Origin of the sequence: Brevundimonas sp. SGAir0440 (genome assembly GCF_005484585.1) — a bacterium.
Classification (GTDB): domain Bacteria; phylum Pseudomonadota; class Alphaproteobacteria; order Caulobacterales; family Caulobacteraceae; genus Brevundimonas.
Map to the genome: position 1 here is coordinate 1,121,710 of NZ_CP039435.1, position 113,025 is coordinate 1,234,734.

Sequence of the window (113,025 nt, forward strand, 5' to 3'; positions counted from 1 at the left end):
CCAACGTCCAGCCATAGGCGACGTGGGACAGATACATAGCCAGCCAGCGCGGGCGGGCCGCGCGCGGATTCATCCGGCCCCGGCCGGTCATCTGCGACGGATGGGCGCCGGTGCGCGCCGCGATCAGATGAATGGCCAGCCCGGCCTTGACCTGATCCTCCTCGGTGACCGGCACCCTGTAATCCTCCAGCACGAAACGTCTCCCTCTCACGACCTCTCGACGCCGGCATCATAGGCGGCCGGGACGTCGCGATAGGAATATCGTCCTACCATGCGCCAAAATCGGTCGTGGCGGCTTAACCGCCTTGCGGTTGCGGGTGGGACGTTGTGCTTGGTGAGTGGTGAGTGGTGAGTGGTGAGTGGTGAGTGGTGAGTGGTGAGTGGTGAGGGGGGAGCATTCGTATGCGCTCTTTCGGCGTCGCCCACTCACGAGTCACGCATCACCACTCACACTCCAGGCCGCCCAAACAGGGTTAATAAATTTCGAATCATTGACTCCAGCCCCTCGACGCCGATTCGCAAATCAGCCTAGATTCGCCTCAATTGGATGGCGTTAACCCTTCTTAAGGTTTTCACGTCTTAACTTGCGAACAAGGTTACCCGGCCGTGTGTCAGGGTGGTTACCGCAAAGCTTTTGCCTGGAGGGGCACGTATGCGCGTCCTGTTGATTGAAGACGATCACGCAACCGCCCAAAGCATCGAACTGATGCTGAAGTCGGAAGGCTTCAACGTCTATACGACGGACCTGGGCGAGGAAGGCATCGATCTGGGCAAGATCTATGACTATGACCTCATTCTTCTTGACCTGAACCTGCCGGACATGAGCGGCCTGGAAGTCCTGCGCCAGCTGCGCGTCGGCAAAGTCAATACCCCGGTCATGATCCTGTCGGGCAGCCACGAGATCGAAACCAAGGTCAAGACCTTCGGCGGCGGCGCCGACGACTATATGACCAAGCCCTTCCACAAGGACGAACTTATCGCGCGCACCCACGCCGTGGTCCGCCGCTCCAAGGGTCACGCCCAGGCGATCATCCACACCGGCGAGATCGCCGTGAACCTGGACGCCAAGACGGTCGAGGTGAACGGTCACCGCGTCCATCTGACGGGCAAGGAATACCAGATGCTGGAGCTGCTCTCGCTCCGCAAGGGCACGACCCTGACCAAGGAAATGTTCCTGAACCACCTGTACGGCGGCATGGACGAGCCCGAGCTGAAGATTATCGACGTCTTCATCTGCAAGCTGCGCAAGAAGCTGGCCACCGCCGCCGACGGCAAACACTATATCGAAACCGTCTGGGGCCGCGGCTATGTCCTGCGCGACCCGGCCGAGGGCGTCGTCACCGTCGCCGCCTGATCGACCTTCGATCCGCGATTTCGAAACGCCCGCCGGTGACGGCGGGCGTTTTGCGTTGAGGGCGTCAGGACGATGGTCGCGTTGTGCGGTCCGATTTGACTCTGCATCTGGGCGACACCCATATGCTGTCCTTAACTGGAGTTGTCATGAGCAAGGTCATCGTCGTCAAAGCCGTTTTCGACCCGGAAGCGGGCGTTTGGCTGACCGAGTCCAGCGATGTTCACGGACTTCGGATCGAGGCCGCCACGCTGGAAGCGCTGATCGAACGCATTCCCGGCGCGATTCAGGATCTGTTGGAAGGTAGCGAGGGCGAGAACGGCTACCCACGAGATGTGCCGATCGAACTGATCGCCCACGCCAGCACCCGGGTCAGGCTGGGCCTGGCCGCTTGAGCTACACGGCCGACGTCAAGCGCAAGCTCAAGGACGCCGGGTGCTGGTTCGTTCGCCAAGGGCGCGGCGACCACGAGGTTTGGGAAAGTCCGGTCAACGGAAAACGCTTCACCGTCGATGGCGACATCAAATCGCGACACACGGCGAACGGCACTTTGAAGGACGCCGGCCTGAACAAGGCGTTCTAAGCCGACGCCGAAATGGCTTCGGCCCTACTGACGCTTGGCCGGCATGTCGCGGCCGCCCTGGTGCAGGACCAGACCCTCGACGGCGCCGGCGGGGTTGCGGGTGAAGGTGATCTGGGCGTCGACGGCGGTCAGGTAGAAGGCGTCCTGAGCTTCCGCCGTCAGTGCGAAGGCCGGCTGGCCGGTGGCCTGGGCCATCAGCTTGCCGTCCACGACCGAAATCGTCAGGGCGAAGGTCGGGGCCAGATTATAGACGCCCTCATAAGCCTTCAGCACCTCGGGCGAGAGGGAGACGGCGCGGCGTTCGCTGGGCAGGGTGACGGTTCCACCGCGCGCCAGCGTGACCAGGGCCGCGCCCAGTTTGTCGGGCGCCTCGCCGTTCAGATTGCCCAGGACGATGACGGCGGTCCGGTCGCCCGGGTCATAGGCCATATAGGTGTTGAAGCCCTCGATGGCGCCGTTGTGCCAGACCAGGCGCTTGCCGTCGGCCTCGGACACCATCAGCCCCATGGCGTAGCCGTTGCGGACCGGCGTGGTCAGGGCGGTCATCGACTGGGCGTTCAGCAGTCGGCCGCCGAACAGGCCCTGTTCCCACTTCAGCAGGTCGTGGGTGGTCGAATACAGGGCGCCGGCCCCGGTCGGGATGGTCATGTCCACATAGTCGGCGTTGACGACGCCGTCTGCGCCCGGCGCATAGCCCGAGGCGCGGCGGGGCAGGATCACGTCATGGCGGTCATAGCCGCTGTCGCCCATGCCCAGCGGCTGGAACAGATTGGCGGTGACGAAATCGGCGTAGGTCAGGTCGCTGGCCGCCTCGATGATGGCGCTGAGCAGCACATAGCCCGAGTTGGAATAGGCGAACCGAGAGCCCGGCGCGAAGTCCAGCGGCCGGTCGCGGAAGCGGGCGATCAACTGCGGCAGCGTCGCGGGCCGGGTCTTCTGGGCCTCGAAGTCGGAAAAGGCGGTGAAGTTGGGCACGCCCGCGGTGTGGCTGAGCAGATGGCGCGGCGTTATCGCGTCCCAGGCGGCCGGGGCGTCGGGCAGCCAGGTCTTGATCGGCGCATCCAGATCCAGCTTGCCTTGCTGGTTCAGCAGCATGACCGCGACGGCGGTAAACTGTTTAGACAGTGAGCCCAGGCGGAACTTCACATCACCGTCGTTGGGGATGTTCCACTCGCGATTGGCCAGGCCGTAGCCCTGATCCAGAAGGATGCGGCCGTCGCGGCCGACCAGGACGGCGCCGGAGAAGGCGTCGGCGTCGCTGGAGGCGCGGATCACCTGGTCCATGCGCGCCACGTCTTGGGCGGCGGCCGGGCGGCTGGCCAGCGGGCTGAGCGTGAGGGCCAGGGCGCTGGCGGCCAGCAACAGGAGGACCGGACGACGGCGGGTGAGGGGCGACTGAGGCAAGGGGCGATCTCCTGAACGCGTCACGCTAACGCTTTCAGAGAGAGGCGGCGAGCGCGGCGAACGGATGCAGGCGCCGCTACGCTTTTCGTCAGGACTGCGGAAAGGTCAGGGTCGCTTCCAGCCCGCCGCCGTCGGCGTTGGCAAGCGTCAGATGGGCGCCGGCGCGTTCGGCCATGCGGCGTGCGATGGTCAGGCCCAGGCCTGAGCCGCCGCTGTCGCGCGAGCGGGACGGATCGAGGCGGTAGAAGGGCTCGAACAAGCGCTCCAACTGGTCGGGCGCCACGCCGGGGCCGTGGTCGCGCACGATCAGGCGGACCGCATGGTCGTCGCGCACGGCGCTGACGGCCGCCTCGCCGCCGTGGAGGACCGCGTTGTCGATCAGATTGGTCAGGCAGCGGCGCAGGGCCTGGGGCCGGGTCGGCACGACGGCGCTGCAGCCCTGGGTGAAGACGACCGGCTGGCCCGCCTCGGCCGCGTCCTCGCAGATGGCGGATAGAAGGGCGTCCAGATCGACGGGAGTCACGGCCTCGACCGTCGTCTCGATCCGGGCCAGGTCCAGCCCTTCGCGGACCAGATGCTGCATCCCCGCCAGGTCGCTGACGAACTGGGCGCGCAGGGTCTCGTCCTCGATCTTTTCGACACGCAGCCGCATCCGGGTCAGGGGCGTCTGCAGGTCGTGGGCGACGGCGGCCAGCACGCGGGTGCGATCCTCGATCAGGGCCTTCAGCCGGGTCTGCATGGCGTTCAGGGCGGCGGCGGCCTCGCGGACCTCGCGCGCGCCCTCCTCGACCAGGGGCGGGCGATCCAGATCGTGACTGAGGGCGACGGCCCCCCGGGACAGACGGTTCAGCGGACCGGCCGCCAGACGCGACGCCATCCAGCCGGTCAGAAGGACGGCGGCCAGACCCGCAGACAGCAGGGCGGCGGCCTCGCGGCTGAGCGTCCAGGGGTGTGGGGCGGGCGGCAGGCTGATCGCCACCGGAATCGGCGCGCCATTGACCGGCCGCAGGACCAGGATGCGGCACCGCAGACGATCGGTCGCCGCGCCGCACGCCCCGGCCGAGGCCTCGAACGCCTTGACCGAAACCCCGTCCACGCCCCGCCGCTTCAGGGCCTCTGCGACCGCGTGGGTCAGGGACGGGTCGGGCGCGCCCAGCCTCTGGCCCGCGGCGTCCGGCAGGCCGTCGGTCAGGCCGGCGGCGGGATCGTCGCTGGAGCCGGCCAGGTCCACGATCCGTTCGGCGGTGGTGAAGTCATGGGCCTGGGACAGGCGATGGCGATGGTTCAGGCCCAGGGCGGCGAAGGTCACGCCCGCCGCCAGCAGGGCGCCGACCAGCAGAAGCAGGAACAGCCGCGTGGTCTCGGCCTCGGCCCGGCCGTGGCGCGGGGTCAGGCGCGCCCCCATCACGCGCGCCATGTGACGGGCCCCGCCAGCATATAGCCCAGGCTGCGCACCGTGCGGATCAGGGCCGGGGCCTTGGCGTCGTCGCCCAGCTTCTGGCGCAGGCGGCTGACCCTCAGGTCGATGGCGCGGTCGTCGGCGTCGGCGACGGTGGACAGGGCGCGGATCCGCTCGCGCGACAGGGGCTTGCCGCCGTTCCTGACCAGGGCGTGCAGCAGGTCGAAGTCGGCGCCCGACAGCGGGGCCAGCCGTCCGTCCGGCGCCGTCAGCGCCCGCGCGGCGATGTCCAGCGACCAGCCGGAGAAGTCGGCGTGTCGACCCTCGCTCGCCGACGCCTCGCCGCCGGTACGCCGCAGGACGGTGCGGATGCGGGCCACCAGCTCGCGGGGTTCGAACGGTTTGGCCATATAGTCGTCGGCGCCCATCTCCAGCCCCACGATCCGGTCGATGGGATCGCCGCGCGCCGTCAGGATGATGACCGGCGTCTTGGACGCCGCCCGAATGCCGCGACACAGCGACAGGCCGTCCTCGTCCGGCAGGTTCAGGTCCAGCACCACCAGATCGACCGGCCCGGCCTCCAGTGCCGCCTTCATCGCCCGGCCGTCGGCGGCCTTTACCGTGCGGAACCCGTGCTGCTCCAGATGGTCGGACAACAGGTTTCGGATCTCGCGGTCGTCGTCGACGACCAGAAGGACGGGGGCGGCGGAGGTCTGGGACATTGGCGTTCGGCGAGCGGGAAGACGTGCGATCTGTCGTCCTGTCTCATGGCTAAAGCGCGGCGGATACAGTCGGACACAATTCTCTTCGCCGACGATACGCGGCGACATCGACCGGCCCCGAACCGGCCGGACGCGGGTCCGAAACAGTGACTGTCCGACACGAGGCCGGACGCCAAACACACAGAAAGACCCGCCATGAAGTCCTTCCGTTCCACCGCCGCTTTCGGCGCCGCCGCCCTGGTGATCCTGACCAGCGGCGCAGCCTTCGCCGGCACCCCTTCGGCCCCGTCGTCGGGCGCTCACGCCCGCCCCGCCGCCTCCGCCCGTGCGCATCATCGGGTCAGCCACGCCCGCACCCACCGCGCCGTGACGCCCGCCAAGAAGAAGTAAGGCCCGACGCCTTGCTGGTCCTGCCGGCGTCCCCGGCCGGCAGGATCCCCGACGCTCCTGAGACTTCAACCTTCAAAAGAAGCACATCGACATGAAATCCTTCCGCACCGCCGCCGCCGTTTCCGCCGTCGCCTTCGTCGCCCTGACCAGCGGCGCCGCCTTCGCCGGCACGACCCCGGCGCCCTCGACCGCCATGACCGCTCGTCCGGTCGCGACCGCTTCGGCGACGACCCCTGCGCCGTCGGCCCGCGCCCCGCGTGCGCACCGCCGGGGTCATCAAGCCCAGGCCCAGACCTCGGTCCAGGCGCCGGCGACCGTGACCGCCAAGAAGAAGTAAACCGGCCGCCCCCTCCGGTTCGCACAGGAACGCCCGGCTGTCGCAAGACGGCCGGGTGTTTCCGTATTCAGAGGCCTGTCGTCAGGCGGGGGTCTTGAAGCCTGCCGCTATGGCGGCCGCCATCGGATTGGGGCGGCCGAAGCTGTCGAAGGGCAGGGGCTTGTCCCGGCCGTCGTCCTTGTCGCCCTGACGATACCAGCTGTCGGTGTCGCGCAGGCCCCAGACGGTGAAGGCGAATTGCTGAGCCCTGGGCAGGGCCGCAAAGGCCGAGGCCAGTTCGGTGACGCGGGCGCCCTGGGCCGCGATTCGGTCGGCCTGGCTGCTGAGGTCCAGCCGGTTTTCGGTGCGCAGGGTGCAGTCCAGCTCGGACACATGGATCGGCAGGCCGAACTGGCCGATCTCGCGCATAAAGGCGGCGATGACGCCCTCGGGGATGTCGATCCACAGGTGGGATTGCAGGCCCAGCCCCTGCAGCGGACAGCCGGCCTTCAGCAGCCGCTCGACCAGTTTCAGGAACTGCGCGCCCTTGGCCGGCACGCTTTCCTGATTGTATTCGTTGAGAAACAGGATGGCGTCAGGATCCGCGATCCGGGCCTTTTCGAACGCGCGCAGGATATAGCCGTCGTGGCCGTATCGCGCCGACCAGTGGCAGTCGCGCAGGCCCGAGCCGTCGTCCAGGATCGGCTCATTGACCACGTCCCAGCTGCGGACCTTGCCACGATAGCGGCCGGCGACCGTGGCGATATAGCCGTCGAAGGCGCGGTCGAAGCCGGCGCCCGACAGGCCGGCGAAGGCCTCCTTGCCTTGCGCGTACCAGATCAGGGTGTGGCCATGCATCGCCATGCCCTCGGCCCGGGCGAAGGCGGCGATACGGTCCGAGCGGTCGAAGTTGGGCCGGTCCAGGCCGTTCGCCAGGATGTATTCCATCTTCATCTCCCACTCGGGCGTGAGTTGGGAGACGTTGGCGCGGGCCAGCGCGATCCAGTCCGGGTCGTCGATCTGGCTGGCCTTGATCGCCGTGCCGAAGGGCGCCGGGGTGATGGATTTCAGCGGAGGAACGTTGGGCGGCGACGGCTCCGCCGAGGCGAAGCGGTCGCAGGCGGCCAGGTTGCTCAAGGAAAGCGCGAGCGGGGCGACGAGGATTGTGCGGCGACTAAAGCCCTTCTCCCCTCGGGGGAGAAGGTGGCTCGCGGAGCGAGACGGATGAGGGGGCTGTATGGTCATCCCTGATCTCTCATCTCGAGGCCGGCGCCCCCTCATCCGAGCCCTTCGGGCCCACCTTCTCCCCCGAGGGGAGAAGGGAGGATCAAACGGCTCGCTTCCGCAGGCCCAGCTCGTCGAAGGCGGCGGTTTCGCGCTTGGCCAGGGCGATCAGCTGGTTCAGGCGAGTGGTCTCGGCGACGTGTTCGAACTTCTTCAGCTCTTCGAAGGCGCCGGTCAGGGCGTCGCGGGCACCGGCTTCCTCGGCGTCCAGCACCGACAGGTCGCCTTCGGCCGCGGCCTTTCTTGATTTCCAGCCGTTCAGATAGGCGCCCAGCATCATGCCGGCCTCGGCGTCCATGCGGGCGCGGTTGCGTTCGCCCTCGGCCTCGGCGTCCAGCACGGCGATGCGGAGTTCGGCGCCGGCGCGGCGTTCGGCGATCTCGGCCAGGCGCTTTTGCAGCGTCTCGACCTCATAGTTGGAGATGCGGATCAGGGATTGGGCCCAAGCGGTCATCTAAATCATCACTCCCTGATCATGCCTTGGTTCAGGATTGCTTCCAGCCGGGTAAAGGAATCGGAAAGACGCGTCGCATCGTCCTTGTCCTGACCCAGAAAATCTTCCAGCGCGGGGTTCAGGGCGATGGCCCGGTCCACGATGGGGTCGGCGCCGGTGCGATAGGCGCCGATCTTGATCAGCTCTTCCATATTGGCATAGGCGCTCAGGCACTGGCGGGCGCGCTTGTTCAGCTCGCGCTCGGGCGGGGTCTGACAGCCGGGCAGGGTGCGGCTGACCGACTTCAGCACGTCGATGGCGGGAAAGCGCCCGCGCTCGGCGATCTTACGATCCATGACGATGTGACCGTCCAGAATACCGCGCACGGCGTCGGCGATCGGCTCGTCATGGTCGCCGCCGTCCACCAGCACGGTGAACAGGGCGGTGATGGGCGCCGCCGTCGTGCCGTCGGGTCGGATCGGGCCGGGACCAGCGCGCTCCAGCAGCTTGGGCAGTTCGGTGAAGACGGTGGGGGTGTAGCCCTTGGTGGTCGGGGGCTCGCCGGCGGCCAGCCCGATCTCGCGCTGGGCCATCGCAAAGCGGGTGACGCTGTCCATCAGGCACAGGACCTCCAGGTCCTGGTCGCGCAGATATTCGGCGATGGCCATGGTCATATAGGCCGACTGACGGCGTTTCAGGGCCGGCTCGTCCGAGGTGGCGACCACGACGACGGCGCGTTTCAGCCCCTCTTCACCCAGGGTCTCTTCCACGAACTCGCGCACCTCGCGGCCCCGTTCGCCGATCAGGCCGACGACCACGGCGTCGCAGGTCGCCTCCTTGGCCAGCATGGACAGCAGCACCGACTTGCCCACGCCCGACCCGGCGAAGATGCCCAGGCGCTGGCCCCGGCAGGTGGTGGTGAAGACGTCCATGGCCCGCACGCCCAAATCCAGCCGCTCGCCCACCCGGCCGCGCGAATGGGCGGGCGGGGGCGGGGCGCGCAAGGGATAGGGGGCGGGGCCTTGGGGCAGCGGCCCCTTGCCGTCGATCGGCTGGCCAAAGGCGTCGATGATGCGGCCCAGCCAGGCGGTTGTCGGGCGCACGCTGGCGGCCTGGTCGATGATGCGGATGTCGGCGCCGGGGGCCACGCCCTCGACCGGACCGAAGGGCATCAGCAGGGCCTTGGAGTCGCGAAAGCCGACGACTTCGGCGGGCAGGGGGTCGTGGCCGCGCCGACCGATCTCGGCCCGGGCGCCGACGGCGAGGCGCGACAAGCCGCCGCGCGACTCGATCAGCAGGCCCGACACGCCCGCGACCTTGCCGGTCACGACCAGCGGATCGATCGCTTCGACGGCGGCGACGAGATTGCGCAAAAATCAGACCCCAGGAACAGGTCTTAACAGATGCGGCAACGTGGTTAACGACCGATGAAGCGCTGCTGCAACGCAGGGGATAAGGCCGCGATTATTGCGTCTTGATTGCAACTCAAGCGGGCAACGATTTTTCAACTAATTAGCCTGTTAATCTTGCAACTGAGGCGGGCGGGGGCCGGCCGATAGCGAAGAGGTTGTAACCTATGTTCGCGCGTAAACCGAAGTCGTCGGACATGCAGGACCGGCTGATCGATCTGGACGGCAAGATGGCCGCCATCGGTCGGTCCCAGGCGGTGATCGAGTTCAACCTGGACGGCACCATCATCGACGCCAACCAGAACCTTCTGGCCACGATGGGCTATAGTCTGGACGAGATCCGGGGCGCCCACCACAGGACATTCATGGATCCGGCCGAGGCGGCCTCGCCCGACTACGCCGCCTTCTGGCGCGAGCTTAACGCCGGTCAGTTCCTGGCGCGCAAGTTCCGGCGGCTGGCCAAGGGCGGGCGCGAGGTGTGGCTGCAGGCCTCCTACAATCCGGTGTTCGGCCCCGACGGGCGGCCGGTGAAGGTGATCAAACTGGCCATCGACATCACCGCCGACGAGCAGGAGGCCGCGCGCCGCGAGGCCGAACGGGTCGAGGCGGAAAGCGCCCAGACCCTGCTGGTCGACGCTCTGGCGGGGGTGCTGAACAAGCTGTCGGCCGGCGACCTGACCGCGCGGATTGATGCGCCGGTGAAGGGCGACCATGTGCGGGTGCGCGACGACTATAACGCCGCAGTCGAAAGCCTGCGCCAGACGATGGGCCAGGCGCTGCGGGCCGTGTCGGGTCTGAGGGGCGGGGTGGGCGAAATCTCCAGCGCGTCCGACGACCTGTCGCGCCGCACCGAACAGCAGGCCGCCAGTCTGGAAGAAACCGCCGCGGCGCTGGACCAGATCACCGCAACGGTGAAGCGCAGCGCAGACGGCGCCAAACAGGCCTCGGCTGCGGCCCTGGGCGCGCGCGCCGAGGCGGACCGGTCGGGCGAGGTCGTGCGCCAGGCGATCGCGGCGATGGACGGCATCAAGCGCAGCTCGACCCAGATCAGCGACATCATCGGCGTGATCGACGAGATCGCCTTCCAGACCAATCTCTTGGCCCTGAACGCCGGGGTCGAGGCGGCGCGGGCGGGCGAGGCGGGGCGCGGCTTCGCCGTCGTCGCCTCCGAAGTACGGGCTCTGGCGCAGCGCTCGGCGGAAGCCGCGAAGGAGATCAAGACGCTGATCACCACCTCGGGCCAGGAGGTGGCGCAAGGGGTCAAGCTGGTCGACGAGACCGGCGCGGCCCTGTCGGCGATCGCCGTCAAGGTGGCGGAGATGGACGCCCTGGTCAGCGAGATCGCCGCCTCGGCCCAGGAACAGGCGACGGGGCTGAGCCAGGTCAATACGGCCGTCAACCAGATGGACCAGGTGACCCAGCAGAACGCGGCCATGGTCGAACAGACGACCGCCGCCGCCATGAGCCTGAAGTCCGAGACCGAGCAACTGGCCCTGCTGGTCGAACGGTTCGAGACGGGCGAGGCGCCGGCACAGGCCCGCGTCCACGACCTGTCGCAGGCCGCCGCCCCCGTCCCCCTGGCCCGCGAACGCGCCCGCATCCGGGCCTTCGCCAGCGGCGGCGGCGCCGCGGCGGCGGCGGCATCGAACGCGGGCTGGGAAGAGTTCTGACCACCCCGCCTCCGCTCATCCCCGCGAAAGCGGGGACCCAGTCCTTTCGCATGGCAGGGTGCGTAGGATTGGCGGTGTGACCGAACTCAAACGATGAAACGCCCAAAGCGCTGGGTCCCCACTTTCGCGGGGATGAGCGGAATCTTTAAGCCGGTTCGATCTCAACGCGATCAGCCCGCGTCGTTGCGATGGCGCCGACCGAGGCGGCGACGATGGCGGCGATGGCGAGCCATTGCTGGCCGGTCAGATGCTCGTGCAGGATCACAAGCCCGGCCAGGGCGCCGACGGCCGGCTCGGCGCTGAGCACCACGCCGAAGGTGCGTTTGGGGATGCTGCGCAAGGCGATCATCTCCAGCGAATAGGGCAGGGCGCTGGAGAAGATCGCCACCGCCACGCCCGCCAGGATGATGGCGGGGTTCAGCAGGGCGGCGCCCGCATGGGCCACGCCGAACGGCACGACGACAAGGGCCGCCACGCTCATGCCCAGCGCCACCGACTGGCCGGCGTGCAGGTGCGACAGCCGCTTGCCGAAGACGATGTACAGCGCCCAGCACAGGCCGGCGAAGGCGGCCAGCGCCATGCCGACGGGATCCAGCGCGCCGGCCCCGGCCTTCAGCGGCAGCAGCAGGCCTAGCCCCACTACCGCCAGACCGATGCAGGCGAAATGGATGGGCTTCCTCGAATGGATCAGGGCCAGGGTCAGGGGCCCCATGAACTCGATGGCGATGGCCAGGCCCAGCGGAATGGTGCGCAGGGCCATGTAGAAGCTGAGGTTCATCGCCCCCAGCACGACGCCGTACAGCGCAATGCCGCCCAGATCCGCGCGGGTCAGGCGGAACCGCCAGGGCCGGAACACGGCGACCAGCAGAAGGGCCGAAATCCCGACGCGATAGGCCGAGGTCCCCTCCGCCCCGATCACCGGAAACAGCGTCTTGGCGAAGGAGGTGCCGCACGCCAGCGTCACCATGCCCGCAAACAGCGCCAGATAGGGGATCAGGCGCGCCGCCAGCGGCGAGTTCAAGTGGGTTTTCAGGGCCAGCGACGTCATGGCGTAAAGCTAGCGTAACGCCGCTTGCGCTTCCCGGCGATTTTCCGCTTGAATGCGACGGAAATCGTCACTGAAGGATCTATAATGACGAATTTCGTCACCCTCGACGATTTCGACCATAAGCTGCTGATGCGGGTCCGCCGCAACAATCTGGAGCCGGCGCGGGTGACGGCCGAGGCGGTGGGCCTGTCGGAATCCGCCGTCCTGCGCCGCCTGCGTCGCCTGCGGGCCGAGGGCGTCATCGCCGCCGACGTCGCCGTGATCGATCCCGCCCGGGTCGAGCCGCGCATCGTCCTGCATGTCCAGGTCGAGATGAACACCCAGGATCGTAAAGTCATGGAGGCGTTCCAGCGCGCCATGAAGGCCAGCCCCGAGGTCCAGGGTTGCTGGGACGTGACGGGCGAAACCGACTATCTGCTGACCGTCGCCGTCCGCTCCATGCAGGACTACGAAGCCTTCGGCATCCGCGAGCTGGTCCCCGAAAAGGGCGTGCGCGGCTTCAAGAGCATGATTGTCATCCGCGAAGTCGTCGGCTTCGACCCCGCCCGCGCCGTGCTGGAGCGCTAGGTCGCCGGGGCCTCGACCACCAGGATCGCGCCGACGCCCTGGGTTTTGTTCTCGATCGTGCCGCCGATCTGGCGGACCAGGCTGTCGATGACGCGCATGCCCAGACTGCGGTCGCTGCGGGCGGCGATCAAGTCGAAGCCCTTGCCCTGGTCCGCGACCGTGACGGTCAGGCGGCCGTCGGCGATGCGGCCGGTGACCGCAACGCCGCCGCCTTCGGGGCCATAGGCGTATTTGATCGCGTTGGTGACCAGCTCGTTGACGATCAGACCGAGCGGGATGGCGATGTCGGCGCCCAGCGGCGCGTCGGACGCCTCGCAGGTGACGACATGGCGGTCGCTGCCGGCGTCGATGGCCTCGCACAGCTGGCACAGGAAGTCGGACAGGATCACGGTCTGGACGTCGGCGCCGCGCCACAGCTGGTCGTGGACTTCGCTGATGGCCTGGATGCGCGATCCGGCCGTGGCCAGGGCGGCGCGCACCGCGTCGGAGGCCGCGCCGCGCGCCTGCATCGACAGCAGGCTGGAGACCAGGGACAGGCTGTTCTTGACCCGGTGGCTGACCTCGCGTGTCAGAAGGGCCTGATGTTCTATGGCGGCCAGAAGCCGCTGCTCGGTCTGCTGGCGGGCGATGGCGGCGCCGACGACGGCGGCGAAAGCGTCCAGGAACAGGGCGTCGCGGGCGTCGAACTGACCCTCGTCTGGACTGTCGACCTCCAGCACGCCCCAAGGTTCGCCGTCCAGCTCGGGCCGGATCAGGACGTTGATGGCGCGCCGCACCCCGTGGTCGGCCAGAAGCCTGGGCGTATGAAACCGCTGTTCGTTCTCCAGATGGTTGGAGATCAGCGGCTTGCCGGTCTGGAAGGCGTAGCCGGCCGGCGAATCCAGTTCGACGCTCAGCGAGGCCTGGCCCTCGACCGGCCCCGTCCAGCCGACGCCCGCGATCAGCACCAGCCGGTCGCGCGCCTCGTTATGGATCAGCACCTTGGACAGCGGCGTCTCCAGCCCGTCGGCGCAGACCGGGCAAGCGGCGTCCAGCAGGGCCTGACGATCGCGCTCGCGCAGGGCCACCTCGCCGAAGCGCGCCAGCAGCGACTGCTGCTTCAGGCGATAGCGCAGCTCGTCGGCGGTGGAGCGCGTCTCGGCCGCCGGCGCATCCTCGACTTTGGGCGCGACCGGGGCGTCCATCCGGATCTGGGTTTGGGCGGCCGTATCCGCGTGCACCTCCGCGACCAGTTCGGCGATTTCCGGGGTCAGGCCGGTGTCGGAGAGCGGACGGGTATGAGGCAAGGACGGAAATCTCGGTTCGCGCGACGGCGACATATAGGCTGACATAGCCGCTCTGAAAGGTTCGCGCAGAAATCATCGCGCGTCACCCCTTGCGTGGGGCGGCAAGGCCTTATCTGTTGTGCGCCAGCATTCGAGGAGACCTTTTCCATGACCGACTTCAGCTATGACGCATCCCGCCACCTGAAGAAGGGCCGGGGCAAGGTCTATGACTCGATCGTCGACACCATCGGCGACACGCCCATCGTGCGTCTGCCGCGTCTGTCGGCGGAGTACGATACGAAGGCGACGGTTCTGGCCAAGCTGGAGTTCTTCAACCCGATCGCCTCGGTCAAGGACCGGATCGGCGTGGCCATGGTCGAGGCGCTGCAGGAGGCGGGCAAGATCGACCAGGACACGGTGCTGATCGAGCCGACCAGCGGCAACACCGGCATCGCCCTGGCCTTCGTGGCGGCAGCCAAGGGGCTGAAGCTGACGCTGTGCATGCCCGAAAGCATGTCGATCGAGCGGCGCAAGATGCTGGCGCTGCTGGGCGCGCGGCTGGAGCTGACGCCGGCCGAAAAGGGGATGAAGGGCGCGATCGCGCGGGCGCAGGAGCTGCTGGAGACCGTGCCGAACTCCATCAGCCCGTCGCAGTTCGAGAACCTGGCCAATCCCGCCATTCACCGCGTCACGACGGCCGAGGAAATCTGGAACGACACCGCCGGGGCGGTGGACATCGTCGTCGCCGGCGTCGGCACCGGCGGCACCATCTCGGGCGTGGGCCAGGCGCTGAAGGCCAAGAAGCCGTCGGTGCAGTTCATCGCCGTTGAGCCCGAGGCCTCTCCGGTGCTGTCCGGCGGCGCGCCCGGCCCGCACAAGATCCAGGGCATCGGCGCCGGCTTCGTGCCCGCCATCTATGATCCGTCGGTGGTCGATGGGGTCGAGCAGGTGTCCAACGACGACAGTTTCGACATGGCCAGAAAGGCCGCTCGGGTCGAGGGCATCCCCGTCGGCATCAGCTCGGGCGCGGCCCTGACCGCCGCCTTCCGCATCGCCGCGCGCGAAGAGAATGCGGGCAAGACGATCGTGGTGATCATCCCGTCCTTCGCAGAACGCTACCTGTCCACGGCCCTTTTCGAGGGCTTGTAAGCGGAGCCTTTAGGCCGCTCGCGTGTTCGATAACGGACGCGCGTGCGGCTCCGCTTGGGATGAGGGGCGACGCGCGGCGGATCAACAACGCCGGAGCGTTTCATGCCTGTCGCCGCCCTTCGCCTGATCGCCGTCGCCGGGGTCTCGGCCCTGGCGCTCGCGGCCTGTTCCAACAACGACGACAAGGCGGCGGTCGATCCGTCGATGTCGCCCGAGCAACAGGCCGCGGCCGCCGCCAACACCCCCGTGACTGCCCAACCGCGTCAGATCCGCAATGTGCCGGTCGACGTGCAGGGCGTGACCGAGGTGGGCGCCACGGTGCGGGTCAAGAACGTCGATCTGGCCGAAGACGCGACCATCTTGGACGTCAGCATCTCGTTCGCCAGCGACATGACCAACAGCGTCCAGATGGCCTCCGAGGCCACCTATGTCGAACTGCCGAACGGTCAGAAGCTGCGTCTGAAGCCGCCCGAAGGCAATCCGTACATGACCATCGCCAAGGGCGACACCATGAACGGCCGGCTGGTCTTCATGGGCGCGGTGCCGGCCGGCGTGAACCAGATTTCGGTCGTGTTCAACGAAGGCTCCACCTCGGACAGCATCATCGGCCCGTTCCTGCGCATGACCATTCCGCTGACCGCCCAGGCCGCCCAGAGTCAGGCGGCCCAGACTCCGGCGAGCGGAGCGGCCGGATGACGGGACGACACGCGCCCGCCATGGCGGCGGCGCTGTTGGCCGCGGGTCTGACGCCCTGCGTCGCCTCGGCCCTGACGGTGCGGCTGATGAGCGGCAGCGCCATCGGCCTGCGCTCCACCTTCGAAAAGGATATGGCCGCGCCCCGGTCCACCTTCGCCAAGGCGGGGCCGGACAGTGCGCTGGAAAGCGTGTTCGTCTCGTCCGAGGTCGCGCCCGAACGGTTCGAGACCACCCGCAGCCTGCTGAGCGAACTGAACGCGCGGCGCACCGACGGGGTGATCGTGATCGACCTGCCGGCCGACGTTCTGTTCGACTTCGACAAGGCGACGATCCGGCCGGACGCCGAGCCGGCCCTGACGCGGGCGGCGGAACTGCTGAAAAGCTATCCGCAGGCCCAGGTCAGCATCGGCGGCCATACTGACGCCAAGGGCGACGACGCCTATAACGAAGGGCTGTCGCTGCGCCGCGCCCGGGCTGTGGCGGCGCGGCTGCAACGCGCGGCCGGACGCACTCTTGGCGCCGAGGGCTTTGGCGAGCGCAGGCCTGTAGCCCCCAACGTCAAGCCGGACGGCTCGGACGATCCCGACGGGCGCCAGAAGAACCGCCGCGTCGAGATCCGCATCACGCCGCGCGCGGGAGGCTGAGCATGGCCTTGATCCCTTGCCCCGCCTGCGGGCGTCAGGTGTCGCAGGCGGCCGTCGCCTGTCCCAACTGCGGCCATCCGATCGCGGGCGACGCAGCGCGGCCGCCGGGCACGTTCAAGGAGGCTCTGACGCGGCCCGAAGCGGTCAAGAGCGGGATCACTGTGCTGGGCGTCTTCGTCGCCGCGCCGTGGATCGCGCGCGTGCTGGCGGTGGTCGCATTCGTGATCCTGGCCATCGTGGTGGTGGTCAACAAGAGCTGATCCGGCTCACGCCCGGTTAACCGCTCGCTTCTAAGGTGGGGGGATGGGCGATCTGGCAGCCATGATCGGGGAAGAGGCGACGCCGCCGCCGCTGCGTGCGCGCCGGGCGCTGCTGAAGCGTCTCGCCGACGTCGTGTCCCTGCCCGCCAGCCGGATCAACGCCTTCGAGCGGGCGGTGACGGGCGACCTGCTGGTCGAGATGCTGCGGCTGGCCTCGCACGATGAGCGCAAGCGCGTGGCCGCGCGTCTGGCGCCGCTGGCCGAACTGCCCAACAGCGTGGCGCGCATCCTGTTGCGCGACGATCCGGACATCGCCGGCCTGCTGATCGAACAATGCGCCTCGCTGAGCGATGCGGACATCGTCGGCTGTGCGCGCGACGCCAGTTTCGAACACCGGATGCTGCTGGCGGTGCGCCGGGGCCTGTCGGAGATCGTGACCGAGACGCTGTTCTCCTTCGGCGAGATGGAGGTGATCGAGGCGGTGCTGCGCAACACGACTGCGCGCCTGTCGCAGCTGGGCATCGAGACGGTGGTGGGCCTGAGCCGCCAGTCGCCGAACCTGTGCAGCCCCCTGCTGAAGCGACCCGAGCTGAGGCCGTCAGGCGCCTATGTCATGTTCTGGTGGTGCGCGCCCGAGGATCGCCGCACCATCCTGCAACGGTTCGCCGTGTCGCGCGAAGTCATGCAGGAGGCGTCCGAGGACGTCTTCGCCATCGCCAATGACGAAAGCTGGTCCGATCCTGTCGCGCGCAAGGCGCTTCAGTTCATCGAGCGCCGCCAGCGCAATCGCGCGGCCATCCAAAAGAGCCCGTTCGACAATCTGGAACACGCCGTCATGGTCGCCGCCAGCGACGGGCTGACGCGCGAGACGGCGTCCGAGATCGCCTTCCTGGCGGGGATCAAGCCGCTGACGGGGGCCAAGCTTCTGGGTGATCCCGGCGGCGAGCCGCTGGCGATCCTGTGCAAGGCGACGGGGATGTCGCGCGTCGATCTGACCCATCTGTGGCGCTCGATGCGGCGGCCCGAGACGACGGCGGACGGCAAGATCCATCCCGACTGGGAGCGTGTGCAGATCACCTATGAAATGCTGGCCGTCGATCGCGCCCAGACGGTGCTGCGTTACTGGAACTGGTCTTTGTCCTCGGCCCTGACGCCCACGCTGTTGCGCGCCATTCGTGACGGGGAGGATGACGCCGTCGATGAATATTCGGCGCCGGAGCGGGCGGCGATGATGGTGCTGGCCGAAGACTTCGGGCGATAGGTCTGATCACTAAAGCCGAATGCATAGACGTGCATATCGCACCGCTTATACGCGTGTTTGCTTTCGCGGCGAAACAACCCTATGACGCTATTGGGGTCGTTCGGTTGGAGAATCAGCCGAACTCAATAGATCAGGAAAGCGAAGCCGATAATGGAAGATAAGCCCGAACTGCTAGAGATGACCGCAGACATCGTGTCGGCCTATGTCGGCAATAACTCGGTCTCCGCAGAGGCCCTGCCTGCGCTTATCGCCAATATTCACGCCGCCCTGTCGGGTGTGTCGAACGGTCCGGTCGAGGCCGAACCTGAACCCAAAGAACCGGCGGTGCCGATCCGCAAGTCGATCGCGCCCGATTTCCTGATCTGCCTGGAAGACGGCCGCAAGTTCAAGTCGTTGAAGCGCCACCTGCGCACCAAATACGACATGAGCCCCGAAGAATACCGCACCAAATGGGGTCTGCCGAAAGACTATCCGATGGTCGCCCCGAACTACGCCAAGGCGCGTTCGGAACTGGCCAAGTCGATGGGCCTGGGCCAAGGCGGCCGCAAGCCCGCCCGCGCCGCCGGAACCCGCGCGAAGAAATAAACCGAACCGTTTTCGGTCATGAGACGCCCGCTTCCATCAGGGGGCGGGCGTTTTTTTGCTTTTGGGGCGCACGAGCATTCTCCCTCCCCGCACCGGGGAGGGTGGCTGAGGCGCAGCCGAAGCCGGGTGGGGACTTCAGGGCGACGTCCCACGGATTTGTCTTTGCTCTGATGAGTCCTCTGCCGGGCCGCCCCCACCCGGTCGCTGCGCGACCACCCTCCCCCGCAGGGGAGGGAGAAGTCGGTGATGCTTCAGGCCGCCTGGGCTGTGCGGCGCATGCGCCAGAAGCGCAGGGTGCGCAGGGCTGCGTCGCGGGTCAGTTCGCCGTACATGCGGCCGTAGGCGGCGGCCTTGCCCATCGGGTTGTCCTCAGCCCCCAGGACGGCGACGGCGTAGGTCAGATAGACGGCGCGGTCCATGTCGGCCGCCTTGCAGACCACCGACAGGGCGTCCAGGTCCTTGCGCTCGACGATGCCGCGCGCGGTGTGGAAGTCGATGTCGGCCAGCTTGGACAGGGCGATCAGGAAGGGCGTGCGACCGTTGGAGCGCAGGAAGCGGATCAGGGTCTGCGGCGTCAGCTGGCCGGCGGCCTGAAGCTCGTCGATATAGGCCAGGTTCTCGGCATAGTCGGCCGGCAGGGCGCCGTCGTCGGTGGCGACGCGGGTGCGGCCGGCGGCCAGCGCCGCCTCCAGCAGGGCCGGGTCCATGCGCGCGTTCTGTTCCAGGATCTGATGACGCAGCCGGGCCTCGACGACGAAATACATCTCGTTCAGCAGATCGGCGGGCAGGCTCTGGCGCTCGACCGTGGCGGCGTGCAGGGCCGGATTGGCCTTGGCGCGCTCGATGGCGGTTTCGGATGCGGCGCGCGACAGTTGGGCGCCGTCGTTGCGCAGCAAGGTATTCAAAGTGTCGTCGTCGCCGTGCTCGACGATGACGTCGGAAACCGCCTCGGACACCGTCGCGCGGCCCGAGACGGCGCGCAGATGGCCCTGGCTGCGCTTGCGCACGACCTGAATCAGATCTTCATCGGTCAGGACGGTTGAGGCGCGCAGAACCTGTTCGGCGACCTCGATCTCGTCGTCGGCGAAACGGCGGATCAGGCTGTGGGGGGCGTTGGGAGCCTGGGCGAAACGGGCGGCCAGCTCGGCGCGGACCGCGACCTCCATCTCGGCCGACAGCTTGGCCAGGACCGTGCCGTAGAGCGCGGTTTCATTGGCGTTGGGCGCCGGCGCGCCGAAGAAGTGGGCCGTCAGTTCGCGCAGCAGCAGACGACGCTTTTCGCTGGACTCCTCGCTGGCCAGGGCGATGAGTTCGGGCAGGCGCGAGCCCTTGATCTCGGCAGGTTCGATCACGGCGCGATCGTTCATGGCAGGTTGTCGGCTTCAGTCTGTGGCACGGCGCGCAAGCTGCCGTTGGCGTTGCGGATCAGGGCGGGCGGACCGTCCGGCTGGGCCAGGTCGCTGGACTGCGGCGTCTGGGCCATCTGGACAGGCATGGCGTCGAGGTAGGTCTGCTGCGGCGCAGGGATGGCGTCGGGGTGACGGCCGGCCTGGCGGTGGACCGAATAGTAGCGGGCGGTGTTGTCGCCGGCTGGGGGCGTCTGGGCGGCCTGGCCGCTGACGGCGACAACGTCCAGCGGCGCGCCGGCTTGGGGCCGTTGCAGGCGATAGATGGGGGCGTCGCGGCGCGGGGCCATCGGATCGGCGACGGCCGCCTGCGCCGGCTGGGGCGCGGGCGGCGGCTCGGCCTGCGCGGCCTGTTGCGGAGCGGGCGCCGGCTCGGCCTGCATCTGAGGTTCAGGCTGAGGTTGAGGCGCGGAAGGCTGCGGCTCCGGAACATAGGGCGAGGGCGCGACGCGCGTCGCCGTCGCCTGCGCCGGGGGCGTCTCTGCGGGTGCGGCCTCTACGGGTGGGGTCTGCGCGGGCTGGGCCTGCATCGGCGCGCGCTGGGGCATCCAGGCGCTGGCGGGCGTCAGGCCGTTGCTGCGCGGCGTGGCGGTCGCGGGGATGCCCGAAGGGGCGGGCGACAGGCGGGCCAGCGGGATGGCGCCGGGCAGGGTGCGGTTGGCGGCGGTCACGGTCGGGGCGGGCGCCTCGGCCTGGATGACGGCGGGCGTCGGCGTCGCACGGGCGGCGACTGTCGGCTTGCCGGGCCAGGACAGGTAGCGCAGGCCCGACGCGTTGGTCGGCGCCTGTTGCGCCACGGCGGCGCCGGCCGCCAGATTGACGGCGGTCAGGACGATCGAAACTGCGAGGGCGCGGCGCACGGCGGCTCTCCGGAGAGGAATTCCAGCGCACACACTAGGGCTCGGACCCTTAATCCCGCGCTAATGTGAAGCCAGGATTCGACAACGACCGCGTGTCAGCCGCGACCGGGCAGATAGTTGTCGGTGAAGGCGTCGCGCCAGTTCAGACCGACCTCGTAAACCCCGGCTTTCGAGGTCACGTCGAAGAAGGCCTGCCAGCGTTCCTCGGTCAGGGCGCCCAGGCCGTAAAGCGCCGCATCGCCGCCATCGACGATGGCGTAGTCGCGCAGGCGTTCGCGGGCTTGATCCAGCACAGCCTGGGTCATGTCCGGGTTGTCCTTGCGGATCAGGGCGTCGGCGGCCGAGGCGTCGCCGCGAATATAGTCGCGCCACCCTTCGGCCGAAGCGGCGATGAAGCTGCGTAGCGCCGCTGCATTGTCCCGGGCGAAGGCGTTGGGCGCCAGGACCATGGCGGCGTAGGAGGGATAGCCCTCGTCGGCCAGCAGGAAGACGCGCGGGTCGAAATCGGCGGTCTGTTCGATGGCGTAGGGATCGCTGGTCAGATAGCCCTGCTGCACCGCCCGCGCATTGGCGATGAAGGCGGCGGGGTCGTAGGCGAAGGGTCGCAGCTGCTCGTCGGTAAAGCCGTACTTGGCCTTCAGCCAGACCCAGAAGGTGCTGATCCCCGCCTCGGACAGCAGGAAGGGCCGGCCGGTCAGATCGGCGATAGTCTCCAGCGCCGCGTCGGGATGGGCCATCAGGACCTGCGGATCCTTCTGGAAGAAGGCGGCGACCGCCTTCACCGGCGCGCCGGACGCGACCAGGTTCAGGGGGATGAAGCTGTTGGAGCCCATGCCCAGTTCGACCGCGCCCGAGGCCAGCAGTTGCGGCACGTTCACGCCGGGGCCGCCCTGAACGATCTGGACGTTCAGTCCGCGCTTCTCATAGGCCCCGCTGGCGAGCGCCTGATAGAAGCCGCCCTGTTCGGCCTGGGCGCGCCAGTCGGTGGCGAACCGCAGCCGCACCCGGCCCTGTTCGTCGACCGGCGCCTCGGCCCGCCCGCAGGCCCGAAGACCGATCGCCCCCGCCGCCACAGCGGCCCCGCCCGCGATCAGCGCACGGCGACGGGTCAGCAGGCGATTCCCCAACAAGCTCATGCCCCTGACTTACGGGGCGATAGGGGCCTTGGGAAGGCGGGGCGTCAGTCGGCCGCGTTGTCGGCGCCCCAATTGAGCGAGGGGACGAAGCGTTCGGGCGGACCCGTCAGCTTCGTCCCCTCGCCAAGTCCGGGTTGGACTTGGCCGTTTGGGTCTGGACCTTGGCGTCGGTGCCGTTTCGAGCGAACCCGAAAGGGCGGTCGGCTGTATCCTGTCGCGCTCCTGGTCTTCGGCGTCCCGCGGCATTGCGTCCGCGTCGTCCGTCGATCCCGATCCGGTTCTCCTGTCTGTCGTCGATCCGAAGACCGTCGAGGACTGGAGCCTGGATCCCGCCTGTCGCACGTTACGATCCGAAGATCGCCCGAAGCGCCGGGTCGGAGAGCCGGGCCGGTTCGCTGGAGGTCCAGGTCTCCCTGGATTTCCGCTGCCCCGTGTCCCTTGGCCTGTTGACGTTCGGACGAAACCGGCTATGAGGCAAGCGCCCGAACTCGCCCCGATGTGCACGATTGGCCCGGCGGCGGTGGACAAGCCTGTGAACATCGGTGGACGGATCAAATTCGCGATTGCGGATCAGCGTCTTGCCTTGTCCACAGAAACGCGGCGATAGAGGCTTATGTCCGGCGTCGGACACATTGCGCTGCAACCCTGCGGCGCGCTTTGGGTTCTGTGATCAACGGACAAAAGTCCTTGGGGAATTCGTTGTCCAGCACCGGGTCTGACCACGCCTTGTCTATCGGTATCAATCGCAGCCAGCTGGCCCAGATGTTCGCCCATGCGCCGGGGTTCATGGCGCTGGTCACGGGGCCGGACCATCGGTTCGAGCTGACCAATCCGAACTACCAGAAGGTGATCGGGCACCGGGAGGTGATCGGGCGCACGGTGGGCGAGGTGCTGACCGATGCGGTGGCGCAAGGCTATCTGGACCTGCTGGACCAAGTTTACCGCACCGGCGAGGCGCACCGGGCCGACAGCGCCCTGTATGCCGTTCAGGCCGAGCCAGGCGGCGAGGTGGTGGAGCGCTACGTCGATTTCGTCTTCCAGCCGCTGAAGGAGGACGATCGGGTCTGGGGCATTTTCATCCAGGGCATGGATGTGTCGGATCGCCACCGGGCGGACCAGGCGCTGGCGCTGAGCGAAGCGCGATACGGCGCCCTGTTCGCGGCGATGGCGACAGGCTTCTGCGTCATCGAGATGAAGTTCGACGCGGCCGACCGGCCCGTCGATTACAGGATCGTCGAGGGCAACAAGGCCTTCGAGGAGATGACCGGCCTCGTTGACCCCTACGGCAAATGGGTCAGCGAGATCGCGCCAGGCCTGGAGCAGCACTGGTTCGATCTCTACGGCGGGGTGGCGCGCACGGGCGAGCCGGTGCGGTTCGAAAACCCGGCCGACATCTTCGGCCGCTGGTATGATGTGCAGGCGCTGCGGATCGGCCAGCCGGGCGCCTGGCAGGTCGCCATCCTGTTCAACAACATCACCGAGCGAAAGCAGAGCGAGACGCGCCAGAACGCGCTGCTGGAGTTGAATGACGCGATCCGCGACCTGACCGACGCCGGCGACATCGCCCAGGCCTCGGCCGAGGTTCTGGCCAGGACGATGGGCGTCAGCCGGGCGGGTTACGGGACGGTGGATACGGTCGCGGAGACCATCACCATCGCGCGCGACTACAACCAGCCGGGGGTGAGCAGCATCGCCGGCACCTTGGCCTTCCGCGAGCACGGCTCCTACATCGAGGACATCAAGCGCGGCGAGACAGTGGCGATCGACGATGTCGCGCTGGATCCCCGCACCGCCGCGACCGCCGATGTGTTGAAGCGGATCAGCGCCGGGTCGTTCGTCAACATGCCGCTGATGGAACAGGGGCGGGTTGTGGCGATGGTGTTCGTCAACAACGCCGCGCCGCGCCATTACAGCGACAGCGATTTGCGGCTGATGCGCGAGGTGGCGGAGCGGGTGCGCACGGCGACCGAACGCGCGCGTAGCGAGGCGGCGCTGCGCGACAGCGAGGCCCAGTTCCGGGTCTTCGCCCAGTCCACGCCGATCCAGATCTGGGCCAGTTGGCCGGACGGGTCGCTGTATTGGTTCAACCCCCAGGTCTACGCCTATATGGGGGCCAAGCCGGGCGAACTGGACGGCCCTGACGGCTGGCTGGAGCGGCTGCATCCCGACGACAGGGACGAAGCGGTCAAGGCATGGACCGACGCCATGGCGAGCGGCCAGGTCTATGACGCCGAGTTCCGCATGCGCCGCCACGACGGCGTCTATCGCGCCTTTCGCATTCGCGCCGAGCCGGTTCATGACGAGGACGGGCGGATCACGCGCTGGGTCGGCACCAGCACCGATATCGAGGATTTCCGTCGGCAATCGGCCGAGTTGGCGCGGTTCAACGAAACCCTGGAAGACCAGGTCGCCGAACGCACCAGCGCCCTGATGCAGGCCGAGGAGGCGCTGCGTCAAAGCCAGAAGATGGAGGCGGTCGGACAGTTGACGGGCGGCATCGCCCACGACTTCAACAACCTGCTGGCCGGGATCAGCGGCAGTCTGGAACTGATCACCAACCGGATCGCCCAGGGGCGTCATGCCGAGGTGGAGCGGTTCACCGTGGCGGCGCAGGGTGCGGCGAAACGGGCGGCGGCCCTGACGCACCGGCTGCTGGCCTTCTCGCGACGTCAGACCCTGGATCCCAAACCGACCAATCCCAACCGCCTGATCCGCGGGATGGAGGATCTGGTGCGGCGCACGACAGGGCCGGGCATTGAGGTCGAGGTGGTCGCTGGCGCCGGCCTGTGGCCCGTTCTGATCGATGCGCACCAGCTGGAAAACGCGGTGCTGAACCTGTGCATCAATGCGCGCGACGCCATGCCGAGCGGCGGGCGTCTGACCATCGAGACCGGCAACCGCTGGATCGACGCGCGCACGGCCAAGGCCCAGGATCTAGAGCCGGGCCAGTATGTTTCTATCTGCGTCAGCGACACCGGCACGGGCATGGCGCCCGAGGTGGCGGCGCGGGCGTTCGAACCCTTCTTCACCACCAAGCCGCTGGGCGAGGGGACGGGGCTGGGTCTGTCGATGATCTATGGCTTCGTGCGCCAATCGGGCGGGCAGGTGCGGATCTATTCCGAGGCGGGCGAGGGGGCGATGATCTGCCTTTATCTGCCCCGCCACTTCGGCGAGGTGGACGACGCCGATCTGATCCCCGAGGTCGAACAGGCCCCGCGCGCCCAGGCCGGCGAGACGGTGATGGTCGTGGACGACGAGCCGACGGTGCGGATGCTGGTCGCCGAAATCCTGCATGAGCTGGGCTATCAATGCATCGAGGCGTCGGACGGCGCAGCGGGGCTGAAGCTGCTGCAATCCGGTGCTCGGATCGACCTGCTGGTGACCGATGTGGGCCTGCCGGGCGGGATGAACGGGCGTCAGATGGCCGATGCGGCGCGGATCGATCGGCCCGATCTGAAGGTGCTGTTCATCACCGGCTATGCCGAGAATGCGGTGGTCGGCAACGGGCATCTGGACCCTGGCATGCACGTCATGACCAAGCCCTTCGCCATGGAGGCGCTGGGCAGTCGGATCCGCGAACTGATCGAGGCCCGCTAGAGCCGGGCGTTCAGCCAGGTGCGGATCGCCTTGCGGGCGCCGCGCGCGGCTGGGCCGCCGAAATGCAGGAAGCCGTGCGGGGTCTCGGGCACGCGGATCAGGTCGGCGTCCGACGCCTCGCCCCAGCGCGTGGCCATCAACAAACTGTCCTCGAAAAGGGGATCCTGTTCGCCGGCGAGGAACAGGGCGGGCGGCAGGCCGGTCAGGTCGGCATACAGGGGCGAGACGTCGGGCCGGCGCAAGGCCGCCTCGTCGCGATCCGGCGCCAGGCGCGCCAGATCGGCCTGCATCGTAGGGCCGTTGAACAGCAGGGTTTCCGGTCCGGCAGAGCGCACGCTTTCGGTGCCCGACAAGTCGAAGACGCCGTAGGTGAAGACGCAGCCCTTCACCAAATCAATCAGCCCCTTGTCGCGCAGGGCGACGGCGGTCAGGGCCGCCAGATGACCGCCGGCGGATTCGCCCGCCAGAAACAGGGTCGAGGCGCCCAGTCGATCGACGTTGGTCACGGTCCAATAGGCGGCGGCCAGACAGTCGGCGATGGCGGCGTCGATATAGATTTGGCGCCGCTCGGACAGCAGGCGATAGTCCACCGAGACGACGCAGAAGCCGTGGTGGGCCAGATGGGCGTTCAGCCGGTCGTTCAGCCCGGCGCTGCCCAGCACCCAGCCGCCGCCGTGGATGTCCAGAATGACGGCGCGCGGCGTGCCTGTGGGGTGTAGGATGCGCAAGGGGACGGGGTGGTCGCCGTCCGTGTGGACGATCTCGACCGTGACGCCGCGCTTCTTCAGGCGTGGCGTGGTGACCCGACCGGCGGCGGCGTCCAGCCATACCGACAGCCGCTGGCCGGCATCGATCCGCCAGCCGTCGGTGCGCAACCGCGGCGCGCGGGCGAGGACGGCGTTGATCCGCCGCACCGCCGCCTGCTGGGGCGGGGCGAACTCGACAAGGTGGCTGCGCAGGGTCATGAAGCTTGAGTGTGCGGCGGCGGGTTTGGTTTCAAGTCGGCGCTTTCGGCCGAGCCTCGTCAGCCACGACAAAGCCGGCTATCGTCCGCCCCATGAAACGGCTCACCCCCTTCGGCGTCCTGTTGATCTTCGGCCTGATCGGGCTTCTGACGGGCAAGTTCGGCCTGTGGTTCGCGTTCGGCCTGGTGGCCTGCATCGCGGTCGGCGTGATGCAGAACCGGGGCGCGGCGAAGACGCCGCCCGGGGATCCGGACAGTCAGGGTTAGGACCTGAAGCCGTCCTCGCCAGAGTGACGAGCCGTTCGGTCTTTATCCCGCCAGGGCCGCCTTCTTCTCTTCCAGCTCCAGCCATTCCAGTTCGGCGGATTCCAGCTCGGCGCGGGCCTTTTCGGCGGCCTTCATGGCGGCGTCGAAGGCCTTGGGGTCGCGAGCGTAGAGGCCGGGGTCGGCCAGGGTCGCGTCGTGTTTGGCGATGGTCGCGGGCAACGCATCGATCAAGGCTTCCAGCTCCTTCAGGCGGTGGGCGTCCTTGAAGGAGAGTTTGGCGGTCTTCTTGGGGGCGACGACGGGCGGGGGCGCCGCGGCGGCGCGCTGGGCGGCGGCCTTGTCCTGGGGGCGGGGGGTCGCGCCGGGCTGGAGGAAACCGGGGTTCTGGCGGATGAAGTCGGTCCAGCCGCCGGGGGTCTCGACGATGTCGCCCCGCCCGTTCAGGGCCAGGGTCGAGGTGGACAGGCGGTCGATGAAGTCGCGGTCGTGGGAGACCAGGATCAGGGTGCCGTCATAGCCCTCCAGCAGCTCCTCCAGCTTGTCCAGCGTGTCCATGTCCAGGTCGTTGGTCGGTTCGTCGAGGATCAGCATATTGGCGGGTTTCGCCAGGGCGCGGGCCAGCAGCAGGCGGTTGCGCTCGCCGCCGGACAGCGTCGAGATCGGCTGGCGCAGCTGGGCCTCGGAGAACAGGAAGTCCTTGGCGTAGGCGGCGACGTGTTTGGACACGCCGCGCACCAGAATGCTGTCGCCGCCGCCCGGCGTCAGGGCGTCCCAGAGGGTCATGTCCGACTTCAGCCCCTCGCGCGACTGGTCCAGATAGACCGGCTCCAGGTTCGCGCCCATGCGCACGGTGCCTTCGTCGGGCGCCAGTTCGCCCAGCAGGGTCTTGACCAGGGTGGTCTTGCCCGCGCCGTTGGGGCCGACGATGCCCAGGCGGTCGCCGCGGATGATGCGGGTGGTCAGGTCCTTGAACAGGGTGCGGCCGTTGAAGCCCTTTGAGACATGCTTGATCTCGGCGACCAGCTTGCCCGAGGTCGAGCCGGAATCGACGCCGAGATAAAGCTCGCGCGGCACGTCCTTCATCTTCTCGGCGCGTTCGGCGCGCAGCGCCTGAAGCGAGCGGGCGCGGCCCTCGTTGCGGCTGCGGCGGGCGGTGATGGAGGAGTAGAAGGTGGCGGTCTCGCGCTCGATGGTCTTGGTCAGGCGACGCAGGGATTCGGCCTCTTCCTCCAGCACCTTGGAGGACCATTCGTCGAACTCGACGAAGCCCTTGTTCAGGGTGCGGACCCGGCGGCCCTCAAGCCAGTGGACGGTGTTGGTGACGCGGTTCAGAAAGGCGCGATCGTGGCTGACGACCAGCAGGGCGAACCGGGCCTGGATCAGCTCGTTCTCCAGCAGTTCGATGGCCAGGATGTCGAGGTGGTTGGTCGGCTCGTCCAGCAGCAGCAGATCGGGTTCTTCGGCGAAGGCCTTGGCCAGCGCCGCACGGCGGGTTTCGCCCCCCGACAGGCCTTGGGTCGACTTCGCAGGGTTCAGGCCGAAGGTCTCCAGCCAGCTTTCGGCCGTCCAGGTCTCCGCCTCGCCCGACGACGCATAGTCCAGCAAAGTTTCCCCAGTGATGACCGGCTCTTGCGGCACATAGGCGAAGCGCATGGCGGACTGGATCGAGCGGTCGCCGCTGTCCGGCTCGATCAGGCCCATGACGACCTTCATCAGGGTGGACTTGCCCGCGCCGTTGCGCCCCACCAGGGCGGCGCGGCTGCGCGGTTCGACCGCAAGGTCGACGCCGTCGAAGAGGGGGCGCTGGCCGTCCTGAAGACGGACGTCCTTGAGTGCGACGAGAGGGGGTCTGGCTGCCATGGGCGGCCATATAGAGGAGGGGAAGGCTAACCGCCATCGACGTTGACGGTTAGCGGCCGACACGGTGTAGTTCGTGCGCGGTTTGCACGCGGGGGATGCAGGGATGGATATGACGTCGAACGGGCGCGGGGGCGCGCCAGAACGCAGGCCGGGGCGGATCTTCTACCTGCTGGCCGCGCTGCCGGCGATCTGCGGGATCGTGGCGATGGTCGTGCTGCTGGCGACGAAACTGCCGGCGCTGGACGACGGGCTGGAGCAGATCGTCGTGCCGGGCGGCCGCGATCTGGCCTTGAAGCCGGGCGACCACACGGTGTTTCTGGAATACCGCAGCGTCGTCGATGGGCGGGTCTATGTCGTCGAGGACGTGAACGGGCTGGCGGTAAAGGTCCAGGCGGCGGATGGAAAGGCGGTGCCGACGCGGACGCCAGGAGCCAGCTCGACCTATACGTTCGGCGGGCGCCAAGGGCAGTCGATCCAGGCGTTCCGCATCGACAGGGCCGGGACCTATCGCGTGTCGGGGGATTACGACGGCCGTGATGGACCGCAGGCCGTGATCGCCGTGGGGCAGGGCTTCATGACCGGGATGTTCGTGACCATCCTGTCGGCGTTGGGGGCGTTCTTCGGGGGCATATTCCTGTCGGTCATCGGCGTCGCCTGGGTAGCCTGGAGTCGACGGCGGACGCCGCGCTGACCTTGGCCATGGCGATGGATTGACAGTTACCGTCCGGTTGGTATGTAGCGCGGATGGATAGCACCACCCGCCGTCGCGCGCCTGACGACACCCGCGCCGAGATTATCGAAAAGGCGCTGGAGGTCGCCGCCGAGCTGGGTGCGTCAGGCTTTACGCTGGATGCGGTGGCGGCGCGGACGAGCGTCAGCAAGGGCGCCTTGCTGCATCATTTCCCCAGCAAGATCGCGCTGTTGGAAGGCATGGTCGATCATCTGGGGCGGATGCATACGGACACGATCCTGGCTGAGGCGGCGCGCGATCCCGAACCCTATGGCCGGAATGCGCGGGCCTATCTGAGGGCGACGGTCAATGAGCCGGTGACGCCGCAGGACGTCAGCATCGGTCGGGTCATCATGGCCGCCTGCGCCATCGATCCGGCGTTGGCGCAGCGCTGGAACGGCTGGATCGACAAGGTGAAGGTGGACGATCCCAGCGATCCGGTCGGGGCGGACGATGCCCTGATGCTGAGGCTGATCGCAGACGGGCTGTGGATGTCGGACCTGTTCGGCACCCATGCGGTGTCGCCGGAACAGAGACAGGCGCTGCTGTCGCTGCTGACGCCCGGCCATCCGATCACGGCGAACGACGCGTGAGTCTCGTGACGTGGGCCGCGCTGCTGGGCGCCATCGCGCTGGAGGTGGCGGGCACGACGATGCTGCAGGCCTCGCAGCAGTTTACGCGGGCCTGGCCCACGGCGGGTATGGCGGTCTGCTACGGCCTGGCCTTTTACCTGCTGTCGATCGCCTTGCGGCAGATGCCGGTGGGGATCGCCTATGCGATCTGGAGCGGGCTAGGGGTGGTGCTGATCTCGGTGATCGGGACGGTGGTGTTCCGCCAGCGGCTGGACCTGCCGGCCATGGTCGGGCTGGCGATGATCGTCGGCGGGGTCGTGGTGATCAACCTGTTCTCCAAGACGGTGGGGCATTGAGGCTGTGACAAGCGGCGGCGCGGCGCGTATGAGGCGCGCCATGCAGCCCTACTGGGAAACCAAGACCCTGACCGAGATGTCGCCTTCCGAGTGGGAGGGGCTGTGCGACGGGTGTGGGCTGTGCTGCGTGATCCGGTTCGAGGACGAGGATACGGGCGAGGTCATTCCGACGCGGGTGCATTGCAAGCTGTTCGACCCCAAGGCCTGCGCCTGTTCGGACTATGCGAACCGCAAGGCCCAGGTGCCGGACTGCATCAAGCTGACGCCCGGCAATATCGAGGCGTTGGAGTGGATGCCCAAGTCGTGCGCCTATCGCCGGCTGCACGAGGGGCGGCCGCTGGCGAAATGGCATCATCTGATCTCGGGCAGTCGCGAGACGGTGCATACGGCGGGCGTGTCGGTGCGGGGGCAGACGATCTCGGAGCTGTCCCTGGCCGAGCCGGAGGATGCGCTGGATTTCGAGGCGCCGGAATGGGCGGTCGAGCGGGGCCGGGAGTGATAGGGTAGCACCCCCTAGCCAGCGCAATGACGCTGGTTGAAAGGCTGCGAAAACAATCCGTTGGCGAATTATGTGGGCGTTCTTCCGGCCTGAGGACGCTGGTCCGCTATGGTTTGGGCATGACGGGAAATCAGGACGACGAAGAGGGCGGCTGCGGCGGCGCGCGCGAGACGGCTGCGTCCTGCGCCGGGTGGATGGAGCCCCTGTTCCTGATGATGAAGGCCAAGATCGAAGAGACGGCGAAAAGCGTCTGCGAGACCGACGTCAAGGACGCCGCCGTCGCCGAGAAGGTCGCGCGCCAGATCGGGGTGATCGCGCGGTCGGCCAAGGCGGTCGAGGCGATGCGGCTGCTGTGCCTGAGCGACAACGAAGAGGACGAGATGGGTGGACGAACCTACGACCCCGCCGAGGACGAGCGAATCCGACAGGAACTGGTCGTCGAACACGCGCGGCTTGATCGAATTCTGGAAGAGAAGAACGCCGAAGCTGCTGAAAGAGCGCGGGCTAAGGCTGCATCGCAATCACTGTCGGCTGGCGAAGCATCAGTTTCCGCCGACTGACGACGACCTGAAGACCTGGCTGCTGCTGGGCGGTCGGGGATCGGGCAAGACCTTCGCCGGGTCGGTCTGGATCGACATCATGGCGCGAGAGCTGCCCGGCATCACCCTGGCCCTGGTCGGCCCCGCCCTGCACGATGTGCGCGAGGTGATGGTGGAGGGGGCGTCGGGGATCAAGGCGCTGGCGGAGCCGGGCGACCGGCCGCGTTGAGAGGCGGGACGGCGTCGGCTGGTGTGGGGCAATCAATCGGCGGCCTATGCGTTTTCGGCCGAGGATCCCGACAGTCTGAGGGGGCCGCAGTTTCACGCCGCCTGGGCGGACGAATTCTGCGCCTGGCGACGGCCGGAAATGGTGCTGTCGAACCTGAGGTTTGGACTGCGGCTGGGGGCCTCGCCCCTGCTGGCGGTGACGACGACGCCCCGGCCGATCCCGGCGCTGAGACGACTGATGGCCGAGGCGGGGACGGTGACGGAACGGGCGGCGACGGCCCTGAACGCGCAGAACCTGTCGCCCGGCTTTCTGGCGCATCTGAACGACGTCTATGGCGGGACGCGGCTGGCGGCGCAGGAGCTGGAAGGCGTGGTGGTCGAGGGCGAGGGCGCCCTGTTCCGCATCGCGGATCTGAAGCGGGCCAGGGGCGCGCGGCCGGCCGAACTGGACCGGATCGTCGTGGCGGTCGATCCGCCGGCGACCGCGACCGGAGACGCCTGCGGCATCGTGGTCGTGGGGCGAAAAGGTCGCCACGCCTTCGTGCTGGCTGACCGGACGGTGCAGGGGCGCTCGCCCCAGAGCTGGGGCGGGGCGGTCAGCGCGGCCGCGCAAGAATTCGGCGCGCACGAGGTGGTCGCCGAGAGCAATCAGGGCGGCGACATGGTGCGCTCGGTCCTGGCCATCACCGCGTGTCCGTGCCGGATCGAGATGGTCCACGCGTCGCGGTCGAAGGCTGCACGGGCCGAGCCGGTGGCCCTGCTCTATGAACAGGGGCGGGTGGTCCACTGCGACGCCTTCGCGGCGCTGGAAGAAGAGATGCTGGCGCTGGGCAGCGAGGGCGGACCCAGCCCGGATCGGGCCGACGCCCTCGTGTGGGCGATCACGCGGCTGATGCTGGGGCCGCAGTCGGCGCCGAGGATAAGCCGGCTTTAGTGGACCAAGACCCGTCATTCCGGGGCGTCCGATGGACGAACCCGGAACCCAGGGGGCTTTTGAAAACGCTGGGGTCAGCGCCGAGGGGCGGCCCTGGCTTCCGGGTTCCGCGCGGGGCGCGGCCCCGGAATGACGACCGCATCTATTGCATAGGAGAGACGATATGCCGGCCATTCCCGAGCGGGACGGACTGTTGAATCATGGGCGCGACGCGGGCGGGCCGGCGAGGCGTGCGGCGGCTGTCACGCCCAGCGATACGGCCGACCTGACGACCTACGCCAAGGCGCTGTATGTCGGCGGGGCGGGCAATGTCCGTGTGCTGACGGTCGGGGCCGAGGATGGGGACGCCGTGACCTTCGCCAACCATCCGGTGGGGTGGTTGCCGGTGCAGGTGCGCCGGGTGCTGGCGACCGGGACGACGGCGATGCAGATCGTGGCGGCCTTCGACTGATGTCGGGCGTCGAGATCGGAGCGGCGACGGCGGCGCCGGGCGGGGTGCTGGGGCGGGCGCGGTTCTCCGTGCCCGATCTGCCCGTCTGGTCGGCGGCGGTCAGGACCATGCAGGCGGGCGGGCGCGAGGCGCGGCTGCTGTGCATCGGCGACAGCGTGACCCAAGGCTATGGCGCGGTCTCCGGCGGTTGGACGCCGAACGGTCGGGCGGGCGCCTGGCCCGAGCGGCTGGCGGCGATGATGAGCGGGCGGGGCCTGCCGGCGTCGGCGGCGTCGGTGGCGGGCGCCGGAGCGGCGGACGGGGCGAGCGGGGGTTATCCCGCCTATGATCCGCGCGTGACGATGGGCGCTGGATGGAGCGTCAACGCCCTGACCGGGATGGGCGGCAAGCTGTTTTCGGGCGCGGCGTCGTCGACGGGCGTCTGGAGTTTTCAGCCGAACGGGCCGGTCGATCGGTTCGATCTGTGGGCCGTGACCAACACGGCGCTGGGGGTGCTGACGGTCGAGACGGACGGGTTGGTGCGGGCGACCGTGAACACCACCAAGGCGGCGTCGATGGAGGTCACGACGGTGGCCTTTCCCGAGACGACCGGGCCGGTGAGCGTGCGCTGGGCCTCGGGCGGGGCGGTGTTCATCACGGGCGGGATCGCGTGGCGGTCGGACGTCAAGCGGGCGCGGGTGATCAATGCGGGGTGGGGCGGGGCCCGGATCGCGGACTGGATCACGACGGATCAGCCGTACCGGGCGTATGGCTCGATCCCGGCGGCGGCGCCTGATCTGTCGGTCGTGTGTCTGACGATCAACGACTGGAACGCGGGGACGGCGGTGGCGACCTACAAGGCCGGGCTGGGGACGCTGGTGGATCGGTGCCTGACGACGGGGGACGTGTTGCTGATGACCGGATGTCCGTCCGATCCGACCCAGGGCAAGGCGAGCTATGCAACGCAAGCCGCGATCCGCGATGCGGTTTTGGAGGTCGCGGCGACGCGAGGGTTGGCGGCGCCCATCGACGGGACGGCCCTGTTCGGCGGGAGTTTCGCCGGCGGGCTGATGTTCGATTCCGTCCATCCCAATGCGGCGGGCCAGGCGAGGATCGCCGAGGCTGTGCGAGCGCGGGTGATGATCTGAGGTTGTCGTGCGCGCTGGCGCGGTGATAACCGTGGCGGATGGGGGAGCGGTTCTACGGGGTGCAGGCGCTGCGGTTCGCGGCGGCGACGGCGGTGGTCGTCACGCACGCCGTGGATCTGGCCGGGACGCGGCTGGGGCTGGAGACCGCGCTGGCCGGTGGGACGCTGGAGAACTTCGGCGCCGTGGGCGTGGACGTGTTTTTCGTCATCAGCGGCTTCATCATCGCCACGACGACGCAGGGTCAGACGGGCGTGGGCGCGGCCGGGGCCTTTCTGTGGCGGCGGTTTCGGCGGGTGGCGCCGATCTACTGGCTGCTGTCGCTGCCGATCCTGATCGGGATGGCGCGGGGCGGGACGCTGAGCCCGGAGGTGGCGGCAGCGACGTTCCTGTTCTGGCCGTTCAGCGGGCTGGAGATGACGTTTCCGGCGCTGGGGCCGGGGTGGACCCTGTGTTTCGAAATGCTGTTCTACGCCGGGTTTGGGCTGGCGATAGCGGGCGGCCGGCGGGTCGGCTGGAGGCTGGTCGGGGCCTATGCGGCGATGCTGGCGGCCGGATTGGTCGTGGCGGCGCCGGTTCTGAGGTTCTGGGGCGCGCCGATCATTGTGGAGTTTCTGCTGGGCGTCGGGATCGCCTGGGTTTGGCGGTTCGCGCCGCCTCGGTTGGGGCTGTGGGCGGTCGGTCTGGCGATGCTCGGGTTCGGGCTGGGCCTGGTGGTCGGCTATGGCGGCATCGACGATGTGCGGGCGCTGAACGATCCGTGGAACGGGTTGAGGCGGGCAGTGATCTGGGGTCTGCCCAGCGCCCTGCTGGTGTTCGGCGTGGTGCGGATGGAGCGGACGGACCGGGCGCCGGGGCGGCTGTCGCAGGCGGCGGCCTTCATGGGGGATGCGTCCTATTCGATCTATCTGGTCCATGGGCTGGTGATCCGGGCTTTGGGGCGGATGTTCGAGAGCGGGATGGTCGCCCTGCCGGGGGATGCGGTGGTGGGGCTGACTGTGATCGCCAGTCTGGCGGCGGGGGCGGTCGTGCATGTGTGGATCGAGCGGCCGATGCTGAAACTTATGCGCCCCCTCTCCCGGCGGGAGAGGGCTTGAGCGTCCGAGAGCCTAGCGATCGGTCAACGCGAAAGGGTGAGGGGCAGGGGGTGCGAACTGGCCCGCCGGTCGACCCTCATCCGGCTCTTCGAGCCACCTTCTCCCACTGGGAGAAGGGACAAGACATCTGAGGAGATTGCGATGGTTTCGATCCGGTGGCCGTTCGGCCAGGCGAGGCGCACGGGCGCGCCTGAGGGCAAGGAGAGCCGGGCGGGCGGGGTGATCGCCTTGTCAGGGGTGGGGCGCCCGCGGTGGACGCCCAACGACTACGCCAGCCTGGCGCGCGAGGGCTATCAGAGGAATGCCGTGGCCTATCGCTGCATCCGCATGATCGCCGAGGCGGCGGCGTCGGCGCCGTTCGCGGTGTTCGTGGACGGGGTGCGCGACGATGCGCATCCGCTGGCGAAACTGATCCGCCGACCCAATCCCGAACAGTCGGGGGCGGAGCTGATGGAGGCGGTCTATGGCGCGCTGCAGGTGTCGGGCAACGCCTATGTCGAGGCGACCGGCGATGCGGACGGGGACGGGGCGCCGGACGAGCTGTGGGCGCTGCGGTCGGATCGGGTGAAGGTGGTTCCGGGGCGATCAGGCTGGCCCGAGGCGTGGGATTATTCCGTGGACGGACGGTCGGTGCGAATCGGGCGGGCGGCGGACGGCTGGGCGCCGGTGATGCACCTGAAGCTGTGGCACCCGCTGGACGACTGGTACGGGCTGTCGCCGCTGGAGGCGGCGGCGCAAGGGGTGGACGCGCACAATGCGGCCGGCGCCTGGAACAAGGCCCTGCTGGACAATGCCGCGCGGCCGTCCGGGGCGCTGGTCTATGGGGCGAGGAACGGCGAGCGGCTGACGGACGGACAGTTCGAGGCGCTGAAGGATCAGTTGTCGAACGTCTACGCCGGGGCGACCAACGCCGGGCGGCCGATCCTGCTGGAGGGCGGGATGGACCGGAAGCCGCTGAGCCTGACGCCGGCGGAAATGGATTTCACGGCCGGCAAACATGCGGCGGCGCGCGAGATCGCCCTGGCGTTCGGGGTGCCGCCGCAGCTGCTGGGGATACCGGGCGACGCGACCTACGCCAACTATCGCGAGGCCAATGCGGCCTTCTGGCGACAGACGGTGATCCCGCTGGTGCGCAAGGCGGCGGGGGCGATGACGGGCTGGCTGGGCGAACGGTTCGCGGGGTGTGAGATCCGGGCGGACCTGGATGCGGTCTCGGCCTTGCAGCCCGAGCGGGACGCCCTGTGGGCGCGGCTGGAGGCGGCGAACTTCCTGACGGACGAGGAACGTCGGCGGATGGCGGGGTTGGGGGCATGACCGAACATCACATCCGGCGCGTGCCGACGGCGCTGCTGATCGCCGTCGTGGTGCAGACGGTGGGCGGCCTGGTCTGGGCCGGGGGCGCCGCGGCGCGGATCGCGACGCTGGAGCAGCGGGTCGGGGAGCAGAGGCTGGTCGCCGAACGGCTGGCGCGGCTGGAGGTCCAAGGCGAGGCGACGGCGGCGGCCGTGGAGCGGATCGAGCGGCGGTTGGAGGGGGCGAGATGAGTGGCGAGTGGCGAGTGACGAGTGGCAAGAAAGCGGAGCGAGGTGAGAAGCGCTCGCCACTCGCTACTCGCCACTCGCCACTTCTTATAGAAGGCTACGCCTCGCTGTGGGGCGTGGCGGATCTGAACGGGGACGTGTTGCAGGCGGGGGCGTTTGCGGACAGTCTGGCCAGGACGGGGGTTGAGGGGGTGCGGATGCTGAACCAGCACGATGCGCGGGCGCCGGTCGGGGTCTGGGAGCAAATCGTCGAGGATGCGCGCGGCCTCTTCGTGCGCGGCCGGATCGAGGACTGGTCGGCCGAGGCGCGGTTCGCCGGGGCGCTGAGCCGGGCCGGGGCGCTGGACGGGCTGTCGATCGGCTACCGCACGGCGCGGGCCCGGCGTCAGGGACGCTTAAGGGTGCTGAGCGCGGTCGAGCTGTGGGAGGTGTCGCTGGTGACGTTCCCGATGCTGCCGGGGGCGCGGTTCAGTTGTTGCGATCGTAATGCTCACGACCCATGCGGCGGAGGTCTTCGAGTGTCTGGCCATCAGGCGGTTTGATGTAAGCTGTTGCGGGCGGTTGATCGTCGGCACATCTGTTTTTCAGGTTTTCCGCGCCGCCAAGAAGATTGAAGCCGCCCAAGTCGTTGCGCCGCAGCTTCCAGCGACGCGAGCCAAGATCGTCGCGGTAGCCTGTGTGTAGTACAGCCAGAACGGTCAGGCTTCCGCGGCGGACATCGCCAAAGTGAGTTCGGCTGACGTCTAGATCAACTATCCATGGCCAACTGATTACGATGCAATCGTCAAGACAATCGGGGAACACGGTCGGTGTTTGCGACGAGATGTGAGCCGAGACTTCGGCGTCATAGCATTCTGCGTCTTGGGCTAACACTCTGTCGATATCGCAGACTAAACCTGCCGTGACCACCATCAGTGCGGCGAGCAATAGACGGGTCATTCGATCATTCATCTTGTTTAGCCGGTGCTCATTAGGTGAGCCCTTATGTCGGCGCAGTAGAGTGTCGCAACGTTTGCCGTTGCTGCCAAGCGCGGTTCAGTTTGGCTTGAGGGCTTGGAAGACGCCGTTGCGGTCGAGGGTTTCGGCGAGGGCGGCCATCTGGGCGCGGCCCTTCTTGCCGTGGAGATAGCGCAAGGCCCAGCCGGCGAGCACCAGGCCGAAGATCCAGCCGACGTGCAGCACCAGGTGGGCGAACAGGATGAAGACGGCCGCCAGCGCATAGGCGCCGAGATAGACCAGCGCCAGCTGGCCGCCGCGCGAGGCCGTGGGGTTGGACAGGCCGGCGATGATCTCGGCCAGACCCGGTGAGGCGGCGGCGGACGGCAGGGCGTGATCGGCGGGCTTTGAGGCCGGTTGGGGCGCGGGTTTGGGTTGGGCTTTTGGCGCGGCTTGGGCGGCGGGCGCAGAGGCCGGCCGGGCGCTGGGCTTGGGCCTGGGCGGGATCGGATCTGGCGCGCGCCGGGCGGGACGGAACAGGATCGAGCGGCCGGCTTCGTCGACGGTGAAGACCTCTTCGAAGGCGGTGGTCGAGAAGTCGATGGCGCGGGTGTCCTGGCCATAGCTCTGGCCATGCAGGGCCGTCAGCCGGCCCTGGCGCAGCTCGATCTGGAAGCCGACGGGGTCGGGCAGGCCGGCGACCATGGCATGGACGGTGCCGAACAGGCCGGTGGCGTCCGGGTTGGCGGCCAGACGGTTCGCATCGACGACGATCTGGGAATAGAGGCCGGCGCCGGTGTTGCGACGCAGGCCCGGCGAACTGGCGGCGACCTGGGCCCGCAGGTCCGGCACGCTGTCGCCCATCTGCCAGATCATCGCGTCCATGACGGCGCTTTCGAGGGGCGTCAGATGGGACATGGGGCGGGCGTCACAGAGCAGGGAAGGGGCGACGACCTGAAGCTTTCGCCTCAGCGACGTAGTGATCGTTCATCTTGCGCAGCTGTGCTCGAAGGAAAAGCAGCAAGGCCAGTACAAACAAGGTCGTGAAGACAGGCCAATACGGGATGGTCGGTATCCCCAAGTGGCTCAGGAAACCCAGCGGGTCGCGCAAGCCCGCCACCGCGCAGAACATGATCCACACGGAAATGGACACGACGTCGATGATGTTGTCGGTCCTTTTGGACGGCGGAGCGCCCCATCGCGCAATCAACGCCTGGATGGAGCGTGGCACGGTTTCGATAGGCGGTTTCTTGGTGACGAGCAGGAATTCGCCGAGAGGAACAGGATCGAGTTCGTGGGATGTCTGAAGACGCTGTAGCGGAGATAGGCGACGCGCAAGCGCGCGCCGTTTGCGACGTGCGACGAAGGCGAGGCCATATTGAAGGCCCAAGGCGCCAAAGATCGCCAGCACGGGCAATGCATAGACGATTTCGGGAACCGACCCTTCGTAGTGGTTCAAGATGGCGACGGCCGTTAGCGGTACGAACGGCGCCCCTATCCAGATGAGCTTGAGCAGCCAGGAGCGCTGCAGGCCTGCCACCAGTTTCGAGGTCGTGTCGGTCACGCCTCGACCCTAACCGCAACACGCGGTTCTTCAACCGGAGATATCATGAAAGAGACCAAACAGGCTTCGGGCCAGCCCGAGGCGCGCGATGTCGTGCGCGAGATGATGGCGGCGTTCGAGGCGTTCAAAGGGGCGAACGACGCCCGGCTGGGCGAGATCGAGCAGAAGGCGGCGGCCGATGTGCTGCTGGAGGAGAAGGTGGCGCGCATCGACCAGGCGGTCGCCTCGGCCCAGGCGCGGCTGGACCGGGTGATGAGCCAGAGCCGTCGTCCGGCGATCGGCGGCGAACCGGCCGAGCCGGCGTCTGCGCCCGAGGCGAAGGCGGCGTGGGACGGGTATTTGAAGACAGGCCAGTCTGGCGCGCTGGAGGTCAAGGCGGGCCTGTCGGGCGGCGCGACCTCGGGCGGCTATGTCGTGCCTTATGAGACCGAGCGGGCCATCGAGCGTCGGCTGATGGCGGCCAGTCCGATGCGCGAGATCGCGACGGTCAGGACCGTGGCGGCCGGCGTGTTCCGTAAGCCGGTGTCGACGGCGGGCGTGGCCTGCGGCTGGGTGGCGGAGACGGCCGCGCGGCCCGAGACGGACCCGGCGACCCTGGCCCTGCTGGAGTTTCCGTCGGCCGATCTCTACGCCAATCCGGCGGCGACGCAGGCCCTGCTGGACGACGCCATGGTCGATCTGGACGAATGGCTGGCGGCCGAGGTCGAGGACGCCTTTGCGGCGCAGGAGACCCAGGCCTTCATCAATGGCGACGGAGTGAACAAGCCCAAGGGGCTGCTGTCCTATCCGACCGTGGCGGACGCGGGCCAGGCCTGGGGTCAGATCGGCTATGTCCCCTCTGGCGCGGCGGGCGGCTTTGCGGCGACCAGTCCGGCGGATCGCCTGATCGACCTGATCTATGCGCCCAAGGCCCAGTACCGACCGAACGGCCGGTTCGTGATGAACCGCAAGACGGTCTCGGCCGTGCGCAAGTTCAAGGACGCGGACGGCAACTATATCTGGCAGCCGGCGACGCGGCTGGGCGAGACGGCCAGCCTGCTCGGCTATCCGGTCACCGAGATCGAGACCATGCCGGACGTGGCGGCCAACAGTCTGTCGATCGCGTTCGGGGACTTCCAGCGGGGGTATCTGATCGTGGATCGGGCGGGCGTGCGCGTGCTGCGCGATCCCTATTCGGCCAAGCCCTATGTGCTGTTCTACACGACTAAGCGCGTGGGGGGCGGGGTGCAGAACTTCGACGCGATCAAGGTGATGAAGTTCGCCGCGACGTAGTCGCGGAGTGACGAGTGGTCAGTGGCGAGTGGTCGCTCGCCGCTGACGTTTGAAACGGCGTTGGGGCTGGGTAGGCGTGGCGGTCTCGCCACTCGCCACTCGTCACTCGCCACTTCCGAGCGGAGCGAGGTTTGATATGGCGCAGCCGGTGACGGTGGCGGAGGCGAAGCTGTTTCTGAGGGTCGAGCACGAGGTCGAGGACGGCTTGATCCAGACCCTGATCGCGGCGGCGCAGGCGAGGGTGGAGGCGGATGTGGGATTGAGCCTGACGTCCACTTCGCCCGCGCCGCTGAGGCTGGCGATCCTGATGCTGGTGCTGCGGGCCTATGAGCGGGGCGAGGCGGTGGAGATCGAGCGGGTGGAAGGCTGGATCGCGCCATACCGCGTGGTGCGACTTTGACTGGGCGCTATCGGCCTTCGGCCTACTTGAGCGCCGACATGAGGATCCTGGCGGGGTTGTTTCAGCCGGTGAAGGCCGAGACGCCGTATGGCGGGCGCAGCGTGTCGTTCGAGGCTGTGGGGTCCGCCTGGCTGAAGTGCGGGGCGCGTCGGCGCACCGAACGCGGCGAGGGCGATCAGCGGCGGACGGTCGAGACGATGGGCGCCGAGGCGCGGGCGGACGCCCGGCTGTCGGTCGGTCGCGTGCTGCGGTTCGGCGGGGCGGACTGGCGGATTGTCTCGGTCGAGGACGTGCGGCCGGGGCGGTCGAAGCTGGATCTGGAGCGGGTGCGATGAGGGATCATGAAAGCGCGCTGCAGAAGGCGGTGCTGGCGGCGCTGAAGGGGGACGCGGCGGTGCAGGCCCTGCTGGGCGGGCGAATGTTCGACTTCGCCGCTTTCGGGGCGCCGGAGGACGCCGCGTTTCCGCATCTGGTGATCGGGCGGTGCGAGAGCCGGCCGGTGGCGGCCGACGGGGGCGGGGTCGAGCAGAGGCTGACCCTGACGGGCGTGTCGCGGTTCGCCGGTTCGGAAGAGGCCAAGGCGGTGGCGGCGGCGGTTCGGGCCTGTCTGCACGAGGCCATGCTGGAGGCCGACGGGGTGCGGACGTCGACGCTGAGGGCGACGTTCGCGGACGTGTTCCGCGCGGGCGACGGGCGGCGGACCTATGCGGTCATGCGGCTAAGGGCGGTGACGGAAGAGGTGAGTGGTGACGCGTGAGTCGTGAGTGGCGACGACGCTTGCCGGCGCGCAATCACCCGTCACGAGTCACAATTCACGACGAGAGGGAGAGACAGAAATGACCGCACAAGCGGGCAAGGACATGTTGCTAAAGATCGAGGGCGCCCCAGTGGCGTCTCCGGGCGTGTTCACGACGGTGGCGGGGCTGAGGGCGCGGACGATCTCGCTGAACGCCAAGACGGTGGATGCGACCGACGGCGACAGCGCCGGGCGGTGGCGCGAGCTGCTGGCGGGCGCAGGTGTGAAGTCGGCGGCGGTGTCGGGGCAGGGCATCTTCCGCGATGCCGCCTCCGATGCGCTGGTGCGCGAGGCCTTCTTCGATCAGGCGGCGAAGCGGTGGCGGCTGATCGTGCCGGACTTCGGCGTGCTGGAGGGGCCCTTCCTGGTGGCGGCGCTGGAATACGCCGGCGAGCACGAGGGGGAGGCGACGTTCGCGCTGAGCCTGGCCAGCGCCGGGGCCATCGGGTTCAGCGCGATATGAACGGCGTGCGGGGCGAGGCCGCGGTGATCCTGGCCGGCGTGCGGCGTCGGGCCTGTCTGACGCTGGGGGCGCTGGCGGAGATCGAGACGGGGCTGGGCGTCGATGGGATGGCGGCGATCGCAGAGCGAATGAAGACGCTGTCGGCGCGGGATCTGATGGTGGTGCTGGCGGCGGTCTTGCGCGGGGGCGGGGAGGTCGAGCCGGAGGTGGCGGCGGTCGATCCGCGCGAAGCGGCGGTCGCGGTGGCGCAGGCGTTTGCGGCCGCTGCACGATGACCCCGTGGGGCGAGATGTTGCGGCTAGCGGCGGCGATGGGCGTGGCGCCCGAGGCGTTCTGGCGGCTGTCGTTGAAGGAGTGGCGGATGTTGACGCAGGCGCCGCGCGGCACGGCCCCTTTGGGACGCGAGGGGCTTGCGCGATTGATGGAGGGTTGGCCGGATGGCGGATGAGTTCGGGCGAGACGGGATCGATCAGGTCGCGCTGAGAGCGGCCGAAGCCGGGGCGGCGCTGGAGGCGTTGAAGGCGCCCGCGCAGGAGGCGGCGGACGCCATCGAAGCGGCGTTCGGGCGGGCGGGCGACAGCCTGACGCGATCGCTGGCGCGGGCGGCGGCGGACGGGGAGGTGTCCCTGGCGGAACTGGCGCGGGCGGTGCTGAATGCGGTCAATGCGGCGGCCGGGGCGAACGGCGGCGGCTTGAGCGCGGCGATCCAGTCGGTGATGTCCAGTTTCGGCGGGGCGCGGGCGGACGGCGGGCCGGTGCTGGGCGGCGCCGCCTATCTGGTCGGCGAGCGCGGGCCGGAGGTGTTCCGACCGGCGACGGGCGGCGAGATCGGGCCGGTCGGCGGCGGGGGCGTGACGGTCAATGTGGCGGTGGACGGCGGGGCGCCGGCCCTGCTGCGGTCCGAGGCGCAGATCGCCCAGATGCTGGCGCGGGCCGTCAGCCTGGGCGCCAGGCGGATGTGACGACGGGTGGATGGTGAGTGGTGAATCGTGATTGGGGATGCGGTGTTGGCAAACGCGCCACCTTCCGCTCACGATTCACGCATCACGATTCACCCGTGAAAGTTCACTCGCCCTTCGGGTTCGGGCCGAAGCGGTTCTCGCCCTTCTGGCTGTCGACCAGACCGATCCACAGCAGGAAGGCCAGGCCCAGCAGGCCAGCGATCGCGAACAGGCCGAAGGCCGGGCCCATCAGGGCGAAGACGGCGGCCGGGTTGCCCTCGTAGTAGTCCTCCGAATAGCCGTTGGCGACGTGGGCGGCGATGATCATGGCGAAGCCGGCGATGACGGCCACGACCGAGCCGACCCAGGGAATGGCGATCAGCCAGCCGGTCTTGCCCATGTCGTGCAGGCGCTTCACCGAAATGGCCAGGTTGGGCCATATCAGGACCAGGCCGAACAGGTTGATGATCGGGATCCAGCTGATGACAACGTTGACGCCCAGCAGGATCAGCCAGCCGATCCAGAAATGGCTGCGGCGGATGCGACCCTCGAAGGACAGGAACAGCTTCTGCCAGTCGAAACCGGCGACAGCGGTCGAGGTCGAGCTGGCGTAACCGCCGGCGACGCCGGTTGTGGTCGGCGAACCCGCCAGAATCAGGATCTGGGTGGCGGCGGCGCCTTCGGGGACGAAGTCGACGCGGACGCCGGCGGCGGGCACGGCGGGCGATTGCAGCGCGGCCGAGGTGAAGTCGTAACGGGCGCCGTCGTCGCCGCTGATCAGACCGACGCCGGTCGAGGCGTCGTAGCTGAGAATTTCACCGCGCACTGAGATCTCCATGACTGGCGCCACGTCCGGCGCGGCGGCAACATTGCCGACCCGTGCAATCCCAGCAACCCGAAAAGGTCAAGCTGGCCGATCCTGACGCGTTTGTAATGCGGGCGATCCCTTGGGCGGCGCACCGTGGACGTTCGCGTCGGGCTGCGAGGGCAGGAGGCTGACGATGAAGGTGAACAGGCCGCCGACATAGGGGACGAGGCTGATCAGGATCAGCCAGCCGCTGAGCCCGACATCGTGGAAGCGGCGGATGGTGACGCAGACGTAGGGAACAATCAGCGCGAAATAGACCAGGGCGACGATGCAGATCCAGGCGACGCCCCAGGCCTCCATATCGTAGCCGGCCTCGGCATCGAGGACGGCAAGGCCGATGATCGGCATGAAGGCGAGCATCAGGATCAGGAAGTGGAACAGGGCGAAGGACCAGTATTCCTTTCGCCGCGCCCGGCCGTGGCCCTCGATATAGAGGTCGGTGACGCACCGGACGAAATAGCCCCACACGCCCAGGTCCGGTTCGGGGGCGTATAGGGCCGGCCCCAGAGGGCCGTCACGCAGGACCATCAGGCTGAGCGCCTGGGCGTCCTGAACCACGAAATCGACGCGGCGGCCGGGTTCGAGACCGGCGGCGGCCGAGGTGAAAGCGTAGCGCTGCAAGTCGTCGCCGCTGATCAACCCCTCGCCGGTCGTGGGATCGTAGCTGAGAATTTCGCCGCGCAAGGCCGTGTCTCGCAAAGACGCGGCAGGGGCGCCGCCGCCAAGGTGTGGACCGGGCGGGCGGCATTGCACAACAGGAGAGTGTTGATGGACGCCTTTCACGAGGTGCGCCTGCCCGCGCGGCTGGCGTTCGGTTCGACCGGCGGGGTGGAGCGAAGGACGGAGATCACGATGCTGGCGTCGGAGTTCGAGCGGCGCTCCACGCCCTGGGCGCTGGGGCGCAGACGGTATCTGATCGGGGCGAACCTGAGGTCGCTGGACGACATGGCCGAGCTGGTCGCCTTCTTCGAGGCGCGGCGGGGGCGGCTGTACGGGTTCCGGTTCAAGGACTTCGCCGATTTCAAATCATGCGCGCCGGGCGGGGTGGTGGCGGCGGCCGATCAGGTGCTGGGCGTGGGCGACGGGGTTCGGACCGCGTTCGATCTGGTGAAGCGCTACGGCGATGTGGAGCGGTCGATCGTCAAGCCGGTCGAGGGATCGGTGCGGATTGCAGTCGGCGGTGTCGAGACGACGGCCTTCGCGGTCGACTTCGCGACCGGGCGGGTGACGCTGGAGCGCGCGCCGGAGGCGGTCGTCGCGGTGACGGCTGGGTTTCAGTTCGACACGCCGGTGCGGTTCGACTCGGACCGGATCGAGACGACGCTGGAGAGCTTCGAGGCCGGACGGATGGCGGCGGTTCCGCTGATCGAGGTTCGGACGGGCGCGTGAGGGGTGACTCGTGAATCGTGACTGGGGCGGGAGCACGCCCGGCAAGGTCACGAGTCACGGCTCACGATTCACGCCCTCATGGCGAGGACGACGATGAGGAACATGACGGAAGAAATGGCCGCCCGCATCGAGAGCGGGGCGGCGACGCTGTGCCATGTCTGGCGGCTGCAACGGGCCGACGGCGTGGCGATGGGGTTCACCGATCACGACCGGGACCTGATGGTGGACGGGGTCGTCTGTCAGGCGGCGAGCGGCTGGACGGCGGGGGCGGGCGAGAGCGCGGTCGGGCTGGTGGCGGGGGTGGTTTCAGCGGCGGGCGTGCTGGACGACGCGGCGATCACTGAAGGGGATGTGGCGGCGGGTCTGTTCGATGCGGCGACGGTCGAACTGTGGCGCGTGGACTGGGCGCGGCCTGATCTGAAGGTGCGGCTGTGGTCGGGGGCGCTGGCGAAGATCCGGCGGCAGGGGGAAAGCTTCGTCGCCGAGCTTGAAGGGCCGCTAGCCAAGCTGGAGCGAGTGGTCGGGCGGACCTATGGGCGGATGTGCGATGCGCGGCTGGGAGACCAGAGATGCGGGGTCGCGGCGCCGGCGGGGCGGGTCTGCGACAAGCGGTGGGAGACCTGCGTCGGGACGTTCGGGAATGGCGCGAACTTTCGCGGATTTCCGGACGTGCCGGGGGACGATTTCCTGACGGCCTATCCGGCCGGAAGTGCGCGCAACGACGGCGGGAGCCGGCGGTGAACGGGAGTGCGGTGGTGGTGTCCGCCCGGTCCTGGCTCGGCACGCCGTATCGGCATCAGGCCAGCGTGAAGGGCGTGGGCGCGGACTGTCTGGGCTTGGTGCGCGGGGTGTGGCGCGAGGTGGCAGGCGAGGAGCCGCAGGTCCTGCCGGCCTATTCGGCGGACTGGGCCGAGGTCGGCGGGCGCGAGACGCTGCTGGAGGCGGCGGCGCGGTGGATGCGGCCGGTTGCGGTCGATCAGATGCGGCCGGGCGATGTGTTGCTGTTTCGCATGTCGCCGGGGGCGGCGGTGAAGCACTGCGCCATCCTGAGCGAGCTCGACGGACCGGAGCCGAGGATGATCCACGCCTATTGGGGACGCGCGGTGGTCGAGAGCTGGATGGGCGTGTGGTGGCGAAGACGGCTGGCGGCCGTGTTCCGGTTTCCTGTCCCCGGTTCGGCCTCGGCGGCGTGCGCCGCCTCGTTGACCGAGGATGACGGAGTTTAAAGGCATGGCGCAAGTCGTTTTGAGCGCGGTCGGGCAGTCGGTCGGCGGGCCGGTCGGGCGGATGATCGGCGCGACCCTTGGGCGGGCGATCGACAATCGGGTGGTGGGGTCGCTGGGTCCGGCGCGGCAGGTGGGGCCGAGGCTGGAGACGTTGAAGGTCCAGGGGACAGCGGAAGGCGCGCCGATGGCCTGCGTCTTCGGACGGGCGCGGGTGACGGGTCAGGTGATCTGGGCGGCGCGGTTCCTGGAAGGCAAGAACAAGGGACGGGCGGGCAAGGGTGGTCCGAAGACGGTCGACTATGTCTATTCGCTGAGCTTCGCCGTGGCGCTTTGCGAAGGCGAGATCGACGGGGTCGGGCGGGTCTGGGCCGACGGGCGTCTGATGGACATGACCGGCGTGGTGATGCGGGTGCATCGCGGGGGCGAGGACCAGACGGCGGATCCGCTGATCGAGGCGGTGGAACGTGATGCGCCCGCCTATCGCGGGACGGCCTATGTGGTGTTCGAGGACCTGCCGCTGGGGCCGTTCGGGGACCGGGTTCCTCAGCTGAGTTTCGAGGTGTTCCGGCGGCCGAGGGGGCAGGCGCCCCGGCTGGAGGATATGCTGGAGGGGGTGTGTCTGATCCCCGGCGCCGGGGAGTTCGCCCTGGCGACCGAGGCGGTGTTGCGCCGCGAGGGGCTGACGCGGACGACGGCGGAGAATGTGCATAACGGCGAAGGGCGGGCGGACCTGCTGGTCTCGCTGGATCAGCTTCAGGCGCAACTGCCGAACCTGAAGCGGGTCAGTCTGGTGGTCGGGTGGTTCGGCGGCGATCTGAGGGCGGGCGAATGCCGCGTGCGGCCGGGCGTGGAGCGGCGCGACAAGCCGACCGAGCCGATGGACTGGTCCGTGGCGGGGGTGGGGCGCGCAGACGCCTATGTCGTCAGTCAGGCGGACGGGGCGCCGGCCTACGGCGGGACGCCGTCGGACGGGAGCGTGCGTCAGGCGATCCGCGAGCTGAAGGCGCGGGGGCTGGAAGTGACCCTGTATCCGTTCGTCTTCATGGACTGCCCCGGCTATCCGTGGCGGGGGCGTGTGGCGGGCGTCGATGGAGCGGGGGCGACGTCGGAGATCGCGGCGCTGTTCGGCGGCAGCGAGGATTGGGGGCTGCGGCGGATGGCGCTGCACTATGCCCGGATCGCAGCGGATGAGGGGGCGGACGGCCTGTTGATCGGGTCGGAGATGCGCGGCGTGACCTGGACGCGGGATGCGGCCGGGGGTTTTCCCGCGGTCGATCAGTTCCGGGCGCTGGCGGCGGAGTGTCGGGCGGTGGTCGGGCCGGGCGTGAAACTGTCCTATGCGGCGGACTGGAGCGAATATTTTGGGCGGCAGACGGGCGGGGAGGTGGTGTTCCATCTCGATCCGCTGTGGGCCGACGCGAACATCGATCATGTGTCGATCGACTGGTATCCGCCGCTGAGCGACTGGCGAACGGGCGACGGTGGCGTGGATGCGGCGACGTTCGGCGGGGCGGCGGATCCGGCCTATCTGGCGGCGGGCGTCGCGGGCGGGGACGGGTTCGACTGGTATTACGCCAGCACGGCGGATCGGGCGGCGCAGGTCAGGACGCCCATCGTCGACGGGGCGTATGGCGAGGACTGGGTGTTTCGGCCCAAGGACCTGAAGGGCTGGTGGTCAAACCCGCACCATGACCGGCCGGGCGGGGTGCGGAGTGCTGTGCCAACAGCCTGGATCCGGGGATGAAGCCGCTGCGGTTGTCGGAGTTCGGCTGCGCGGCGGTGGACCGGGGCGGCAATGCGCCGAACCTGTTTCAGGATGTGAAGAGCAGCGAGAGCCGACTGCCGCCGGGGTCGACCGGCGCGCGCGACGATGCGGTGCAGCGGGCGGCGCTGGAGGCTGTGCTGGGGCATTTTGCGACGGCTGAGAACAATCCGGTTTCGGAAGTCTATGGCGGGCGGATGCTGGAGGCGGCGGACGTCTGGTGCTGGGACGCGCGACCCTATCCGGCCTTTCCCGCGAGGGCCGATGTCTGGGCCGACGCAGGGGCTTGGCGGGCCGGGCACTGGCTGAACGGACGGCTGGCGGGCGACGGGCGCGATCTGATCGAGGCGGTGCTGTCGCGAGGCGGGTTGTCGCCCGAAGAGATGGCGATCGAGGGCGTCGAGGGGGCGGCGGCCGGCTATGTCATCGACCGGCCGATGCGGACGCGCGATGCGCTGGAGCCCCTGCTGGCGGCGTTCGACGCCGTGGCGGCCGAGCGGGACGGGAAGGTCGCAGTCCTGGGGCGAGTGGAGACGGTGGTCGAGATCGCGGGCGAGGCGCTGGCTCTGCCCGACAGCGGGGCGGCGGAAACGGCGACGCGGACGCTGGAGCCCAGGGCGGGCGAGGCGCGCGTGCGGTTCATCGACGAGACGGCGGACTATCAGACCGGGGCGGTGGTCGTGCGGTCGGACGATGCGGCGGCGACGGCGGGCGGGGTCGATCTGGACTTGCCGCTGGTGTGCGGCAGCGGGCTGGCGAAGGCGGCGGCGCAGCGGGCGCTGGACGGCGAGGGTGTGGAGACGAGAACGCTGGCGCTGGGGCCGCTGGAGGCCTTGCGGCTGGAGCCAGGAGACGGGGTGCGGCTGGAGGGTTGACCGGACGACTGGCGCGTGGTGCGGGTCACGTCGGACGAGACGCCATCGGCGGTGCTGGAGCCGGTGACGGCCCGGCGGGTGGTCGAGGATGACGGCGTCTGGCGCGGGGGTGAGACGCCAGTCGTGGTCGGCGCGCCGTTTCTGAGGGTATTGGACCTGCCGCCCTTGATGGGGCGTGAGGCGGACGCTCGGCCCTTGATCGCCGTGGCGGCCGAGCCTTGGCGGACGATGCGGCTGCATGCGGGGCCGACCGCAGAGACTCTGACGGCGAGGGGCGATGTGGAGACGCCGGCGACGGTCGGGGTGCTGCTCGAGGCGCTGGGGCCGGGCGTGCGGCACCGCTGGGACGAGGCCAACGCCCTGGTGGTGCGGGTCGAGGGCGAGGCGCCGCAAAGCGCGGTCGAGGCGGCGGTGCTGGGCGGCGGCAATGCGCTGGCGGTCGAGACGGTCGTAGGCTGGGAGATCGTCCAGTATCGGTCGGCGGCGCTGGTCGGGCCAAGGACTTGGCGGCTGACGGGTCTGTTGCGCGGGCAGCAGGGGACCGAAGTGGAGATGCGGGCGGGCGCCGGGGCGGGGGGCGTCGTGGTGTTTCTGGACGACCGGCTGGCGCGCGCGGAGATCGGGCGGGGCGAGCGAGGACTGCCGCTGGTCTGTCGTGCGGGACCGGCTGGCGCTGCGCCGAGCGGTACGGGGTTCAGCGAGACCCTGTTCGTGGCGAGGGGCGTGCATGATCGGCCGTGGTCGCCGTGCGGCCTGATGGTCGAGACGTCGGCCGAGGGTCTAGCGATCCGATGGACGCCGCGTGTGCGGCTGTTCGGCGACAGTTGGGATGGGGAACCGACAACGGTCGATTCGATGCGGTTCCGGCTGCGTGTGCGGGACGGAGATGTCGTGGTGCGGACAATGGAGGTGGAGGGCGTGTCGGGCTTCTATGCAGCGACCGACTTGGCGGCGGACTTCCCAGAAGGCGCGACATCGATGGCGCGGATCGCCGTGGCGCAGTGGGGCGAGGGGTTCGGGTGGGGCTCAGAAGCAGAGGTGGAGGCGGAAATCCGGCGGCTCTAATGAAATAGGGCGGGTCCAGCCCTTTGCGCGGGGCGGGGCATGGCTTAACTGACGGCCTCTCGACCTTTTTCAGCTGGAGCGACAACGGACGTGGCAGGCGACCCCTACAAGGAACTGGGCGTTTCAAAGGGCGCGAGCGCGGACGAGGTCAAGAAGGCGTATCGCAAGCTCGCCAAGGAGCTGCATCCCGACAAGAACCCCGGCGACAAGATCACCGAGGACAAGTTCAAGCGGGTGACGGCGGCCTTCGACATCCTGGGCGACAAGGAAAAGCGCGCCAAATACGACGCGGGCCAGATCGACGGCGACGGCAACGAACAGTATCGCGGCTTCGGCGGGGGCGGTCGCGCCGGCGGCAGCCCGTTCGGCCAGGGCGGCAATCCGTTCGGACAAGGCGGCGGACCGGGCGGCCGCGCCAACTTCGAAGGCGTTGATCTGGACGAGCTGTTCGGCATGTTCGGCGGGGGCGGGCGTCAGCGCGGCGCAAGGGACTTCACCTCACGCGGTCAGGACGTGAAGGCGACGCTGGACATCAGTCTTGAAGACGCCATCGCCGGGGCGACGCGGCGGATTCAGTTCTCGGACGGGCGCACCCTGGACGTGACTATTCCCAAGGGCGCGTCGGAAGGCCAGACGATCCGCCTGCGCGGTCAGGGATCGCCGGGGCGCGGGGCCGAGAACGGCGACGCCCTGATCGAACTGAGGATCGAACCGCACCCCATCTACAAGCGCGACGGGGCGGACCTGACAATGGACCTGCCGGTGTCGGTGCCCGATGCGGTGCTGGGCGCCAAGGTGCGGGTGCCGACGCCCGAGGGCGTGGTGCAGATGACGCTGCCGGCAGGATCGAACTCGGGCAAGGTGCTGAGGCTGAAGGGCCGCGGCGCGTTTGCGCAAGGCAGGCGCGGCGATCTGCTGGCGCGGGTGATGGTGACGCTGCCCGATGCGCCGGACGCCGAACTGACCGCCTTCGCCGAGGATTGGCGGGCCAAGCGGCCCTATACGCCGGGGCGGTGAGCGCGCTCAAGCAGCGCGAAGCGCGGTAGCGCCAAAGGAAAAGAGCATGAGCACGAAGCCTGATGTTAAGCCCGCGCGGCCGTGGTTTTCGGCAGGGCCGACGGCGAAGCGGCCGGGCTATGCGCTGGGCGGATTGCCGTCCGATCTGCTGGGACGCGGCATCCGCGCGCCGGAGGTGGTCGAGCGGTTCGCGCATGGCCTGCGGCTGACACGCGAGGTGCTGGAAGTGCCCGACAGCCATGTGATGCTCTACACGCCAGGGTCGGACACAGGCGCGGTCGAGGCGGCGCTGTGGGGCATGCTGGGCGCGCGGCCCGTGCAGGTCATGGCGTTCGAGAACTTCGGCCTGACCTGGCTGGCGGACGTGAGGGATCATCTGGGGCTGGATCCCGAGGCCCTGACGGCGCCGTGGGGCGAACTGCCGGATCTGAGCCGGGCCGACTGGTCCAAGGACGTGGTGTTCCCGTGGAACGGCACGACCTCGGGCGTGCGCGTGCCGGACGCCGGCTGGATCGCCGACGATCGCGAGGGGCTGGCGATCTGCGACGCGACCTCCGCTGCCTTCGCCATGCCGCTGCCGTTCGACAAGCTGGATGTCGTGACCTTCAGCTTCCAGAAGGCTCTGGGCGGCGAGGCGGGCATCGGGGTGATGGTGCTGTCGCCGCGCGCGGTCGAGCGGCTGGATACGTACCGGCCGGATCGGGCGATTCCCAAGCTGTTGCGGCTGACGGACGGCAAGGGACGGTTCGATCGGGCGCTGGCGGACGGCGTGGCGATCAACACCTTCTCGATCCTGACCATCGAAGACTGGATCGACGCCCTGGGCTGGGCCAGGGACATCGGCGGATTGAGCGAACTGATCCGGCGGACAGACGCCAACTACGCCGCGTTGGCGGAATGGGTCGAACGGACCGACTGGATCGCCTTCCTGCCGGATCGGCCGGAGATCCGGTCGACGACCTCGGTCTGCCTGAAGTTCACCGATGCGCGGATCGCCGCGCTGGACGACAAGGCGCAGAAGGCCTTTGTCACTCGGTTCAAGGCCCTGCTGGAAGGCGAGGCGGCCGTGTTCGATATGGAGCCGCACCGTAATGCGCCGCCTGGTCTTCGGCTATGGTGCGGCTGCACGGTCGAGACGGCCGATGTGGTTGCGGCGACGCCCTGGCTGGAATGGGCGTTCGAGACGGCGGTCGGCGAAGTCGGATAAATCCGCCTGACGGGACGACATCGGACGATTCCCTCGCTATAGGCTGCGCCCGCATTCCAGTGCGGAGAGACGGTTTTGGCGAACGTAGCGGTGGTCGGCGCCCAGTGGGGCGACGAGGGCAAGGGCAAGATCGTGGACTGGCTGTCCAACCGCGCCGACATGGTCGTGCGGTTCCAGGGCGGTCACAATGCGGGCCATACGCTGGTCGTCGACGGCAAGGTCTATAAGCTGGCGCTGCTGCCCAGCGGCGTCGTGCAGGGCAAGCCGTCGATCATCGGTAATGGCGTGGTTGTCGATCCCTGGCATCTGGTCGGCGAGATTGAGAAAATTGCCGCCCAGGGCGTGACTATCAGCCCCGAGATACTGACCATTGCCGACAACGCCTGCCTGATCCTGCCCATCCACCCTGCGCTGGACGTGGCGCGCGAGGCGGCGGCCAGCGCGCCGGGCGCCAAGATCGGCACGACCGGGCGGGGCATCGGTCCGGCCTATGAAGACAAGGTGGGGCGTCGCGCCATTCGGGTCTGCGATCTGGCCAATGAAGACGATCTGAAGGTCAAGATCGACCGGCTGCGCTCGCACCACGATCCGCTGCGCGCCGGCCTTGGGCTGGAGCCGATCGATCCCGACGCGCTGCTGGCGCAGTTGCTGGAGATCGCGCCGAAGATCCTCCCCTATGTGAAACCGGCCTGGCGCGTGTTGGATCAGGCGCAGAAGGACGGCAAGCGTGTGCTGTTCGAAGGGGCGCAGGGCGCCTTTCTGGATGTGGATCACGGCACCTATCCCTATGTCACCAGCTCCAACACAGTGGCCGGTCAAGCGGCGGCTGGGTCGGGCATCGGTCCGCGCGGCGTCGGCTATGTGCTGGGCATCGTGAAGGCCTATACGACGCGCGTCGGAGAAGGCCCCTTCGCCTGCGAACTGAATGATGAGGTCGGCGCGCATCTGGCGACCGTGGGGCGTGAGGTCGGGGTGAATACCGGCCGCGCGCGCCGCTGCGGCTGGTTCGACGCCGTGTTGGTGCGCCAGTCGGTGGCGATCAACGGCATCGACGGGATCGCCCTGACCAAGCTGGACGTGCTGGACGGGTTGAAGACGCTGAAGATCTGCGTCGGCTATAAGGTCGATGGCGAGTTGCTGGATTATCTGCCCTCGAGCCTGAAGGCCCAGGGGGCGGCCGAGCCGGTGTTCGAGGAGCTGGAGGGCTGGAGCGAAAGCACCGCCGGGGTCCGCAGCTTCAAGGACATCAACGCCAACGCCATCAAATATGTGCGCCGGATCGAGGAGTTGATCGGCGCGCCGGTGGCCCTGCTGTCGACCAGCCCCGAGCGCGACGACACCATTCTGATGCGCGATCCGTTCCAGGGCTGAGGCTTTGGAAGGGGCGACGTGAGGCGGCGGACTACGCAGAAAGACCTATTCAACAGGTCTTAACCCGTCGGCGGTAAGGATAATGGCTCCAACCTCGGAGTCTGATGTGTTCGCCGCAAACGCCAGAACCATAAGCCGCATGGAGCCGTCGCTTCGTCGGGTGGTCATCGTGGACGCCAACCTGTCGTCGGCGCGACTGCTGACGGACATCGTCAAGGGCATGGGTGCGCGCGAGGTCTATTCAGAGGGTGACGAAGGACGCGCGCTGGAGCTGCTGCGCGACGTCGAGCCAGGCGTGATCTTCACAGAACGGTCCGGAGACAGGCTGAACGGCGAGACGCTGGCGCGGCGCATTCGGCGCTCCAGCATGTCGTGCCGCATGTCGCCGATCATCATGGTGACGGGCGAGGCGACCGCTGCGGCGATCAAGGGCGCGCGCGACGCCGGCATCCACGAGTTCCTGAGAAAGCCGTTCACGACGGGCGACCTGTTCAAGCGGGTCGAGAATGTGACGTTGAAGCCGCGACCCTGGATCGAGGCGGTCGGCTATGTCGGGCCGGATCGTCGCCGGTTCAACTCAGGCGAATATTCAGGCGCCCGCAAGCGCCGCAGCGATGGTGCGGCCGGAGGCGGCCCTGCCGAAATCCGCGATCAGACGTCACGAATCCTGGTTTCGGCCATGTCGCAGTTTGAGCAGGATCCGTCGCAGGCGACGCGCGCCATTCGCCAGCAGGCCGAGACGCTGAACGGTCTGGCCATCAAGACGGCGGACGCGCGACTGGCAATGGCTGTGGCGACCCTGCAGGCCTATGTGGCCAGCGGTCAGGTGACGAAGGCGGGACTGGCCCAGCCGATCGGCACGGTGGTGACGGCTGCGAGAGCGGCCAATGAAGCGGCGCCGGTGGCGCGCGCGTCATGATGGATGGTCCGCCGCGCCGTTGAAGGCGCGGCGGACCGACTTGCTCAGGCGTCGACCAGGTTCCGCTCTTCAGCGGCGGCGCGCATGGCCTTTTGCAGCTTCTCAAAGGCGCGGACCTCGATCTGACGCACGCGCTCGCGCGAAACGCCGTACTGGCCAGCGAGCTCTTCCAGCGTGACCGGATCGTCCTTGAGGCGACGTTCCGTCAGGATGTGCTTCTCACGATCGGTCAGCTCTTCCATGGCCTCCTGGAGGAGGCTCATGCGGATGCCCTTTTCCTCGTCGTCGGCGAGCTGGGTTTCCTGGGACACGGCCGTGTCGTCGGCCAGCCAGTCCTGCCACTCGCTTTCGCCGTCGGCGCGCAGAGGGGCGTTCAGGGAGGCGTCGCCGCCGAGACGGCGGTTCATGTTGGTGACCTCTTCCTCCGTCACGCCCAGTTTGGTGGCGATGGCGGCGAGGTGTTCAGGATGCAGGTCGCCTTCCTCAAAGGCCGAGATCTGGCTCTTGGCCTTACGCAGGTTGAAGAACAGCTTCTTCTGCGCCGCGGTGGTGCCCATCTTCACGAGCGACCAGCTGCGCAGAATGTACTCCTGGATCGAGGCGCGGATCCACCACATGGCATAGGTCGCCAGGCGGAAACCCTTGTCGGCGTCGAACTTCTTGACGGCCTGCATCAGGCCGACATTGCCCTCGGAGATGACTTCGCCGATCGGCAGGCCGTAGCCGCGATACCCCATGGCGATCTTGGCCACGAGACGAAGGTGCGAGGTGACGAGACGGTGGGCGGCTTCGGGATCCTGGTGCTCGGACCAACGCTTGGCGAGCATGAACTCCTCGTCCTTGGTCAGCATCGGAAACTTGCGGATTTCCGTCAGATAACGCGACAGGCCTTGTTCAGGCGACATCACCGCGAGCGTACTATTGGCAGCCATATACAGGTCCCTCCGACCGTCTTGAACGAGCGGGCTCTTCGTCATCGGCCACGGTGTGTGCGCCGACGTCTCACCCCTCAACCGGTAAAGTAGCGATGGGTTGCCGCCATTTTTAGAGGCGGATCGTCACACGAAAGCGTGACCGTGGCCCTGGCGCCACTCGCGCCGATCGACGACCTATATAGAACTTCGTCAGTTGCTATTCAAGACCGGCCTAGACGGACGGCTGTTCAGAGTTCGGCGAGGCGCGTTTCGAGACTCTGCATATCGGAGGGCGGCGCGGTCTCGAAGCGAAGCGCCTCACCCGTGACAGGATGGACAAAGCCCAGGACGGCGGCGTGGAGGGCCTGACGCATCAGGCCCGCTTCGGCGATGGCGGTGCGGACGGGTATGGCGGGGCTGCCCGAGCCGTAGGTCGCGTCGCCAAGGATCGGCGCGCCCCTGGACGACAGGTGGACGCGGATCTGATGGGTGCGGCCGGTGTGCAGGGTGCAGGCGACCCGCGCAGCCATGGGGGCGCCGCCAGCTTTCGCGGGCTGCCCGAAGCTCGCTTCAACGACATAGTCGGTGATGGCCTCGCGACCGCCGGCCTTGAGGACCGCCATCTTCTTGCGGTCGCCGGTCGAGCGGCCGATGCGGGTGTGTATGCGGCCGGTCGCGGGCGACGGCGCGCCGCGCGTCAGGGCGATATAGGTGCGCTCGATGTCATGCGCAGCGAACAGGGCGGAGAGGCCGGCGTGGGCGCGGTCGGTCTTGGCGGCGACCATGACGCCGGAGGTATCCTTGTCCAGCCGGTGGACGATGCCGGGGCGGGCGACGCCGCCGATGCCCGACAGGCTGTCGCCGCAATGGGCCAGCAGCGCATTGACGAGGGTGCCGTCGGGCGTGCCGGGCGCGGGGTGGGCGGCCATGCCGGCGGGCTTGTCGATGACGATAAGGTCGGTGTCCTCGTAGAGGACGATCAGGGGGATGGCCTGGGGTTGGGGTGTGGCCGGCGCGACGGGCGGCAGGGCGACGGCATAGAGGCCGGGCTGGGCCTTGGCGGAACCGCCGGTCAGGACCGCGCCATCGCGGCTGACGGCGCCTTCGGCCAGCAGGGCCTGGAGCCGGGCGCGCGACAGGGTGGGGAAGGCGCCGGCCAGGGCCTTGTCCAGGCGAACGCCGGCCGCGTCGATGCGAGCCTCCAGCACCTCGGCGGGGGCGCCGGTTGCAGGGTCTTCGTCGTCATCGATCAGATCTCGGGCGGACACGTCGTCTTCCTAGCACGACCGGCCGCTTGCGCGAGGGGCGCGGGTGAGGTGATAGTCAAGCTTGGGGGCGTAGGGGACATCCGATGAAGCGGTTGATGATCGCCGGGGGCGCGTTTGCCGCAGCGGCGCTGCTGAGCAGTTGCACGACCATGAGCAAGGACGAATGCCTGGCCGGCGCCTGGGGTGAGAAGGGCTATGCGGACGGGGCGTCGGGCTATCCGATGACGCGACTGGACGACCACGCCAGGGCCTGCGCCAAGTTTCAGATCGCGCCCAATCCGGCGGCCTATGGCTCGGCGCGCGAGGATGGCTTGCGGACCTACTGCACCTTCCAGCGCGGTTGGGAGGAGGGGCGGGCGGGCAATGCCTATCACGGCGTTTGTCGGCCTGAGGAGGAACAGGCGTTTCTGCCGGCCTATCGTGACGGCCGACTGCTGCATGAGGTCGAGGACGCTTACGAGACGGCGGAAAGCGCGCTGAACAGCGCCGAGGCCCGGATCGAGAACCGCGAAGACAAGCTGGAGGCCAAGGAGCGCGAACTGCGCGGCGAAGGCCTGACGGACGAGGAGCGGGAGCGCATCCGTGACCGCATCCAAGAGGTCAGAGGCGAGATCCGCGATGCGCGTCGCAATGCCCGGGAGGCCCGCGACGCGCTGGATCAGGCGGAATGGGACGTTCGCCGGGTGCGGCGCGAACTGAGCGGCCGCTACCCGGTCTAGACGACGGTCCTTAAGCGGCCTTGACGGATGCGCCGCGGAAGGACGGATCCAGGTCGCCCGAGGCGTAGCGCTTCGCCATCTGAGCGGTGGACAGCGGGCGGATCTTGGACGCCTGACCCTCGCAACCGAACTGCTGGTAGCGCTCCATGCAGAGCTTCTTCATCGCCTCCTTGGCGGGCTTCAGATAGTAGCGCGGGTCGAACTCGCCCGGCTTCTCCATCAGGGCCTTACGGATGGCGCCGGTGATGGCCATGCGGTTATCGGTGTCGATGTTGACCTTGCGCACGCCGTGCTTGATGCCGCGCTGGATTTCCTCGACCGGCACGCCCCAGGTCTGGGGCATTTCGCCGCCGTACTGGTTGATGATGTCCTGCAGATCCTGCGGCACCGACGATGAGCCGTGCATCACCAAGTGGGTGTTGGGCAGGCGGCGGTGGATTTCCTCGATCACGTTCATGGCCAGGACCTCGCCATCCGGCTGACGCGTGAACTTGTAGGCGCCGTGGCTGGTGCCCATGGCGATGGCGAGGGCGTCGACCTTGGTGGCGGCGACGAAGTCGACGGCCTGATCCGGGTCGGTCAGCAGTTGCGAGTGGTCCAGCTTGCCTTCGAAGCCGTGGCCGTCCTCGGCCTCGCCCATGCCGGTTTCAAGCGAACCCAGCACGCCCAGTTCACCCTCGACCGAGACGCCGCAGGCGTGGGCCATTTCGGTGACGCGACGGGTGACGTCGACGTTGTATTCATAGCTGGCGGGGGTCTTGGCGTCCTCCTCCAGTGAGCCGTCCATCATCACGCTGGTAAAGCCGTACTGGATGGCGGTGACGCAGGTCGCCGGGCCGTTGCCATGGTCCTGGTGCATGCAGACCGGGATGTGCGGATAGAGCTCGGCCAGGGCGTCGATCAGCTTGGCCAGAACGATGTCGTTGGCGTAGCTCCGGGCGCCGCGCGAGGCCTGGATGATAACGGGGGCGTTGACCTCGTGGGCCCCCTCCATGATCGCCAGACCCTGTTCCATGTTGTTGATGTTGTAGGCGGGCAGGCCGTAGTCGTTCTCTGCCGCGTGGTCGAGCAGCTGTCGCAGCGTGATGCGCGCCATTAAGTAGTCTCCTGAGCCGAATAGTTTTTTGGTTGGGCGAGAGATTAGACGCCGGACAGCGTGAAGTCACGCCGTGTTACAGCCGTTTCAGCGCCGATTTCGAAGACAGGATGCCGGCGTGATCCGCCTGCATCGCTGAGCCTTCAGGCGCGCAGGGCCTCGACGCCGGGCAGAGGCTTGCCCTCCATCCATTCCAGGAAGGCGCCGCCGGCGGTGGAGACGAACGTCAGGTCCGCCGCGACGCCGGCATGGCCGACGGCCGCAACCGTGTCGCCGCCGCCGGCCACCGCGATCAGCGCGCCGGCCTTGGTGCGCTCGGCGACGTGTTTGGCGGCCGCGACGGTGGCGGCGTCGAAGGGCGGCACCTCGAACACGCCCAGCGGGCCGTTCCAGATCAGGGTCTTGGACCCGTCGATGGCGGCGTTCAGGCGCGCGACGGTGTCGGGGCCGGCGTCCAGGATCTTGTCTTCAGTCGAGAGCGCTTCGCCGGTTTTGACGGTGCGGGCGTCGGCGCCGGGCTTGACCTCGGTCGCCACCACGACATCGACGGGCAGCAGGATGTCGCAGCCCTTGGTCTCGGCTTCCGCCAGGATCTCGCGCGCCGTATCGGCCATATCCTTCTCGGCCAGAGAGCCGCCGATATCGATCCCTTGAGCGTAGAGGAAGGTGTTGGCCATGCCGCCGCCGATGGCCAACGTGTCCAGCTTTCCGACCAGGTTCTTCAGCAGATCCAGCTTGGTCGAGACCTTGGAGCCGCCGACGATGCCGACGACCGGCTTATGCGGATTGCCGAGCGCCGCGTCGAGCGCGTCCAGTTCGCGGCGCATGGATTCGCCGGCATAGGCCGGGATGTGATGCGCGACGCCTTCGGTCGAGGCGTGGGCGCGGTGGGCGGCCGAAAAGGCGTCGTTGACGTAGAGATCGCCGAGATCCGCCAGCTTCTGGGCGAAGACCGGATCATTGGCCTCTTCCGCCGCGTGGAATCGTACGTTTTCCAGCAGGACCACGCCGCCGGCGTCCAGATCGCGAATTGCCTCCACGGCGTCAGGGCCGATGCAGTCGTCGGCGAAGCGGACGGGGGCGCCGAGGAGTTCTTCCAGCGGCTGAACGACGGGTTTCAGGCTCATCGACGGAACGCGTTGGCCCTTGGGGCGGTCGAAATGGGCCAGAAGCGCGACCTTGGCGCCGGCGTCGCGCAGGCGCTGGATCGTCGGCAGGGCGACCCGCAGCCGGGTGTCGTCCGTGACCTTGCCGCCCTCCATCGGGACGTTGAAGTCCACGCGGACCAGAGCGGTCTTGCCGGCAAAATCCTTGGCGTCGTCGAGGGTGCGGAAGGTCATTATTTTATAGCCATGAGTAGTTTGAGGACGGTCGAGCCCATCAAGGCAATGACAAAAACGATGCTGAAACCAAAGGCCAGATAGCTGCTACGACGCGCAAGAAGGGATGCCGCCCAGATAGTCAGAGCGATAGCAACTGTCGCGGCTATAAGGCTTGCCTCGACAGAGAGCTGGAGGCGAATAGCAACACTGCCAGCCGCCTGCCCTGCGAAGATGCCAAAAAATACTGCGATGCCGAGAAAGCCGACATGAGCCTTGGCTGAGGCAGGCGTCGCAAGCGGCGAGCGGTCGGGCTCGCGCTGGGCGTCAAGCTTTTGAGCCCAGCGCGGCTGCATCAGAGGAACTTCGCCATCTGCAGCGCCGTGTCGCTCATGCGCGTCGCGAAGCCCCACTCGTTGTCGTACCAGCTCAGAACGCGGGCCAGTTTGCCGTCGACGACCTGGGTCTGGGGCAGGGCGGCGGTGGAGGAGGCGGCGATGTGGTTCAGGTCGTGCGAGACCAGCGGGTCGGTCGTGGTGAACAGCACGCCCTTCATCGGGCCGTCGGCGGCGGCCTGAAGCGCCGCGTTGATCTCTTCGACCGTGACTTCGCGACCGGCGACGACCTTCAGATCGACGACCGAGACGTTCGGGGTCGGGACGCGGATCGACGAGCCGTCCAGCTTGCCCTTCAGCTCCGGCAGGACCAGGCCCAGGGCCTTGGCGGCGCCGGTCGAGGTCGGGATCATCGACAGGGCTGCGGCGCGGGCGCGGTACAGGTCCTTGTGCATCGTATCCAGCGTCGGCTGGTCGCCGGTGTAGGAGTGGATGGTGGTCATATAGCCGCGCTCGATGCCGAACAGGTCGTTCAGCACCTTGGCTACCGGGGCCAGGGCGTTGGTGGTGCACGAGCCGTTCGACACGACGATGTCGTCGGCAGTCAGGGTCTCGTGGTTGACCTTGTAGACGATGGTCTTGTCGGCGTTGTCGGCGGGCGCCGAAACCAGGACGCGCTTGGCGCCGGCCTTCAGGTGGGCGCTGGCCTTGTCCTTGGAGGTGAAGATGCCGGTGCATTCGAAGGCGATGTCTACCTTCAACTCGGCGTGCGGCAGATTGGCGGGGTCGCGCTCGGCCGTAACCTTGATCTTGCCCGTGCCGACGTCGATCCAGTCTTCGCCGGAGGTCACCGTGCCGGGGAAGCGGCCGTGGACCGAATCGTAGCGGAACAGATGGGCGTTAGTCTCGACCGGACCCAGATCGTTGATCGCCACCACCTCGATGTCCGTGCGGCCGTGCTCGATGATCGAGCGAAGGACCAGACGGCCAATGCGGCCGAAACCATTGATGGCGACGCGAACAGTCATGGGAAGCTCCTCTGAACGGTAGGGTGTTGTGCGCTACATATAGGTTGGCGTCTCAATGGAGCGGTCGCGGACGGGTTTCAACCCCGCGCACGTAACATGATGTGATGGACGGTTACGCTTCGTCGGCTGTCCAAATGTAGCAGCGGCAAGAAACACCCTTGTTTCGATCATTTTGCTTTCGTGACGCAAAATTATTGCGACGGGGGTTGTGCGACTCCGGCGGCTATGGTTTCTTGGCGTCAGAACAGGGAGCCGCCCGTGGCCACGATGACGCGCGACATAACGAAGGGACGCACCGCCAAGGCGGTCGCAGCCGTTCGCGCGCCGGTCGGCCTGGAAAGCCCCGTATTCCTCATTACGCTCGTACTTCTCGGCCTGCTTACGCAAGCGGCGTGGATGCACGCGACCTGACCTTAGACACACTCAGGATCGCCTCGCACCACCCCGCCTCCGAAAGGAAGCGGGGTTTTTAGTGCGCGGCGGTTCGAAACGAACCGGACCGATGACGCAAAATTCTACCTCCCAGCCCAGAAAGCCCAACGCGCGCAGCGCGGCGGTGACGGCTGGCCCGAACCGGGCGGCCGCCCGCTCATATCTGCGCGCCGCCGGCATGCAGGACGCCGACTTCGACAAGCCGATGATCGGCATCGTCAACACCTGGTCGACCGTCACGCCGTGCAACATGCACCTGGATCGGCTGGCCAAGGATGTGCGCGCCGGCATCGTCGCGGCGGGCGGCTATCCGGTCGATTTCAACACCATCGTCGTGACCGACGGCATCTCGATGGGCACGGCGGGGATGAAGGCCTCGCTGATCAGCCGTGAGGTGGTCGCCGACTCCATCGAACTGGCCATCGAAGGCCACCAGCTGGACGGCGTGGTCTGCATCGTCGGCTGCGACAAGACGATCCCGGCGGCGGCCATGGCCTTGGCCCGGATGGATATCCCCGGCCTGGTCTATTATGGCGGCACCATCATGCCCGGCGTGATCGGGACCAAGGAAGTCTCGGTCCAGGAAGTCTTCGAGGCCATCGGAGCCCATTCGGCCGGGGCCCTGGACGACGAAGGTCTGAAGGCGGTCGAACAGGCCGTCTGCCCCGGCGCGGGGGCCTGCGGCGGCCAGTTCACGGCCAACACCATGGCCATGGCCCTGTCGATCATGGGCATCTCGCCCATGGGCGCCAACGACGTTCCCGCCGTCGATCCGAACAAGGCCGCCGAGGGCGAGCGCTGCGGTCGGCTGATCGTCGAGCGCGTCTTTTCCGGCGACACGGCCCGCAAATACATCACTCGCGCCAGTCTGAAGAACGCCGCCGTCGCGGTCTCTGCCTCAGGCGGATCGACGAATGCGGTCATGCACCTGACGGCCATCGCGGCGGAGGCGGGGGTCGAGTTCGGGGTCGAGGACTGCCATCAGGCCTGCGTCGAGGCGCCGGTCATCTGCGACCTGAAGCCGGGCGGCCGCTTCCTGGCCTCGCACCTGTTCGCCGCCGGCGGCACCCGTCTGGTCACCCAGCGGATGGCCGAGGCGGGTAAGATCGTGAACACCCCGACCGTCACCGGCCGCAGCCTGTTCGCCGAGGCCGCCGAGGCCGAGGAGACGCCGGGTCAGGTGGTCGTGACCACCTTCGACGCCCCGGTGATGGATCGCGGCAGCTTCGCCGTCATCTATGGCGACGTCGCCCCGGAAGGCGCGGTCATCAAGCTGACGGGTCACAAGGTCGATACGTTCGAGGGTCCGGCCTGCGTCTTCGACTCAGAGGAAGACGCCTTCCACGCCGTTCAGGACGGATCGGTCGGCGAGGGCGACGTCATCATCATTCGCTACGAAGGACCCAAGGGCGGTCCGGGCATGCGCGAGATGCTGCAGGTCACCGCCGCCCTGAAGGGTCGCAGGATCGACAATGTCGCCCTGCTGACCGACGGCCGCTTCTCGGGCGCCAGCTACGGCTTCGTCGCCGGACACGTCTCGCCGGAAGCCGCCGTCGGCGGCCCGATCGCCCTCATTCGCGATGGTGACCGCATCACCATCGACGTCACCAACCGCCGCATCGACGTCAATGTCGATCTGGCGACGCGCCGGGCGGGCTTTACGCCCCACGTAGTCCGCCCGGCGCGAGGTGTCTTCGCCAAATACCGCGCCTCGGTGGCCTCCGCCGCCCAGGGCGCGGTCACCATTCCCAATCCGCCGCCGGCGCAAATCCCGGCCTCTCACAAATCCGCTGCTGCTCAGGACGCCTGAATTCTCATGGCCATCACCATCTACACCAACGAAGACATCAAGCCGGGCGCGATCGCCGGCCAGCGCATCGCCATCATCGGTTATGGCTCGCAAGGTCGCGCTCACGCCCAGAACCTGAAGGATAGCGGCCATGACGTGGTCGCCGGCGTCCGTCACGGCGGCACGGGCTGGAAGCACGCCACCGCCGACGGCGTCCCGACCGCCGAGCCGGCGGAGGCCGTCAAGGGCGCCGACATCATCGCCATCCTGACGCCGGACATGGTTCAGGGCGACGTCTATCGCGACATCATCGAGCCGAACGCCAAGGAAGGCTCGGCCCTGCTGTTCGCTCATGGCTTTTCGATCATCTACGAGCGCATCACCCCGCGCGCCGACATGGACGTGATCCTGGTCGCGCCCAAGGGACCGGGCGATCTGGTCCGCCGCGAGTTCCAGCGCGGCCGCGGCGTGCCCAGCCTGTTCGCCGTCGAGAAGGACGTGACCGGCAAGGCGCGCGATCGGGCCATGGGCTACGCCAAGGGCAACGGCGGCGCGACCGGCGGCCTGCTGGAAACCACCTTCCGCGAAGAGACCGAGACCGATCTGTTCGGCGAACAGGCCGTCCTGTGCGGCGGCGCCAAGGAGTTGGTCATGCAGGGCTTCAACACCCTGGTCGAGGCCGGCTACCAGCCCGAGATCGCCTATTTCGAATGCCTGCACGAGCTGAAGCTGATCGTGGACCTGTTCTACGAGGGCGGCATCTCCAAGATGCACCACTTCATCTCCGAGACGGCCAAATATGGCGCCGTCGCCAGCGGCCCGCGCGTCGTGACCGAAGAGACCAAGGCCCGCATGAAGACCATTCTGGACGAGATCCAGGACGGCACCTTTGCGCGCAACTGGATCGCCGAGAACGAGGCCGGCAAGCCGCAGTACGAGGCTTGGCTGAAGGCGGACCGCGAGAGCCAGATCGAACAGGTCGGCGCGCGTCTGCGCGAACGCATGGCCTGGCTGAACACGCCCAAGGCTGAAGCGGCCTGATCGCCGCCTGAACGACCGGATGACCCTGATGACCGCCGCCGCCTTCAAACCCTCAGCCGAGACCGCTCCCCAGTCGGGTGCGCGTCTGCTGGTCTCCACCCTGGAGCGGCTGGGGGTGGAGGTGGTGTTCGGCTATCCGGGCGGCGCCATCATGCCGGTCTATGACGCCCTGGCCGGCTCGAAGCTGAAGCACATCCTGGTCCGCCATGAGCAGGGCGCAGCCTTCTCGGCCGACGCCTATGCCAGGAAGAGCGGCAAGGTCGGGGTGTGCATGGCGACGTCAGGCCCCGGCGCCACCAATCTGGTCACCGGCATCGCCAATGCGATGATGGATTCGGTGCCGATCGTCTGCATCACCGGCAATGTCGCCCAAGGCTTGATGGGCACCGACGCCTTTCAGGAGATAGATATCCTGGGCGTCACCCTGCCCATCGTGAAACATTCGATCCTGGTCCGCTCGGCCGCCGAGGTGCCTGCTGCGATCGAGGAAGCCTTCCATATCGCCCGGTCGGGCCGCCCCGGTCCGGTTCTGGTCGATCTGCCCAAGGATGTGCAGTTCGAGACGACCGGCGAGGACTACGGTTTCTCGATTCCCAACGAGACGCCGCGCATCGATTACGAGGCCATCGCCGCCGCCGAAGCGGCGATCCGGGCGGCGAAGAAGCCGTTGGTCTACATCGGCGGCGGAGTGAAGATCGGCGGTGCGACAGGAGCCCTGCGCGCCTTCGTCGCCGCGACCGGCATCCCCCAGGTCTCGACCCTGAACGCCCTGGGCACCATCCCGACCGATGCGCCGGGCATGCTGGGCATGCTGGGCATGCACGGCACGCGCGCCGCCAACCATGCGGTGCAGGACAGCGACCTGCTGATCGTCGTCGGCGCCCGGTTCGACGACCGCGCGACGGGCAAGCTGTCTGAATTCGCGCCCAATGCCCGCATCGTTCATTTCGACATCGACGCCTCGGAAGTCGGCAAGCTGCGCAGCGCCAATGTCGCTGTCGTCGGTGAGCTGCGCGAAGGCGTCGAGGCGCTGACGGCGCGGATGCGGTCGGGTGCGGCGCTGGACATCCAGGTCTGGGCCGACGACTGCGCCGATGCGGCCAAAGCGGGCGCTCACCGCTATGACGCGCCGGGCGAGGGGGTCTATGCGCCCGCCCTGCTGAAGGAAATCTCGGAAGCGGCGGGCGATGACTTCGTCGCCGCCTGCGACGTGGGCCAGCATCAGATGTGGGCGGCCATGCACTGCCGCTTCGCCAGGCCGGAAGCCCACATCACCTCGGGCGGTCTGGGCGCGATGGGCTTTGGCCTGCCCGCCGGCATCGGCGCCAAGCTGGCCGATCCTTCGGCGACGGTCGTCACGATCGCCGGCGACGGCGGCTTCATGATGAACATTCAGGAGCTGGCGACGCTGAAGCGTTACGGCATCCCGTTGAAGATCGTGCTGATCGACAACTCGTCCCTTGGTCTGGTGCGCCAGTGGCAGGAGCTGTTCTTCGCCGAGAACTATTCCGAGATCGACCTGTCCGACAATCCGGACTTCGTGAAGGTCGCCGAAGCCTTCGGCATCGAGGCCTTCCGCATCGATCGTCGCGATCAGGTGTCGGACGGCATCCAGCGCCTGCTGGCCGCCGACGGCCCCTGCCTGGCCCATGTGGTCATCGACCCCCGAGACAATGTCTGGCCGCTGGTTCCGCCGGGCAAGAACAATGCTGAAATGATGGAGGGCTCCTGAGATGAGCAACACGATCCACATCCAGATCGACCGTGCGGACGGTTCGCTTCAGCGTCTCATCGGCCTGGTGGAGCGCCGCGGCTTCCACATCGACGGCATGGCCCTGGCTGACGAGGGCGCCTTTCGCCGCATCGCCCTGACCGTGCGCGGCCGGGACGCCGGCCGCTGCATGGACAACCTGGGTCGCCAGATCGACCGACTGTTCGGCGTGCGCCGCATCAGCAACGACATTATTCAATCCGAGGCCGCGTGATGATTACCCCCGAAAGCGTACGCGTATCGGGCGTATCCCGCACCGAGGAAATCGCCGCCGATCCCAACCGTGTCATCGTCTTCGATACGACGATGCGGGACGGGGAACAGGCCCCGGGCTTCTCCATGTCCGCCCAGGCCAAGGTGAAGATGGCCCAGGTTCTGCGGGACCTGGGCGTCGATGTTATCGAGGCCGGTTTCGCCGCCGCCTCGCGCGGCGACGAGGATTGCATCCGCCGCGTGGCGGGCGAGGTCGAGGGACCGGTTTTCTGCTCCCTGTCGCGCGCCAGCGAGAAGGATATCGACGCCACCTTCCGCGCCTTGGCGCCGGCGCCGAAGTCGCACCGTCGGTGCCACACCTTCATCGGCACCAGCCCGATCCACCGCTCGGCCAAGCTGAAGATGTCCACCAATGAGGTGCTGTCGACGGCCGTGCGGTCGGTGGAATACGCCCGCAGCCTGTTCGACGACGTGGAGTTCTCGGCCGAGGACGCCTTCCGCACCGAGCCGGAGTTTCTGGCCGATGTGCTGGAGGCCGCCGCCGACGCCGGCGCCCGCACCCTGAACGTCCCCGACACCGTCGGCTATGCCACACCGCAGGAGGTTCGCGAGCGCTTCGCCGCCCTGGCCGCACGGATCAAGAAGCGGCATCCGCACGTGATCTTCTCGGCCCACTGCCACGACGACCTGGGCATGGCGGTCGCCAACTCCCTGGCCGCCGTCGAGGGCGGCGCGCGTCAGATCGAGGGCGCGATCAACGGCATCGGCGAGCGGGCCGGCAACTGCTCGATCGAAGAGGTCATCATGGCGCTGAAGGTCCGCGAGGACCGCTATGGCGTCACGACCGGCGCCGACAGCCGTCATCTGGTGCGCGCCTCCAAGATCCTGTGCGAGATCACCGAGACCGTCATCGCCCGCAACAAGTCGGTGGTGGGCATCAACGCCTTCGCTCACGAGGCGGGAATCCACCAGCACGGCATGCTGGCGGACAGCCGCACCTATGAGATCATGCGGCCCCAGGATGTCGGCTTCGAAGGCAGTTGGTTCGTGTTGGGCAAGCACTCGGGCCGTCACGCCATCGCCAAGCGCGCCGAGACCATCGGCCGTCCCATCGAGGGCGAGCGTCTGGCGGCGGTGGTCGCCGGCTTCAAGTCGCGCGCGGATCAGATCGGCGAGATCAACGACGCCGAACTGATCGCCATCATCGATCGGGTCGACGGCGTGTCCGAGATCGTGGCCCAATATGCCTGATCCCAAGACCCTGTTCGACAAGGTGTGGGACGCCCACGTGGTGCGGTCGGAAACGGCCGACACGCCGGGCGTGCTGTATATCGACCTGCATCTGGTCCACGAAGTCACCAGCCCCCAGGCCTTCAGCGAGATCGAGGCGCGCGGGCTGAAGGTGCGCCGTCCCAACCGGACCTATGCGACCCTGGACCATTCCACCCCGACCCTGCCGGCGGGTCTGAACGGGCTGAAGCCCTATGTCACGGCCCAAGCCGAGGCTCAGGTCCATACGCTGGAGCGGAACTGCGCCGCCCACGGCGTGCCACTGGCGGGGTGGGGATCGGACGATCGCGGCGTGGTCCATGTCATGGGGCCGGAACTGGGTCTGACCCAGCCGGGCATGACGGTGGTCTGCGGCGACAGCCATACGGCGACGCACGGCGCCTTTGGGGCCCTGGCCTTCGGCATCGGTACGTCCGAGGTCGGCCATGTGCTGGCGACACAGTGTCTGTTGCAGCGCAAGGCCAAGGCCATGCGGGTGACGGTGGACGGCGAACTGCAGCCGGGCGTGTCAGGGAAAGATGTTGCGCTGGCCGTCATCGCCGCCATCGGTTTCGGCGGCGGCACCGGCTATGTCATAGAATACGCGGGCGAGGCGGTGCGGTCGCTGGACATGGAAGGGCGGATGACCCTGTGCAACATGTCCATCGAAGCTGGCGCGCGGGCCGGCATGATCGCCCCGGACCAGAAGACGATCGACTGGCTGCGCGGCCGCAAGCACGTGACCGCCGACTACGAGGCGGCAGCGGCCGAATGGCTGAAACTGGCGACGGATGCAGGCGCGGTCTTCGACAAGGAAGTGACCATCGACGGCTCCGCCATCCGGCCGATGGCGACCTGGGGTACGACGCCGGATGCGGGCGCGCCGATCGGCTCGCCCGTGCCGCAGCCGCAGTCGGACTCGGACCGCAAGGCCATCGCCTATATGGGCTTCACCGCTGGGGAGGCGACGACCAGCCAGCCGGTGGACGTGGTCTTCATCGGCTCCTGCACCAACGGGCGTCTGCCCGATCTGCGCGCCGCCGCCGAGGTGCTGCGCGGCAGGAAGGTCAAGCCGGGTCTGCGCATGCTGGTGGTGCCGGGGTCCGAGGCCGTGCGTCGCGACGCTGAGGCCGAGGGGCTGCATGAGGTGTTTATCGCCGCCGGGGCCGAATGGCGCATTCCCGGCTGCTCGATGTGCATCGCCATGAACGGCGATTTCGTCGCGCCGGGCCAACTGGCTGTATCCACATCGAACCGCAATTTCGAAGGGCGTCAGGGCAAGGACGCCCGCACCATCCTGGCCAGTCCGGCGACGGCGGCGGCGACGGCGGTCGCTGGCGTGCTGACCGATCCGCGCGTTTATCTGAAGGAGGTCGAGCATGTCTGAACCCTTCCAGGTGCTGACCTCCAAGACCGTGACCCTGAGTCAGGCCAATATCGACACCGACCAGATCATTCCGGCGCGGTTTCTGACCACGACCACGCGCGAAGGGCTGGGCAAGGCCGCCTTCTATGACTGGCGTTACGAAGACGACGGCTCGGAAAAACCCGAGGCCATTCTGAATCGCATCGATCCGGCCGAGCATCGCATCCTGCTGGCGGGCCGGAACTTCGCCTGCGGTTCGTCGCGCGAACATGCCCCTTGGGCGCTGCTGGACTATGGGTTCCGGGCGGTGATTTCGACCGAGATCGCTGACATTTTTACCTCGAACGCGCTGAAAAACGGCCTGCTGCCCATAGTCGTCAGCCAGGCGGTTTGGGACGATCTGGCGTCGCAGCCGGACCAGCCGGTCACGATCGACCTCCAGGCCAATCAGATCCAGCGCGGCAATGCCGAACCCGTGCCGTTCGGGGTCGAATCCTTCGCCCGCCAATGCCTGCTGGACGGGGTGGACACCCTGGGCTGGCTGCAATCAAACATGCCTGAAATCGAAGCCTACGAGCGATCGAAAGAGACCGTAAGATGAGTACCGCCGCCGCCAAGACCTACAACATCGTCCTGCTGCCCGGCGACGGCGTCGGACCGGAAGTCACACGGGCTGCGCGCGACGTCCTGCGGGTCATCGGCGACTTCTATGGTCACCATTTCGAGTTCGCCGAGCATCTGATCGGCGGCGCGGCCATCGACGAGACGGGCGAGCCATTGCCGGAGGCCACGCGCGCCGCCTGCGTCGCCTCCGACGCCGTGCTGCTGGGCGCCGTCGGCGGGCCGAAATGGGATGGCGGCAAGGCGCGTCCGGAACAGGGGCTGCTGGCGATCCGCAAGGCGATGGGCCTGTTCGCCAATCTGCGGCCGTTGCAGGTGTCGCCGGTGCTGGCGCACCGCTCGCCGCTGAAGAAGGAGATCGTCGAGGGCGTCGATCTGATCGTCTTCCGCGAACTGACCGGCGGCGTCTATTTCGGCGAGAAGACCCGCACCGCCGACCGCGCCACCGACCTGTGCGAATACACCGTGCCGGAGATCGAGCGGGTGACCCGCGCCGCCTTCCAGACCGCCCAACAGCGTCGCGGCAAGGTGACCTCGGTCGACAAGGCCAATGTCATGGAGACCAGCCGTCTGTGGCGCGAGGTCGTGACCCGCATCCATGCCGAGGAGTTCCCCGACATCACCCTGGAGCACGCCTTGGTGGACTCCATGGCCATGCACCTGATCCGCAAGCCGCGCGACTACGACGTCATCCTGACGGAAAACATGTTCGGCGACATCCTGTCGGATGAGATTTCGGTGCTGGGCGGCTCCATCGGCCTGTTGCCGTCGGCGTCGCTGGGCGCGGGCGGGCCGGGCCTGTTCGAGCCGATCCACGGCTCCGCGCCGGACATCGCCGGTCAGGATCTGGCCAATCCGGTCGGGACCATCCTGTCGGCGGCCCTGCTGCTGCGTCACAGCCTGAAGCTGGAGGACGAGGCCGATTCTATCGAGGCCGCCGTCGCCGCTGTTCTGGCGGCCGGCGCCGGGACGGCCGATCTCGGCGGAGCGCTGGGCACGCGCGCGGCGACCGAGGCCGTTATCGACGCCATCCGCGCCATCCACTGGGCGGCCGCGCATCGCGTGCAGATGCATTGGGCCTGACGGCTTGAACTGACGTTGAAAATCCTGCCGCGGAGCTTGGCTTCTTTGGCATGGTCAATCTTACATCGGACCGTATGATCGAAGGATCGTGCGGTCCTGATGTTTTTACTCATGACCGTTGCAAGAAAGTTGCGCCGTTCACGGTCTAGCCCCTTGCGCGTATCGCAAATGCGGTAAAATCTTCGCAACTGCGAGATTGCATAGGGGGTACTAGCTCATGTCGCAGACCACGAAACGACTTACGGGAGCGGCTGCGCTCCTTCTTCCCACACTCTGTCTGATGGCGGCCGGCGCAGCCAATGCGCAGGAGGCCGCGCCCGCCTTGCTCGGCCACCAGGCTGCGCTTGAGCTCGACAGCGCCGGGGCCTCATGGCTCGGCACCTCGACCGCCCTGGTTCTGCTGATGACCCTCCCGGGTCTGGCGCTGTTCTATGGCGGCATGGTGCGCAAGAAGAACGTCATCGCCACCATCACCCAGTCCGTCGGCGTCTTCGCCGTGGTGTCGCTGGTGTGGTTCATCGCCGGCTACAGCCTGGCCTTCGGCAAGAACGCGAGCGCCGGCCTTCAGCCTTTCATCGGCAGTCTGGACATGCTGTTCCTGAACGGCGTGTCGCTGAAGACGGCCAACGCCCTGCTGCCCGGCATTCCCGAGTTCCTGTTCATCTCCTTCCAGATGACCTTCGCCATCATCACCCCGGCGCTGATCACCGGCGCCTTCGCCGAGCGGTTCAAATACTCGGCGCTATTGCTGTTCACCGCCCTGTGGTCGCTGCTGGTCTATGCGCCGATCTGCCACTGGGTCTGGGGTGGCGGTTTCTTGGGCTCTGCGGGCGTGCTGGACTTCGCGGGCGGCGCCGTCGTTCACGTCAACTCGGGCGTCGCAGGCCTGGTCTGCGCCATCTTCCTGGGTCGCCGTAAGGGTTACGGCACAGAGGTCATCACCGCCCACAACCCCGTCCTGACCATGATCGGCGCCTCGCTGCTGCTGGTCGGCTGGATCGGCTTCAACGCCGGCTCGGCGGGCGCCGCCAATGATCTGATGGGCGTGGCGCTGCTGAACACCATCCTGGCCGCCGCCGCCGCCGCCCTGACCTGGAAGGTCGTCGAATATATCGAGAAGAAGAAGGTTTCGCTGATCGGCATGCTGTCGGGCGTCGTCGCCGGTCTGGTCGCCATCACTCCGGCGGCCGGCTTCGTCGATCCCAAGGGCGCGGTGATCATCGGCCTGATCGCCGGTCCGGCCTGCTACGCCTCTTCGGTGTGGATCAAGAAGCTGCTGCGCTACGACGACAGCTTGGACGCCTTCGGCATCCACGGCGCGGGCGGTCTGATCGGCGCCCTGTTGACCGGCCTGTTCGCCACCACCGCGATCAACAGCCTGTCGGAAGGCGCCAACGTCGGCGCCCAGGCCCTGGGGCTGCTGTGGACCATCGTGTACAGCGCCGTCGGCACCTTGATCATCCTGTTCATCTGCAAGTTCACCACGGGCCTGCGCGTTAGCGAAGCGGAAGAAGCCGCCGGTCTGGACACCTCGCTGCATGGCGAGGCGCTGGAACACTGAGCTGAGAACGGGCGCGGCTCCCAAACCCGCGCCCGGCCTCGACCTCGAATAACGACAACAAGGGGATAGACTATGAAAAAGACCATCATCCGCGCGGCCGCCGCCGCGATCCTCGCCGCAGGACTGATCAGCCTCGCCGCACCGGCCTCGGCCCAGAGCACCGTCGATGTCGCCTGGAACGTGGGCGCGGTCAGCGACTATGTCTTCCGCGGCTTCAGCCAGACCAGTGAAGATCCCGCCATTCAGGGCGGCGTCGACCTGACGTCGGGCAGTTTCTACGCCGGCGCCTGGGCCTCCAACGTCGATTTCGGCGACGACACCGATGCGGAGGTTGATCTCTACGGCGGCTATCGCACTGAGGCCGGCGGCTTCGCGCTCGACTTCGGCGTGATCGGCTATCTGTATGTCGGGGAGCCGGACGGCGCGGACTATAACTACGCCGAGTTCAAGGCTGCGGCCTCGCGGGCGGTCGGCCCCGCGACCTTCGGCGCGGCCGTCTATTACTCGCCCGACTTCTTCGGCATCGATGATGAAGCGACCTATGCCGAGATCAACGCCGCCTTCTCACCGGCGCCCAAATGGACGGTGTCGGGCGCGCTCGGCAAGCAATGGCTCGACGTCAGCGACGACTACACCACCTGGAACGTCGGCGTCGGCTATGCCCTGACCGACAAGGTGGGCCTCGATGTCCGCTATCATGACACCGACGTGGACGGCGTGCCCGGCGCCGAAGACCGCATCGTCGGCGCTGTGAAGCTCACCTTCTGAGCCGCGCCAGCCCGAAATGAGTGCGGCCCCGGAGAGCGATCTCCGGGGCCGTTTTCGTATCAGCGGGCGTAGCGGTCGTGGACGGGGTCGTAGCTGTCCCAGACCTTGCCGTCGGCCAGAGACCGCAGCAGCTTCAGATATTCCGCGTGGGTCCAGGCCAGCGGGGTCGCCGAGTCCGTGTTCTGACCCACGGCGTAGTCCTTGGCCGTCGGGTTGCCGACGCCGTCCCACACCTGTTCGGCCAGCATCAGTCCGCCGTTGGCGAACCGCTCCATGCCGCGCACATAGGTTTGACGGATGGCGGCGATGTCGGCGGCCGAAGGGGCGCCGTTCACGCTGACGCGGGCCAACTCATAGTGACCGCGCTCGCCCGTGAAGAAGGGCCAGACCCGGCCGCGCTGACCGGGGCTCATCTCCCCGCCGACGCCATAGTTGGCGCCCGTCAGATGGTCCTCGCCATAGCCATCGACGCCATAACGGCGCCAGCCCGGCGTCTTGTCGCCCTCAGGACCGAAGTCGTAGCGGACGCGATGGAGCGGCTCCAGCGACTGATCGTCATAGACGGGCAGGGTGGATAGGATGTGCGGATCGTCGGCCTTGCGCACGCCATAGCGTACCAGTTCCAGAAAGCCGCCGTCCACGACACGGTCTTCCGCCGGGGCGATCTGGCCATTGGCGGCGCCGATCGGGGCCTTGTCGTTCGGGTTCTCGTTCTGGGTGATGCGAATGAAGTAGCGACCGTCGCCGAAGTCGCCGTTGGTGGTGAACATTCGGTCTTCGATCTTGGACGCATAGCTGTCGGCCGCGATCTGGTAGCGCGTCGCGCCGGCGGCGTCGCCTGAGGCGCGCGCCATTTCGGCGGCGACCGTCAGGCCCGCGACCACGGCGGCGGTCGAGGACGGCGAATAGCCCTGCTGCTCTTCCCAGCGCTCCTGCTGGGTGAAGGGCGGCTTGATCTCCGCGTCGTTCCACATCAGTCCGATCTTGCCGCCGTCGACCAGGAAGTCGGCCGCCGGCTTCAGCATGGACCGATAGTGTTCGGTCATCTGGGTGTCCGACAGCCAGCCCATCTTCCACAGGCGATAGCCCAGCATGATCGGCATGGCGGTCTGGTCCAGCTGGACCGCGACCCACTCCAGTTCGCCGTCCACGTGCGTCTTCTGCAGGAACCAGCCGCCGACGCCGGTGTTGCCGGGCGTGTTCGGGCCGACTTGGACCTGGGGCAGGTAGTTGAAGGCCGCCAGCGGCGTCTCTTTGTCGCCCAGCGCCGCCAGAGCCATCGCCACCTGATAGAAGTCACGTGGCCAGACGGCCTTGTAGCCGGTCGAGGATTTCGACGCGTCCACCGTATCGCCCCACGGGTTCGAGAGTGACGCGATCAGGGCGCCGGCGTGGGTGCGATCCTCCTGCACCTTCAGCATCAGAGCCGAGGCGTAGGCCAGCTTGCCCCCGTCGGTCGCCTGTTCGGCGATGCGCGGCAGTTCGGTCAGGGAGCCGACATAGTCTTCCCAGCCGACGCGCTCGCCCTCGCCGTTGAAGCGGGCCAGCACCTCGTCCAGGCCAGTCGCGAACGATCCGTCCGCGGCGGCGCGCGCCTCGGCCTCGCTGTGGCCGAAGCCGATGACGAAGTCGCGCGTGATCCGGCTGCTTTGGCGCAGACGCGGCAGGGCGCCGGTCATCATGGTGTTGCCGGCCTGATCGCCGGTCGAGGCGTAGGCCCAGTCCAGCTTGCCGTCCTTCAGATCGGTCAGACCGTCGGAGGTTCCGACGAAGCCGACGCTGGCCTTTTCGAAGGCTTCGCTGGGCTTCAAAAACAGGTGGGTATCGCCTTCCCAGGCGTGGAAGCCGTCACGTGTGACCTGACCGCGATCCTCGACGCCGGTGTTGGCGATGTGCGGCTCCAGCATCAGATAGGGCGTCACATCGCCCTTCAGCGCCGTAATGGTGACGCGTAGCACCAGGGCGTTGCGGTCGGGATCGCTGAAGATCTGTTTTTCGATCTGGAAGCGGCCGTTCTTGTCCTGGGTCGTGACGCGATAGGCCGGCGACAGCGGACGCCCCTGGGCGTCGACGTGCAGATATTCGGTGCGGCTGGTGGTGTCGTCGCCCTCGACGACCAGACCGTCCTGAGTCACGCCGGCGAAGCGCAGCGCCTTGATCTGGGCCTCATGGATCAGGCCGTACATGGTCTCGGTCAGGACGCCGTCGGCGATGGAATACCAGACCTTGGACACCGCGCCGGTCGGGCCGCCGTCGCGATACTGGCCATCGACGTAGGCCTCGTATGAGGCGCCGGCGCCGGTCTTGGCCGCGCTGGACCAGACGGGCGGGGCGCCGGGCGCGCCGGGCGCGACGCCCGATTGGGCGCTTGCGGCGGAAGCGAGGGCCAGGCCGGCGGCGCCGGCGAGGCAGAAGGTACGGAAGTGACGCATTGTGGTCCTCACGGGTTGCGCGTGGGGGCGGGGGAAAGAAGGAAGGTCAAAGGCACGTCCAGCCGCCGGTTCCAGGACGCTTCATTGTGCTGGGCGCCGGGGAAGACCAGGCTGCGGAAATCGCCGGGGCCAAAGCCGCGACGGCGGAAAGTCTGGTCCACCTGGGTCTGGAAGACGGCGTAGAATTGATCCAGCGTCTCGTCGCCCCGGTCGAAATAGAAGCGGTGGTCGCCCGGTTCGGGCAGGCCGCGTTCGATCACGCCGGTCCAGGCCGCGACCAGGCGTTCGCGCCAGGCGTCCAGCGCCGCGCCGGGCTCAAGCCCTTCGACCTTTAGCGGCCAATGGGTGGACAGACAGGCGGCGGCGGAAAAGACCTGCGGCTGTTTCATCACCGCATACATGGAGATCAGGCCGCCCATGCTGGAGCCGGCGATCATCGTGTCCAGCGGACCGCTCAGGGTGCGGTAGGCGCCGTCGATGAAGGGCTTCAACTCTTCGACCAGGAACCGCAGATAGGCGTCGGACAAGGACGGGCCGCCGTAGATGGCCTGGACCTCGTCGCGCATGTCGGCGGGCAGGGCGGCGATCAGGTCGGCGGGGACATATTCCCTCAGCCGCAGGTCGGTGTTCCAGATCCCCACGACGATTGGAGCCCGCACCTGGCCGCTCGCGATCAGCCGCGTCAGATGTTCGTCCACGCCCCATTCGCCGAAGTTGGCCGTGGCCGGATCGAACAGGTTCTGGCCGTCGTGCATATAGAGGACAGGCCAGGCGGTGTCGGTCGCCTCATATCCGGGCGGCAGCCAGACCGAGACGTTGCGCGCCTTCACATGGGCCGACGCGACCGCCTCATGCAGCACCAACCGCCCGCCCGCGAGGGCGCCCTCGGCGCGCGCCGCGCAGGCGAAGGGCAGGGCGGCCATGAGGGCCAGAAGACCCCGACGGTTCATCCGCGATGCTCCTTGACCATCAGCGCGCTGGCGGCTGCCAGGACGAAGGAGACGGCGCCCAGCACCAGGGCCCAGATTGCCTGACCATCGAACAGGGTCTTCAGGATCAGGCCCAGAACCGTCGCGGCCAGCAGTTGGGGCACGACGATGAAGATGTTGAAGACGCCCATATAGACGCCCATTTTTCGGTCCGGCACCGCCGCCGACAGGATGGCGTAGGGCATGGAGACGATCGACGCCCAGGCGAAACCGACGCCGATCATCGGCAGCCACAAGAGGCCCGGCTCGCGGATGGCGAAGACGCCGAACAAGCCGGCCGCGCCAAGCATCAGCATCAGCGCATGGGTTGCCTTGCGTCCGATCCGTTTGGCGATGACCGGCAGGGTGAAGGCCGCCAGGGCCGCCACGCCGTTATAGACCCCGAACAGAACCCCCACCCAGTCCGCGCCCGTTGCGTAGGCGGCCGAGGTGGTGTCGGTCGCTCCGTAATGGACGCGGGTCACGGCCGCGGTGGTGTAGATCCACATGGCGAACAGGGCGAACCAGCTGAAGAACTGAACAACGGCCAGGCCGCGCATGGTCTCGGGCATGCGAAAGATGTCGTTCAGGATTTCGGTCGCGGCGTTGGTGATGCGGCGACGCTGCATCATGCCGACGGCGATCTGGAGCAGGCCGAACCCGGCGAAGAAGCCGGCGAGGATCAGCAACTCCTTCTCCAGATCGAGCGCGCCGATCAGCACGAAACCCAGCCCGCCGAGGACGGCGCACACCAGGCCCGAAGTCATCCAGCCCTGAACGCTGCGGGCCGGCGCTTCGACCTCGACGGGTTTTGCTGGCGCGTCGTCTCGGGCGCGTTCGAAGGCCGCGATCTGTTCGGGGCTGTATTCCTTGGTCGACAGCACCGTCCACAGCACGGCCGAGAAAAGGCCGGCGGCGCCGACATAGAAGGCGATCTTGACCGACAGGGGCACCACGCCCGCCTCGGCGGTCGAGGCGATATCGAAGACGTTGGACAAAAGCCACGGCAGGACCGAGGCGAAGACCGCGCCGGCGCCGATGAAGAAGCTCTGCATCGCATAGCCGGCCGTGCGCTGCTCCTCCGGCAGGTTATCGCCGACGAAGGCGCGGAACGGCTCCATGGTGATGTTGATCGAGGCGTCCATGATCCACAGCATGGCCGCGGCGAACCACAGGCTGGGGCTATTGGGCATGGCGATCAGAGCCAGGGTGGTGGCGATGGCCCCGATCAGGAAATAGGGCCGACGCCGGCCGAACCGGGTCCAGGTCTTGTCGCTGAAATGGCCGATAATCGGCTGGACCAGCAGGCCCGTCAGCGGCGCGGCGATCCACAGGATCGCCAGGCTGTCGACCTCGGCCCCCAGCGTCTGGAAGATCCGGCTGGTGTTGGCGTTCTGCAGGCCGAAGCCGATCTGGATGCCGAAGAAGCCGACGCACATGTTCCAGATCGCCAGGCCGGACAGGCGCGGGCGGTGCGAGAGCAGGTTCATCCGCGTCGCGCCCGGCCGACCGGCACGAACCGGATCGCCTGACCGCCGCCGGGGGCCAGCGCCAGGGTCAGGGTGTCAGACGACGTCACCTCGCGCTGCTCGATGACGATGTCCTCGCGCTTGCCGCGATAGTCGGCGTCGGGCCCGTCGCGATAGATTTCGGCCCGATATGGACGGCCGGCGTCCAGGAAGTCGAGCGGGGCCTTCAGCACGCGCGGATGCTCGTCGGTGACGGCGCCCAAGGCCCAGACATCCGTGCCGCGCTGCTTGCGAACCGTGACGACATAGTCGCCCATGGCGGCATCCAGCGTGCGGCTCTCGCTCCAGTCGACAGGCACATCCTTGATGAACTGGAACGGGCCGGGGTTGGCCTCGTAGTTGACCAGCAGGTCCGCCGCCATCTGGATCGGGCTGTAGATGACGACATAGAGCGCCAGTTGCTTGGCCCAGGTCGTCTGCACGCCGCCGGGGCTGCGCGTCTCCATGCCGAAGATCCCGGGCGTATAGTCCATCGGACCGGCCAGCAGGCGGGTGAAGACCAGGTTCGGCTCATGCTCGGGCGGATTGCCGGGATTGCCCCAGGCCGAATATTCCATGCCGCGCTGGCCCTCGCGGCTGATGATGTTCGGATAGGTGCGGCGAAGGCCAGTGTCCTTGAACGGCTCGTGAGCGTTGACGGCGACCTTGTGGCGATAGCCGGCCTCGACCACGCGCATGTGGTGCTGTGCCATCGCCTGGCTTTCGTGCCAGGCCATGACCATCTGTCCGCCCGGCCCGGCGACGCGGGCGCCTTGCGCGTCAGCGACATAGCCGGTCTTCACCGAATGCACGCCGAGGCGCTCATAAAGCGCCATGGCCGGCTCGAGCTGCTGCTCATAGTGGAAGGCGTTGCCGCCGGTCTCGTGGTGGCCGATCAGCTGCACGCCCTTTGACCGCGCGTGGGCGCAGACCGCCTCAATGTCGAAATCGGGATAGGCCTCGGTGAAGCTGAAGTCCGCGCCGTTGGCGAACCACTGGCCGTCCCAGCCCTTGTTCCAGCCCTCGACCAGCACCCCACCCAAGCCGTGCTTGGCCGCGAAGTCGATGTGTTTGATGGCGTTCTCGGTCGTCGCGCCGTGCTTGGGTCCGGAGTTCCAGGTCTTCAGGTCCAGGTGCATTTCCCACCAGACGCCGACGTATTTCATCGGCTTGAACCAGCTGACGTCGCCCAGCGTGTTGGGCTCGTTGAGGTTCAGGATCAGGCTGGAATCCAGCAGGCCAGCGGCGCTGTCGGAGATTTGCAGGGTCCGCCAAGGCGTGTTGAACGGCGCCTCGCGCACCACCGCCGCATTGGTCAGGCCTGGCGTCAGCTGCGCGCGGAACTTCGTTTCCTCCGACCGGCGCAGGTTCATCCCCGCATAGTCGATGCAGGCGGCCTCGTGGATGGAGACATGCAAGCCCGACTGGCCCCGAACCGTCATCGGCGTCTGGGCGCTGCCGACCGCATCGATGGGCGTGCGGCTGTAGAGATATTCCTCGCGGTTCCATTCCCAGGCCGGGCACCACAGGGCCTCGCCGTTTTCGGCCAGGTTGAACTCGGTGATTTCCGACCCGATGCGGACGGTGGTCAGGCCGGCCTGCTGCGGGAACTCATAGCGGAAGCCCAGACCGTCGTCGTACAGGCGGAAGACCACGTCCACGCGGCGTTGCAGGCCGCCGGTCTCGGCATAGGCGACGCGCCATTCGTTGTAGTGGTTGCGGATGAATTGCCGCTCGCCCCACGGCTGCTCCCAGGTGTCGTCGACCGTGACCGGCTGGCCTGCGGTCAGGGTCAGGCCGCGCTCGATGGCCGGGGCGTCGGTCAGCAGGAAGCCCAGCTTGGACGGCGCCACGACGACACGGCCCTGACGCAGCACCGAATACATCGGCCGCCCGTCATTGTCGGTGAAGGCCTCGACCGTCAGCACGCCGCCGGGCGAGGACGCCCGGGCATGGTTCGGCGCGGTCTGGGCGCGCACGCCCGTCGCCCCCAGAGCCAGGATCGATACGCCCCCAAGGGCCAGGAAGGATCTGCGCTGCATCATGGGAACTCCGTTACGCCGCCTCTTGCCAACCGCCGCGAACGGTGGCTGAAATATTTGCAGAAAATTTTGCAGCTTCACCATGCTGCTGTGAGGACCCGCGACCTTGAGCCGCAAGACCACCCGCCTGGAAGACATCGCCCGCCTGGCCGGCGTGTCCATCGCCACCGCCTCGCGCGCCCTGAACGACAGCCCCGCCGTCAACGATCGCACTAAACAGACGATCTGGAAGCTGGCCAAGGAACACGACTATCCGTTCCGCCGCCACATGCCCGCCGGCCCGATCGGCGCCCAGGGCACGATCGCCCTGGTGGTGCCGCGTCCACAGGGGCGCGAAGGCCGCCTTAGCGACCCCTTCTTCCTGGAGCTTCTGGCCGGGGTGGGCGAGGCGGCGCGCGAACGCGGCTGCGACCTGCTGATGAGCCATATTTCGCCCGCCAACTATGACGAGCTGTCGGCGGCGCTGAACACCAGCCGGGCGGACGGCGTGATCTTCCTGGGTCAATCCAGCCTGCATTCGGCCTTCAACCGTCTGGTCGACGCCGACCATCGTTTCGTCGTGTGGGGCGCCGAACTGCCCGATCAGGACTATTGCTCCATCGGCTCGGACAACATCTCGGGCGGGCGCCGCGCGACGTTGCATCTGGCGCGGCTGGGGCGAAAGCGTATCGTCTTCCTGGGCGACCTGGATCCGCCCGAGGCCATGCAGCGGCATCGCGGCTATCTGGACGCGATGAGCCAGAGCGGGCTGGACGTGGACGCCGACCTGATCGTGCCTGCGCATTTCGAGGTCGAATCCGCCGAGGCCGCCGTGGACGCCCTGATCCGACGCGGCCTGGATTTCGATGGCGTCGTGGCGGCGTCCGACCAGATCGCGCTCGGCGCCGTGCGCGCCCTGTTGCACGCCGGCGTCGAGGTGCCGGGTCAGGTCTCGGTCATCGGATTCGACAATGTGCCTTTCAGCCGCTACTCGCGCCCGGCGCTCAGCACCATCGCCCAGGACACGATGAAGGCCGGCCGGTTGATGGTGTCCAAACTGCTGGATCACGGCGGCGCCGCAGCAGGCCGTTCCGAGCGCGTTCCGACCGAGTTGATCGTTCGCGAGACCTGCGGCGGCTGACCCCGTCATCCGGCGTCGGCGAAGATCAGGCCGGCCAGCGGCTTCAGCGTCGATCCGTCCGCCTCGGTCCAGTTGACCGTCGCGATCCGGCGCGCGCCGGCAGGCGCGGACCAGTCCAAGGCCTCGAAGCCCAGGTTGAACACGCACAGCAGACGCTCGCCGCCGTCGGCCCGTTCGAACCGGCGGAAGACCAACAGGTCGCCCGCGCTCTCGATCTCCAGCCCGCCGGTCCGCAGCGCCGGATGGGCCTGACGCAGGGCGATGATGCGGCGTGCGGCGTGCACGATCGATGTCGGGTCCGCCTCCTGCGCGTCCGCCGCCAGCGCTAAGTGGCGCGGATCGACGGGCAGCCAGGGCTCGACCGTCGAGAAGCCGGCGTTGGGCGCCGAGGCCACCCAGGGGATCGGCGTGCGGGCGCCGTCGCGGCCCAAGGTTTCAGGCCAGTTGGCGATGGCCTCGGGGTCGACCAGCCGCTCGAACGGCACCTCGGCCTGAGGCAGGCCCAACTCTTCGCCCTGATAGACGAAGACATTGCCACGCAGGCAAATCAGCAGCAGCAGGGCCATTTCCGAGAAAGCCTTCTCGTCCCGGCCCTGGGCCCACCGCGACACCGCGCGCGGCGCATCGTGGTTCGAGAAGGTCCAGGACGGCCAGCCCTCGCCCTGCTGATCCGGCCACATTTCGTCGCCGATGCCGATCAGTTCGCCCTTCAGCGTGTCGGCGTAGAGGTAGAGGAAGCCATAGGCCGAGTGCAGACGGTCGTCGCCGGCGGTGAATTCCTTCATCTCGCGGTCGGCGTGATCGCCGCCGACCTCCGCCACCGTGAACCGGCCTTCATAGCTGTCGGTCAGCGCGCGGATCCGGTTCAGGAAGCCGATGATGTCCGGGTGGGACTGGTTGTAGATCTTGTCCTGGAAGTCGAACGGCCGCGTGCGCTTCCTGCCGTCCTGGATCGGCGGATTGTCGCGCAGGGACGGATCGTGGATCGCGAAGTTGATCGCGTCCAGACGGAAGCCGTCCACCCCCCGATCCAGCCAGAACCGCGCCGCGGCGATCAGGGCGTCCTGAACCGCCGGGTTCCTGACGTTCAGTTGAGGCTGCGAGGCCAGGAAGTTGTGCATGTAGTATTGGCCGCGCCGCGCGTCCCAGGTCCAGGCCGGGCCGCCGAACACCGACTGCCAGTTCGAGGGCGGCGAGCCGTCCGGCTTGGCGTCCGCCCAGACGTACCAGTCGGCGTGCTCGCCGTTGCGGCTGGCGCGGCTGTCGGTGAACCAAGGATGTTCGTCCGAGGTGTGGGAGAAGACCTGATCGATGACGACCTTCAGCCCCAGGGCATGGGCGCGCGCGATCAGGGCGTCGAAGTCGGCCAATGTGCCGAAGATCGGATCGACGTCGCAATAGTCCGACACGTCATAGCCGAAGTCCTTCATCGGCGACGTGAAGAAAGGCGACAGCCAGATGCCATCCACGCCTAGAGAGGCGACGTGGTCGAGATGCTGGGTGATCCCCTTCAGATCGCCGACGCCGTCGTCGTTGGAGTCGGCGAAGCTGCGCGGATAGATCTGATAAAGCACCGCGCCGCGCCACCAGTCTTGCGCCAATGCGGGGGCGGCGTCAGCCGTGGAAAGATCGAGGGGCAGGGCAGTCACGGCACGCTCTTGCAGACGAGGTAATCGAGGGGGGGCACGCGAACGGCGACGCTGGCGGGCGCGGAGGATTCGGGTGCGCAATCGCCGCGCAGAGCTTGCCACCGCAGCGAGCTGGGCTCCACCTCGACCTGGGCGGCGACGGGTGCAGTTGAGGAGTTGAACAAGGCCAGGATCTCCGATCCATCCTCGCCGATGCGAGACATTGCGAACAGACCGGGCTTGTCGCCATAGGCGCGCACGACCTGACGGCCGCGTCGCAGGGCCGGCTCTTCGGCGCGGAGGCGAGTCATCTCTGAGATCGCCTGATACAGCGGCGCGTCGGTGGAATAGGCCGGCTGGCGGCCGCCGACGGGCGTTTCGTTCGCATAGACCGGCGTGCGGCTGGGCCACATGTCCTGGCGCGAGTTTCCGTATCCGCCCGCGCCTGCGAAACCCTGTTCATCCCCGTAATAGAGGGTGGGCACGCCCCGGCTGAACATCATCAGGGCATGGGCCAGTTTGATGCGCGCCAGCACTTCCGCGTCGTCGGCGTTCGGATTGGCCTGTTTCACGAAGAAGCCGACCCGGCCCATGTCATGGTTGCCCAGGAAGGTCGGCAGGATGGCGGCGGTTTCAGCGCCCTTGTCATAGATCGTGTCGGCGTCGAACACCTTGGCCAGGGCGTCGGTCCCGACCTTGCCGGCCGCCACATCGGTCGCCTGCTTCTGGAACGGGAAGTCGAGAACCGCCGGATAGCCGTCGACCCGCGTGAACCGCGCCGTCACCGCCGGATCGAAATCGTAGACCTCGCCGAAGATGTGGAAGTTCGGGATGCCCCTGGCCTCGGCGCGGGCGATCATGGCGGGGATGAAGGCCTGCCAGAAGCCCGGGTTCACATGGCGCGCGGTGTCGATGCGGAAGCCGTCGATCCCGTATTTGTCGATCCAGCCGCCGAAGATGTCGATCATGCCCTGGATGACCACCGGGTCCTCGGTCAGCAGATCGTCCAGCCCGGCGAAGTCGCCATCCAGGCTGCTTTCGCCGGTGAAGGTGCTCTCGCCCCGGTTATGATAGTGGATCGGGTCGTTCAGCCAGGCCGGAACCTTGGCGTTCTCCTCGCCCGCCGGGACATAGGGCGTGTAGGCGTAGTCGGGCCGGGTCAGGCGCGAAAAGTCCCGACCGTCGAAGCCCTCATTGATCGGCGCACCGTCGACGCCGCCGCGACGGGTGTAGGGATAGTCGGCGCGGCTGCGATAGGCGCAGCGACCCTCCGGGCATTCGCGATACTGGATGACGTCGGCGGTGTGGTTGGCGACGATGTCCAGATAGACCTTCATGCCGCGCGCGTGGGCCGCCTCGACCAGGGCGCGCATCGCAGCCTCGTCGCCGAAGTGCGGATCGACAGCAGTGAAGTCGGTGATCCAGTAGCCGTGGTGCGCCGCGCCGGTATAGCCGCCATGGCTCTGCACGGGCTTGTTCTTGAACACCGGCGCCAACCAGACCGCCGTCGCGCCGAGGCCCTGGATATAGTCCAGCTGTTGGGTCACGCCGGCCAAGTCGCCGCCGTGATAGAAATCGGTATCGGCCGGATCGAACCCGCTTTTCAGTCGGTCGGCGGCGTAACCGCCGTGGTCGTTCGATGCATCGCCATTGGCGAAGCGATCCGGCAGCAGGAAGTAGATCACCTCGTCCTGTGGCAGGCGTTGACGCAGGGCTGACAGGGCGTCTTCGGCCTGGCGGTTTTGCGCCGTCGTCGGCGTTGCAAATCCGCTCAGCAGAGCTGCCGCCGCCATCGCCGCGTGCAGTCCGGCCCTTCTGGGGGTTCCCCTCGCCATGACCCTCACTCCCTTGCGTCTGGAAAGTGCAAAGCCTTCCAGATCGATTTGCAAGATTTTGCAGCAATGGGCGGGGCTGTCAACGCGTCGCTGAAATGCTGCGATGCACCATGGGAGTAGCGCGAAACCGCACATTCCCGCGCCTTTGGGGGCTATCGACGGGCGCGAAGTGCGACGGAAATCAGACGCCCGCATTAACTGCTTGCAACATTCCAAAAGATTTGCATATTTTTGCGACGGCTTCAGATCGCGACGTTCAGAATCGCGGTCAGCCCCAGGGAGGATGACCATGTTCCAACGTCTCAACCGGCGCGCGCGCCTGCTATCCGGCGTCGCCTTCGGCGCAGCCGCCCTGATGGCGGTCGGCTCGGCCCACGCACAAACTGCAGCCGCCACGACGGCCCAGGCCGACGACCAAGCCACTGAAGTCGGCGAAATCGTCGTCACCGGCATTCGTCGTTCGATCGAGGCCGCGATCTCGGCCAAGGCCAACAACACCTCGATCGTCGAAGTCATCTCGGCCGAAGACATCGGCAAGCTGCCGGACGTCTCGATCGCCGAATCCCTGGCGCGCCTGCCGGGCGTGACCATGCAGCGCCTCGACGGCCGCAGCCAGGCGATCTCCATCCGGGGCTTGGGCCCTGACTTCACAACCGCCCTGCTGAACGGGCGCGAACTGGTCACTACCGGCGACAACCGCGGCGTCGAGTTCGACCAGTTCCCCGCCGAACTGCTGAACAGCGTCGTCGTCTACAAGACCCCGGACGCGGCCCTGATCGGTCAAGGACTGGGCGGCACCGTCGACCTGCGCACCGTTCGCCCGCTGGCATACGGCCGTCAGGCCATCGCTCTGAACTATCGTCATGAGTGGAACGAACTGGGCGCCCTGAACTCGGGCACGACCGACAACGGCGACCGCTACACCATCTCCTATATCGATCAGTTCCTGGACGGCACGCTGGGCGTGGCTCTGGGCTACGCCCACATGAGCTCGCCCTATCAGTCCGAGCGCTTCAACGCCTGGGGCTATCCCAACTACACGGACGGCAATCTGCTGACCGGCGGCGTGAAGCCCTATGTGATGTCGTCGGAGCTGGAGCGCGACGGCTATATGGGCGTGCTGGAATGGCGCCCGAACGACCGCATCCACTCCACGATCGACGCCTTCTATTCCGAGTTCAAGAACACCCAGGTTCTGCGCGGCATCGAGTTCCCGCTGGCTTGGGGTGGTTCCTCTGGTGACTGCACCGTGAACGTCCCCTCGGCGGTCTGCCGTCCGGCGCCGTCGCTGCGTCCCGGCTACACTGTCGAAGACGGCCTCATCGTCGCCGGCACCTGGGACAACATCAAGGGCGTGGTTCGCAACGACCTGAACAAGCGCGACAGCAACATCACCGCCTTGGGCTGGAACACCGAGTTCACGCTCAGCGACGACTGGTCGGCGAACCTGGATCTCAGCTATTCGAAGGTCGAGCGTAACGACATCATCCTGGAAACCAACGCCGGCACCGGCCGCAACGTTAACGGCGCGCTGGACACTCTGGGCTTTGAACTGACCGACGACGGCGTGACCCGCTTCACCAGCCGTCTGAACTACGCCGATCCCAACCTGATCCGTATCACCAGCCCGCAAGGCTGGGGCGGCGACGTCATTCCGGGCGGTCAGGCCGGCTATATGAACACGCCCTCCATCGAGGACGAGATCAAGGCGGCTCGCTTCTCCGTGACGCGCCAACTGCACCAGAGCCCGTTCAAGTCGATCGACTTCGGCGCCAACTATACCGAGCGTCAGAAGAGCTTCGTCAACGATCAGTTCTATCTCGGCGTCCCCGGCGGCGGCGATTTGACCGTGCCTTCGGCCTTCCTGCTGGACCCGACCGACCTTGGCTATCTCGGCATCAGCGCCGTGCTGAGCTACGACGCTCTCGGCCTGGTCAACAGTGGCGCGCTGAACCGTGTCCGCAACCCGAACGCCGACGTCACCGCAGGCAACTGGGAAGTGACGGAAAAGGTCTCGACCGCCTACGTCCGCGCCAACATCGATCACAACCTGTTCGGCCGGGCCCTGACCGGCAACGTCGGCATGCAGTTCGTCTATACCGACCAAAGTTCCAGCGGCTTCTCGGCGCGGCAGGTCGGACCGGGCGTCTCCGAGACCATCGCGGTGACGGGCGGCGACGAATATCTGGAGATTCTGCCCAGCGCGAACTTCATCCTGGAAACTGGCGAGGACATGTTCGCGCGTCTGGCGGTTTCGCGCACCTTGGCGCGTCCGCGCATGGACGATATGCGCGCCTCGCGAAACTACAGCTATAACCCCAGCTTGGCCCAATCGACCGACATCAACCGTTCCCCCTGGGGCGGCGGCGGCGGCAATCCGGAACTGCGGCCGTATATCGCCGACGTGATCGACGTGTCGTTCGAGAAGTATTTCGCCAATCGCAAGGGCTACGTCTCGCTGGCGGCGTTCTATAAGAATCTGGAAAGCTACGTTTATAACCGCAACCAGATCTTCGACTTCACTGGCTATCCTATCGGCGTGATCTCGCCGACCAACCCCGAGCCGGCATTGCGCCAAGGCCTGGTCGGCGCGCCCGACAACGGCGAAGGCGGTTGGATCAAGGGTCTTGAACTGTCGATCTCGGCGCCGTTCGACATCTTCCATCCGGCCCTGGAAGGTTTCGGCGCCCAGTTCAGCGCCTCGACCACGGACAGCGAAGTCCGGCCCGATCCAACCCAGGCCCCGACCGCCCTGCCGGGTCTGTCGGAAAACGTGATCAACGGCTCGCTCTACTACGAGCGCTATGGCTTCCAGTCGCGGATTTCGGCCCGTTATCGTTCGGATTACCTGGGCGAGGTCGCCGGCTTCGGCAACGGCCGCACCCTGCGATCGGTGGCGGCTGAAACGGTCGTCGACGCCCAGGTCGGCTACGAGTTCCAGTCCGGTCCGCTGGAAGGCCTCTCGGTTCTGGCTCAGGTCAACAACCTGACCGACGAGCCGTTCAAGACCTTCGAGAACGGCGATGAGCGCCGGACCATCGACTATCAGCACTACGGCCGCACCTTCGCTGTCGGGCTGAACTACAAGTTCTGATTTCCCCTCTCTTCTGAGCAAACTTGGGCCGCCGCGTTCGCGAGGCGGCCCTTTTCTTTGCCTGCGACCCTGCTCGGCGGAAAAGTTTCGTTACAGAGCACTCTTTTCAGCTGGACGCGCCTTTCGCGATGGCCGAACCAAGCAGAATGAGAACCGCGCGACCACAGCGCGGCCGTTCGATTTCACTGGGGGATCATTCATGACCGTTCCGGACGCCGGAAAACGCCAGGGTGCAGGCCTGGCCTTCGCCTATGTCACCACGCTGTTCTTCGCCTGGGGTTTCGCGACCTCGCTGATCGATCCGCTGATCGCGGCGGTGAAGCGGGTGTTCGACCTGAACAACGCCGAGGCTTTCCTGACCACCTTCGCCTGGTTCATCGCCTACGGGCTGATGTCGTTGCCGGCGGCCTCGGTCCTCAGCAAACTGGGCTACAGCCGCTCGATCATCGGTGCCCTGATCGTCATGGTCGCGGGCTGTCTGATCGTGCCGGCCGCCACCGCCGCCGACTGGTATCCTGGCGTGCTGATCGCCCTGTTCGTCATCGCCTCGGGCGTGACCCTGCTGCAGGTCGCGGCCAACCCGCTGGTCGCCGAACTGGGCAGCCCCAAGGGCGCCTCCAGCCGACTGAACCTGTCGCAGGCCTTCAACTCGCTGGGCACGACTGTCGGTCCCTGGCTGGGCTCGCACGTCCTGCTGACGGGCGGCGTCTTCGCCGCCGGCGCCGTGGTGACCGCCGCGACCCGCACCCAGTCGCTGCGCAGCATCGACATGGCCTTCCTGGGCATGGGCGCCTTCTTCGCCTTGATCGCCGTCTTCATCTTCACCGCGCGCAAGAAGATCAATGCGGCGGCGCCGGAGTTTCACAACGCGGTCTCGCCGCTGAAGGCGCTGTCGTCGCCGTGGGCCGTGTTCGGCGCCCTGGCCATCTTCCTCTACGTCGGTTCCGAAGTCGCCATCGGCGGCATGTTGACAAACTTCCTCGAAAGCCCCGAAATCCTGAACGCCCCCATCGAGACGGCGGGCAAGATGGTCGCCCTGTACTGGGGCGGCGCCATGGTCGGCCGCTTCATCGGCTCGCTCGTGCTGACCAAGGTTCGCCCCGGCGTCGTCCTGGCCTTCTGCACCGTCGCGGCGGCCGTCCTGTGCCTGACCGTCAGCCAGATCGGCGGCCCGACGGCGGCCTATGCCGTCCTGTCGATCGGCCTGTTCAACTCGATCATGTTCCCGACCATCTTCACCCTGACGCTGGAGCGCTCGACCGCGCCGACGTCGGCGACGTCGGGCCTGCTGGTGTTCGGCATCATCGGCGGCGCCCTGCTGCCCCAGGTCGCGGCGCATATCGCCGATGCGGCCGGCAAGCTTCAGCCCGCCTTCATCGTGCCGATGCTGGGCTACGTCGGCCTGACCATCTTCGCCATCGGCTGCATCCGCACCAAGGCTCGGACCGAAGTGACCTCGACCGCCTCGCACTGAGCCGGTCGCCAGACAAGACGAAGGGCGCGGAGGCTGGCCTCCGCGCCCTTTTTCATTTCGGCGATGGGATCAGCCGTCGATCAGGGACTGAAGAATGGGCGCCAGTCGGTCGCGCATTTCCTCACATTGGGCGGGTTCGATGTTGAAGCTGCCGCCGCCCAGCTCACGACTGACCGACATGCCCATGATGAAGCCTGCCAAGAGCCGCGCGCGGACGGTGGCGTCCGGCCCGCTCAGCCATTCCTCCAGCGGACCGAAGAAGCGCTGAGTGCAGGTGTTCTGAACCATCTCCGACGCCTTTGCCGAGCCGATGGAGCGCAGCATGATCGACATGCCCTTCAGCTTTTCGGCCTTCTTGGGTTCAAAGACGATCTCATGCGCCACGCGCCGTCCGAAGTCGGCCTTTTCGCCCTGCATCAGCGCGCTGCCGTCGCCGCAACTGTCCAGCGCGGCCAGGAACAGGTCGTCCTTGGAGCCGAAGTAGCGGCTGATCAGGGCCGCATCGACACCGACGTCGCGGGCGATGTCGCGCATGCCCACGTCGTCATAGCTCTCGGCCGCGAATCTCTCGCGCGCAGCATCGAGAATGGCCGTGCGCGTGGCGGCGGCGTTTCTCGGGCGTGGGCCGGGACATAACAAGGTGATGACACTCCACAGACAATAACCGTAGATCACATATGGCTTTGTCAACGCCTGTTGACAAGCGCCACGGCTCCGACCATTAAGTCACAACCGTTGACAAGGCCGACTCCCCATCGGCCTATGTCCGCACGACAGGGATTTACCTCCGACAGGGAGATGCGCAGATGCGCGGGCTGAAGATTGCGGCGGTATCCGTCATGGTGACGGGTGCGCTTTACGGTTGTTCCCCAAAGGCAGAGGCGCCGGCGCAAGGCGCGCCGCCCGTGACGGTGGCCGTGCCGCTGAAGCAGCAGGTGCGGGACTGGGACGAGTTCACCGGGCGCTTCGAAGCGGTCGAAAGCGTGGATGTGCGCGCCCGCGTCGGCGGCTATATTCAGGCGGTTCACTTCCGCGACGGACAGATGGTTCAGAAGGGCCAGCTGCTGTTCACCCTGGATCCGCGCCCGGCCCAGGCCGCGCTGGCCCAGGCTCAGGCCCAGGTCGCTCAGGCCCAGTCGCAGCTGTCGCTGGCCCGCGCCAACCTGGCCCGCAGCGAGGCTCTGTTGGCCTCGCAAGCTGTGTCCAAGGCCGAATATGATTCCAACAAGGCGGCCGTCGATGCGGCCCAGGCCAATCTGGCGGCTGGCAACGCCGCTGTTCGCAATGCGCGTCTGAACCTGGAATACACCCGCGTCACCGCGCCGACCTCGGGTCGCGTATCCGACCGTCGCGTCGATCCGGGCAATCTCGTCGCCGGCGGCTCGTCGGCTGGAGACATCCTGACCACCATCATTTCCGGCGGCCCGATCCACTTCGTCTTCGACGGTTCGGAAGCGGTTCTGCTGAAGTATCTACGTCAGGGCGGCGCCAATCAGGGTGCGGTCGTCAACGTGCGCCTGCAGGACGAAAGCACCTACAAGCATACCGGCCGTCTCGACTTCGCTGACAATGCCGTGGACACCGCTTCGGGCGTGATCCGTCTGCGCGCCATCCTGCCCAACGCCGACGGCTTCCTGCGCCCCGGCATGTTCGGCAGCGCCCAGGTCGCGGGCGCCGGCGCCTATGACGCCCTGCTGGTGCCGGATTCGGCCATCGGCACCGATCAGGCCCGCCGCACCGTCGCTGTGGTCAACGCCGACGGCACCGTGACCAACAAGGCCGTCCAGCTCGGCCCGATCGTCCAGGGCCTGCGCGTCGTTCGTTCCGGCCTGGCTCCGACTGACCGCGTCATCATCGCGGGTCTGCAACGCGCCGCCCAGCCGGGCTCCAAGGTCACGCCAAAGAACGGCAAGATCGAACCCGTCGCAGGCAACGCCTCCCAGGCGCCGGTGACGCAGGCGGCTCCGGCATCCAGCGCCTCCTTCGCCAACAGCCTGCCGGCCGGCTAAGTCATGAATATCTCCCGCTTCTTCATCGACCGGCCGATCTTCGCGGCCGTGATTTCGGTGGTGATCACGATCATCGGGATCGCCGCCTATCCCTTGCTGCCCCTGTCGCAGTATCCCGAGATCGCGCCCCCGACGATCACGATTAACGCCGCCTACCCCGGCGCCTCGGCCGAGACCCTGGCCGAAACCGTCGCCGCCCCCATCGAGCAGGAGGTGAACGGCGTCGAGAACATGCTCTACATCTCCTCCTCGTCCACGTCGGACGGGACGGTGGCCATCACTGTGACCTTCCAGCCGGGAACGGATCTGGATGCTGCTCAGGTGCTGGTCCAGAACCGGGTCGCCTTGGCCGAGCCTCGACTCCCGGAAGCGGTTCGCCAGACGGGCGTCGTGGTCAACAAGGCCGAGAGCGGCTTCCTGATGATCCTGGGTTTGACGTCGCCTGACGGCACGTTGGACAACGACTATGTCGGCAACTACGCCAACTCCACGCTTCGGGATCGTCTGCTGCGGATCGAGGGCGTCGGCGCAGTTCAGCTCTTCGGCGGCGGCAACTATTCGATGCGCGTATGGATCGACCCGGCCAAGGCCGCCGAGCGCGGTCTGACGGGCCCTGAGATCGTCTCGGCCCTCCGCGCCCAGAACGTGCAGGCCGCCGCCGGCTCCATCGGCCAACCTCCCTTCCCGAACAACGCCGCTGCGTTCCAATTGCCTGTTCAGGTTCAGGGGCGTCTGAGCGATCCCAATGAGTTCGCCAACGTCGTGCTGAAGACGGACGCCGAGGGTCGCGTCACCTACCTGCGCGACGTCGCGCGGATCGAACTGGGCGCCCAGGATTACGGCATCCGCGGCTTCTTCGACGGCCAACGCGGCGTCGGCGTCGCGATCGTTCAGCAGCCGGGGGCGAACGCCTTGGGCACGGCTGATCGGGTCCTCAAGGAAGTCGAGGCCGTCAAGGGCGAACTGCCGGCCGGCATGGCCATCTCGGTGCCTTACAATCCGACCGAGTTCGTCGCCGCCTCGGTGGAGTCGGTTCAGCACACCCTGGTCGAGGCCGTCATCCTGGTCATCATCGTGGTCATGGTCTTTCTTCAGACCTGGCGCGCGGCCATCATTCCCATCGTCGCCATCCCCGTCGCTCTGGTCGGCACCTTCGCGGTGCAGCTGGCGCTGGGCTATTCGATCAACTCCCTGTCCCTGTTCGCCCTGGTCCTTGCGGTCGGCATCGTGGTCGATGACGCCATCGTCGTGGTCGAGAACGTGGAGCGCGCGATCAGCGAAGGCCTCAGTCCCAAGGAGGCCGCTTATCGATCGATGCAGGAGGTCTCCGGCGCCCTGATCGCCATCGGCCTGGTGCTGGTGTCGGTGTTCGTGCCGACGATGTTCGTGCCCGGCATCCCCGGCATCTTCTATCGCCAGTTCGCGGTCGTCATCGCATCGGCCTCGGTCATCTCGCTGTTCGTGTCGCTGACGCTGTCGCCGGCCATGGCCGCCCTGCTGCTGAAGCCGCACAAGAAGGATCATGAACATGCCCGCAAGCCGGGCGTCCTGGGTGCGGTGGTCTACTACGGCGGCTGGGCCGGGCGGAAGTTCAACGACGGCTTCGACTGGCTGTCGGATCGCTACGGTCGTTTGACGGCACGTCTGATCCGTACGGTCGGCCTGGTGCTGATCATCTATGCCGGTCTGCTGGGCCTCACCGCCTGGCGGTTGATCGATACTCCTTCGGGCTTCATTCCTGAACAGGATCAGGGCTTCCTGATCGGCGTTATCCAACTGCCCGCCGGTGCGTCGCTGGATCGTACGGAAGCGGTGATGACGCGTGCTACAGACATCATCCGCAAGACCGACGGTGTCGACGGCGCCATCGCCTTTGCGGGTCTGGACGGATCAAGCTTCTCCTTCGGCTCGAACGCCGCGACCATCTTCGTGCGTCTGAACCCGTTCGAGGATCGCACCAAGGAGCAGGCCGCCACGGCTCTGGCCGGCGCCATCACCCAGGCGACCGGACAGATCGAGGACGCGCAGATCTTCGTCATCGCCCCCCCGGCGGTCCAGGGTCTGGGCACCGGCAACGGCTTCTCGATGATGATCCAGGACCGCGAAGGCGCCGGCTATCGTCCGCTGGAAGGCGCCACCTTCGCCATGATGGGCGCCGCCGCCCAGAAGCCGACCGAGGTCAGCCAGGTCTTCTCGACCTACAACACGGCCTCGCCGCGCGTGACCGCCGATGTCGATCGCGACAAGGCGCTGATGCTGGGCGTCCAGCCCAGCTCGGTGTTTGACACCTTGGGCGTCTATCTGGGTTCGTCCTACGTCAACGACTTCAACATGCTGGGCCGAACCTTCCGGGTGACGGCGCAGGCGGAGCCGACGGCGCGCGACGACATCGCCGACATCGCCAATCTGAAGACCAAGTCGTCCTCCGGCGCCATGGTGCCGATCGGATCGGTGGCTAATCTGATCGACGACTCCGGTCCGGCGCGGATCGTCCGCTACAACCTGTTCCCGGCGGCCGAGCTTCAGGGCAACGCTGCAGCAGGGGTCTCCTCCGGCGAGGCGCTGCAGGTCATGGAAACCATGGCCGCCCAGACCCTGCCGCAGGGCTTCTCCTACGAATGGACGGGTCTGGCCTATCAGCAGAAGGCGGCGGGTTCCGGCGCGACGGTCATCTTCCTGATGGCGGTGGTGTTCGTCTTCCTGGTGCTGGCGGCTCAGTACGAAGCGTTCACGCTTCCGCTGGCGGTCATTCTGATCGTGCCGATGTGTCTGCTGGCGGCCATCATCGGGGTGAACCTGCGCGGCCTGGACAATAACATCCTGGTCCAGATCGGACTTGTCGTTCTGATCGCGCTTGCGGCCAAGAACGCCATCCTGATCGTCGAGTTCGCCAAACAGGCCGAGGAAGAGCAGGGCATGAACCGGTTCGAGGCTGCGGTCGCCGCCGCCAAGACCCGTCTGCGTCCGATCCTGATGACCTCGTTCGCCTTCATCCTCGGCGTCGTGCCGCTGATGCTGGCCTCGGGGCCGGGCGCGGAGATGCGTCAGTCGCTGGGCACGTCCGTCTTCTCGGGCATGCTGGGCGTGACCTTCTTCGGCCTGATCTTCACGCCGGTCTTCTATGTGGTCTGCCGCTGGCTGTCCTCGAAACTGCCGCAAGGCAAGAAACCGACCCCGACGCCTGACCGTCCTTCGGACCGGCCCGTGCGTTATGACGAAACCAGCGACCTGACCGATCCGAACGCGCCTGCGCCCGTGACCGGCCGGGGAGGGGACATCTGATGATCCGCAACAAGACCCTCAGCTTCCTGACCGCCGCAGCCTCCAGCGCCCTGCTCGCCGCCTGCGCGGTCGGGCCCAAGGCGCCGGTCGCCGACCTGCCCGTCGCCGGCACGGGCGCGTTCGTCGGCTCGGCCAGCCCTACCGTCTCGACCGCTGCGGCGCGCGACGACTGGTGGCGGCTGTACGAGGACCCTACGCTGGACGCCCTGATCCAGCAGGCCTTCGCCGAGAACAACCAGCTCGAGGCCGCCTTCGCCAATCTGCGCGCGGTCCGGGCGTCGCTGTCGGAGGCCCGCGTCGGCCGTTTCCCGACCACGACGACCAGCGCCCAGGCCCAGCGCAGCCGCGCCTCGGCCGCCACGGTCCAGGGCCTGCCAGCAGGGCAGGATGCGCCCGAAATCGACACCTATGACGTCGGCATTCAGGCGGCCTATGAGGTCGACCTGTTCGGACGGGTGGAATCCACCATTCGCGCCGCCCGCGCCGACGCCCGCGCCGCCGAGGCCGCCCTGGCCACGGTCCAGGTGACGGTCGCGGCCGAGACGACCCGCGCCTATGCCGACACCTGCTCAGCCAATGCGCAGATCGCGGTGGCCGAACGGACGCTGGAGCTGCAACGCAATACCGCCAATCTGACCCAGACTCTGCTGGACGGCGGGGCGGGGACCGGGCTGGACGTGGCCAGCGCCCGCGCGGCCCTGGCCCAGACGGCGGCGACCCTGCCGACATTGCGCGCAGCCCGTAACGAGGCCCTGTTCCGCCTGGCGACCCTGACCGGGCGCACCCCGGCCGAAGCCAGCCAGGCCGCCGCCGCCTGCGTGCGTCCGCCCCAGCTCAGCCAGCCGATCCCGGTCGGCGACGGCGCGGCGCTTCTGGCCCGCCGTCCCGACGTGCGCCAGGCCGAGGCCGAACTGGCCGCAGCCGCCGCGCGCGTGAACGTGGCGACCGCCAACCTGTTTCCGCAGATCAGCCTGGGCGGGTCCTTTGGCTCCACCGCGTTGGACTCAGGCGAACTGGGTAACGACCAGAACTTCCGCTTCAGCTTCGGTCCGCTGATCAGCTGGTCCTTCCCTAACGTCTTCGCCGCCCGCGCTCAGATCAAGGCCGCCGGCGCCCGTTCGGACGCGGCTCTGGCGACCTTCGACCAGACGGTGCTGACGGCGCTTCAGGAAACCGAGACAGCCCTTAGCAACTACGCCAACGAACTGGACCGCCGTGCGGCCCTGACAGAGGCTAGGGACCAAGCGGCCCGCGCCACCGACCTGTCGCGCCTGCGCTTCAACGCCGGCGCCGACAGCTTCCTTCTGGTGCTGGACGCCGAACGCACCCAGGCGGCGGCCGACGCGGCTTTGGCCCAGTCCGACGCCTTGGTCACCACCTACCAGATCGCCCTGTTCCGCGCCCTGGCCGGGGGCTGGCAGGCCGACAGTTGATCGCGTCGCGATGCTGAAAGAAGAGGGCCGGGCGATGCATCGCCCGGCCTTTTTTCATTCTGATCAAGTTTACCGCGGTCAGGCCAAAATCCGCACCTTGGGTTCGCGATCCCATTGGCGGGTGCGGGCGGGGGCGAGAAAGTTTTCGGCGTTCTTGGACAGGTCGATCACGCCAGCGTCCGGCTCGACGCCTGCCTTGTCGAGCAGGGGCTGGGCCTCAGGCGTGTGGCCTATGGCCTTGAGGTGGCCGAAGGCGTCCTTGGCGAAATCGACCGCGGCGCCTTCTTTCAGCATTTGGGCGCAGCCGTCCTCGGACAGAACGATCGCCACGGCGTCGAACAAGACCGACGGGCTGCCGGCCAGTTGGCAGTCGGCCGCCAGCGTCTTGCCGTCCTTCAGCCTGACGCCGCCGATTTTGGGCGCGACGATGAAGACCGAGCCGCCGTCGCCTTCAACCGACGCCTTTACGGCGTCGACGACCGCGCCGTCCGAACCGTCGGCGACGAGGATGGCGACCTTTCGGCCCTTCAGAGTATCGGGATATTTGCCGACGATGCGCAAGGCGGGCGAGGCTTCGAGATCAATGGGCGCCACGCCGGGGTCGGACGCCTTGGGCAGGGACAGGTTCAGGCCGTCGGCGACCCGCTGAGCCAAGGTCTCATCGACGTTTTGCAGATTGGCCAAAATGCGCTCGCGAACGTGAGCGAGCGACACCTTGGACAGTTCGAAGACGATGGCGCTGGCCAGGTGGGCCTGTTCGATCTCGGTCTGGGAGCGGAAGAACAGCCGCGCCTGGCTGTAGTGATCGGCGAAGCTTTCGGCGCGCAGCCGGACCTTTTCGCCCTCGACCGGGATGGACGCGGTGCGGAAACCGCCCTTGGGATCTTCACGCGGGCCGCCGTCCTCGCCCGCCTCGGACAGGCTGTTGGGCTCATAGTTGGCGCGGCCCTTGGGCACGGCCATCTGCATATGGCCGTCGCGCTGCAAGTTCTGGAAGGGGCAGCCCTTGGCCTGGTTGATCGGGATCTGGTGGAAGTTGACCGTGCCCAGGCGCGACAGCTGGGTGTCCTGATAGGAGAACAGCCGTCCCTGCAACAGCGGATCTTCCGAAAAGTCGATGCCCGGCACGATGTTGGTCGGCAGGAAGGCGACCTGTTCGGTCTCGGCGAAGAAGTTGTCGGGATTGCGGTTCAGGACCATGCGGCCGATCACGCGGATCGGATAATCCTCTTCCGGCACCAGCTTGGTGGCGTCCAGAATGTCGAAGGGCAGGGCGTCGGCCTGTTCCTGCGTGAACAACTGTACGCCGAACTCCCATTCGGGGAAGTCGCCCTGATCGATGGCCTCATACAGGTCGCGACGGTGATAGTCCGGGTCGGCGCCGGCGATCTTGACCGCCTCGTCCCAGCAGGTCGATTGCGCCCCCAGCTTGGGCCGCCAGTGGAACTTGACCAGGGTCGCCTCGCCTTCGGCGTTGATCAGCCGGAAGGTGTTGACGCCGAAGCCTTCCATCATGCGCAGGCTGCGCGGAATGCCGCGATCCGACATGGCCCACATGACCATGTGCATGCTCTCGGGCATCAGGCCGATGAAGTCCCAGAAGGTGTCGTGGGCGCTGGCCGCCTGGGGATAGCCCTTGTCCGCCTCCATCTTCACCGAATGGATCAGGTCCGGGAACTTGATCGCGTCCTGGATGAAGAAGACGGGGATGTTGTTGCCGACCAGATCCCAGTTGCCTTCGGTCGTGTAGAATTTGACCGCAAAGCCGCGCACGTCACGCGGCGTGTCCACCGAGCCCGCGCCGCCGGCGACGGTCGAGAAGCGGGCGAACAGTTCGGTCTTCTTGCCGACCTCGGTCAGAATCTTCGCGGTAGTGAAGTCCGAAAGGCTGTCGGTCAGTTCGAAGAAGCCGTGGGCGGCCGAGCCGCGGGCATGGACGATCCGCTCAGGGATACGCTCGTGGTCGAAATGCTGGATCTTCTCGCGGAGGATGAAGTCTTCCAGCAGGGTCGAGCCGCGCGGGCCGGCTTTCAGCGAGTTCTGATTGTCGCTGATTGGCGTCCCGTGATTGGTGGTCAGGCGGGTCTCAGGCGTCGAGGCGGTCTGGTGCACTTCGCCAGCGTTGCCGATTGTCGGCGCGCCGGCCGGCTTTGCGTTCTTGGCCATCTTAGGAATCCTTTGGAGCAGCGGCGCAAGCGGGAGCCGCGCGCGTTCCCGAAGACAACTCGGTGGAGGCGCAATAGTTCTGTGCGAGTTCGCGCACAGCCGCGCCCGATCGTCGCTAGAAAAGTTCGCTCCGTATGCGGCGCGCCCTTCGCAGGAGGCGAGGCGGCGTTTATGAGGCGAAAATGATTGCACGCCTTCGCCCCGTCCCGTTCGACCTCGGTCCCGTTCATTTCGTCGGCATCGGCGGCATCGGCATGAGCGGCATCGCCGAGATCATGCTGAAGATCGGCTATTCGGTTCAGGGCTCGGACGCCAAGGCCAGCGCCAATACCGAGCGGCTGGAACAGCTGGGCGCCAAGATTTTCATCGGCCACGACGCCGCCCATGTGGGCGAGGGCGTTTCGGCCGTGGTCTATTCGACGGCGGTCAAAGCCGACAATCCCGAGATGAAGGCGGCCCGCGAGCGCCGCATCCCGCTGGTGCGCCGGGCCGAGATGCTGGCCGAGCTGATGCGGCTGCAGTTCTCGATCGCTGTGGGCGGCACACACGGCAAGACGACGACGACCTCGATGGTGGCGGCCCTGCTGGATGCGGCGGGCCTGGATCCGACGGTGGTCAATGGCGGCATCATCAACGCCTACGGCACCAACGCCAAGGTCGGCGACGGCGATTGGATCGTGGTGGAGGCGGACGAGTCGGACGGCAGCTTCCTGCGCCTGAAGTCGACGGTGGCCATCGTCACCAACATCGATCCCGAACATCTGGACCACTACGGCGACTTCGACGGGGTGCGGAAAGCGTTCGTGGACTTCGTCGAAAACATTCCCTTCTACGGGTTCGCCGCTGTCTGCCTGGACCATCCCGAAGTGCAAAAACTGGTCGCGGCCATCGATAACCGGCGGCTGGTGACCTACGGGGTCAATCCGCAGGCCATGGTGCGGGCCGACAATGTCGAGATGGGGCCGGACGGCTGCCGCTTCGACGTGGTCATTCAGAATGGCGAAACCCATTTGATCTCGGGCGTCCATCTGCCGATGGCTGGCTGGCACAATGTGTCGAACGCCTTGGCCGCCATCGCTGTGGCGCGCGAGCTGGATGTGTCGGACGACGCGATCCGCGCGGGCCTTGCCGGCTTTGGCGGGGTCAAGCGCCGCTTCACCACCACGGGCGTCGTGGGCGGCGTTCGCATCGTCGACGACTACGGCCACCACCCGGTCGAGATCGCCGCCGTGCTGAAGGCCGCGCGTCAGGTGACGGAGGGTCGGGTCATCGCCGTGGTTCAGCCGCACCGCTACACGCGCCTGCGCGACCTGATGGACGAGTTCTCGACCTGCTTCTCGGACGCCGACAGCGTGATCGTCGCCGATGTTTATCCCGCCGGCGAACAGCCGATCGAAGGAGTGGACAAGCACGCGCTGGCCGACGGGGTGCGCCGCTACGGCCACCGTCACGTCCAGGCCTTGGAGAACGCCGCTGTCCTGCCGCGCCTGATCAAGGATGAGGCCAAATCCGGCGACGTTGTGGTGCTGCTGGGCGCCGGCGACATCACCAGCTGGGCCTATGGCCTGCCGGCGCAGCTGGAGGCTCTGGCGTGATCGTTTTGCCCGACGTGCGCGGCAAGCTGCTGCGGAACGAGCCGCTGGCGCCCTATACTTGGTTCCGGGTGGGCGGCGCGGCCGAGGCCCTGTTCATTCCGGCGGACGCTGAGGATCTGGGGGACTTCCTGAAGGCCTTGGACCCGGCCGTGCCGGTGACGGTTCTGGGCGTCGGATCGAACGTCATCGTTCGCGACGGGGGGGTCGAGGGCGTGGTGATCCGCCTGGCGGGCCGCCCGTGGGCGCAGATCACGACGGACGGCGACACCGTCACGGCCAGCGCGGGCGCGCTGGACTCGATGGTCGCCAAGGCCAGCGCCAAGGCAGGAATCGCCGGGCTGGAATTCTATGCCGGCATTCCGGGCACGATAGGCGGCGCCTTGACCATGAACGCCGGTTGCTACGGCTCCGAGACCAAGGACGTGCTGGTGTCGGCCTGGGGCCTGACGCGGGCGGGCGAGCGGGTCCATTACGCTCTGGCCGACTTCGGCTACACCTATCGCCATTCGCAGGCGCCGGCCGACATCATCTGGGTCGAGGCGACCTATCGCGGCACGGCCGACGAACCCGAGGCGGTGGCGGCCCGGATCTCCGAGATCACCAGTCGTCGCGAGACCACCCAGCCGATCCGTGAAAAGACCGGCGGCTCGACGTTCAAGAACCCCGAGGGCCATTCGTCGTGGAAGCTGGTGGATGAGGCCGGTTGGCGCGGCAAGCTGCACGCCGAAACCGGGGGAGGGGCCAAGTTCAGCGAACTGCACTCCAACTTCATGATCAATCCCGGGGAAGCGACTGCGGCCGATGTTGAAGGCCTGGGCGAGGCGGTTCGCGCCGATGTGCTGGCTAAGACCGGCGTTCAGTTGGAGTGGGAAATCAAGCGGATCGGCCGGGCGCGATAAAAAATCCCGCGCAAAATGGTCTTCGGACGCGAATGGTTGACGGCCTGTTAAACATGTAGGCCCCAATCCAAGGCGTCATGGCCCGCGCTTTCAAAGACCTTCATGTCGCCGTCCTGATGGGCGGCCTTTCCGCAGAGCGGGAGGTGTCCCTCTCGTCGGGCGAGCAGTGCGCGCGCGCGCTGGAGCGGCAGGGTGTGCGCGTCAGCCGCGTGGACGCCGGGCGGGATCTGGCCAATGTGCTGCCCGGCCTGATCCGGCCCGACGTGGTGCTGAACTGCCTGCACGGCGCCTGGGGCGAGGACGGCTGCGTCCAGGGCGTGCTGGAGACGCTGCGTATTCCCTACACCCATTCCGGCGTGCTGGCCTCGGCCCTGGCGATGGACAAGGACAAGTCCAAGGCCGTCCTGCGGGCGGCGGGCATCAAGGTGCCGGGTGGTGGTCTTTACGATCGTCACGAAGTCGCCAGCCGCCACGTCATCGACCCGCCCTATGTGGTCAAGCCGAATGCGGAGGGGTCGTCGGTCGGCGTCTTCCTGGTGCGCGAGGGTGCCAACCGTCCGGTCGCTGAGGTGGGCGAACCGGGCTGGGCCTACGGCGAGCAGGTCGTCGTCGAGCCCTATATCGCAGGCAAGGAGTTGTGCGTCACCGTGCTGGGCGAGGCGACGGGGCCGCGCGCCCTGACCGTCACGGACATCACTCCGACCAAGGGCTTCTATGACTACGAGGCCAAATATGCGCCGGGCGGATCGGTGCACGTCCTGCCGGCCGTCCTGCCGCCGCATGTGTTCGAAAAGGCGCTGCGTCAGGCGGAGGCGGCGCACTTGGCCATGGGGTGCCGCGGCGTGTCGCGATCCGACTTCCGTTATGATGATGTTAAGGACGATCTGGTCCTGTTGGAGGTCAATACGCAGCCCGGCATGACCCCGACTTCGCTCGCGCCCGAGCAGGCCGCCCATACCGGGATGAGCTATGACGATTTGGTTCGGTGGATGGTGGAGGACGCCTCATGCCCGCGGTAGTTCGCGGCGGCCGGCGACAGGGTTCTAATCAGGCTCCACAAGGCGGTGCGGCTTCCAAGGGCGGAGGACGGTCGCGCGGCGGGGCCCAGAACGCGTCCGCCGTTCCCGGCAAGATGGCCGCCATCGGCCGTGTCGATATTTCGCCCCGCACCGCCGTGATCGCCCTGGGCGCCGGCGCGCTGCTGCTGGTCGGGGTTCTGGCCACGGGCGCTCGCGCCGAGCGGATCGGCGCCTCGGTTTCTCATGGCCTGGACAGTGTGACGGCCGGCATGGGCCTGACGCTGAAGCGGGTGCACATCACCGGCGCCTCGCCTGAGGCCGAGCCGGCGATCCAGCGCGCGCTGGGCCTGTATTCCGGTCAGCCGATCACCAGCCTGGATCTGGACGCCATTCGGACGCGGGTTCAAGGCGTGGGTTGGGTCAAGGAGGCGCGCGTGGTGCGCCTGTTGCCCGACACCCTGATCGTTGAGGTCAAGGAACACGACCGCCTGGCCGTCTGGCAGGAAGCCGGTCAGATCAAGGTCATCGACAACCGGGGCCAGGTCATCGACGGCGCCGACGCGCGTCGCTATCCGACGCTGCCGCTGGTCGTGGGCAAGGGCGCCGACGTGGCGGCTGGCGAAATCCTGCCTCTGCTGGCCCAGCGCCCGCGACTGATGGGAATGGTGGACGCCCTGGTGCGCGTGGACGAGCGCCGCTGGGACTTGCGTCTCAAGGACGGCAGCCTGATCCAGCTGCCCGCCACTGAACAGGAGGCGGCCCTGATCCGCCTCGATGCGCTGGACCAGCGCGAACGCCTGCTCGACCTGGGTTTCGCCCGCGTCGATCTCAGAACCCCCGACGAGGTCGCCGTGCGACCCGCCGGCGACGCCTAAGGACCGTAGAGACATGACCAAGCAACGCGGCGCGGCGAATGATCACGGTCGGGGCATGGATCCTCGCGCCGGTCGTGCGCCCGTGGTCGCTGCGTTGGATATCGGGCAATCCAAGGTCTCGTGCTTCATCATGAAGCCGGACGGCGTGCGCCACGCCGACCGCACCATCCGCGTCGCAGGCGCCAGCCATGTCCAGTCCAAGGGCGTCAGGGGCGGGGCGATCATCAACATGGATGAGGCGGCTCAGGCCATCGGCCACGCCGTCGAACGCGCCGAACGCGCCGCCCAGAGCCCGGTATCCGGCGTCGTCGTCACCACGGCTATCGGCCAGATGGCCAGCCACCGGGTGCAGGCCCGCGTCTCGCTGGGCGCCAATCCGGTCGGCGACGCCGATCTGGCGCGCGCCATCGGCATGGCCCTGGCCCAGATTCGCCTGCCCAACCGTCGCCCGATCCACGTCCTGCCCATCGCCTGGTCGGTCGACGGCGCGCGGGGCGTGCATGATCCGCGTTCGATGCGGGGCGGTTCTCTGGGGCTGGATCTGTTGGTCGTCTCGATGGCCGAGAACGTCTTTACGACGCTCAGCCACTGCCTGGAGCTGGCTCACCTCGACCTGCAAGGCGTCGCCGCCGCACCCGTCGTCTCGTCTCTGGCCGCGCTGGAAGAGGACGAGATGGATCTGGGCGCCGTCTGCATCGACATGGGCGGCGGCTCGACCAGCGCCGCGGTCTGGGGCGGCCGCTCCCTGCTGCATATTGAAAGCCTGAACGTCGGCGGCGATCACGTCACCTCCGATATCGCGCGCGGCCTGTCGACGTCCAAGGCCGGCGCCGAACGGCTCAAGACCCTGCACGGCTCGGCCATGGCCAGCGCCAACGAAGACCGCGAGATGCTGGAGGCCCCGCCGCGCGGCGAGGACGCCTCGGCCGGCCCCGTCATCGTCCCGCGCGCCATGCTGAAGACCGTCATCGCGCCCCGCGTCGAGGAAACCCTCGAACTGCTCCGTGATCGGCTAAAAAACGCAGGCGTCGGCCTGGAGCCCGGCGCCGGCTTGGTCCTGACCGGCGGCGCCAGCCAGCTGAATGGCGTGCGCGAGCTGGCGGTGCGCGTCTTCGACCGTCCTGTCCGCCTCGGAAAACCCCAACGGGCGCCACATTTGGCCGACGCCGCCTCCGGCCCCGCCTTCTGCGCCAGCGCCGGCGTCCTCCTCCGCGCCGCCTACGGACCGCGCGAGGCGGTGTCGGCGAGAAAGCTGATGGCGCGCCAGATCACGGCTGCGGATGCGCCGCGCATTCACCGCGGGAATGTGGTGGGGCGTGTGGCCGGCTGGCTGCGCGACAATCTGTGACGCTGTCTCTTCGCAGTCAAACGCGCTGCGACTCATCCACTTAAGCGCCCATGACAGCGGCAGCAGCTAACCAATCCTCGGTAGCTGAACTGTGTCATGATTGTAACATCATCGACGCGTGCTGGCCCGATTTGGGTCACATTGGTTGCCTGACAGCCATATTTCGCTAGACGGTTTTGGAGAAGCCATGGGCTTTTGCGGCTCGGCTATTCGCAAATCGATTCTAGTGGGGTGACTGATTATGAAACTGAAGCGTAATTATTTGTTCGGGACGACGGTTCTGGCGGGCATTCTCGCCGTGTCGGCCCCCGCCTGGGCTCAGGCGCAGCAAACCGCCGCTGAAGCTGCGGACGCTACTCAGGTTGACGAAATCGTCGTCACGGGTTCGCGTATCCGTCGCGATCCGACGACCGCGCCGACGCCGCTAATCCAAGTCAGCCGCGAGACCCTGGTGACCTCCGGTCAGAACACGATGATCGACTATCTGGCCACGATCCCGGCTTTGTCGAACTCGGTCGTCCCCTCCGATACCACCGGCTCCAACTTGGGCGACGGCGGCCTGTCGTTCGCCAACCTGCGCTCGCTGGGCTCCAACCGTACGCTGACGCTGGTCGACGGCCGTCGTCACGTTGGTTCGAACGGCGGCTCGCTGGCCGTCGACGTCGACACCATTCCCCGTCTGCTGATCGAAAACATCGAGATCGTCACCGGCGGCGCCTCGTCGGTCTATGGCGCTGACGCAGTCTCCGGCGTGCTGAATTTCAAGCTTCGTCGCGATTTTGAAGGTCTAGAAATCGATGCCAACTATGGCCAGAAGAACCAAGACGGGCAGGCCAACAAGCGTATCTCGGCCCTGGTCGGCAAGAATTTCTTTGATGACCGCCTGAACCTGTACGCCTTTGCCGAGTATGAAGACCTGGACGAAGTTCGCACGAACCAGATTGACTGGATGGCGCGTTCGACATCGTTGGTCACCACTGATGTGGATCCGACCGCCTCTCCCTACGACGGTGTGACGGATACGACTCTGTTCAGCAACCTGCGCACCATGCAGCGTCTGCGTTGGGGCATCGTGAACCTGGCTAACAATCAGCCGGGTAGCCCGCTCGGCGATCCGGACATTCCCTACGCCAGTTGCGGCACCGTCGGCCTCAATCCGACGGCCGCCAATTACAGCAACACCAACTGTACGGCGCTGAACCCCGGTTATTCCTGGGTGTTCGACGGTACGACCGCTCGCTTGGCCGACTTCGGCACGCGCGTCGGCGTGGGCAGCGTTCAACGTGTCCTGAACGTCGGTGGTGACGGTGAGTTGGCGTCCGAGTACGGCCAGTATTCGCAGGTTCCCGAGTCGAAATCGCAGCGCTACCAGATCGGCGGCAATCTGAAGATCACGTCGGATATTCGGGCTCACCTTGAAGCCAAGTACGTGACAGAGGAAACGTTCGACGAAGGACAGCCGACCTTCTTCGACATCTTCATCTCCGACCGCACCGGCGCTGGTGCGGTCTCGACCATCCGTAGCGGCAGTGCGTTCGACATTCGTCTGAGCGACAACGCCTTCATGCCGGCGAACCTGAAGACGGCGATCCAACAGAACCGGATCAACATCTACAGCCAGCCCACAGCGACCCAAGCCGGCCAACTGATTGGCACTGCTCCGGCGCCTTATGCACGTTCGGCCCTGCGTGGTCCGGATCGTAGCCAGTTCAACACGCGTGACCTGTGGCGCGGTGTGCTGTCGTTTGAGGGCGACCACGAGCGCTTCGGCTTCGTGAAGAACGTTTCCTGGGACGTCGGCTACACCTATGGTCAGGTCGAAGTGGTCAACCGTGAGAAGGGCGTCGATGTCGAGCGTATGGCCTTCGCTGCGGACGCCATCGTCAACTCGCAAGGCCAAATCGTCTGCCGCGTGCAGAACCTGCAAGCACAGAATGCAGCCCTGATCGCCGACGCCGTTCGTGGCGGTGATGTCCGTGGCAGCGCCGCCGGCCGCGCCGCCATCAACGAGTGTCAGCCGCTTAACATTTTCGGTAAAGGCAATCAGAGCCAAGCGGCTCTCGACTATGTCTACGCAGAAGTGGGCATCACGGAGCGCAACGAGCAGGAACAGGCCCTGGCTTCTGTCTCGGGGCAACTTTGGGACTTCTGGGGCGCAGGTCCTCTGGGTCTGGCTGTCGGCGCCGAATATCGCCGGGAGTTCACTGAGGCCACCGGTCGTGACGCCGAAACCGGCGATCGTTTCCTTTTCCTGAACACCGGCGCCGACCTGCCGGGGGTTGAGTACACTTCGAACGAAGTCTTCGCCGAATTGTCGGTGCCGTTGTTCCGTGACTCCTTCTTGGGGCAATATGCGGAACTGAGCGGTTCGTACCGCAGCTTCGACTATTCCACGACCGGAACCGGGGACGTCTATGGCGTCAACGTGGTATACCGTCCGATCTCGGACATCGCCTTCAAGTCGAGCTTCAACACCTCCTTGCGCGCGCCCAACCTGAGCGAAATCTATTCGCCCTATTCGCAGACCTTCTCGTTCTTCGGATCGGACGACCCCTGCACCACGGCGAACATCAATGCTGCGGGGAATGCGCAGTATCGTGAGAACCGGATTCGTAACTGTACGGCTCTGGCTCAAGCCGCCGGCTATACGTTCGACTTCGCCGGCGCTACGGCGACCAACACTGACGATTTCGGCCTGGCTTACGGCACGGGCAGCATCGCGGGCGTCAGCGGCGGCAACCCCAGCCTGCAGCCGGAAGAATCGGAAAGCTTCACGTTCTCGACGGTCCTGAAGCCCCGCTTCATCCCGAACTTCAGCCTGGTGCTAGACTACTACGAGATCGAAATCTCCAATGTGATCGCTACGGTTACTCCGCAGGTCGCCGCACAAAACTGCGTCAATGGGTCGACGCTTAATACCGCCGCCTGCGCCACCATTTTCCGTAACAATCCGAACGTTCCGTTCGGCGTCGGCGCTCCCACCGGTGACCCTCTCGGCGGTTACATCTCGGGCTCGATCAACTACGCCAAGCGCACCACGCGCGGCTTGGACTTTGATGTTCGGTACAGCGTGGATACCGACGAGTTGTTCGGCAAAAACTGGGGTCGCTTCGACTACAGCCTGGGCGGTTCGTGGCTGATTGAACAGAAGAACTTCAATAATGCCCAGAATCCGAGCGATTTCACCGAGTCGGCGTCACTGCTCTACTATCCGCGGGTCCGATTCACATCGTCGCTGACCTACGCGCCGACGGACCGGCTGAGCATCAACTGGTCGGTCGACTGGCAGACGGCCCAGGACATCGTCCAAGCCCGCACGTTCGTCAACAATGCGGATAGCCGCCTAGTCCAATACATGGACACCGGCAACTTCGCCCGTCACGACTTCACCGTCCGCTACAAGGTGCGTGACGACCTGACGCTGCGTGCTGGTGTGGTGAACGCGTTCGACGCCGAGCAGGCACCGTGGCTTGGATACACTTTGTATTCCAACTTCGACCCATACGGCACCCGTTACTTCTTCGGTCTGAACCTGCGCACCTGGTAGGTTTAGCTTCAGCGAAACGGAAAGGGCGGCTCGAAAGAGCCGCCCTTTTCTTTTGTCGACAGGAAAAGTCCAGCAACGCTTTCGGTTTGGGGTGTTCTTCGGTCCGACTCACATTATCGCCGTAACCTTCTCTTAACCTTCATGGGCGCAATCCTTAACGCGCTCATAACCAAAGCGATTCGGCGGGGCGGTCGGTTGGTTTGAAGGGGCGGGTCAGCAGGTCGGAAACAGAAAATGTCGCTTTCATTGGTCAAGCCGCAACACACTGAACTGAAGCCCCGCATCGTCGTGTTCGGCGTCGGCGGCGCCGGCGGCAACGCCGTGAACAATATGATCGACGCCGGCCTCGAAGGGGTCGAGTTCGTCGTGGCCAACACCGACGCGCAGCACCTCAGCTTCGCCAAGACCGATCGCCGCATCCAACTGGGCGAGACCATCACCCAAGGCCTGGGCGCCGGCGCCCACCCCGAAGTCGGCATGAACGCCGCCGAGGAATCCGCCGACGAGATCCATCAGCACCTGGAAGGTGCGCACATGGTCTTCATCACCTGCGGCATGGGCGGCGGCACCGGCACCGGCGCGGCGCCGGTCATCGCCAAATGCGCGCGTGATCGCGGCATCCTGACCGTCGGCGTGGTGACCAAGCCCTTCACCTTCGAAGGGCGTCACCGCATGCGTCTGGCCGATGCGGGCGTCGCCGAGCTGCAACGCTATGTCGATACCCTGATCGTCATCCCGAATCAGAACCTGTTCCGCGTCGCCAATGAGCGCACGACCTTCGCCGACGCCTTCGGCATGGCCGATCAGGTCCTGCACTCCGGCGTGCGCTCAATCACCGACCTGATGATCCTGCCGGGCCTGATCAACCTGGACTTCGCCGACGTGCGCGCCGTCATGTCCGAGATGGGCAAGGCGATGATGGGCACGGGCGAGGCCACGGGCGACGACCGCGCCCTGTTGGCGGCCCAGAACGCCATCGCCAACCCGCTGCTGGACGAGACCAGCCTGAAGGGCGCCAAGGCCGTGCTGGTGAACATCACCGGCGGTCTGGACATGACCCTGCTGGAAGTCGACGAGGCCGCCAACGCCATCAGCGCAGAAGTGGACGGCGACGCCAACATCATCTTCGGTGCGGCCTTCGACCCGGCCCTGGATGGCAAGATCCGCGTCTCGGTCGTCGCGACCGGCATGGACGAGGGCGAAGTGCGTCGCATTGAACCCATCGCCCCGCCGGCCGCCAGCGCGCCGCTGGCCAGCCATGATGCGCGCCGCTCGGCCGGCGGCCTGTATGGCACGCAAGCCTCGCGCGCCCCGGAGCCGACCCGCGACACCTATCGCGAGCCGGTCCGCGCCGAAGCCCCGCGCGCGCCCGAGCCCCGCATCGAGCCGGCGCCGGTCGTGCCGACCTTTCAGGCCCCTGCCGCTCGCGAACCGGAACCGCGCCCCGAGCCGGTGATCCGCGTCGCCGAGCCGCAGCCGCGCACTCTGGACCCCATCGTCGATCCTTGGGTCGAGGAATATGAAACCCGGGCACCGGCTCCGCGCGTCGCGCCGCAAGGTGATCTCTACGAGCGCGCCGCGCCTGCGGCCCAGCAACCCCAAGCTGACGATGGTTACGACGACCGTGACCACCGCCGCAGCGGCTGGAGCCTGTTCGGGCGCGGCAAACGCACCCAGCCTCAGCACGATATGTCCTATGCGCCGCAATCGTCGCACTCGGCGCGCGCGTCGGCTCAACCGGTCCAACAGCCAGAACCGGAGGCGGGACAGGCCGATGATGACCTGGAAATCCCATCCTTTCTCCGCCGTCTGGCCAACTAAACATCCCAAATGACGACCAAACGCCTCGGAGCCCGCCTCCGAGGCGTTTCTCGTTTCCGGATGTGTCTCAGACCGAAACAATCCGAAACCGGACTTTGATTTCGCGCTTGCGGCATGACCGCTAATGACACCCAGGGCGCAATACGCACGGCGTGCGGCGCGCAAAGGAAAGAGCGAGTTCAGGTTTGTCGGTCAGAAACGACCATCACGAACGCACCATCGTCGCCCCGGCCATCATCGCCGGGGTCGGGGTGCACACCGGCCGTCGGGTTCGGCTGGCGGTTCGGCCTGCGCCGTCGGGCACGGGCATCGTCTTCGTGCGCACCGACATCACCGACCGCGACAACCGCATTCCGGTGTCGGGCGATGCGGTCGTTGACGCCCGCCTGAACACCATGATCGAGAACGGCGCGGGCGTTCGCCTGTCGACGATCGAGCATCTGATGGCCGCCTTCGCCGCGCTGGGCGTGTCGAACGCCGTGGTCGAGGTGGACGGACCGGAGCTGCCGATCCTGGACGGTTCTGCGCTGGAGTTCGTGAAGCTGCTGGACCGCGCCGGTTTCCGACCGCAGCCGACGCCGCAGCGCTATATCGAGATCCTGGAAACGGTTCATGTCGTCGAGGGCGACAAGCATGCGGCCCTGATGCCGTGCGACCGCTACGAGATGCGGTTCGAGATCGACTTCCCGTCGGCCGTGATCGGCAATCAGGTGATCGACTTCGTCGTGGACGAACCGACCTTCCGCAAGCAGATCATGGCCTGCCGCACGTTCGGGTTCGCCCATGAGGTCGAGGCGCTGCGCAAGGCGGGCCTGGCGCGCGGCGGTTCGCTGGAGAACGCCGTGGTCATCGACGGCGACGAGATTCTGAATCCCGGCGGCCTGCGCATGGAACGCGAGTTCGTGCGTCACAAGGCGCTGGACGCCATCGGCGACCTGTATGTGCTGGGCGCGCCCCTGCTGGGTCGTTACGAAGGCTACAAGGCCGGTCACGCCCTGAATAACAAGCTGGTCCGCGCCCTGCTGGCCGCCCCGCACGCGTGGCGTGAAGTGACCCGCGTGCCGGAGCTGGCGCGCGCGGGCTGACATTCGGTTGACCTCACTGCGCATTTTGGCGTGAGTTGAGGAATGCGCAATCTTGATCCGACGATGTCGCCAGAGGCTGTGACGCAGGTCGATGCACTGCTGCGGCAAGTTCGGATTGACCATCAGGTCCATATTCCGCTGGCGATCGAGAGCGGCAGCCGTGCGTGGGGATTTCCCTCACCGGACAGCGATTACGATTGTCGCTTCATCTATGTCCGCCCCGCCGCGCAGTCGTTGTCGATCTGGCCGAAACGTGACGTGATCGAGATGCCGCTGGTGGGCGACATGGATGTCAATGGCTGGGACCTTTCGAAGGCCCTCCGACTGCTGCTTAAAGGCAATGCGGTCGTTGTCGAATGGTTGAATTCCCCGATTGTCTACAGCGGAGACATCATATTCCGTGATGAAATGCTGTCATTCGCCAATACCTGGCTCGATCGCGGCCGCATAGTCACCCATTACCTTCACCTCGGAAGACGACAGCTTGATGTGCATCTGGAGAACGACGGCACCATTCCACTGAAGAAGCTGTTCTATGCGTTGCGTCCGGCGATGGCGTTACGTTGGCTGCGTCTCCATGCTGGTTCAGCCGTCGCCCCCATGAGCCTTTCTGTCTTGGTGGATGAGGCGGAGACGCCACGTGCGTTGCGCGCCCAGCTGACGGAGCTGGTGGAGTTGAAAGCCAGCACTAGAGAGATGGGGCGAGGACAGGCGCCGTCCGTCCTTATTGAGTTCATTCAGCAAGAACTAGAACACGGCGTTCAGTTTGCGGGGAGCACCCCTCCAATCGCAGACGAAGCTATGGTGGCGGCAGACGCCCTTTATGAGAGAACAACCCGTCGGCTCGACCTGTCGCTTTAAACTCCAATCACGCTGATCAATCGACCGAAGTCCGGCTCGCCGTGCTGGAAGGCGCGGCGGTTCGAATAGAACCGCTCTGCGTCCGCGCAGGTGTCGTGGCCGGTCCAGACGGCCTGACCGACCCCCGCCTGCTGCAGCCGCCACAGTACGAAGCCAGGCAGGTCGAACTGGCGTTTGTCGTCGGTTTCTCCGGGGTGGAAGAAGCGGTCGCTGCCAGGATCATGGTGTGTAAAGCGACCTTCGAAATCGACGCCGACCTCATAGCTGGCGGGCGCGATGCAGGGGCCGACGACGGCGACCACCCGCCGAGGTTCGGCGCCCAGGGCCTGCATGGCGGAAACGGCGGAGTGGATGACGCCGCCCAGCGCGCCCTTCCAGCCGGCGTGGACGGCGGCGACGATACGGGTCTCGGGATCGGCCATCAGGATCGGCGCGCAGTCGGCGGTCAGGATGGAACACAGCAGGCCCGGCTCGGCCGAGACGACGGCGTCGCCCTCCGGACGATCGCCATGCCAGGGACCTTCGGCCACACGCGCCACGGCGGAATGGATCTGGTAACAGCCGTTCAGCTGGTCCGGGTCGGCGTTGAAATGGCCCGCGACACGCCGGCGGTTTTCGGCGACGGCGGCCGGGTCGTCCTTGGAGCCGACGCCAGCGTTCAACCCTTCATAGAGGCCGGTCGAGACGCCGCCCGCGCGGGTGAAGAAGCCGTGGGCGATGCCGGCGGCGGTCAGAAGCGGGTGGGTGATGGGGGCGAGATCGCTCATGCCCCCACCTATATCAGGCGTCCCAGCCGGGCACGACCAGGGATCGGGGGGCGAAGATGGCGGCGGCCTTGAACAGGGCGCCCATCTGGTCGTCGCCAGTCAGCCGGTCCAGCTGGCGGTCGATGACGCCGGAGGCGGCAGGCCGGCCGGCTTTCAGCGCCTCGGCGCGGGCCTCGATGCCTAGGCGGCGCAGAAACTCGCCCTGGGGCAGGCTGCCGGTGACGTCAGCGCCCGTGCGGACGGCCGCTTCCAGCACTAGGGGGAAGTCGGCCCATTGGGTCAGGTCGGCTTCGCCGGGCGTGGCGAGGGGATCCACCTTCTGGTGACGACGCAGGGCCTGGAGCGTGTCTCCGGCCTCGGGCCGGGCGCGGCCATAGTCGATCAGCAGGGCGGCGCCCGAGGCGGCCTTCATCAACAGGCCGAGGTCGCGGCCGAAGACCGCCTGCTGGTCCGAAATTTCCAGAATGCCGCCCGGCGCGATTTCGAAGTCTGGCTTCTGAAAACCGCCGGACATGGCGGTCAGGCCGAACATCAGGTCGCCATCGTCTGTGACGCCGACGCGGCGCTCGGCCCAGCCGCCGTCGGTGCGGACGAACTGGCGCGCGGGCATGCAGTCCAGCACTTCGTTGGCGATCAAGATGACCGGGGCGTCGGTCTCGATCGCCGTCAGGCTGCGGACCCAGCGCGGCGACAGGTCGGCGCCGGCCAGGGCCTTGGCCTGGAGATCGCGCAAGGGGGCGCTGGGTTCGATCAGGATCAGATCGCAGGCTTCAAGAAAGCCCGGGACCAGGCGGGCGGCGCGTAACGCGTCGCTCATCAACGTGCCGTCGCCGGGGCCGACCTCGACCAGGCGGAACCGCTCGGGCGCGCCCAGCCGGTTCCAGGTTTCGACCGCCCACAGGCCGATCAGTTCGCCGAACATCTGGCTGACCAGGGGGGCGGTGATGAAGTCACCG

General features: G+C 67.2%; 105 protein-coding genes and 1 pseudogene (2 of these 106 cut by a window edge). 71 read left to right on the top strand and 35 right to left on the bottom strand.

The features are described from left to right. Positions 1-193 carry the 5' portion of a hypothetical protein gene (locus E7T10_RS05430; protein WP_017505853.1) on the bottom strand. Its footprint begins 164 nt before the window's first position, so 193 of the gene's 357 nt are visible here — the first part of the coding sequence; the start codon lies at positions 191-193; the stop codon falls past the left edge of the window. Positions 194-652: 459 nt separating this feature from the next. Between E7T10_RS05430 and ctrA the strand changes: the two genes are divergently transcribed. The 3 genes from ctrA (at position 653) to E7T10_RS05445 (ending at position 1,934) form a co-directional block, all read left to right on the top strand. Then, a complete protein-coding gene (gene ctrA / locus E7T10_RS05435) occupies positions 653-1,354 on the top strand; it encodes a response regulator transcription factor CtrA (protein ID WP_017505852.1) in 702 nt (233 codons plus the stop codon). A 146-nt stretch (positions 1,355-1,500) separates the two neighbouring features. Next, complete coding sequence (locus E7T10_RS05440; protein WP_210416157.1) at positions 1,501-1,746, top strand: DUF1902 domain-containing protein; 246 nt, start codon at positions 1,501-1,503, stop codon at positions 1,744-1,746. After that, entirely contained in the window at positions 1,743-1,934 is a 192-nt protein-coding gene (locus tag E7T10_RS05445; RefSeq protein ID WP_137721024.1) for a type II toxin-antitoxin system HicA family toxin, read from the top strand. The genes E7T10_RS05440 and E7T10_RS05445 overlap by 4 nt, the downstream gene beginning before the upstream one ends. 24 nt (positions 1,935-1,958) lie before the next feature. Here the strand turns inward: E7T10_RS05445 and E7T10_RS05450 are convergent, their stop codons facing one another. The 3 genes from E7T10_RS05450 to E7T10_RS05460 form a co-directional block, all read right to left on the bottom strand. Continuing rightward, entirely contained in the window at positions 1,959-3,338 is a 1,380-nt protein-coding gene (locus tag E7T10_RS05450; protein ID WP_137721025.1) for a serine hydrolase, read from the bottom strand. Positions 3,339-3,426: 88 nt separating this feature from the next. Next, the gene (locus E7T10_RS05455; RefSeq protein ID WP_246846112.1) at positions 3,427-4,755 is read right to left on the bottom strand and encodes an ATP-binding protein; all 1,329 of its coding nucleotides are present in this window, start codon (positions 4,753-4,755) and stop codon (positions 3,427-3,429) included. Then, entirely contained in the window at positions 4,743-5,459 is a 717-nt protein-coding gene (locus E7T10_RS05460; protein WP_137721026.1) for a response regulator, read from the bottom strand. Before E7T10_RS05460 ends, E7T10_RS05455 begins: the two co-directional genes overlap by 13 nt. 195 nt (positions 5,460-5,654) lie before the next feature. Here E7T10_RS05460 and E7T10_RS05465 point away from each other — a divergent pair, with 195 nt between their 5' ends. Both E7T10_RS05465 and E7T10_RS05470 read left to right on the top strand, forming a co-directional pair. Next, complete coding sequence (locus E7T10_RS05465) at positions 5,655-5,849, top strand: hypothetical protein (RefSeq protein WP_017505846.1); 195 nt, start codon at positions 5,655-5,657, stop codon at positions 5,847-5,849. A gap of 91 nt (positions 5,850-5,940) precedes the next feature. Continuing rightward, on the top strand, positions 5,941-6,186 hold the full coding sequence (locus tag E7T10_RS05470) for a hypothetical protein (RefSeq protein ID WP_137721027.1): 246 nt from the start codon (positions 5,941-5,943) through the stop codon (positions 6,184-6,186). Positions 6,187-6,267: 81 nt separating this feature from the next. Here E7T10_RS05470 and E7T10_RS05475 read toward each other — a convergent pair whose 3' ends face one another. From E7T10_RS05475 to fliI, 3 genes are all read right to left on the bottom strand, one after another. Then, positions 6,268-7,302 carry an endo-1,4-beta-xylanase gene (locus E7T10_RS05475; RefSeq protein WP_246846113.1) on the bottom strand — a complete coding sequence of 345 codons (1,035 nt, stop codon included), beginning with the start codon at positions 7,300-7,302 and terminating at the stop codon, positions 6,268-6,270. A 190-nt stretch (positions 7,303-7,492) separates the two neighbouring features. Continuing rightward, positions 7,493-7,903, bottom strand: a complete 411-nt coding sequence (locus tag E7T10_RS05480; protein ID WP_055803572.1) for a hypothetical protein — start codon at positions 7,901-7,903, stop codon at positions 7,493-7,495. An 8-nt stretch (positions 7,904-7,911) separates the two neighbouring features. Further along, entirely contained in the window at positions 7,912-9,255 is a 1,344-nt protein-coding gene (gene fliI / locus E7T10_RS05485; RefSeq protein ID WP_066552424.1) for a flagellar protein export ATPase FliI, read from the bottom strand. A 203-nt stretch (positions 9,256-9,458) separates the two neighbouring features. On the opposite strand from fliI, the gene E7T10_RS05490 reads away from it, so the two are divergent. Continuing rightward, positions 9,459-10,961, top strand: a complete 1,503-nt coding sequence (locus tag E7T10_RS05490) for a methyl-accepting chemotaxis protein (RefSeq protein ID WP_246846114.1) — start codon at positions 9,459-9,461, stop codon at positions 10,959-10,961. A 145-nt stretch (positions 10,962-11,106) separates the two neighbouring features. Here the strand turns inward: E7T10_RS05490 and E7T10_RS05495 are convergent, their stop codons facing one another. Then, a complete protein-coding gene (locus tag E7T10_RS05495; protein WP_137721028.1) occupies positions 11,107-12,009 on the bottom strand; it encodes a DMT family transporter in 903 nt (300 codons plus the stop codon). An 84-nt stretch (positions 12,010-12,093) separates the two neighbouring features. Here E7T10_RS05495 and E7T10_RS05500 point away from each other — a divergent pair, with 84 nt between their 5' ends. Continuing rightward, entirely contained in the window at positions 12,094-12,576 is a 483-nt protein-coding gene (locus E7T10_RS05500; RefSeq protein WP_039244685.1) for an Lrp/AsnC family transcriptional regulator, read from the top strand. On the opposite strand, the gene E7T10_RS05505 is transcribed toward E7T10_RS05500, so the two are convergent. Beyond that, positions 12,573-13,862 (bottom strand): sensor histidine kinase, encoded by a 1,290-nt coding sequence (locus E7T10_RS05505; protein ID WP_246846115.1) that lies wholly within the window; start codon positions 13,860-13,862, stop codon positions 12,573-12,575. The genes E7T10_RS05500 and E7T10_RS05505 overlap by 4 nt on opposite strands. Before the next feature lie 147 nt (positions 13,863-14,009). On the opposite strand from E7T10_RS05505, the gene cysK reads away from it, so the two are divergent. From cysK to E7T10_RS05535, 6 genes are all read left to right on the top strand, one after another. Further along, positions 14,010-14,990: a cysteine synthase A gene (gene cysK / locus E7T10_RS05510; RefSeq protein ID WP_137721029.1), complete on the top strand. Its 981-nt coding sequence runs from the start codon at positions 14,010-14,012 to the stop codon at positions 14,988-14,990. Positions 14,991-15,092: 102 nt separating this feature from the next. Beyond that, complete coding sequence (locus E7T10_RS05515) at positions 15,093-15,686, top strand: hypothetical protein (protein WP_137721030.1); 594 nt, start codon at positions 15,093-15,095, stop codon at positions 15,684-15,686. Beyond that, complete coding sequence (locus E7T10_RS05520) at positions 15,683-16,330, top strand: OmpA family protein (RefSeq protein WP_137721031.1); 648 nt, start codon at positions 15,683-15,685, stop codon at positions 16,328-16,330. Before E7T10_RS05515 ends, E7T10_RS05520 begins: the two co-directional genes overlap by 4 nt. A 2-nt stretch (positions 16,331-16,332) precedes the next feature. Continuing rightward, positions 16,333-16,590: a zinc ribbon domain-containing protein gene (locus E7T10_RS05525; RefSeq protein WP_137721032.1), complete on the top strand. Its 258-nt coding sequence runs from the start codon at positions 16,333-16,335 to the stop codon at positions 16,588-16,590. Between the two features lie 43 nt (positions 16,591-16,633). Continuing rightward, positions 16,634-17,851, top strand: a complete 1,218-nt coding sequence (locus tag E7T10_RS05530) for a DUF2336 domain-containing protein (RefSeq protein ID WP_137721033.1) — start codon at positions 16,634-16,636, stop codon at positions 17,849-17,851. 150 nt (positions 17,852-18,001) lie between these two features. Next, a complete protein-coding gene (locus tag E7T10_RS05535; RefSeq protein WP_017505833.1) occupies positions 18,002-18,436 on the top strand; it encodes a MucR family transcriptional regulator in 435 nt (144 codons plus the stop codon). A gap of 251 nt (positions 18,437-18,687) precedes the next feature. Here the strand turns inward: E7T10_RS05535 and E7T10_RS05540 are convergent, their stop codons facing one another. From E7T10_RS05540 to E7T10_RS05550, 3 genes are all read right to left on the bottom strand, one after another. Beyond that, complete coding sequence (locus E7T10_RS05540; RefSeq protein WP_039244673.1) at positions 18,688-19,803, bottom strand: DUF2336 domain-containing protein; 1,116 nt, start codon at positions 19,801-19,803, stop codon at positions 18,688-18,690. Then, positions 19,800-20,702: a hypothetical protein gene (locus E7T10_RS05545; RefSeq protein WP_137721034.1), complete on the bottom strand. Its 903-nt coding sequence runs from the start codon at positions 20,700-20,702 to the stop codon at positions 19,800-19,802. The genes E7T10_RS05540 and E7T10_RS05545 overlap by 4 nt, the downstream gene beginning before the upstream one ends. 95 nt (positions 20,703-20,797) lie before the next feature. Further along, positions 20,798-21,838 (bottom strand): ABC transporter substrate-binding protein, encoded by a 1,041-nt coding sequence (locus E7T10_RS05550; RefSeq protein ID WP_137721035.1) that lies wholly within the window; start codon positions 21,836-21,838, stop codon positions 20,798-20,800. A 726-nt stretch (positions 21,839-22,564) separates the two neighbouring features. On the opposite strand from E7T10_RS05550, the gene E7T10_RS05555 reads away from it, so the two are divergent. Then, positions 22,565-25,435, top strand: a complete 2,871-nt coding sequence (locus E7T10_RS05555; RefSeq protein ID WP_137721036.1) for a PAS domain-containing protein — start codon at positions 22,565-22,567, stop codon at positions 25,433-25,435. Here the strand turns inward: E7T10_RS05555 and E7T10_RS05560 are convergent. Then, positions 25,432-26,400: an alpha/beta hydrolase gene (locus E7T10_RS05560; protein WP_137721037.1), complete on the bottom strand. Its 969-nt coding sequence runs from the start codon at positions 26,398-26,400 to the stop codon at positions 25,432-25,434. The genes E7T10_RS05555 and E7T10_RS05560 overlap by 4 nt on opposite strands. A 92-nt stretch (positions 26,401-26,492) precedes the next feature. Between E7T10_RS05560 and E7T10_RS15695 the strand changes: the two genes are divergently transcribed. Next, positions 26,493-26,666 carry a hypothetical protein gene (locus E7T10_RS15695; RefSeq protein ID WP_168189893.1) on the top strand — a complete coding sequence of 58 codons (174 nt, stop codon included), beginning with the start codon at positions 26,493-26,495 and terminating at the stop codon, positions 26,664-26,666. 42 nt (positions 26,667-26,708) lie between these two features. Here the strand turns inward: E7T10_RS15695 and E7T10_RS05565 are convergent, their stop codons facing one another. After that, positions 26,709-28,526 carry an ABC-F family ATP-binding cassette domain-containing protein gene (locus tag E7T10_RS05565; protein ID WP_137721038.1) on the bottom strand — a complete coding sequence of 606 codons (1,818 nt, stop codon included), beginning with the start codon at positions 28,524-28,526 and terminating at the stop codon, positions 26,709-26,711. A gap of 103 nt (positions 28,527-28,629) precedes the next feature. Here E7T10_RS05565 and E7T10_RS05570 point away from each other — a divergent pair, with 103 nt between their 5' ends. The 13 genes from E7T10_RS05570 (at position 28,630) to E7T10_RS05625 (ending at position 37,139) form a co-directional block, all read left to right on the top strand. After that, positions 28,630-29,217, top strand: a complete 588-nt coding sequence (locus E7T10_RS05570; protein ID WP_137721039.1) for a hypothetical protein — start codon at positions 28,630-28,632, stop codon at positions 29,215-29,217. Positions 29,218-29,270: 53 nt separating this feature from the next. Further along, entirely contained in the window at positions 29,271-29,849 is a 579-nt protein-coding gene (locus E7T10_RS05575; protein WP_137721040.1) for a TetR/AcrR family transcriptional regulator, read from the top strand. Next, on the top strand, positions 29,846-30,184 hold the full coding sequence (locus tag E7T10_RS05580; protein WP_137721041.1) for a multidrug efflux SMR transporter: 339 nt from the start codon (positions 29,846-29,848) through the stop codon (positions 30,182-30,184). Before E7T10_RS05575 ends, E7T10_RS05580 begins: the two co-directional genes overlap by 4 nt. A 40-nt stretch (positions 30,185-30,224) precedes the next feature. Continuing rightward, entirely contained in the window at positions 30,225-30,683 is a 459-nt protein-coding gene (locus tag E7T10_RS05585) for a YcgN family cysteine cluster protein (RefSeq protein ID WP_137721042.1), read from the top strand. Between the two features lie 119 nt (positions 30,684-30,802). Further along, positions 30,803-31,243 (top strand): hypothetical protein, encoded by a 441-nt coding sequence (locus E7T10_RS05590; RefSeq protein WP_137721043.1) that lies wholly within the window; start codon positions 30,803-30,805, stop codon positions 31,241-31,243. A 79-nt stretch (positions 31,244-31,322) separates the two neighbouring features. After that, entirely contained in the window at positions 31,323-31,451 is a 129-nt protein-coding gene (locus E7T10_RS16010; protein ID WP_256371849.1) for a hypothetical protein, read from the top strand. A 21-nt stretch (positions 31,452-31,472) separates the two neighbouring features. Then, the gene (locus tag E7T10_RS05595) at positions 31,473-32,384 is read left to right on the top strand and encodes a terminase large subunit domain-containing protein (protein ID WP_246846116.1); all 912 of its coding nucleotides are present in this window, start codon (positions 31,473-31,475) and stop codon (positions 32,382-32,384) included. Between the two features lie 163 nt (positions 32,385-32,547). Then, positions 32,548-32,835 (top strand): hypothetical protein, encoded by a 288-nt coding sequence (locus E7T10_RS05600; RefSeq protein WP_137721044.1) that lies wholly within the window; start codon positions 32,548-32,550, stop codon positions 32,833-32,835. Continuing rightward, on the top strand, positions 32,835-33,962 hold the full coding sequence (locus tag E7T10_RS05605; RefSeq protein ID WP_137721045.1) for an SGNH/GDSL hydrolase family protein: 1,128 nt from the start codon (positions 32,835-32,837) through the stop codon (positions 33,960-33,962). The genes E7T10_RS05600 and E7T10_RS05605 overlap by 1 nt, the downstream gene beginning before the upstream one ends. Positions 33,963-34,000: 38 nt before the next feature. Continuing rightward, entirely contained in the window at positions 34,001-35,056 is a 1,056-nt protein-coding gene (locus E7T10_RS05610) for an acyltransferase (RefSeq protein WP_137721046.1), read from the top strand. Positions 35,057-35,197: 141 nt separating this feature from the next. Then, positions 35,198-36,370, top strand: a complete 1,173-nt coding sequence (locus E7T10_RS05615; RefSeq protein WP_137721047.1) for a phage portal protein — start codon at positions 35,198-35,200, stop codon at positions 36,368-36,370. Beyond that, complete coding sequence (locus E7T10_RS05620) at positions 36,367-36,600, top strand: hypothetical protein (protein ID WP_137721048.1); 234 nt, start codon at positions 36,367-36,369, stop codon at positions 36,598-36,600. Before E7T10_RS05615 ends, E7T10_RS05620 begins: the two co-directional genes overlap by 4 nt. 113 nt (positions 36,601-36,713) lie before the next feature. Beyond that, positions 36,714-37,139, top strand: coding sequence for an HK97 family phage prohead protease (locus E7T10_RS05625; RefSeq protein WP_246846117.1), 426 nt, complete (start codon positions 36,714-36,716; stop codon positions 37,137-37,139). Here E7T10_RS05625 and E7T10_RS05630 read toward each other — a convergent pair. The 3 genes from E7T10_RS05630 to E7T10_RS05640 all read right to left on the bottom strand — a co-directional run bounded on the left by E7T10_RS05630 (position 37,066) and on the right by E7T10_RS05640 (position 39,097). Then, positions 37,066-37,536 (bottom strand): hypothetical protein, encoded by a 471-nt coding sequence (locus E7T10_RS05630; protein ID WP_137721050.1) that lies wholly within the window; start codon positions 37,534-37,536, stop codon positions 37,066-37,068. The two genes, E7T10_RS05625 and E7T10_RS05630, sit on opposite strands and share 74 nt — an antisense overlap. Positions 37,537-37,632: 96 nt before the next feature. Continuing rightward, the gene (locus tag E7T10_RS05635) at positions 37,633-38,451 is read right to left on the bottom strand and encodes a hypothetical protein (RefSeq protein WP_137721051.1); all 819 of its coding nucleotides are present in this window, start codon (positions 38,449-38,451) and stop codon (positions 37,633-37,635) included. A gap of 10 nt (positions 38,452-38,461) precedes the next feature. Continuing rightward, the gene (locus E7T10_RS05640) at positions 38,462-39,097 is read right to left on the bottom strand and encodes a hypothetical protein (RefSeq protein WP_137721052.1); all 636 of its coding nucleotides are present in this window, start codon (positions 39,095-39,097) and stop codon (positions 38,462-38,464) included. Between the two features lie 45 nt (positions 39,098-39,142). Here E7T10_RS05640 and E7T10_RS05645 point away from each other — a divergent pair, with 45 nt between their 5' ends. The 8 genes from E7T10_RS05645 (at position 39,143) to E7T10_RS05680 (ending at position 42,990) form a co-directional block, all read left to right on the top strand. Continuing rightward, a complete protein-coding gene (locus E7T10_RS05645; protein ID WP_137721053.1) occupies positions 39,143-40,369 on the top strand; it encodes a phage major capsid protein in 1,227 nt (408 codons plus the stop codon). Positions 40,370-40,505: 136 nt separating this feature from the next. Next, positions 40,506-40,769, top strand: a complete 264-nt coding sequence (locus tag E7T10_RS05650; protein ID WP_137721054.1) for a head-tail connector protein — start codon at positions 40,506-40,508, stop codon at positions 40,767-40,769. A 38-nt stretch (positions 40,770-40,807) separates the two neighbouring features. Beyond that, positions 40,808-41,104, top strand: a complete 297-nt coding sequence (locus E7T10_RS05655; RefSeq protein WP_210416160.1) for a phage head-tail adapter protein — start codon at positions 40,808-40,810, stop codon at positions 41,102-41,104. Further along, entirely contained in the window at positions 41,101-41,526 is a 426-nt protein-coding gene (locus E7T10_RS05660; protein WP_137721055.1) for a DUF3168 domain-containing protein, read from the top strand. Before E7T10_RS05655 ends, E7T10_RS05660 begins: the two co-directional genes overlap by 4 nt. A gap of 79 nt (positions 41,527-41,605) precedes the next feature. Further along, complete coding sequence (locus E7T10_RS05665; protein ID WP_137721056.1) at positions 41,606-42,028, top strand: phage major tail protein, TP901-1 family; 423 nt, start codon at positions 41,606-41,608, stop codon at positions 42,026-42,028. Beyond that, positions 42,025-42,303: a GTA-gp10 family protein gene (locus tag E7T10_RS05670; RefSeq protein ID WP_137721057.1), complete on the top strand. Its 279-nt coding sequence runs from the start codon at positions 42,025-42,027 to the stop codon at positions 42,301-42,303. The genes E7T10_RS05665 and E7T10_RS05670 overlap by 4 nt, the downstream gene beginning before the upstream one ends. After that, positions 42,300-42,476 carry a phage tail assembly chaperone gene (locus E7T10_RS05675; RefSeq protein ID WP_168189894.1) on the top strand — a complete coding sequence of 59 codons (177 nt, stop codon included), beginning with the start codon at positions 42,300-42,302 and terminating at the stop codon, positions 42,474-42,476. Before E7T10_RS05670 ends, E7T10_RS05675 begins: the two co-directional genes overlap by 4 nt. Next, positions 42,466-42,990 carry a phage tail tape measure protein gene (locus E7T10_RS05680; protein ID WP_137721058.1) on the top strand — a complete coding sequence of 175 codons (525 nt, stop codon included), beginning with the start codon at positions 42,466-42,468 and terminating at the stop codon, positions 42,988-42,990. Before E7T10_RS05675 ends, E7T10_RS05680 begins: the two co-directional genes overlap by 11 nt. Positions 42,991-43,093: 103 nt before the next feature. Here the strand turns inward: E7T10_RS05680 and E7T10_RS05685 are convergent, their stop codons facing one another. Together E7T10_RS05685 and E7T10_RS05690 are read right to left on the bottom strand one after the other, a co-directional pair. Then, the gene (locus E7T10_RS05685) at positions 43,094-43,795 is read right to left on the bottom strand and encodes a DUF805 domain-containing protein (protein WP_210416161.1); all 702 of its coding nucleotides are present in this window, start codon (positions 43,793-43,795) and stop codon (positions 43,094-43,096) included. A 78-nt stretch (positions 43,796-43,873) separates the two neighbouring features. Next, on the bottom strand, positions 43,874-44,521 hold the full coding sequence (locus tag E7T10_RS05690) for a DUF805 domain-containing protein (protein WP_137721060.1): 648 nt from the start codon (positions 44,519-44,521) through the stop codon (positions 43,874-43,876). An 84-nt stretch (positions 44,522-44,605) separates the two neighbouring features. Here E7T10_RS05690 and E7T10_RS05695 point away from each other — a divergent pair, with 84 nt between their 5' ends. The 9 genes and pseudogenes from E7T10_RS05695 (at position 44,606) to E7T10_RS05730 (ending at position 54,668) form a co-directional block, all read left to right on the top strand. Further along, positions 44,606-45,226 (top strand): DUF2460 domain-containing protein, encoded by a 621-nt coding sequence (locus E7T10_RS05695; protein WP_137721061.1) that lies wholly within the window; start codon positions 44,606-44,608, stop codon positions 45,224-45,226. 93 nt (positions 45,227-45,319) lie between these two features. Then, positions 45,320-45,967: a DUF2163 domain-containing protein gene (locus tag E7T10_RS05700; RefSeq protein ID WP_137721062.1), complete on the top strand. Its 648-nt coding sequence runs from the start codon at positions 45,320-45,322 to the stop codon at positions 45,965-45,967. Further along, complete coding sequence (locus E7T10_RS05705; RefSeq protein ID WP_137721063.1) at positions 45,964-46,452, top strand: NlpC/P60 family protein; 489 nt, start codon at positions 45,964-45,966, stop codon at positions 46,450-46,452. The genes E7T10_RS05700 and E7T10_RS05705 overlap by 4 nt, the downstream gene beginning before the upstream one ends. Positions 46,453-47,280: 828 nt before the next feature. After that, a pseudogene (locus tag E7T10_RS16110) lies at positions 47,281-49,086 on the top strand (glycoside hydrolase TIM-barrel-like domain-containing protein); the annotation flags it as partial. Positions 49,087-49,104: 18 nt separating this feature from the next. Then, a complete protein-coding gene (locus E7T10_RS15910) occupies positions 49,105-50,154 on the top strand; it encodes a hypothetical protein (protein WP_246846118.1) in 1,050 nt (349 codons plus the stop codon). A 90-nt stretch (positions 50,155-50,244) separates the two neighbouring features. After that, positions 50,245-51,171 (top strand): DnaJ C-terminal domain-containing protein, encoded by a 927-nt coding sequence (locus tag E7T10_RS05715; RefSeq protein WP_137721064.1) that lies wholly within the window; start codon positions 50,245-50,247, stop codon positions 51,169-51,171. 46 nt (positions 51,172-51,217) lie between these two features. Further along, positions 51,218-52,378 (top strand): phosphoserine transaminase, encoded by a 1,161-nt coding sequence (locus E7T10_RS05720; RefSeq protein WP_137721065.1) that lies wholly within the window; start codon positions 51,218-51,220, stop codon positions 52,376-52,378. A gap of 75 nt (positions 52,379-52,453) precedes the next feature. Further along, entirely contained in the window at positions 52,454-53,749 is a 1,296-nt protein-coding gene (locus E7T10_RS05725) for an adenylosuccinate synthase (protein ID WP_137721066.1), read from the top strand. A gap of 139 nt (positions 53,750-53,888) precedes the next feature. Beyond that, the gene (locus E7T10_RS05730; RefSeq protein ID WP_246846119.1) at positions 53,889-54,668 is read left to right on the top strand and encodes a response regulator; all 780 of its coding nucleotides are present in this window, start codon (positions 53,889-53,891) and stop codon (positions 54,666-54,668) included. Positions 54,669-54,712: 44 nt separating this feature from the next. Here the strand turns inward: E7T10_RS05730 and rpoH are convergent, their stop codons facing one another. Beyond that, complete coding sequence (rpoH, locus tag E7T10_RS05735) at positions 54,713-55,600, bottom strand: RNA polymerase sigma factor RpoH (protein ID WP_026108409.1); 888 nt, start codon at positions 55,598-55,600, stop codon at positions 54,713-54,715. Between the two features lie 230 nt (positions 55,601-55,830). Beyond that, complete coding sequence (locus E7T10_RS05740) at positions 55,831-56,850, bottom strand: RluA family pseudouridine synthase (protein WP_137721068.1); 1,020 nt, start codon at positions 56,848-56,850, stop codon at positions 55,831-55,833. 83 nt (positions 56,851-56,933) lie between these two features. Here E7T10_RS05740 and E7T10_RS05745 point away from each other — a divergent pair, with 83 nt between their 5' ends. Beyond that, entirely contained in the window at positions 56,934-57,569 is a 636-nt protein-coding gene (locus E7T10_RS05745) for a DUF2799 domain-containing protein (protein ID WP_137721069.1), read from the top strand. Between the two features lie 10 nt (positions 57,570-57,579). Here E7T10_RS05745 and fba read toward each other — a convergent pair whose 3' ends face one another. From fba to gap, 4 genes are all read right to left on the bottom strand, one after another. After that, positions 57,580-58,665 carry a class II fructose-bisphosphate aldolase gene (fba, locus tag E7T10_RS05750; RefSeq protein ID WP_137721070.1) on the bottom strand — a complete coding sequence of 362 codons (1,086 nt, stop codon included), beginning with the start codon at positions 58,663-58,665 and terminating at the stop codon, positions 57,580-57,582. A 143-nt stretch (positions 58,666-58,808) separates the two neighbouring features. Next, positions 58,809-60,005 carry a phosphoglycerate kinase gene (gene pgk, locus E7T10_RS05755; protein WP_137721071.1) on the bottom strand — a complete coding sequence of 399 codons (1,197 nt, stop codon included), beginning with the start codon at positions 60,003-60,005 and terminating at the stop codon, positions 58,809-58,811. Further along, a complete protein-coding gene (locus E7T10_RS05760) occupies positions 60,005-60,340 on the bottom strand; it encodes a hypothetical protein (RefSeq protein WP_137721072.1) in 336 nt (111 codons plus the stop codon). Before E7T10_RS05760 ends, pgk begins: the two co-directional genes overlap by 1 nt. Further along, complete coding sequence (gap, locus tag E7T10_RS05765; RefSeq protein ID WP_045810439.1) at positions 60,340-61,347, bottom strand: type I glyceraldehyde-3-phosphate dehydrogenase; 1,008 nt, start codon at positions 61,345-61,347, stop codon at positions 60,340-60,342. The genes E7T10_RS05760 and gap overlap by 1 nt, the downstream gene beginning before the upstream one ends. Positions 61,348-61,849: 502 nt before the next feature. Between gap and E7T10_RS05770 the strand changes: the two genes are divergently transcribed. The 10 genes from E7T10_RS05770 (at position 61,850) to E7T10_RS05815 (ending at position 73,261) form a co-directional block, all read left to right on the top strand. Beyond that, positions 61,850-63,589: a dihydroxy-acid dehydratase gene (locus tag E7T10_RS05770; RefSeq protein ID WP_137721073.1), complete on the top strand. Its 1,740-nt coding sequence runs from the start codon at positions 61,850-61,852 to the stop codon at positions 63,587-63,589. A gap of 6 nt (positions 63,590-63,595) precedes the next feature. Then, positions 63,596-64,609, top strand: coding sequence for a ketol-acid reductoisomerase (gene ilvC, locus E7T10_RS05775; RefSeq protein WP_137721074.1), 1,014 nt, complete (start codon positions 63,596-63,598; stop codon positions 64,607-64,609). A 19-nt stretch (positions 64,610-64,628) separates the two neighbouring features. Continuing rightward, positions 64,629-66,341, top strand: a complete 1,713-nt coding sequence (gene ilvG / locus E7T10_RS05780; RefSeq protein WP_137721075.1) for an acetolactate synthase 2 catalytic subunit — start codon at positions 64,629-64,631, stop codon at positions 66,339-66,341. 1 nt (position 66,342) lies between these two features. Then, a complete protein-coding gene (locus tag E7T10_RS05785; protein WP_039244600.1) occupies positions 66,343-66,594 on the top strand; it encodes an ACT domain-containing protein in 252 nt (83 codons plus the stop codon). Continuing rightward, positions 66,594-67,844: a 2-isopropylmalate synthase gene (locus E7T10_RS05790; protein ID WP_137721076.1), complete on the top strand. Its 1,251-nt coding sequence runs from the start codon at positions 66,594-66,596 to the stop codon at positions 67,842-67,844. Before E7T10_RS05785 ends, E7T10_RS05790 begins: the two co-directional genes overlap by 1 nt. Then, positions 67,837-69,249: a 3-isopropylmalate dehydratase large subunit gene (leuC, locus tag E7T10_RS05795; protein ID WP_137721077.1), complete on the top strand. Its 1,413-nt coding sequence runs from the start codon at positions 67,837-67,839 to the stop codon at positions 69,247-69,249. The genes E7T10_RS05790 and leuC overlap by 8 nt, the downstream gene beginning before the upstream one ends. Next, positions 69,242-69,829, top strand: coding sequence for a 3-isopropylmalate dehydratase small subunit (gene leuD / locus E7T10_RS05800; protein ID WP_017505141.1), 588 nt, complete (start codon positions 69,242-69,244; stop codon positions 69,827-69,829). Before leuC ends, leuD begins: the two co-directional genes overlap by 8 nt. After that, positions 69,826-70,932 (top strand): 3-isopropylmalate dehydrogenase, encoded by a 1,107-nt coding sequence (gene leuB / locus E7T10_RS05805; protein WP_137721078.1) that lies wholly within the window; start codon positions 69,826-69,828, stop codon positions 70,930-70,932. Before leuD ends, leuB begins: the two co-directional genes overlap by 4 nt. A 280-nt stretch (positions 70,933-71,212) precedes the next feature. Beyond that, a complete protein-coding gene (locus E7T10_RS05810; protein WP_137721079.1) occupies positions 71,213-72,493 on the top strand; it encodes an ammonium transporter in 1,281 nt (426 codons plus the stop codon). A 72-nt stretch (positions 72,494-72,565) separates the two neighbouring features. Further along, the gene (locus E7T10_RS05815; RefSeq protein ID WP_137721080.1) at positions 72,566-73,261 is read left to right on the top strand and encodes a TorF family putative porin; all 696 of its coding nucleotides are present in this window, start codon (positions 72,566-72,568) and stop codon (positions 73,259-73,261) included. Between the two features lie 59 nt (positions 73,262-73,320). Here the strand turns inward: E7T10_RS05815 and E7T10_RS05820 are convergent, their stop codons facing one another. Genes E7T10_RS05820 through E7T10_RS05835 form a run of 4 tightly spaced genes read right to left on the bottom strand, consistent with a single transcriptional unit; the run spans position 73,321 to position 80,211 of the window. Beyond that, positions 73,321-75,693 (bottom strand): glucan 1,4-alpha-glucosidase, encoded by a 2,373-nt coding sequence (locus tag E7T10_RS05820; RefSeq protein WP_137721081.1) that lies wholly within the window; start codon positions 75,691-75,693, stop codon positions 73,321-73,323. Between the two features lie 8 nt (positions 75,694-75,701). After that, positions 75,702-76,643 carry an alpha/beta hydrolase gene (locus E7T10_RS05825; RefSeq protein ID WP_137721082.1) on the bottom strand — a complete coding sequence of 314 codons (942 nt, stop codon included), beginning with the start codon at positions 76,641-76,643 and terminating at the stop codon, positions 75,702-75,704. Continuing rightward, the gene (locus tag E7T10_RS05830) at positions 76,640-78,151 is read right to left on the bottom strand and encodes an MFS transporter (protein ID WP_137721083.1); all 1,512 of its coding nucleotides are present in this window, start codon (positions 78,149-78,151) and stop codon (positions 76,640-76,642) included. Before E7T10_RS05830 ends, E7T10_RS05825 begins: the two co-directional genes overlap by 4 nt. Further along, on the bottom strand, positions 78,148-80,211 hold the full coding sequence (locus E7T10_RS05835; protein ID WP_246846120.1) for a glycoside hydrolase family 97 protein: 2,064 nt from the start codon (positions 80,209-80,211) through the stop codon (positions 78,148-78,150). Before E7T10_RS05835 ends, E7T10_RS05830 begins: the two co-directional genes overlap by 4 nt. Before the next feature lie 106 nt (positions 80,212-80,317). Here E7T10_RS05835 and E7T10_RS05840 point away from each other — a divergent pair, with 106 nt between their 5' ends. Further along, positions 80,318-81,331 carry a LacI family DNA-binding transcriptional regulator gene (locus E7T10_RS05840; RefSeq protein ID WP_045810428.1) on the top strand — a complete coding sequence of 338 codons (1,014 nt, stop codon included), beginning with the start codon at positions 80,318-80,320 and terminating at the stop codon, positions 81,329-81,331. 5 nt (positions 81,332-81,336) lie between these two features. On the opposite strand, the gene E7T10_RS05845 is transcribed toward E7T10_RS05840, so the two are convergent. After that, positions 81,337-82,980, bottom strand: coding sequence for an alpha-amylase family glycosyl hydrolase (locus E7T10_RS05845; RefSeq protein WP_246846121.1), 1,644 nt, complete (start codon positions 82,978-82,980; stop codon positions 81,337-81,339). Further along, on the bottom strand, positions 82,977-84,752 hold the full coding sequence (locus E7T10_RS05850) for an alpha-amylase family glycosyl hydrolase (RefSeq protein WP_137721085.1): 1,776 nt from the start codon (positions 84,750-84,752) through the stop codon (positions 82,977-82,979). The genes E7T10_RS05845 and E7T10_RS05850 overlap by 4 nt, the downstream gene beginning before the upstream one ends. Before the next feature lie 331 nt (positions 84,753-85,083). On the opposite strand from E7T10_RS05850, the gene E7T10_RS05855 reads away from it, so the two are divergent. Both E7T10_RS05855 and E7T10_RS05860 read left to right on the top strand, forming a co-directional pair. Further along, positions 85,084-87,888, top strand: a complete 2,805-nt coding sequence (locus tag E7T10_RS05855; RefSeq protein ID WP_210416163.1) for a TonB-dependent receptor — start codon at positions 85,084-85,086, stop codon at positions 87,886-87,888. 199 nt (positions 87,889-88,087) lie between these two features. Continuing rightward, positions 88,088-89,362, top strand: coding sequence for a sugar MFS transporter (locus tag E7T10_RS05860; protein WP_137721087.1), 1,275 nt, complete (start codon positions 88,088-88,090; stop codon positions 89,360-89,362). Between the two features lie 69 nt (positions 89,363-89,431). Here E7T10_RS05860 and E7T10_RS05865 read toward each other — a convergent pair whose 3' ends face one another. Then, a complete protein-coding gene (locus tag E7T10_RS05865; RefSeq protein ID WP_017505129.1) occupies positions 89,432-89,896 on the bottom strand; it encodes a TetR/AcrR family transcriptional regulator in 465 nt (154 codons plus the stop codon). 272 nt (positions 89,897-90,168) lie between these two features. Between E7T10_RS05865 and E7T10_RS05870 the strand changes: the two genes are divergently transcribed. Genes E7T10_RS05870 through E7T10_RS05880 form a run of 3 tightly spaced genes read left to right on the top strand, consistent with a single transcriptional unit; the run spans position 90,169 to position 96,086 of the window. Continuing rightward, the gene (locus E7T10_RS05870) at positions 90,169-91,371 is read left to right on the top strand and encodes an efflux RND transporter periplasmic adaptor subunit (RefSeq protein ID WP_045810422.1); all 1,203 of its coding nucleotides are present in this window, start codon (positions 90,169-90,171) and stop codon (positions 91,369-91,371) included. Between the two features lie 3 nt (positions 91,372-91,374). After that, positions 91,375-94,653 (top strand): efflux RND transporter permease subunit, encoded by a 3,279-nt coding sequence (locus E7T10_RS05875; protein ID WP_137721088.1) that lies wholly within the window; start codon positions 91,375-91,377, stop codon positions 94,651-94,653. Further along, positions 94,653-96,086, top strand: coding sequence for an efflux transporter outer membrane subunit (locus E7T10_RS05880; RefSeq protein ID WP_137721089.1), 1,434 nt, complete (start codon positions 94,653-94,655; stop codon positions 96,084-96,086). Before E7T10_RS05875 ends, E7T10_RS05880 begins: the two co-directional genes overlap by 1 nt. Before the next feature lie 78 nt (positions 96,087-96,164). On the opposite strand, the gene E7T10_RS05885 is transcribed toward E7T10_RS05880, so the two are convergent. After that, positions 96,165-98,252, bottom strand: a complete 2,088-nt coding sequence (locus E7T10_RS05885; RefSeq protein ID WP_137721090.1) for a catalase — start codon at positions 98,250-98,252, stop codon at positions 96,165-96,167. Positions 98,253-98,434: 182 nt separating this feature from the next. On the opposite strand from E7T10_RS05885, the gene murC reads away from it, so the two are divergent. The 9 genes from murC (at position 98,435) to E7T10_RS05930 (ending at position 111,302) form a co-directional block, all read left to right on the top strand. Further along, complete coding sequence (gene murC / locus E7T10_RS05890) at positions 98,435-99,847, top strand: UDP-N-acetylmuramate--L-alanine ligase (RefSeq protein WP_137721091.1); 1,413 nt, start codon at positions 98,435-98,437, stop codon at positions 99,845-99,847. After that, on the top strand, positions 99,844-100,746 hold the full coding sequence (gene murB, locus E7T10_RS05895; RefSeq protein ID WP_137721092.1) for a UDP-N-acetylmuramate dehydrogenase: 903 nt from the start codon (positions 99,844-99,846) through the stop codon (positions 100,744-100,746). Before murC ends, murB begins: the two co-directional genes overlap by 4 nt. A gap of 77 nt (positions 100,747-100,823) precedes the next feature. Beyond that, positions 100,824-101,765: a D-alanine--D-alanine ligase gene (locus E7T10_RS05900; RefSeq protein ID WP_137721093.1), complete on the top strand. Its 942-nt coding sequence runs from the start codon at positions 100,824-100,826 to the stop codon at positions 101,763-101,765. Further along, entirely contained in the window at positions 101,753-102,640 is an 888-nt protein-coding gene (locus E7T10_RS05905; protein ID WP_210416164.1) for a cell division protein FtsQ/DivIB, read from the top strand. The genes E7T10_RS05900 and E7T10_RS05905 overlap by 13 nt, the downstream gene beginning before the upstream one ends. 55 nt (positions 102,641-102,695) lie before the next feature. Beyond that, positions 102,696-103,988: a cell division protein FtsA gene (gene ftsA / locus E7T10_RS05910; RefSeq protein ID WP_137722567.1), complete on the top strand. Its 1,293-nt coding sequence runs from the start codon at positions 102,696-102,698 to the stop codon at positions 103,986-103,988. Between the two features lie 241 nt (positions 103,989-104,229). Next, on the top strand, positions 104,230-107,535 hold the full coding sequence (locus E7T10_RS05915) for a TonB-dependent receptor (RefSeq protein ID WP_137721094.1): 3,306 nt from the start codon (positions 104,230-104,232) through the stop codon (positions 107,533-107,535). 234 nt (positions 107,536-107,769) lie between these two features. Continuing rightward, a complete protein-coding gene (gene ftsZ, locus E7T10_RS05920; RefSeq protein WP_039246895.1) occupies positions 107,770-109,356 on the top strand; it encodes a cell division protein FtsZ in 1,587 nt (528 codons plus the stop codon). Positions 109,357-109,541: 185 nt separating this feature from the next. After that, entirely contained in the window at positions 109,542-110,441 is a 900-nt protein-coding gene (lpxC, locus tag E7T10_RS05925) for a UDP-3-O-acyl-N-acetylglucosamine deacetylase (protein ID WP_137721095.1), read from the top strand. A gap of 42 nt (positions 110,442-110,483) precedes the next feature. Beyond that, positions 110,484-111,302, top strand: coding sequence for a nucleotidyltransferase domain-containing protein (locus tag E7T10_RS05930; RefSeq protein WP_210416165.1), 819 nt, complete (start codon positions 110,484-110,486; stop codon positions 111,300-111,302). Here the strand turns inward: E7T10_RS05930 and pgeF are convergent. After that, positions 111,299-112,069 (bottom strand): peptidoglycan editing factor PgeF, encoded by a 771-nt coding sequence (pgeF, locus tag E7T10_RS05935; protein WP_137721096.1) that lies wholly within the window; start codon positions 112,067-112,069, stop codon positions 111,299-111,301. The genes E7T10_RS05930 and pgeF overlap by 4 nt on opposite strands. A gap of 13 nt (positions 112,070-112,082) precedes the next feature. Then, on the bottom strand, positions 112,083-113,025 hold the 3' portion of the coding sequence (locus E7T10_RS05940) for a class I SAM-dependent methyltransferase (protein WP_137721097.1). It continues 143 nt past the right edge of the window; 943 of the gene's 1,086 nt are visible here — the last part of the coding sequence; its start codon lies off the right edge, out of view; its stop codon occupies positions 112,083-112,085.

Excerpts from the sequence above, each read along its gene's own strand:
- E7T10_RS05460 (WP_137721026.1), bottom strand. The coding sequence starts at position 5,459 with ATGTCCCAGACCTCCGCCGCCCCCGTCCTTCTGGTCGTCGACGACGAC.
- E7T10_RS05650 (WP_137721054.1), top strand. The coding sequence starts at position 40,506 with ATGGCGCAGCCGGTGACGGTGGCGGAGGCGAAGCTGTTTCTGAGGGTC.
- pgeF (WP_137721096.1), bottom strand. The coding sequence starts at position 112,069 with ATGAGCGATCTCGCCCCCATCACCCACCCGCTTCTGACCGCCGCCGGC.
- E7T10_RS05865 (WP_017505129.1), bottom strand. The coding sequence starts at position 89,896 with ATGCGCGACATCGCCCGCGACGTCGGTGTCGATGCGGCCCTGATCAGC.
- leuB (WP_137721078.1), top strand. The coding sequence starts at position 69,826 with ATGAGTACCGCCGCCGCCAAGACCTACAACATCGTCCTGCTGCCCGGC.
- E7T10_RS05525 (WP_137721032.1), top strand. The coding sequence starts at position 16,333 with ATGGCCTTGATCCCTTGCCCCGCCTGCGGGCGTCAGGTGTCGCAGGCG.
- E7T10_RS05470 (WP_137721027.1), top strand. The coding sequence starts at position 5,941 with ATGAAATCCTTCCGCACCGCCGCCGCCGTTTCCGCCGTCGCCTTCGTC.
- E7T10_RS05870 (WP_045810422.1), top strand. The coding sequence starts at position 90,169 with ATGCGCGGGCTGAAGATTGCGGCGGTATCCGTCATGGTGACGGGTGCG.
- E7T10_RS05675 (WP_168189894.1), top strand. The coding sequence starts at position 42,300 with ATGACCCCGTGGGGCGAGATGTTGCGGCTAGCGGCGGCGATGGGCGTG.
- E7T10_RS05610 (WP_137721046.1), top strand. The coding sequence starts at position 34,001 with ATGGGGGAGCGGTTCTACGGGGTGCAGGCGCTGCGGTTCGCGGCGGCG.
- E7T10_RS05880 (WP_137721089.1), top strand. The coding sequence starts at position 94,653 with ATGATCCGCAACAAGACCCTCAGCTTCCTGACCGCCGCAGCCTCCAGC.
- E7T10_RS05815 (WP_137721080.1), top strand. The coding sequence starts at position 72,566 with ATGAAAAAGACCATCATCCGCGCGGCCGCCGCCGCGATCCTCGCCGCA.
- E7T10_RS05565 (WP_137721038.1), bottom strand. The coding sequence starts at position 28,526 with ATGGCAGCCAGACCCCCTCTCGTCGCACTCAAGGACGTCCGTCTTCAG.
- E7T10_RS05745 (WP_137721069.1), top strand. The coding sequence starts at position 56,934 with ATGAAGCGGTTGATGATCGCCGGGGGCGCGTTTGCCGCAGCGGCGCTG.
- E7T10_RS05635 (WP_137721051.1), bottom strand. The coding sequence starts at position 38,451 with ATGTCCCATCTGACGCCCCTCGAAAGCGCCGTCATGGACGCGATGATC.
- E7T10_RS05860 (WP_137721087.1), top strand. The coding sequence starts at position 88,088 with ATGACCGTTCCGGACGCCGGAAAACGCCAGGGTGCAGGCCTGGCCTTC.
- E7T10_RS05655 (WP_210416160.1), top strand. The coding sequence starts at position 40,808 with ATGAGGATCCTGGCGGGGTTGTTTCAGCCGGTGAAGGCCGAGACGCCG.
- ctrA (WP_017505852.1), top strand. The coding sequence starts at position 653 with ATGCGCGTCCTGTTGATTGAAGACGATCACGCAACCGCCCAAAGCATC.
- E7T10_RS05825 (WP_137721082.1), bottom strand. The coding sequence starts at position 76,643 with ATGAACCGTCGGGGTCTTCTGGCCCTCATGGCCGCCCTGCCCTTCGCC.
- E7T10_RS05440 (WP_210416157.1), top strand. The coding sequence starts at position 1,501 with ATGAGCAAGGTCATCGTCGTCAAAGCCGTTTTCGACCCGGAAGCGGGC.
- E7T10_RS05630 (WP_137721050.1), bottom strand. The coding sequence starts at position 37,536 with ATGACCCGTCTATTGCTCGCCGCACTGATGGTGGTCACGGCAGGTTTA.
- E7T10_RS05535 (WP_017505833.1), top strand. The coding sequence starts at position 18,002 with ATGGAAGATAAGCCCGAACTGCTAGAGATGACCGCAGACATCGTGTCG.
- E7T10_RS05875 (WP_137721088.1), top strand. The coding sequence starts at position 91,375 with ATGAATATCTCCCGCTTCTTCATCGACCGGCCGATCTTCGCGGCCGTG.
- ilvC (WP_137721074.1), top strand. The coding sequence starts at position 63,596 with ATGGCCATCACCATCTACACCAACGAAGACATCAAGCCGGGCGCGATC.
- E7T10_RS05905 (WP_210416164.1), top strand. The coding sequence starts at position 101,753 with ATGCCCGCGGTAGTTCGCGGCGGCCGGCGACAGGGTTCTAATCAGGCT.
- E7T10_RS16010 (WP_256371849.1), top strand. The coding sequence starts at position 31,323 with ATGGCGCGAGAGCTGCCCGGCATCACCCTGGCCCTGGTCGGCCCCGCC.
- E7T10_RS05810 (WP_137721079.1), top strand. The coding sequence starts at position 71,213 with ATGGCGGCCGGCGCAGCCAATGCGCAGGAGGCCGCGCCCGCCTTGCTC.
- pgk (WP_137721071.1), bottom strand. The coding sequence starts at position 60,005 with ATGACCTTCCGCACCCTCGACGACGCCAAGGATTTTGCCGGCAAGACC.
- E7T10_RS05730 (WP_246846119.1), top strand. The coding sequence starts at position 53,889 with ATGGAGCCGTCGCTTCGTCGGGTGGTCATCGTGGACGCCAACCTGTCG.
- E7T10_RS05850 (WP_137721085.1), bottom strand. The coding sequence starts at position 84,752 with ATGGCGGCGGCAGCTCTGCTGAGCGGATTTGCAACGCCGACGACGGCG.
- leuD (WP_017505141.1), top strand. The coding sequence starts at position 69,242 with ATGTCTGAACCCTTCCAGGTGCTGACCTCCAAGACCGTGACCCTGAGT.
- ilvG (WP_137721075.1), top strand. The coding sequence starts at position 64,629 with ATGACCCTGATGACCGCCGCCGCCTTCAAACCCTCAGCCGAGACCGCT.
- E7T10_RS05590 (WP_137721043.1), top strand. The coding sequence starts at position 30,803 with ATGACGGGAAATCAGGACGACGAAGAGGGCGGCTGCGGCGGCGCGCGC.
- rpoH (WP_026108409.1), bottom strand. The coding sequence starts at position 55,600 with ATGGCTGCCAATAGTACGCTCGCGGTGATGTCGCCTGAACAAGGCCTG.
- E7T10_RS05700 (WP_137721062.1), top strand. The coding sequence starts at position 45,320 with ATGAGGAACATGACGGAAGAAATGGCCGCCCGCATCGAGAGCGGGGCG.
- E7T10_RS05530 (WP_137721033.1), top strand. The coding sequence starts at position 16,634 with ATGGGCGATCTGGCAGCCATGATCGGGGAAGAGGCGACGCCGCCGCCG.
- E7T10_RS05490 (WP_246846114.1), top strand. The coding sequence starts at position 9,459 with ATGTTCGCGCGTAAACCGAAGTCGTCGGACATGCAGGACCGGCTGATC.
- E7T10_RS05540 (WP_039244673.1), bottom strand. The coding sequence starts at position 19,803 with ATGAACGATCGCGCCGTGATCGAACCTGCCGAGATCAAGGGCTCGCGC.
- E7T10_RS05855 (WP_210416163.1), top strand. The coding sequence starts at position 85,084 with ATGTTCCAACGTCTCAACCGGCGCGCGCGCCTGCTATCCGGCGTCGCC.
- ftsA (WP_137722567.1), top strand. The coding sequence starts at position 102,696 with ATGGATCCTCGCGCCGGTCGTGCGCCCGTGGTCGCTGCGTTGGATATC.
- E7T10_RS05620 (WP_137721048.1), top strand. The coding sequence starts at position 36,367 with ATGACCGAACATCACATCCGGCGCGTGCCGACGGCGCTGCTGATCGCC.
- E7T10_RS05785 (WP_039244600.1), top strand. The coding sequence starts at position 66,343 with ATGAGCAACACGATCCACATCCAGATCGACCGTGCGGACGGTTCGCTT.
- E7T10_RS05570 (WP_137721039.1), top strand. The coding sequence starts at position 28,630 with ATGGATATGACGTCGAACGGGCGCGGGGGCGCGCCAGAACGCAGGCCG.
- E7T10_RS05480 (WP_055803572.1), bottom strand. The coding sequence starts at position 7,903 with ATGACCGCTTGGGCCCAATCCCTGATCCGCATCTCCAACTATGAGGTC.
- E7T10_RS05670 (WP_137721057.1), top strand. The coding sequence starts at position 42,025 with ATGAACGGCGTGCGGGGCGAGGCCGCGGTGATCCTGGCCGGCGTGCGG.
- murC (WP_137721091.1), top strand. The coding sequence starts at position 98,435 with ATGATTGCACGCCTTCGCCCCGTCCCGTTCGACCTCGGTCCCGTTCAT.
- E7T10_RS05695 (WP_137721061.1), top strand. The coding sequence starts at position 44,606 with ATGGACGCCTTTCACGAGGTGCGCCTGCCCGCGCGGCTGGCGTTCGGT.
- E7T10_RS05560 (WP_137721037.1), bottom strand. The coding sequence starts at position 26,400 with ATGACCCTGCGCAGCCACCTTGTCGAGTTCGCCCCGCCCCAGCAGGCG.
- E7T10_RS05770 (WP_137721073.1), top strand. The coding sequence starts at position 61,850 with ATGACGCAAAATTCTACCTCCCAGCCCAGAAAGCCCAACGCGCGCAGC.
- E7T10_RS05835 (WP_246846120.1), bottom strand. The coding sequence starts at position 80,211 with ATGCAGCGCAGATCCTTCCTGGCCCTTGGGGGCGTATCGATCCTGGCT.
- E7T10_RS05720 (WP_137721065.1), top strand. The coding sequence starts at position 51,218 with ATGAGCACGAAGCCTGATGTTAAGCCCGCGCGGCCGTGGTTTTCGGCA.
- E7T10_RS05575 (WP_137721040.1), top strand. The coding sequence starts at position 29,271 with ATGGATAGCACCACCCGCCGTCGCGCGCCTGACGACACCCGCGCCGAG.
- E7T10_RS05550 (WP_137721035.1), bottom strand. The coding sequence starts at position 21,838 with ATGAGCTTGTTGGGGAATCGCCTGCTGACCCGTCGCCGTGCGCTGATC.
- E7T10_RS15695 (WP_168189893.1), top strand. The coding sequence starts at position 26,493 with ATGAAACGGCTCACCCCCTTCGGCGTCCTGTTGATCTTCGGCCTGATC.
- E7T10_RS05665 (WP_137721056.1), top strand. The coding sequence starts at position 41,606 with ATGACCGCACAAGCGGGCAAGGACATGTTGCTAAAGATCGAGGGCGCC.
- fba (WP_137721070.1), bottom strand. The coding sequence starts at position 58,665 with ATGGCGCGCATCACGCTGCGACAGCTGCTCGACCACGCGGCAGAGAAC.
- E7T10_RS05930 (WP_210416165.1), top strand. The coding sequence starts at position 110,484 with ATGCGCAATCTTGATCCGACGATGTCGCCAGAGGCTGTGACGCAGGTC.
- E7T10_RS05615 (WP_137721047.1), top strand. The coding sequence starts at position 35,198 with ATGGTTTCGATCCGGTGGCCGTTCGGCCAGGCGAGGCGCACGGGCGCG.
- E7T10_RS05605 (WP_137721045.1), top strand. The coding sequence starts at position 32,835 with ATGTCGGGCGTCGAGATCGGAGCGGCGACGGCGGCGCCGGGCGGGGTG.
- leuC (WP_137721077.1), top strand. The coding sequence starts at position 67,837 with ATGCCTGATCCCAAGACCCTGTTCGACAAGGTGTGGGACGCCCACGTG.
- ftsZ (WP_039246895.1), top strand. The coding sequence starts at position 107,770 with ATGTCGCTTTCATTGGTCAAGCCGCAACACACTGAACTGAAGCCCCGC.
- E7T10_RS05465 (WP_017505846.1), top strand. The coding sequence starts at position 5,655 with ATGAAGTCCTTCCGTTCCACCGCCGCTTTCGGCGCCGCCGCCCTGGTG.
- E7T10_RS05900 (WP_137721093.1), top strand. The coding sequence starts at position 100,824 with ATGGCCCGCGCTTTCAAAGACCTTCATGTCGCCGTCCTGATGGGCGGC.
- E7T10_RS05600 (WP_137721044.1), top strand. The coding sequence starts at position 32,548 with ATGCCGGCCATTCCCGAGCGGGACGGACTGTTGAATCATGGGCGCGAC.
- E7T10_RS05495 (WP_137721028.1), bottom strand. The coding sequence starts at position 12,009 with ATGACGTCGCTGGCCCTGAAAACCCACTTGAACTCGCCGCTGGCGGCG.
- E7T10_RS05645 (WP_137721053.1), top strand. The coding sequence starts at position 39,143 with ATGAAAGAGACCAAACAGGCTTCGGGCCAGCCCGAGGCGCGCGATGTC.
- E7T10_RS05680 (WP_137721058.1), top strand. The coding sequence starts at position 42,466 with ATGGCGGATGAGTTCGGGCGAGACGGGATCGATCAGGTCGCGCTGAGA.
- cysK (WP_137721029.1), top strand. The coding sequence starts at position 14,010 with ATGACCGACTTCAGCTATGACGCATCCCGCCACCTGAAGAAGGGCCGG.
- E7T10_RS05820 (WP_137721081.1), bottom strand. The coding sequence starts at position 75,693 with ATGCGTCACTTCCGTACCTTCTGCCTCGCCGGCGCCGCCGGCCTGGCC.
- E7T10_RS05515 (WP_137721030.1), top strand. The coding sequence starts at position 15,093 with ATGCCTGTCGCCGCCCTTCGCCTGATCGCCGTCGCCGGGGTCTCGGCC.
- gap (WP_045810439.1), bottom strand. The coding sequence starts at position 61,347 with ATGACTGTTCGCGTCGCCATCAATGGTTTCGGCCGCATTGGCCGTCTG.
- E7T10_RS05790 (WP_137721076.1), top strand. The coding sequence starts at position 66,594 with ATGATTACCCCCGAAAGCGTACGCGTATCGGGCGTATCCCGCACCGAG.
- E7T10_RS05830 (WP_137721083.1), bottom strand. The coding sequence starts at position 78,151 with ATGAACCTGCTCTCGCACCGCCCGCGCCTGTCCGGCCTGGCGATCTGG.
- E7T10_RS05885 (WP_137721090.1), bottom strand. The coding sequence starts at position 98,252 with ATGGCCAAGAACGCAAAGCCGGCCGGCGCGCCGACAATCGGCAACGCT.
- E7T10_RS05660 (WP_137721055.1), top strand. The coding sequence starts at position 41,101 with ATGAGGGATCATGAAAGCGCGCTGCAGAAGGCGGTGCTGGCGGCGCTG.
- E7T10_RS05760 (WP_137721072.1), bottom strand. The coding sequence starts at position 60,340 with ATGCAGCCGCGCTGGGCTCAAAAGCTTGACGCCCAGCGCGAGCCCGAC.
- E7T10_RS05520 (WP_137721031.1), top strand. The coding sequence starts at position 15,683 with ATGACGGGACGACACGCGCCCGCCATGGCGGCGGCGCTGTTGGCCGCG.
- E7T10_RS05915 (WP_137721094.1), top strand. The coding sequence starts at position 104,230 with ATGAAACTGAAGCGTAATTATTTGTTCGGGACGACGGTTCTGGCGGGC.
- E7T10_RS05500 (WP_039244685.1), top strand. The coding sequence starts at position 12,094 with ATGACGAATTTCGTCACCCTCGACGATTTCGACCATAAGCTGCTGATG.
- E7T10_RS05585 (WP_137721042.1), top strand. The coding sequence starts at position 30,225 with ATGCAGCCCTACTGGGAAACCAAGACCCTGACCGAGATGTCGCCTTCC.
- E7T10_RS05455 (WP_246846112.1), bottom strand. The coding sequence starts at position 4,755 with ATGGCGCGCGTGATGGGGGCGCGCCTGACCCCGCGCCACGGCCGGGCC.